The 113123-nt window shown below is 55.5% G+C and carries 113 protein-coding genes (1 of these 113 only partly in view); 59 read left to right on the top strand and 54 right to left on the bottom strand.

Going from position 1 to position 113123, the window contains the following annotated elements; translation table 11 throughout:
- Nucleotides 1-121, bottom strand: the start of a protein-coding gene (locus tag ABJV08_RS00870; RefSeq protein WP_348116081.1) for a MarR family transcriptional regulator. 326 nt of this gene lie to the left of the window's left edge; only the first 121 of its 447 coding nucleotides appear in the window; the start codon lies at nucleotides 119-121; the stop codon falls past the left edge of the window.
- Between the two features lie 9 nt (nucleotides 122-130).
- A complete protein-coding gene (locus ABJV08_RS00875) occupies nucleotides 131-1258 on the bottom strand; it encodes a hypothetical protein (protein ID WP_348039264.1) in 1128 nt (375 codons plus the stop codon).
- A 253-nt stretch (nucleotides 1259-1511) separates the two neighbouring features.
- On the opposite strand from ABJV08_RS00875, the gene ABJV08_RS00880 reads away from it, so the two are divergent.
- Nucleotides 1512-2210, top strand: a complete 699-nt coding sequence (locus ABJV08_RS00880; RefSeq protein ID WP_348039263.1) for a hypothetical protein — start codon at nucleotides 1512-1514, stop codon at nucleotides 2208-2210.
- Nucleotides 2211-2282: 72 nt separating this feature from the next.
- Here ABJV08_RS00880 and ABJV08_RS00885 read toward each other — a convergent pair whose 3' ends face one another.
- Nucleotides 2283-2753 carry an Lrp/AsnC family transcriptional regulator gene (locus ABJV08_RS00885; protein WP_348039262.1) on the bottom strand — a complete coding sequence of 157 codons (471 nt, stop codon included), beginning with the start codon at nucleotides 2751-2753 and terminating at the stop codon, nucleotides 2283-2285.
- Between the two features lie 103 nt (nucleotides 2754-2856).
- Between ABJV08_RS00885 and ABJV08_RS00890 the strand changes: the two genes are divergently transcribed.
- Nucleotides 2857-3894: a cysteine synthase family protein gene (locus ABJV08_RS00890; RefSeq protein WP_348039261.1), complete on the top strand. Its 1038-nt coding sequence runs from the start codon at nucleotides 2857-2859 to the stop codon at nucleotides 3892-3894.
- Here the strand turns inward: ABJV08_RS00890 and ABJV08_RS00895 are convergent.
- Nucleotides 3884-5407: a hypothetical protein gene (locus ABJV08_RS00895; protein ID WP_348039260.1), complete on the bottom strand. Its 1524-nt coding sequence runs from the start codon at nucleotides 5405-5407 to the stop codon at nucleotides 3884-3886. The two genes, ABJV08_RS00890 and ABJV08_RS00895, sit on opposite strands and share 11 nt — an antisense overlap.
- A gap of 92 nt (nucleotides 5408-5499) precedes the next feature.
- Here ABJV08_RS00895 and ABJV08_RS00900 point away from each other — a divergent pair, with 92 nt between their 5' ends.
- The 5 genes from ABJV08_RS00900 (at nucleotide 5500) to yghU (ending at nucleotide 10383) form a co-directional block, all read left to right on the top strand.
- Nucleotides 5500-6711, top strand: a complete 1212-nt coding sequence (locus ABJV08_RS00900) for a CoA transferase (protein ID WP_348039259.1) — start codon at nucleotides 5500-5502, stop codon at nucleotides 6709-6711.
- A 33-nt stretch (nucleotides 6712-6744) separates the two neighbouring features.
- Nucleotides 6745-7857 (top strand): acyl-CoA dehydrogenase family protein, encoded by a 1113-nt coding sequence (locus ABJV08_RS00905; protein WP_348039258.1) that lies wholly within the window; start codon nucleotides 6745-6747, stop codon nucleotides 7855-7857.
- Nucleotides 7858-7870: 13 nt separating this feature from the next.
- Nucleotides 7871-9067: an acyl-CoA dehydrogenase family protein gene (locus ABJV08_RS00910; RefSeq protein ID WP_348039257.1), complete on the top strand. Its 1197-nt coding sequence runs from the start codon at nucleotides 7871-7873 to the stop codon at nucleotides 9065-9067.
- 10 nt (nucleotides 9068-9077) lie between these two features.
- Nucleotides 9078-9392: a DUF1330 domain-containing protein gene (locus ABJV08_RS00915; protein WP_348039256.1), complete on the top strand. Its 315-nt coding sequence runs from the start codon at nucleotides 9078-9080 to the stop codon at nucleotides 9390-9392.
- Nucleotides 9393-9492: 100 nt separating this feature from the next.
- Nucleotides 9493-10383 (top strand): glutathione-dependent disulfide-bond oxidoreductase, encoded by an 891-nt coding sequence (gene yghU / locus ABJV08_RS00920; RefSeq protein ID WP_348039255.1) that lies wholly within the window; start codon nucleotides 9493-9495, stop codon nucleotides 10381-10383.
- A gap of 2 nt (nucleotides 10384-10385) precedes the next feature.
- Here yghU and ABJV08_RS00925 read toward each other — a convergent pair whose 3' ends face one another.
- From ABJV08_RS00925 to gspH, 11 genes are all read right to left on the bottom strand, one after another.
- Entirely contained in the window at nucleotides 10386-11366 is a 981-nt protein-coding gene (locus tag ABJV08_RS00925) for an MBL fold metallo-hydrolase (RefSeq protein WP_348039254.1), read from the bottom strand.
- 23 nt (nucleotides 11367-11389) lie between these two features.
- Complete coding sequence (locus ABJV08_RS00930; RefSeq protein ID WP_348039253.1) at nucleotides 11390-12022, bottom strand: TetR family transcriptional regulator; 633 nt, start codon at nucleotides 12020-12022, stop codon at nucleotides 11390-11392.
- Between the two features lie 36 nt (nucleotides 12023-12058).
- On the bottom strand, nucleotides 12059-12931 hold the full coding sequence (locus ABJV08_RS00935) for a crotonase/enoyl-CoA hydratase family protein (protein WP_348039252.1): 873 nt from the start codon (nucleotides 12929-12931) through the stop codon (nucleotides 12059-12061).
- A 62-nt stretch (nucleotides 12932-12993) separates the two neighbouring features.
- The gene (locus ABJV08_RS00940; protein WP_348039315.1) at nucleotides 12994-13776 is read right to left on the bottom strand and encodes an SDR family NAD(P)-dependent oxidoreductase; all 783 of its coding nucleotides are present in this window, start codon (nucleotides 13774-13776) and stop codon (nucleotides 12994-12996) included.
- Between the two features lie 64 nt (nucleotides 13777-13840).
- Nucleotides 13841-15013: an acetyl-CoA C-acetyltransferase gene (locus ABJV08_RS00945; protein WP_348039251.1), complete on the bottom strand. Its 1173-nt coding sequence runs from the start codon at nucleotides 15011-15013 to the stop codon at nucleotides 13841-13843.
- Between the two features lie 134 nt (nucleotides 15014-15147).
- A complete protein-coding gene (locus tag ABJV08_RS00950) occupies nucleotides 15148-16578 on the bottom strand; it encodes an aldehyde dehydrogenase family protein (RefSeq protein ID WP_348039250.1) in 1431 nt (476 codons plus the stop codon).
- A 75-nt stretch (nucleotides 16579-16653) separates the two neighbouring features.
- The gene (locus tag ABJV08_RS00955) at nucleotides 16654-17952 is read right to left on the bottom strand and encodes a cytochrome P450 (RefSeq protein WP_348039249.1); all 1299 of its coding nucleotides are present in this window, start codon (nucleotides 17950-17952) and stop codon (nucleotides 16654-16656) included.
- 4 nt (nucleotides 17953-17956) lie between these two features.
- Nucleotides 17957-19486, bottom strand: a complete 1530-nt coding sequence (locus ABJV08_RS00960) for an acyl-CoA synthetase (protein ID WP_348039248.1) — start codon at nucleotides 19484-19486, stop codon at nucleotides 17957-17959.
- Nucleotides 19487-19613: 127 nt separating this feature from the next.
- Nucleotides 19614-20363 (bottom strand): 6-phosphogluconolactonase, encoded by a 750-nt coding sequence (locus tag ABJV08_RS00965; protein WP_348039247.1) that lies wholly within the window; start codon nucleotides 20361-20363, stop codon nucleotides 19614-19616.
- Nucleotides 20364-20451: 88 nt separating this feature from the next.
- Nucleotides 20452-20880, bottom strand: a complete 429-nt coding sequence (gene gspI, locus ABJV08_RS00970) for a type II secretion system minor pseudopilin GspI (RefSeq protein WP_348039246.1) — start codon at nucleotides 20878-20880, stop codon at nucleotides 20452-20454.
- A complete protein-coding gene (gspH, locus tag ABJV08_RS00975) occupies nucleotides 20877-21356 on the bottom strand; it encodes a type II secretion system minor pseudopilin GspH (RefSeq protein WP_348039245.1) in 480 nt (159 codons plus the stop codon). Before gspH ends, gspI begins: the two co-directional genes overlap by 4 nt.
- 102 nt (nucleotides 21357-21458) lie before the next feature.
- Between gspH and ABJV08_RS00980 the strand changes: the two genes are divergently transcribed.
- From ABJV08_RS00980 to ABJV08_RS01010, 7 genes are all read left to right on the top strand, one after another.
- Nucleotides 21459-22256 carry an enoyl-CoA hydratase-related protein gene (locus ABJV08_RS00980; RefSeq protein WP_348039244.1) on the top strand — a complete coding sequence of 266 codons (798 nt, stop codon included), beginning with the start codon at nucleotides 21459-21461 and terminating at the stop codon, nucleotides 22254-22256.
- 1 nt (nucleotide 22257) lies between these two features.
- Complete coding sequence (locus tag ABJV08_RS00985) at nucleotides 22258-24216, top strand: alkyl sulfatase dimerization domain-containing protein (RefSeq protein ID WP_348039243.1); 1959 nt, start codon at nucleotides 22258-22260, stop codon at nucleotides 24214-24216.
- A 107-nt stretch (nucleotides 24217-24323) separates the two neighbouring features.
- On the top strand, nucleotides 24324-25478 hold the full coding sequence (locus ABJV08_RS00990) for an acyl-CoA dehydrogenase family protein (protein WP_348039242.1): 1155 nt from the start codon (nucleotides 24324-24326) through the stop codon (nucleotides 25476-25478).
- Nucleotides 25478-26506: an acyl-CoA dehydrogenase gene (locus tag ABJV08_RS00995; protein ID WP_348039241.1), complete on the top strand. Its 1029-nt coding sequence runs from the start codon at nucleotides 25478-25480 to the stop codon at nucleotides 26504-26506. Before ABJV08_RS00990 ends, ABJV08_RS00995 begins: the two co-directional genes overlap by 1 nt.
- A 71-nt stretch (nucleotides 26507-26577) precedes the next feature.
- A complete protein-coding gene (locus ABJV08_RS01000; protein WP_348039240.1) occupies nucleotides 26578-27555 on the top strand; it encodes a nitronate monooxygenase family protein in 978 nt (325 codons plus the stop codon).
- 2 nt (nucleotides 27556-27557) lie between these two features.
- Nucleotides 27558-28343 carry an SDR family oxidoreductase gene (locus ABJV08_RS01005; RefSeq protein WP_348039239.1) on the top strand — a complete coding sequence of 262 codons (786 nt, stop codon included), beginning with the start codon at nucleotides 27558-27560 and terminating at the stop codon, nucleotides 28341-28343.
- A gap of 100 nt (nucleotides 28344-28443) precedes the next feature.
- Nucleotides 28444-29115: a hypothetical protein gene (locus ABJV08_RS01010; protein WP_348039238.1), complete on the top strand. Its 672-nt coding sequence runs from the start codon at nucleotides 28444-28446 to the stop codon at nucleotides 29113-29115.
- A gap of 74 nt (nucleotides 29116-29189) precedes the next feature.
- On the opposite strand, the gene ABJV08_RS01015 is transcribed toward ABJV08_RS01010, so the two are convergent.
- From ABJV08_RS01015 to ABJV08_RS01035, 5 genes are all read right to left on the bottom strand, one after another.
- Entirely contained in the window at nucleotides 29190-29615 is a 426-nt protein-coding gene (locus ABJV08_RS01015; protein WP_348039237.1) for an RcnB family protein, read from the bottom strand.
- Nucleotides 29616-29750: 135 nt separating this feature from the next.
- Nucleotides 29751-30707 (bottom strand): alpha/beta hydrolase, encoded by a 957-nt coding sequence (locus ABJV08_RS01020; RefSeq protein WP_348039236.1) that lies wholly within the window; start codon nucleotides 30705-30707, stop codon nucleotides 29751-29753.
- A 9-nt stretch (nucleotides 30708-30716) separates the two neighbouring features.
- Nucleotides 30717-31475 carry a crotonase/enoyl-CoA hydratase family protein gene (locus ABJV08_RS01025; protein ID WP_348039235.1) on the bottom strand — a complete coding sequence of 253 codons (759 nt, stop codon included), beginning with the start codon at nucleotides 31473-31475 and terminating at the stop codon, nucleotides 30717-30719.
- Between the two features lie 20 nt (nucleotides 31476-31495).
- A complete protein-coding gene (locus ABJV08_RS01030) occupies nucleotides 31496-32620 on the bottom strand; it encodes an acyl-CoA dehydrogenase family protein (RefSeq protein WP_348039234.1) in 1125 nt (374 codons plus the stop codon).
- 15 nt (nucleotides 32621-32635) lie between these two features.
- Nucleotides 32636-33850: an acyl-CoA dehydrogenase family protein gene (locus tag ABJV08_RS01035; protein ID WP_348039233.1), complete on the bottom strand. Its 1215-nt coding sequence runs from the start codon at nucleotides 33848-33850 to the stop codon at nucleotides 32636-32638.
- A gap of 146 nt (nucleotides 33851-33996) precedes the next feature.
- Here ABJV08_RS01035 and ABJV08_RS01040 point away from each other — a divergent pair, with 146 nt between their 5' ends.
- From ABJV08_RS01040 to ABJV08_RS01050, 3 genes are all read left to right on the top strand, one after another.
- Entirely contained in the window at nucleotides 33997-36225 is a 2229-nt protein-coding gene (locus ABJV08_RS01040) for a molybdopterin-dependent oxidoreductase (RefSeq protein WP_348039232.1), read from the top strand.
- 83 nt (nucleotides 36226-36308) lie between these two features.
- The gene (locus ABJV08_RS01045; protein WP_348039231.1) at nucleotides 36309-37073 is read left to right on the top strand and encodes an SDR family oxidoreductase; all 765 of its coding nucleotides are present in this window, start codon (nucleotides 36309-36311) and stop codon (nucleotides 37071-37073) included.
- 89 nt (nucleotides 37074-37162) lie between these two features.
- Nucleotides 37163-37855 carry a pentapeptide repeat-containing protein gene (locus ABJV08_RS01050; RefSeq protein ID WP_348039230.1) on the top strand — a complete coding sequence of 231 codons (693 nt, stop codon included), beginning with the start codon at nucleotides 37163-37165 and terminating at the stop codon, nucleotides 37853-37855.
- Nucleotides 37856-38097: 242 nt separating this feature from the next.
- On the opposite strand, the gene ABJV08_RS01055 is transcribed toward ABJV08_RS01050, so the two are convergent.
- The 9 genes from ABJV08_RS01055 to thiS form a co-directional block, all read right to left on the bottom strand.
- Nucleotides 38098-38439, bottom strand: a complete 342-nt coding sequence (locus tag ABJV08_RS01055; protein ID WP_348039229.1) for a DUF3703 domain-containing protein — start codon at nucleotides 38437-38439, stop codon at nucleotides 38098-38100.
- 116 nt (nucleotides 38440-38555) lie between these two features.
- Nucleotides 38556-38963, bottom strand: coding sequence for a BLUF domain-containing protein (locus ABJV08_RS01060; protein WP_348039228.1), 408 nt, complete (start codon nucleotides 38961-38963; stop codon nucleotides 38556-38558).
- 170 nt (nucleotides 38964-39133) lie between these two features.
- Nucleotides 39134-39592, bottom strand: a complete 459-nt coding sequence (locus ABJV08_RS01065) for a MaoC family dehydratase (RefSeq protein WP_348039227.1) — start codon at nucleotides 39590-39592, stop codon at nucleotides 39134-39136.
- Between the two features lie 24 nt (nucleotides 39593-39616).
- The gene (locus ABJV08_RS01070; RefSeq protein ID WP_348039226.1) at nucleotides 39617-40531 is read right to left on the bottom strand and encodes an SDR family NAD(P)-dependent oxidoreductase; all 915 of its coding nucleotides are present in this window, start codon (nucleotides 40529-40531) and stop codon (nucleotides 39617-39619) included.
- Between the two features lie 78 nt (nucleotides 40532-40609).
- Nucleotides 40610-42151 carry a wax ester/triacylglycerol synthase family O-acyltransferase gene (locus ABJV08_RS01075; protein ID WP_348039225.1) on the bottom strand — a complete coding sequence of 514 codons (1542 nt, stop codon included), beginning with the start codon at nucleotides 42149-42151 and terminating at the stop codon, nucleotides 40610-40612.
- A gap of 212 nt (nucleotides 42152-42363) precedes the next feature.
- The gene (locus ABJV08_RS01080) at nucleotides 42364-43512 is read right to left on the bottom strand and encodes an EAL domain-containing protein (protein ID WP_348039224.1); all 1149 of its coding nucleotides are present in this window, start codon (nucleotides 43510-43512) and stop codon (nucleotides 42364-42366) included.
- 65 nt (nucleotides 43513-43577) lie between these two features.
- Entirely contained in the window at nucleotides 43578-43895 is a 318-nt protein-coding gene (locus ABJV08_RS01085; protein ID WP_348039223.1) for a DUF1153 domain-containing protein, read from the bottom strand.
- Between the two features lie 372 nt (nucleotides 43896-44267).
- Nucleotides 44268-44621: a UrcA family protein gene (locus ABJV08_RS01090; protein WP_348039222.1), complete on the bottom strand. Its 354-nt coding sequence runs from the start codon at nucleotides 44619-44621 to the stop codon at nucleotides 44268-44270.
- Nucleotides 44622-44949: 328 nt separating this feature from the next.
- A complete protein-coding gene (gene thiS, locus ABJV08_RS01095; protein ID WP_348039221.1) occupies nucleotides 44950-45930 on the bottom strand; it encodes a sulfur carrier protein ThiS in 981 nt (326 codons plus the stop codon).
- A 99-nt stretch (nucleotides 45931-46029) separates the two neighbouring features.
- Between thiS and aroQ the strand changes: the two genes are divergently transcribed.
- The 11 genes from aroQ (at nucleotide 46030) to ABJV08_RS01150 (ending at nucleotide 58202) form a co-directional block, all read left to right on the top strand.
- A complete protein-coding gene (aroQ, locus tag ABJV08_RS01100) occupies nucleotides 46030-46467 on the top strand; it encodes a type II 3-dehydroquinate dehydratase (RefSeq protein ID WP_348039220.1) in 438 nt (145 codons plus the stop codon).
- Between the two features lie 20 nt (nucleotides 46468-46487).
- A complete protein-coding gene (accB, locus tag ABJV08_RS01105; protein WP_348039219.1) occupies nucleotides 46488-46964 on the top strand; it encodes an acetyl-CoA carboxylase biotin carboxyl carrier protein in 477 nt (158 codons plus the stop codon).
- A gap of 10 nt (nucleotides 46965-46974) precedes the next feature.
- Entirely contained in the window at nucleotides 46975-48330 is a 1356-nt protein-coding gene (gene accC / locus ABJV08_RS01110) for an acetyl-CoA carboxylase biotin carboxylase subunit (RefSeq protein WP_348039218.1), read from the top strand.
- Nucleotides 48331-48362: 32 nt separating this feature from the next.
- Nucleotides 48363-48920, top strand: coding sequence for a hypothetical protein (locus ABJV08_RS01115; protein WP_348039217.1), 558 nt, complete (start codon nucleotides 48363-48365; stop codon nucleotides 48918-48920).
- A 130-nt stretch (nucleotides 48921-49050) separates the two neighbouring features.
- Nucleotides 49051-50055, top strand: coding sequence for an RcnB family protein (locus tag ABJV08_RS01120; RefSeq protein ID WP_348039216.1), 1005 nt, complete (start codon nucleotides 49051-49053; stop codon nucleotides 50053-50055).
- Between the two features lie 148 nt (nucleotides 50056-50203).
- Complete coding sequence (locus ABJV08_RS01125; RefSeq protein ID WP_348039215.1) at nucleotides 50204-51460, top strand: amidohydrolase family protein; 1257 nt, start codon at nucleotides 50204-50206, stop codon at nucleotides 51458-51460.
- A 10-nt stretch (nucleotides 51461-51470) separates the two neighbouring features.
- Complete coding sequence (locus tag ABJV08_RS01130; protein ID WP_348039214.1) at nucleotides 51471-52172, top strand: 2OG-Fe(II) oxygenase; 702 nt, start codon at nucleotides 51471-51473, stop codon at nucleotides 52170-52172.
- 125 nt (nucleotides 52173-52297) lie between these two features.
- Nucleotides 52298-54130: a DUF885 domain-containing protein gene (locus ABJV08_RS01135; protein WP_348039213.1), complete on the top strand. Its 1833-nt coding sequence runs from the start codon at nucleotides 52298-52300 to the stop codon at nucleotides 54128-54130.
- A 73-nt stretch (nucleotides 54131-54203) separates the two neighbouring features.
- Nucleotides 54204-55718, top strand: a complete 1515-nt coding sequence (locus ABJV08_RS01140) for a DUF1570 domain-containing protein (protein WP_348039212.1) — start codon at nucleotides 54204-54206, stop codon at nucleotides 55716-55718.
- Nucleotides 55719-55877: 159 nt separating this feature from the next.
- The gene (gene argE / locus ABJV08_RS01145; protein ID WP_348039211.1) at nucleotides 55878-57035 is read left to right on the top strand and encodes an acetylornithine deacetylase; all 1158 of its coding nucleotides are present in this window, start codon (nucleotides 55878-55880) and stop codon (nucleotides 57033-57035) included.
- Nucleotides 57036-57143: 108 nt separating this feature from the next.
- Nucleotides 57144-58202, top strand: a complete 1059-nt coding sequence (locus tag ABJV08_RS01150; RefSeq protein ID WP_348039210.1) for a fatty acid desaturase family protein — start codon at nucleotides 57144-57146, stop codon at nucleotides 58200-58202.
- Here the strand turns inward: ABJV08_RS01150 and ABJV08_RS01155 are convergent.
- The gene (locus ABJV08_RS01155) at nucleotides 58184-58876 is read right to left on the bottom strand and encodes a cupin domain-containing protein (protein WP_348039209.1); all 693 of its coding nucleotides are present in this window, start codon (nucleotides 58874-58876) and stop codon (nucleotides 58184-58186) included. The two genes, ABJV08_RS01150 and ABJV08_RS01155, sit on opposite strands and share 19 nt — an antisense overlap.
- Before the next feature lie 87 nt (nucleotides 58877-58963).
- Here ABJV08_RS01155 and ABJV08_RS01160 point away from each other — a divergent pair, with 87 nt between their 5' ends.
- The gene (locus ABJV08_RS01160) at nucleotides 58964-59890 is read left to right on the top strand and encodes a YeeE/YedE thiosulfate transporter family protein (protein ID WP_348039208.1); all 927 of its coding nucleotides are present in this window, start codon (nucleotides 58964-58966) and stop codon (nucleotides 59888-59890) included.
- A 2-nt stretch (nucleotides 59891-59892) separates the two neighbouring features.
- On the opposite strand, the gene ABJV08_RS01165 is transcribed toward ABJV08_RS01160, so the two are convergent.
- Together ABJV08_RS01165 and ABJV08_RS01170 are read right to left on the bottom strand one after the other, a co-directional pair.
- Nucleotides 59893-60372, bottom strand: a complete 480-nt coding sequence (locus ABJV08_RS01165; RefSeq protein WP_348039207.1) for an asparaginase domain-containing protein — start codon at nucleotides 60370-60372, stop codon at nucleotides 59893-59895.
- A 2-nt stretch (nucleotides 60373-60374) separates the two neighbouring features.
- Nucleotides 60375-61955 carry a lysine--tRNA ligase gene (locus ABJV08_RS01170; RefSeq protein WP_348039206.1) on the bottom strand — a complete coding sequence of 527 codons (1581 nt, stop codon included), beginning with the start codon at nucleotides 61953-61955 and terminating at the stop codon, nucleotides 60375-60377.
- A gap of 91 nt (nucleotides 61956-62046) precedes the next feature.
- Here ABJV08_RS01170 and ABJV08_RS01175 point away from each other — a divergent pair, with 91 nt between their 5' ends.
- From ABJV08_RS01175 to ABJV08_RS01185, 3 genes are read left to right on the top strand one after another with little or no spacing between them, the layout of a single operon-like run.
- Complete coding sequence (locus ABJV08_RS01175) at nucleotides 62047-62628, top strand: NnrU family protein (RefSeq protein ID WP_348039205.1); 582 nt, start codon at nucleotides 62047-62049, stop codon at nucleotides 62626-62628.
- 13 nt (nucleotides 62629-62641) lie between these two features.
- Nucleotides 62642-65380: an ATP-dependent DNA helicase gene (locus ABJV08_RS01180; RefSeq protein ID WP_348039204.1), complete on the top strand. Its 2739-nt coding sequence runs from the start codon at nucleotides 62642-62644 to the stop codon at nucleotides 65378-65380.
- The gene (locus ABJV08_RS01185) at nucleotides 65377-65919 is read left to right on the top strand and encodes a histidine phosphatase family protein (protein WP_348039203.1); all 543 of its coding nucleotides are present in this window, start codon (nucleotides 65377-65379) and stop codon (nucleotides 65917-65919) included. Before ABJV08_RS01180 ends, ABJV08_RS01185 begins: the two co-directional genes overlap by 4 nt.
- A 26-nt stretch (nucleotides 65920-65945) precedes the next feature.
- Here ABJV08_RS01185 and ABJV08_RS01190 read toward each other — a convergent pair whose 3' ends face one another.
- Both ABJV08_RS01190 and ABJV08_RS01195 read right to left on the bottom strand, forming a co-directional pair.
- Nucleotides 65946-66332 (bottom strand): MerR family transcriptional regulator, encoded by a 387-nt coding sequence (locus ABJV08_RS01190; RefSeq protein ID WP_348039202.1) that lies wholly within the window; start codon nucleotides 66330-66332, stop codon nucleotides 65946-65948.
- A 28-nt stretch (nucleotides 66333-66360) separates the two neighbouring features.
- Nucleotides 66361-66660, bottom strand: coding sequence for an integration host factor subunit alpha (locus ABJV08_RS01195; RefSeq protein ID WP_348039201.1), 300 nt, complete (start codon nucleotides 66658-66660; stop codon nucleotides 66361-66363).
- Between the two features lie 123 nt (nucleotides 66661-66783).
- Between ABJV08_RS01195 and ABJV08_RS01200 the strand changes: the two genes are divergently transcribed.
- From ABJV08_RS01200 to ABJV08_RS01210, 3 genes are read left to right on the top strand one after another with little or no spacing between them, the layout of a single operon-like run.
- Nucleotides 66784-67581, top strand: coding sequence for a thioesterase family protein (locus tag ABJV08_RS01200; RefSeq protein ID WP_348039200.1), 798 nt, complete (start codon nucleotides 66784-66786; stop codon nucleotides 67579-67581).
- Nucleotides 67581-68882, top strand: coding sequence for an NAD(P)-binding protein (locus tag ABJV08_RS01205; protein WP_348039199.1), 1302 nt, complete (start codon nucleotides 67581-67583; stop codon nucleotides 68880-68882). Before ABJV08_RS01200 ends, ABJV08_RS01205 begins: the two co-directional genes overlap by 1 nt.
- 3 nt (nucleotides 68883-68885) lie before the next feature.
- Nucleotides 68886-69716, top strand: coding sequence for a hypothetical protein (locus ABJV08_RS01210; protein WP_348039198.1), 831 nt, complete (start codon nucleotides 68886-68888; stop codon nucleotides 69714-69716).
- A gap of 14 nt (nucleotides 69717-69730) precedes the next feature.
- Here ABJV08_RS01210 and ABJV08_RS01215 read toward each other — a convergent pair whose 3' ends face one another.
- Genes ABJV08_RS01215 through ABJV08_RS01240 form a run of 6 tightly spaced genes read right to left on the bottom strand, consistent with a single transcriptional unit; the run spans nucleotide 69731 to nucleotide 75727 of the window.
- Nucleotides 69731-70906: a CaiB/BaiF CoA-transferase family protein gene (locus ABJV08_RS01215; RefSeq protein WP_348039197.1), complete on the bottom strand. Its 1176-nt coding sequence runs from the start codon at nucleotides 70904-70906 to the stop codon at nucleotides 69731-69733.
- Nucleotides 70903-71835 (bottom strand): hydroxymethylglutaryl-CoA lyase, encoded by a 933-nt coding sequence (locus ABJV08_RS01220; protein ID WP_348039196.1) that lies wholly within the window; start codon nucleotides 71833-71835, stop codon nucleotides 70903-70905. Before ABJV08_RS01220 ends, ABJV08_RS01215 begins: the two co-directional genes overlap by 4 nt.
- Nucleotides 71832-72449, bottom strand: a complete 618-nt coding sequence (gene leuD, locus ABJV08_RS01225) for a 3-isopropylmalate dehydratase small subunit (protein WP_348039195.1) — start codon at nucleotides 72447-72449, stop codon at nucleotides 71832-71834. The genes ABJV08_RS01220 and leuD overlap by 4 nt, the downstream gene beginning before the upstream one ends.
- Entirely contained in the window at nucleotides 72449-73840 is a 1392-nt protein-coding gene (locus ABJV08_RS01230) for a 3-isopropylmalate dehydratase large subunit (RefSeq protein WP_348039314.1), read from the bottom strand. Before ABJV08_RS01230 ends, leuD begins: the two co-directional genes overlap by 1 nt.
- Nucleotides 73837-74337, bottom strand: coding sequence for a DUF3598 domain-containing protein (locus ABJV08_RS01235; RefSeq protein WP_348039194.1), 501 nt, complete (start codon nucleotides 74335-74337; stop codon nucleotides 73837-73839). The genes ABJV08_RS01230 and ABJV08_RS01235 overlap by 4 nt, the downstream gene beginning before the upstream one ends.
- Before the next feature lie 22 nt (nucleotides 74338-74359).
- Nucleotides 74360-75727: an alpha/beta fold hydrolase gene (locus ABJV08_RS01240; protein ID WP_348039193.1), complete on the bottom strand. Its 1368-nt coding sequence runs from the start codon at nucleotides 75725-75727 to the stop codon at nucleotides 74360-74362.
- An 85-nt stretch (nucleotides 75728-75812) separates the two neighbouring features.
- On the opposite strand from ABJV08_RS01240, the gene ABJV08_RS01245 reads away from it, so the two are divergent.
- From ABJV08_RS01245 to ABJV08_RS01280, 8 genes are read left to right on the top strand one after another with little or no spacing between them, the layout of a single operon-like run.
- Complete coding sequence (locus ABJV08_RS01245; protein ID WP_348039192.1) at nucleotides 75813-76493, top strand: isochorismatase family protein; 681 nt, start codon at nucleotides 75813-75815, stop codon at nucleotides 76491-76493.
- Nucleotides 76490-77377, top strand: a complete 888-nt coding sequence (locus ABJV08_RS01250; protein ID WP_348039191.1) for a polysaccharide deacetylase family protein — start codon at nucleotides 76490-76492, stop codon at nucleotides 77375-77377. Before ABJV08_RS01245 ends, ABJV08_RS01250 begins: the two co-directional genes overlap by 4 nt.
- Nucleotides 77374-78297 carry a polysaccharide deacetylase family protein gene (locus ABJV08_RS01255; protein ID WP_348039190.1) on the top strand — a complete coding sequence of 308 codons (924 nt, stop codon included), beginning with the start codon at nucleotides 77374-77376 and terminating at the stop codon, nucleotides 78295-78297. Before ABJV08_RS01250 ends, ABJV08_RS01255 begins: the two co-directional genes overlap by 4 nt.
- Nucleotides 78294-79733, top strand: a complete 1440-nt coding sequence (locus tag ABJV08_RS01260) for an aldehyde dehydrogenase family protein (RefSeq protein WP_348039189.1) — start codon at nucleotides 78294-78296, stop codon at nucleotides 79731-79733. Before ABJV08_RS01255 ends, ABJV08_RS01260 begins: the two co-directional genes overlap by 4 nt.
- On the top strand, nucleotides 79730-80185 hold the full coding sequence (locus ABJV08_RS01265; protein WP_348039188.1) for a hypothetical protein: 456 nt from the start codon (nucleotides 79730-79732) through the stop codon (nucleotides 80183-80185). The genes ABJV08_RS01260 and ABJV08_RS01265 overlap by 4 nt, the downstream gene beginning before the upstream one ends.
- An 11-nt stretch (nucleotides 80186-80196) precedes the next feature.
- Nucleotides 80197-81384 carry a class I SAM-dependent methyltransferase gene (locus ABJV08_RS01270; protein WP_348039187.1) on the top strand — a complete coding sequence of 396 codons (1188 nt, stop codon included), beginning with the start codon at nucleotides 80197-80199 and terminating at the stop codon, nucleotides 81382-81384.
- Nucleotides 81384-81635, top strand: coding sequence for a hypothetical protein (locus tag ABJV08_RS01275; protein WP_348039186.1), 252 nt, complete (start codon nucleotides 81384-81386; stop codon nucleotides 81633-81635). The genes ABJV08_RS01270 and ABJV08_RS01275 overlap by 1 nt, the downstream gene beginning before the upstream one ends.
- Before the next feature lie 3 nt (nucleotides 81636-81638).
- A complete protein-coding gene (locus tag ABJV08_RS01280; protein WP_348039185.1) occupies nucleotides 81639-82661 on the top strand; it encodes an NAD(P)-dependent alcohol dehydrogenase in 1023 nt (340 codons plus the stop codon).
- A gap of 11 nt (nucleotides 82662-82672) precedes the next feature.
- On the opposite strand, the gene ABJV08_RS01285 is transcribed toward ABJV08_RS01280, so the two are convergent.
- A complete protein-coding gene (locus ABJV08_RS01285) occupies nucleotides 82673-83827 on the bottom strand; it encodes an FAD-dependent monooxygenase (protein WP_348039184.1) in 1155 nt (384 codons plus the stop codon).
- A 16-nt stretch (nucleotides 83828-83843) separates the two neighbouring features.
- Entirely contained in the window at nucleotides 83844-84572 is a 729-nt protein-coding gene (locus ABJV08_RS01290) for a hypothetical protein (RefSeq protein ID WP_348039183.1), read from the bottom strand.
- 23 nt (nucleotides 84573-84595) lie between these two features.
- Here ABJV08_RS01290 and ABJV08_RS01295 point away from each other — a divergent pair, with 23 nt between their 5' ends.
- Nucleotides 84596-85372, top strand: coding sequence for a hypothetical protein (locus ABJV08_RS01295; RefSeq protein ID WP_348039182.1), 777 nt, complete (start codon nucleotides 84596-84598; stop codon nucleotides 85370-85372).
- Nucleotides 85373-85382: 10 nt separating this feature from the next.
- Here ABJV08_RS01295 and ABJV08_RS01300 read toward each other — a convergent pair whose 3' ends face one another.
- From ABJV08_RS01300 to ABJV08_RS01325, 6 genes are all read right to left on the bottom strand, one after another.
- Nucleotides 85383-85745 (bottom strand): hypothetical protein, encoded by a 363-nt coding sequence (locus ABJV08_RS01300; protein WP_348039181.1) that lies wholly within the window; start codon nucleotides 85743-85745, stop codon nucleotides 85383-85385.
- Complete coding sequence (locus tag ABJV08_RS01305) at nucleotides 85742-86974, bottom strand: class I SAM-dependent methyltransferase (protein WP_348039180.1); 1233 nt, start codon at nucleotides 86972-86974, stop codon at nucleotides 85742-85744. Before ABJV08_RS01305 ends, ABJV08_RS01300 begins: the two co-directional genes overlap by 4 nt.
- Entirely contained in the window at nucleotides 86971-88026 is a 1056-nt protein-coding gene (locus ABJV08_RS01310) for a nitrilase-related carbon-nitrogen hydrolase (RefSeq protein WP_348039179.1), read from the bottom strand. The genes ABJV08_RS01305 and ABJV08_RS01310 overlap by 4 nt, the downstream gene beginning before the upstream one ends.
- Before the next feature lie 105 nt (nucleotides 88027-88131).
- The gene (locus ABJV08_RS01315) at nucleotides 88132-89682 is read right to left on the bottom strand and encodes an FAD-binding oxidoreductase (RefSeq protein WP_348039178.1); all 1551 of its coding nucleotides are present in this window, start codon (nucleotides 89680-89682) and stop codon (nucleotides 88132-88134) included.
- A complete protein-coding gene (locus ABJV08_RS01320) occupies nucleotides 89682-90974 on the bottom strand; it encodes an MFS transporter (protein WP_348039177.1) in 1293 nt (430 codons plus the stop codon). The genes ABJV08_RS01315 and ABJV08_RS01320 overlap by 1 nt, the downstream gene beginning before the upstream one ends.
- Nucleotides 90975-91097: 123 nt before the next feature.
- Nucleotides 91098-93533 carry a TonB-dependent receptor gene (locus ABJV08_RS01325; protein WP_348422301.1) on the bottom strand — a complete coding sequence of 812 codons (2436 nt, stop codon included), beginning with the start codon at nucleotides 93531-93533 and terminating at the stop codon, nucleotides 91098-91100.
- Between the two features lie 195 nt (nucleotides 93534-93728).
- Between ABJV08_RS01325 and ABJV08_RS01330 the strand changes: the two genes are divergently transcribed.
- From ABJV08_RS01330 to ABJV08_RS01355, 6 genes are all read left to right on the top strand, one after another.
- Nucleotides 93729-94412 carry a hypothetical protein gene (locus tag ABJV08_RS01330; protein ID WP_348039175.1) on the top strand — a complete coding sequence of 228 codons (684 nt, stop codon included), beginning with the start codon at nucleotides 93729-93731 and terminating at the stop codon, nucleotides 94410-94412.
- Between the two features lie 175 nt (nucleotides 94413-94587).
- Nucleotides 94588-95406 carry a CoA ester lyase gene (locus ABJV08_RS01335; RefSeq protein WP_348039174.1) on the top strand — a complete coding sequence of 273 codons (819 nt, stop codon included), beginning with the start codon at nucleotides 94588-94590 and terminating at the stop codon, nucleotides 95404-95406.
- 28 nt (nucleotides 95407-95434) lie between these two features.
- Complete coding sequence (locus ABJV08_RS01340) at nucleotides 95435-95944, top strand: MaoC family dehydratase (protein ID WP_348018731.1); 510 nt, start codon at nucleotides 95435-95437, stop codon at nucleotides 95942-95944.
- Between the two features lie 24 nt (nucleotides 95945-95968).
- Nucleotides 95969-97150: an acyl-CoA dehydrogenase family protein gene (locus tag ABJV08_RS01345; RefSeq protein ID WP_348039173.1), complete on the top strand. Its 1182-nt coding sequence runs from the start codon at nucleotides 95969-95971 to the stop codon at nucleotides 97148-97150.
- Between the two features lie 43 nt (nucleotides 97151-97193).
- Nucleotides 97194-98387 (top strand): CoA transferase, encoded by a 1194-nt coding sequence (locus ABJV08_RS01350; protein WP_348039172.1) that lies wholly within the window; start codon nucleotides 97194-97196, stop codon nucleotides 98385-98387.
- Between the two features lie 4 nt (nucleotides 98388-98391).
- Nucleotides 98392-99474: a CoA transferase gene (locus tag ABJV08_RS01355; protein ID WP_348039171.1), complete on the top strand. Its 1083-nt coding sequence runs from the start codon at nucleotides 98392-98394 to the stop codon at nucleotides 99472-99474.
- A gap of 5 nt (nucleotides 99475-99479) precedes the next feature.
- On the opposite strand, the gene ABJV08_RS01360 is transcribed toward ABJV08_RS01355, so the two are convergent.
- Complete coding sequence (locus ABJV08_RS01360; RefSeq protein WP_348039170.1) at nucleotides 99480-100232, bottom strand: GntR family transcriptional regulator; 753 nt, start codon at nucleotides 100230-100232, stop codon at nucleotides 99480-99482.
- A gap of 26 nt (nucleotides 100233-100258) precedes the next feature.
- Here ABJV08_RS01360 and ABJV08_RS01365 point away from each other — a divergent pair, with 26 nt between their 5' ends.
- From ABJV08_RS01365 to ABJV08_RS01405, 9 genes are read left to right on the top strand one after another with little or no spacing between them, the layout of a single operon-like run.
- The gene (locus ABJV08_RS01365) at nucleotides 100259-101530 is read left to right on the top strand and encodes an MmgE/PrpD family protein (protein WP_348039169.1); all 1272 of its coding nucleotides are present in this window, start codon (nucleotides 100259-100261) and stop codon (nucleotides 101528-101530) included.
- Complete coding sequence (locus ABJV08_RS01370) at nucleotides 101527-102834, top strand: MmgE/PrpD family protein (protein WP_348039168.1); 1308 nt, start codon at nucleotides 101527-101529, stop codon at nucleotides 102832-102834. Before ABJV08_RS01365 ends, ABJV08_RS01370 begins: the two co-directional genes overlap by 4 nt.
- On the top strand, nucleotides 102831-104192 hold the full coding sequence (locus tag ABJV08_RS01375; protein WP_348039167.1) for a phenylacetate--CoA ligase family protein: 1362 nt from the start codon (nucleotides 102831-102833) through the stop codon (nucleotides 104190-104192). Before ABJV08_RS01370 ends, ABJV08_RS01375 begins: the two co-directional genes overlap by 4 nt.
- 8 nt (nucleotides 104193-104200) lie before the next feature.
- On the top strand, nucleotides 104201-105397 hold the full coding sequence (locus ABJV08_RS01380; protein WP_348039166.1) for an amidase: 1197 nt from the start codon (nucleotides 104201-104203) through the stop codon (nucleotides 105395-105397).
- A 12-nt stretch (nucleotides 105398-105409) separates the two neighbouring features.
- Nucleotides 105410-105715 carry an REDY-like protein HapK gene (locus ABJV08_RS01385; protein WP_348039165.1) on the top strand — a complete coding sequence of 102 codons (306 nt, stop codon included), beginning with the start codon at nucleotides 105410-105412 and terminating at the stop codon, nucleotides 105713-105715.
- Nucleotides 105715-106515, top strand: a complete 801-nt coding sequence (locus tag ABJV08_RS01390) for an SDR family NAD(P)-dependent oxidoreductase (RefSeq protein ID WP_348039164.1) — start codon at nucleotides 105715-105717, stop codon at nucleotides 106513-106515. Before ABJV08_RS01385 ends, ABJV08_RS01390 begins: the two co-directional genes overlap by 1 nt.
- The gene (locus tag ABJV08_RS01395; protein WP_348039163.1) at nucleotides 106515-107381 is read left to right on the top strand and encodes a polysaccharide deacetylase family protein; all 867 of its coding nucleotides are present in this window, start codon (nucleotides 106515-106517) and stop codon (nucleotides 107379-107381) included. The genes ABJV08_RS01390 and ABJV08_RS01395 overlap by 1 nt, the downstream gene beginning before the upstream one ends.
- Complete coding sequence (locus tag ABJV08_RS01400; protein ID WP_348039162.1) at nucleotides 107378-108142, top strand: enoyl-CoA hydratase-related protein; 765 nt, start codon at nucleotides 107378-107380, stop codon at nucleotides 108140-108142. Before ABJV08_RS01395 ends, ABJV08_RS01400 begins: the two co-directional genes overlap by 4 nt.
- Nucleotide 108143: 1 nt before the next feature.
- Nucleotides 108144-109046, top strand: coding sequence for a VOC family protein (locus ABJV08_RS01405; protein WP_348039161.1), 903 nt, complete (start codon nucleotides 108144-108146; stop codon nucleotides 109044-109046).
- Here ABJV08_RS01405 and ABJV08_RS01410 read toward each other — a convergent pair.
- From ABJV08_RS01410 to ABJV08_RS01430, 5 genes are all read right to left on the bottom strand, one after another.
- On the bottom strand, nucleotides 109043-109552 hold the full coding sequence (locus ABJV08_RS01410) for a DUF4440 domain-containing protein (protein ID WP_348039160.1): 510 nt from the start codon (nucleotides 109550-109552) through the stop codon (nucleotides 109043-109045). The genes ABJV08_RS01405 and ABJV08_RS01410 overlap by 4 nt on opposite strands.
- Nucleotides 109549-110148 carry a carboxymuconolactone decarboxylase family protein gene (locus ABJV08_RS01415; RefSeq protein WP_348039159.1) on the bottom strand — a complete coding sequence of 200 codons (600 nt, stop codon included), beginning with the start codon at nucleotides 110146-110148 and terminating at the stop codon, nucleotides 109549-109551. Before ABJV08_RS01415 ends, ABJV08_RS01410 begins: the two co-directional genes overlap by 4 nt.
- 90 nt (nucleotides 110149-110238) lie before the next feature.
- Nucleotides 110239-111261, bottom strand: a complete 1023-nt coding sequence (locus ABJV08_RS01420) for a VOC family protein (RefSeq protein WP_348039158.1) — start codon at nucleotides 111259-111261, stop codon at nucleotides 110239-110241.
- On the bottom strand, nucleotides 111255-111557 hold the full coding sequence (locus ABJV08_RS01425; RefSeq protein WP_348039157.1) for a YciI family protein: 303 nt from the start codon (nucleotides 111555-111557) through the stop codon (nucleotides 111255-111257). The genes ABJV08_RS01420 and ABJV08_RS01425 overlap by 7 nt, the downstream gene beginning before the upstream one ends.
- A gap of 110 nt (nucleotides 111558-111667) precedes the next feature.
- The gene (locus ABJV08_RS01430; protein ID WP_348052714.1) at nucleotides 111668-113098 is read right to left on the bottom strand and encodes an NAD(P)/FAD-dependent oxidoreductase; all 1431 of its coding nucleotides are present in this window, start codon (nucleotides 113096-113098) and stop codon (nucleotides 111668-111670) included.
- Between the last annotated feature and the right edge of the window lie 25 nt (nucleotides 113099-113123).

Raw genomic sequence — 113123 nt, forward strand, 5'->3', positions numbered from 1 at the left:
CAGTGAACTGTGCAATCGTCATGCCCTTGGGCAGAACCGCAGCAAAAGCGGCGTTGGTCAGCTGGTTGATGATTCCGATTTCGTTGAAGACCTGAAAAGCCAGCGGATCTTTGATACTCACCATAACGACCTAAACAATGTGACTGTCCAGAGGCCAGCGCGGGCTGGGCCCGATGGCCGGTCCATAGCCGACACGGGCGAGCATTTGCACCCGCTCATCACCCGTCGCTCCGAGCAGGTCATGGACATCACGATACGGACCCGCGACTTCATCATATTCCTGCAGGCTCTGGCTCATCGGATGCATAGCCAAGCCCAGCTTGGTCGCGTTTAGATTGGCCCGGACATATTGGCGACCGGCTTCAATCTGGTCGGCGCGCGTGTTGCCCGGCGTGATGATCCAGATCAGCGACGGAACCGACCCGTAAGTTTCCCGCATTTGCTCGAGGCCAATCTTATAGGCTTCGCTGTTCATATCAGCGAGCTGCGCACGGTCGACTTGCCCCGTGACAATGCCAGCCTCGATCATCGGCCCGCTCAGATCGACACCGTCGGGATTTTCATCCACCTGCGCATGGCCGATACGCATCAGATCAACGCTTTCCATATAAGGTGCCGCTGTCGTCATCTCGATCTCAATCGCCTTGAGTATCTGCGTCCGCAGCTGCGCGACAAATTCCGGGTCAGCGGAAAAAGCGCCGCCTTCCAAGGTCATCGTCTCCAGCATGATATCTCTCACCTTGCGCGCAGGATCATAGACTTCCTTGTTGGACCGGCGCAGGGTTATTGCGGGAAACAAAAGATCCTGCTCCTCACCTTCCACCTTGGCGAACTTCAAGCGTGCAACGGGACTCTCGTTAAGCCGCGGTTGTGCTTCACCATCGGGGAATAGTTCGGCCACCATCCCATAGCCACGCTCCAGAGCAGCGATACGGGCAACTTCGAGAAATGTGCCGAAACCAATGGTGATTTGACGATCAAAGGGATCGGTCACGGGCAAGCGCCTGTCGAGATCACAGCTGATCTCGGCTTCATCCTCCCCGATCAGGCGAATGACCCAGGGCTGCCGATTGTGCGGATTGGGAGCAAGGATCGCATGGCGGAACGCATCCAGCCGGATATCATCCGGGGCTGCCGCATCTAAGTCCCAAGGGGCAAAGGCGGTTTGCGGCACCCGCGTCACCCGCCAGGCACCGCCAGCTCCGACCAGCGCCAATCCGCCAAGACCAGCCCCCAAAATCATTCTGCGACTGACCATGTGCGATTCTCCATCCAATTAGATGTCTATCTATATAGTTAGATATCTAATTGGATGCAAGAAAATTGGCTATGTGAATTGGAGCAACTGTTATTCGACCTGCTATTTTCCATACCGACAGAGCCATTCTATTCATTGGCTTCGCAACGGAGAAACCGATATAGTCGTCAACGCTGGTGGGCTAGTTGAAGATGTGGATCAGCAATTTGGATCGTTGGGTGACAATCACGACAACCTATGGGAAGCAAAGTTCATGAAGGCCATTTTCATCCTGATCGCCACCATCATATTTGCGATTGTCCCATTTCTGTCGCCAGATTTCGGTGGCTTTGATCCTGAACGCTTTCCAATCCCCCAAAGAAATGCGGCCATTCAGCCAGCCGGCTGGGCATTTAGCATTTGGGCCCTGATCTATTTGTGGCTCATTGCCCACGCGGTCTTTGGTGTTTTCAAATATCGGGAAGACGCAGAATGGGACAGAGGCCGGGTCGCGCTTTTCATATCCCTTTCGGTCGGCGCAACCTGGCTGCCAGTAGCCCTCCTCTCCCCCATCTGGGCCACAGTCTTAATCTGGATCATGCTCAGCGCCGCCCTTATGGCAGCCTATCAATCGGATCGCGCTGCCCCCGCTTGGATTGCCCGCTGGCCGATCGCGCTTTATGCTGGCTGGCTGTCAGCCGCATCATTCGTATCCATCGGGTTGCTGCTCGCCGGATATGGTTTTTTCGAAGAAAATACGGCAGCCGTCATAGCGCTTGTTTTGGCCACAGGCTTTGCAGGCTATAACGCCTATCGGCTTCGGTCCCTGCTATATGGAGCCGCTGCAGCTTGGGGTTTGTTCGCCATTGGCATATCCAACTTGAGTTCTTCGATGCTGCTAAGCATTGCCCCCATAGTCGCGGCGATATTGGTTTTTGGTTTGTCGGCGCTGAACAGAATAAAACAACGCTAACCTATTCTCGCGATCGCGCGTGCACATTGATGCTCCGCTCTTGGAAGGACCACGTCCTGCGCGGTTGATCATTCACACCGGTACCGCCGTCTCATATTTGATCCGCTCCATCGCGAAGCTGGCTGACACGTCGGACAAGGGCACCGCCTTTATCAGCTTTTTATACACCCGGTCATAGTCAGCGACATCGCGCACCAGCAGTTTCAGCAGATAGTCCACTTCGCCCGCCATGCGGTAAAACTCGACCACTTCTTCGATTGCCGAGGCCGCCTTGGCGAATTTCTCTAGCCACTTGTCGCTATGATCATTGGTCCGCACGGCGACGAAGACCGTCATGCCGATACCAACCGTCTCCGGATCGACGATCGCTACCCGACGGGCGATGATTCCGTCTGCCTCCATCCGCTTTATCCGCCGCCAGCAGGCATTGGTCGAAAGACTGAACTGCGCCGCAAGATTTTCCAGCGACAGGCTGGAATCCCGCTGTAAAGCTTTCAGGATATTACGGTCATTATCATCAATATTTTTGTCTTTATCGCTCATTTATAGATTTTTATCACATATAACTGTCTATTTGAAGGATTTTTGAGAATGATATTTGATAGCCACATCCCCATAATCAACGGCATATTCAGGGGAAGACAATATGCTCGATCAGGTTGGACGCACATTAGAGGACAAATTTCACTGCCTTTCAGGGTTGATCGGCAACACTCCGATGCTGCGGATCGCGGCGCGCTGCGCGGACCGCGATATTGTCGTCTATGCCAAGGCTGAAATGTATAACTTCTCCGGCAGCATCAAGGACCGGATGGCGCTGAACATTCTCCGCAACGCCAAACGCACGGGCACCTTGCAACCTGGCCAGCGGATCGCCGAAGCCACCAGCGGCAATGCCGGCATCGCCATGGCGGCGCTCGGCACAGCGCTCGGCCATCCGGTCACCATATTCATGCCAGACTGGATGAGCGTCGAACGCCGCGCGATCATTGCCAGCCATGGCGCCGACATCCGGCTGGTGTCCAAGGAAGAGGGTGGGTTTCTCGGCTCCATCGCCATGGCTGAAGCATTGGGCAAAACCGAAGGCGCATTTCTGCCCCGCCAGTTTTCCAACCAGGACAATTGCAACGCCCATTGTCAGGGCACAGCGCCGGAAATCTGGAATCAGGTAGCCGGAGACGGCGGACAGATTGGTGGCTTTGTTGCTGGTGTTGGCACCGGCGGCACGGTCATGGGCATCGGCCGTTTCCTGAAGGAACGCGATCCCAGCATCGCCGTTCATCCGGTCGAACCGATCGAATCCCCGACCCTATCGACCGGCCACAAGGTCGGGCACCATCGCATACAGGGGGTATCAGACGAGTTTATCCCGGAGATCGTCAAGCTGGATCAGGTCGATTCCGTCATCGGCGTCAACGACGGCGACGCGATATTGATGGCCCAGAAACTGAGCAAGCAATTTGGTCTCGGCGTCGGAATTTCAAGCGGCGGCAACCTGATTGCCGCGACCCGCTGCGCGCTGGCGCAACAACCAGATACCGACGGCACCTGCCGCGCCGTGGCAACCGTTTTCGCTGACAGCAATAGCAAATATCTGTCGACCGATCTGGCGAAAGAAGAGCCGTGCCGTGACGGCTATCTGACGCCCGAAATCGAGCTACTGGATATGCAGACTATCCGCTGAGCTTCGCGATATTGCGATCATCGGCTGTAGCCACATCCACCGCCAGGCCGATCAAGTCCGTGTCTTCTGGCGCATCGGGCAAAACGCCAACGGCAGGCAAGCCTTGCTCGTCTTCGAGCCACAGGGATGCCGCACCGCGGCTGGCTTTGCCATAAGGCATGGCATAGCTTTTGATCACAGCCTTGCCGCTAAAATAATGCTCTTCCTTGACATGATCCGGTTTCGATAGGCGCACGGGTGCGGCAATCCGGTCGGGCGACCAGCCGCCAGCAACCGGCTGAGCAGCATAAATGCCTACAGATTCCTTGTTGATCACGCCGCCATTGGCCGAAATCATACCAGGCTTGCTACCGTCCCGGCGCAAAGCCTGAACCAGCGCGACCATGCCATGCGCACTATAGCTGTTGCCCGGTCCGCCAAAGAAACTGAGGCCGCCGGTGAGCGTATAGGAGGACAAGGTCCGATCCGGCGAACCCAGCGCATCCATCGCTAGCGAGACGGCGACGGGGAAGCAGCTGTAGATGTCGATCGGGCCAAGATCATCGGCTTCCATCTCCGCTAACTCCAGTGCTTTGGGGAAAGCCAATTCCATGGCCGGAGAAATCGACAAATCATCCTGATGGCTCATCAATGGTACGCTCGCATCCGCACCGCTGTGCAAATAAATGATCTTGTCTTCGTCAATCCCCAACGCAGCAGCATGACCAGCGGTTGTTAAAATTACAGCGGCGCCCAGCTCGACCGCATCCTGCGCCACCATCCAGCGGCGATAAGGATCGTTGAGACGATAATTGCCATCGTCATCGCCAAGCAATTCTTCCGGCGTCCAGTTGCGTGCAAATTGTGCGTGATCGCGGGTCATCGACACTGCGGCAAAGGCCGACCATAGATTTGCCATGTCTTTGGCATAGCTTTCCCGATCCATGCCCAGTCTAGCGCGCCGGGCATTTTCGACAATCCCGTAGGCCATCGGCATATTGATAATGCCTTGCCGCCATTCATAGGCAGTGAGCATCTTGTCTTCATTGGTCAGCAAGTCGGTCATTTCCCGTGTTGCCGGCTGGTTCCAGTCCAGTTTATGGCCGCTGCGCCGCGCCCGTTTGACGGTGCCCATATTCTCTGCGCTGGAGAGAACCACCGCCTTATATTCTCCCGCATGCACCTGGCAGGCGAGCTTGTTGAGATGCTTTTGCGGGCTCTGGCCGCCAACATCGCCATAGAGCAGCGTCGCCGGATCAAGACCGGAGGCCGTGGCCACCGCTTCAGGGTGATTCTCTGGCGAACCGAAATCATGCGGTAAACCGCTATCATGGAAAAGACGGATCGAAAGCAGGCAATCAATCGAAGCAGCAAGTTTTTCTGCCGCTCCGCTATCTGTCAAAGCCTGCTGGACGGCGGCCGACGCCAAATCAACCGTCGAGGGCCATTCAAGTCCCTGCGATTGCTTTAGTTTCTGGCCGCTTGCTTCGCCTACTCCGACCAATACCGGTGCCATAGGATCTGCCAAAGCCATTGTTAATTCCCTCAAAATAAACAGTTCATCAATCGATTAAAACTGATAACAGACAGCTAAATCAATGCACCTAATAAATTGAGGACTTTTGAATGAGCGGATGGCCAGAGCTGAAATGGGACACAGAACCAACGGGGCCACTGAAGGGCCTGAAGATCGTCGACATGTCGACCGTGGTACTCGGCCCCTTTGCGACCTTGAATTTCGCAGACATGGGCGCGGACGTTATCAAGATTGAAAATGGCGAAGGCAAATTTGGCGGCGATATGATGCGTCACGCGGGGGACAATCCGACCGGCGACCTGGGTCCGATATTCACCTCCCTCAACCGCAACAAAAAATCGGTCACGCTCAACGGTAAGAATGAAGACGACAAAGCCGTCATTCTCGAACTGCTGAAACATGCCGATGTATTTTTCCATAATGTACGGCTGGCCGGCATGGAACGGCTCGGTCTGGACTATGAAAGCGTCAAGGCGGTCAACCCCGGCATCGTCTATGTGCATTGCGCCGGTTTCGGTCAGGGCGGTGAATATGAAAAGCGGCAGGCTTATGATGACCTGATCCAATGCGCGTCCGGTTTTGCTAGCCTGTTCGAAATGCGCGGTGACAGCGGACGGCCGCTCTATATGCCTTCGCTGGTGGCCGACAAGACAATCGGCCTGTTCGCCGTTAACGCCACGCTCGCGGCGATGTATCACAAAGAGAAAACCGGCGAAGGGCAATTTGTCCAGGTGCCGATGTTCGAAGCCTTTACCTGGTTCAACATGGTTGAAAATCTGTGGGGCGAGACGTTCATTCCCGGCAATGGCAAGCTTGCCTACACCCGCTCGATCAACGAGAATCGCAAACCCTATCCGACCAAGGACGGCTATATCGGCCTGGTTCCCTATAACGACGCACAGTGGCGGAAGTTTTTTGAACTGGGCGGCAAGCCGGGCGTCTTTGATGAACCCCGCTTTTCGGACTATTCCCAGCGCACCAAGAATATCACGGCGCTCTATGCCCTGATCGAGGAAATCGCCGCAACCAAGACCACCGACGAATGGCTACCGCTGCTGGACGAACATAATATTCCGGCCATGCGCTACAACCAAATGAAAGATGTTCTGACCGATCCGCATTTGGAGCAGGTCGGTTTCTGGCAAGAACGTGAAGGCGAGAAAATCGGCAAATATCGGACGATCAAACATCCGGTGCACTATTCCGTCAGCCCGGCGAACATCTATGCCGATCCGCCCACTTTGGGCGCCGATAATGACGAAATACGCGGCGCAATGGGCATGCCGGCCAATGATGAATAAGAATAATAATAGTAATTAGGACAGGAACGCTCGATGAATTTTGATTTCTCTGATGACCAGAAATTTCTCCGCGATGAAGCGCGTAAATTTCTGGAAGCCCAATGCACCAGCGCACATGTCCGCGAAGTGCTGGATGATGACGACAAGAGCCACAATGAAGATGTGTGGAAACAGATTGTCGAAATGGGCTGGCTCGGCGCCGCCATTCCCGAAGAATATGGCGGGCTGGGCCTCGGCATGTTGGAGCTTTGCGTGATTGCAGAGGAGCTGGGCCGCGTTCTGGCACCGGTACCCTTCGGTTCTTCCGCCTATTTCTTTGCCGAAGCATTGAAACTGGCTGGCAGCGAAGAACAGAAATCCACGCTGCTTCCGAAAATTGCCGATGGCAGTCTGGTTGGCTGCATCGCGATCAGCGAAGGGCCGGGAGAGATCAAGTCCGGCGCGATTGCAACAAAGCTGAGCAGCGGAAAAATTTCGGGTAAAAAAATCCCGGTAACCGATGGCGATATCGCCACCCACGCAGTGGTGCTGGTCAAAGACGGGAGCGGCGAGAGTCTGGCCATCGTCGACCTGAACCAGAACGGCGTAACCCGGAAACCGATCAAGACGCTCGAACCCACGCGGAGCCATGCGACGATCAGCTTCGACGGCGCGGCAGCAGAATTGCTCGGCGAAGCAGGCAATGGCACGTCCTTGCACGACCAGATCAATGATCGGGCAGCCATATTGATCGCCTTTGAACAATTGGGCGGCGCTTCCCGTTGTCTCGAAATGGCCAATGCCTATGCCAAGGAACGGGTTGCCTTTGGCCGCGCCATTGGCGGCAATCAGGCGATCAAGCACAAGCTCGCCGACATGTATGTGAAAAATGAAGTCGCTCGGTCCAACGCCTATTATGGCGCATGGGCGCTGTCCAGCGACGCTGCCGAACTCCCCGAGGCAGCGGCGGCTGCCCGGGTGGCAGCGTCAGAGGCCTTCTGGTTTGCCTCCAAGGAAAATATCCAGACCCATGGCGGCATGGGCTTCACCTGGGAGGTGGATTGCCACCTCTTCTACCGTCGCGCAAAATTGCTCTCCGTTCAGGCCGGCAGTCCCGCCGTGTGGAAAGAGAAATTGGTCAGCGCTCTCGAAGCGAAAAATGATTGAGAAGGAATAGAACATGGATTTCAATGATACATCTGAAGAAGCAGAATTCCGCGCCGAAGCGCACGCTTTCCTTTCAAAACATCTCAAGCCCAAAACCCCCGGTGCGCTGCGGGCCGGTGGACGCGAAGATTTTCTAACCCGCGCAAAATCGTGGCAGAAGACCAAAGCGGAAGGCGGTTTTGCACAAATCACCTGGCCCAAGGAAATGGGCGGTCGCGGCGGCACCGTGATGCAACAGGTCATCTGGGGACAGGAAGAAGCGAAATTTGATGCCCCGACCGGCCCGTTCGCCATTGGCCTGGGCATGTGCGTCCCGACCGTGATTGCTTTCGGATCGGACGAGCACAAGAAACGCTATGTCGAAAAAGCGCTGATGGGCGAAGAAGTCTGGTGCCAGCTCTTCTCAGAGCCCGCAGCGGGTTCCGATGTTGCCGGTCTCAAGACCAAAGCGGTCAAAGATGGAGACGATTGGGTCATAAACGGTCAGAAAGTGTGGACATCCGGCGCCCATTATTCCGACTATGGCATCCTTTTGGTCCGCACAGATCCCAATGTCCCCAAACATAAGGGCCTGACGATGTTCATCGTCGACATGAAACAGCAGGGCGTCGATGTACGGCCGATCCACCAGGCGTCGGGCGGCAAGGAATTCAACGAAGTCTATTTCACCGACGTCCGCATCCCGGATGCGGATCGCCTTGGTGAGCCCGGCATGGGCTGGAAAGTGGCCTTGGTCACTCTGATGAACGAACGGCTCGCCGTGGGTGGTTCTCCCGGTCCCGACTGGAAAGAAATCATGGACTATGCGCGCTCTTCTGGCACGATTGCCGATCAGGCCTTCCGCGCGAAGCTCGCCGACTGGTATGTCGCAGCCCAGGGCTATAAGCTGACCAAGTTCCGCACCCAAACGGCTTTGTCGCGCGGCGAAACGCCCGGTCCGGAAAATGCGATTGGCAAGATCATCAACGCCAATCATTTGCAGGACATCTGCAACAGCGCGATCGAGATGCAGGACCATTATGGGCTGATCATGGACAAGGATGAAGCGCCTGCGGACGCCGTGTTCCAGGAGAGTTTCATGTGGGCCCCGGGTCTGCGGATCGCCGGTGGTACCGACGAAATTCTCAAAAATATCATCGCGGAACGGGTGCTTGGCCTGCCGCAGGATGTCCGCGTGGACAAGGATAAAACCTTCGCGGAAATGAACTAGGAGCCCGAATATGTCTGAACAACCCGTCCATGTCGTCGCCAATTTCACCGTCCAGGATGCGGCCAAATATCGCGTCTATGAAAAGGGATTTTTCCCGATATTGAAACGGCATGGCGGGGAGTTCATCACCTTTGATGACAATAGCACCACCTTCGAAGGCGCGACGCCGCTTGAAGGCCGCGTGGTTATGTTCAAATTCCCCAATGCAGCAGCGGCCACCGCTTGGTATAATGATCCGGATTATCAATCTTTGTCCGAGCATCGCCGGGCCGGCACGACATTGCAGTTTCTGACCATGGTGAACGGCATCCCGGCCAGAGATTAGACCCTCATAACCCCGCTTTGGGCGGACGCAGAAAAACTTGCGTGATTGAGATCGTCACAACTGATAGCTATGGCGCAACGCAACGATAAGGAAACAACCCATGACCGCAGACCTGCCCGATTATACGCCACCCACAGTCTGGAAATGGGACAAGGCCAATGGAGGCCGCTTTGCCAATATCAATCGCCCGATCGCCGGTCCGATCAAGGATGTGGAGCTGCCAGTGGGCAAACATCCTTTCCAGCTCTACTCGATGGCGACACCGAATGGCGTGAAAGTCACGATCATGTTGGAAGAGCTTCTGGCCCTTGGTCACACAGGCGCTGAATATGATGCCTATCTGATCAACATCGGTGACGGTGACCAATTTGGTAGCGGCTTTGTCGACATAAATCCGAACAGCAAGATCCCGGCTTTGATGGATCACAGCACGGAAACACCCACACGGCTATTCGAGTCCGGTTCGATGCTTTTATATCTCGCGGAGAAATTCGGAGCCTTCCTCCCCAGCGATCATGGCAAGCGCACCGAGGCGCTGAACTGGCTGTTCTGGCAAATGGGCAGCGCCCCCTATCTCGGCGGCGGCTTTGGCCATTTCTATGCCTATGCGCCGGTGAAAATCGAATATTGTATCGACCGCTTCGCGATGGAGGTGAAGCGCCAACTTGATGTGCTCGACCGCCATCTTGCCGACAATGAATATATGGCGGGCGACGAATATAGTATCGCCGACATGGCGATCTGGCCGTGGTATGGCGCGCTGGTTAAAAATGTCGTTTATCAGGCCGCCGAATTCCTCGACACCGCGTCCTACAAACATATGAACCGCTGGACCGACATGATCGCTAAGCGCCCGGCCGTGGAACGCGGCAAGATGGTCAATCGGGCTTGGGGTGACCTGGAAGGCCAGCTGCGCAACCGCCACGATAGCAGCGATTTCGAACTGCGCACGCAGGACAAGCTAGAGCCCGAAGGCGAAGCCAGCGCGTAAGCTCACTTCCGGGTCAGGCTCGCATAGACGCGGCTGAGGAAGCTGGGCAGCATCATCGCATTGGCCTGAAACTCGGCATCGAAATCCGCTGTCGGTTTTGCCGCCATGATATCCTGTAGCGACTTGCCGTCGTCGATCAGCGCCTGCACGCGGCCCTGAATGATGGTCAGCACTTCGATATAGCGCGCCAGTTTTGCGCGGTCAGTGACCGGGCCATGGCCGGGGATGACTTTCGTATCGTCATCAATCGCGTCATGGACCGCCTGACAGAAAGCAATCATCCCCGCGAGGTCGCCACCATTGTCGGCGTCGATGAAGGGATAACCCGCATTGTTGAATACATCACCCAGATGCACTGCATTCACGCCGCGAAAAATGACCGCCGTATCGCCGGTGGTATGCGCTGGACCGACATGCAAGAGGTCGATCTTCTCGTCATTGATATGGAACTGCATCGTCTCATCAAAGGTGATGTCAGACAGAGCATGTTTCGGATAAGCTTTCTGCTCCGTCGCAAAAGGCCCGAAATTGACGATATGATCATCCAGCATCTTGGCACGGCTGTTGGACTGCGAAACAATCCAGCTGCCTTCCTTGCCGAGCGCTAGATTCCCATCCGCATGATCAAAATGCCAATGGGTGTTGATGACAAAATCAACCTTCTCGCTGCCGATCTCTTTCAAGGCGGCCTTGATCTTTGGCATGAGCTGCGGGAATTGATCGTCAACGATCAACGTTCCATCCTCGCCCACCGACACAGCGATATTACCGCCGAGCCCGAACAGGACATAGAATCCATCGGTGATTTTCTGGGTTGTAATTTCGGCTGCATCAAAATCCCAACCGAAGGCTTGATAGATTTGATCCATGGTCATCACCGGACCATGTGCCGGTGGTTTTGCCGATTGATGTCCATGGGCAAGCGCCGGTGAGCCCAAGGTCAAAGCTGTTGCAAGTCCCAAAATTCTCACTGCATTTTTCATAGACACGCCTCGCTTTGGAAGGGTTAGGACTTCAATATGCCAGCCATGATCAGATCGACCGTTTGCTCGCGATAGGAATCGCGCATCCGTTCGTCAAAATCGTCACGGCCGTAGCAATATTTCCATACCAGCTTGCCGGTGAAAAAACGGTCAGCCGCGCCAGTAACGGCAGAATAGAAGAGATCGGGGTTCATTTCGCGAAAGACGCCCGACTTGATGCCTGCGCCGACGAAGATATTATAGGCCTCGGACAATGGTTTGAGATATTTGTCGGCGATGTTGCGCGCGCCTTCTGGCGGCAGATCACGGATCAGACGCATCGTCAGGCGGTTGAGATACGGGAATTCGTGATAGGTATCGATGACCGCTCCAATATGATGGCGCAGCTTGTCTTCCGGCGGCATGTCCTTTTTGATCAACAAGCCGACCTGGACCAGAATATTGTCCATATCTCGCTCCAGAATCGCCTCCAGAAGACCATCCTTATTCCCGAAATAATATTTCACGAGCGCGCTGTTAAGGCCGGACAGGACCGATAGTTCACTGAACGAAATGTCGATCGTATCGCCATCACGCATGATCTTGCTGGCGGTTTCAATCAGCTTGTCCCGGGCACCGGCTTCACTATCTTTGGCTACCAGTTTCTCAACGGTCATTCATCTTCCCCCCACATGCACAACGTCACATTTTCGTCACTTATAAACAGGTTCCTCCCACCATGGGAAGGTATCTGGTAAATCGGTGGAAACTTTGTCCGGATAGCTCGGGCCGCGCTTCTCCAGGAAGCTGGCGATACCCTCTTTCGCATCAGCAGATTTCGCCCGATTGAAGATAATCCGGCTATCAACCTTATGCGCTTCCATCGGGTGATTTTCCGAAGGCAGTTGCCAGAGCATCTGCCGCGTCACGGCGATCGAAACCGGCGCCGTATTGTCGACAATCTCGCGGGCCAGAGCATAAGCAGCAGGCAGCAGCTCGTCCGGCTTGTGCAACGAGCGGACAAGACCGCCGCTCAGCGCTTCCTCGGCATCAAAAACCCGGCCGGTCAAACACCATTCCAGAGCCTGCGCCCGCCCGACCAGATTGGGCAGGAACCAGCTTGCCGCGCCATCCGGTGCAATCCCGCGACGGGCGAAGACATAGCCGAAACGGGCCGTCTCGCTGGCAAGACGCATGTCCATCGGCAACAACATGGTTGCTCCAACGCCCACAGCCACGCCATTGATCGCTCCGATCACCGGTTTTAAACATTGATAGATACGCAAGATCAGCAGGCCACCGCCATCGCGGACGCGGGGATCAGAATAATCATCCACCGGTTCGTTGCTGGCAAATGGCTTTTTGCCATCTTCCGGAGTCAAATCGGCGCCGGCACAAAAGGCGCGCTCGCCGGCCCCTGTCACCACGACCGCTCGCACATCATCATCAGCATCGATACGATCAAATGCGTCGGTCATTTCCTTGATCATCGTCCCGGTAAAGGCGTTCATCTTTTCCGGGCGGTTGATCGTGATCGTCGCGATATTGTCAGCGACGTCATATAGGATTTGGGTATAGTCGGACATGGCTCTCTCCATCAGATACAAAAAGGGCCGCGAGTTTCTCGCAGCCCCTTGCTTTGCTTAGTCTAGCGCGGTGCCATCCGGATACCGCCATCAAGGCGAACATCTTCGCCATTGAAATAACCGGTTTCGATCATACACAGCGCAAGCTTTGCATATTCATCCGGCATACCGAGACGTGGCGGATGCGGAACCATAGCGCCCAGAGCATCGCGCACCTGGGGTGGCGCGCCAGCGAGCAACGGCGTGTCAAAGATACCGGGCAAGATCGTGTTCACCCTGATGCCTTCGCGGGACAGGTCACGCGCAATCGGCAATGTCATACCAACAACACCGCCCTTGGAAGCGGAATAGGCGGCCTGACCAATTTGACCATCTTCGGCAGCAACCGAAGCGGTATTCACCATCGCACCGCGATCACCGTCTGCCAGCGGATCGAGGGTCAACATGCCGGCCGCCGATTTGGCGATGCAGCGGAATGTGCCGATCAGATTGACTTCGATGACGAATTTGAAGGCGTCCATCGGGAAATGCTTGATCGAGCCATCTTCCTTGGAGCGGCTAGCGGTCTTGATCGCATTGCCGATACCGGCGCAATTGACCAAGATGCGTTCTTGGCCATTGGCCGCGCGGGCTTTTTCAAAACCGGCATCCACGCTGTCATCGTCGGTCACATTGACCTTGCAGAAAACACCGCCCAATTCATTGGCCAATTCTTCGCCTTTTTCTTCGTTGAGGTCGAACAGAGCGACCTTGACGCCTTGTTCCGCCAAACGGCGGGCCGTCGCCGCACCGAGACCGGAAGCACCGCCGGTAATCACGGCAGAGATGTTGCTATTGAGTTCCATATTTTTGTCTTTCTTCGATTTTTTCGCCATGCTGAAATCCGTCCAGCATGGCGCGATGTGTCAATTAGCCGAGCCGTTCAATGATCGTGACATTGGCCTGGCCGCCGCCTTCGCACATGGTCTGCAGGCCATATTTAGACCCTTTGCCTTCCATTGCATTGATCAGGGTTGCCATCAGCTTGGTGCCGGAAGCGCCGAGCGGGTGACCCAAGGCAATGGCGCCGCCATTGACGTTGATCTTGCTGCGATCGGCACCCGTATGCTTCAGCCAAGCCAAAGGCACAGGAGCAAAGGCTTCGTTCACTTCATAAAGATCGATATCGTCAATCTTCATATCGGCCCGCTGCAATGCACGGTCGGTCGCGAACAGGGGCTCTTCGAGCATGATCACCGGATCGCCAGCGGTCACTGTCAGGTTCACAATGCGGGCCCGTGGGGTCAATCCATGGTCTTTCAAAGCCTGTTCGGAGCAAACCAGAACCGCACTGGAACCATCACAAATCTGGCTGGCGTTGGCAGCGGTGATCGCGCCGCCTTCTTGCAGCAATTTCACGGCACCAATGCTTTCCTTGGTAGCGTCAAAGCGGATGCCTTCATCAACCTTGTGATGTTCTTTGCCTTCAGCGGTTTCGACTTCGACTGCTACGATTTCATTGTCAAACGCACCAGCTTCGGTTGCCTTGATGGCTTTCTGATGGCTTTCCAGCGCGAAATCGTCGAGATCTTCACGGCTGAAGCCATGCTTTTTGACCAGCATTTCTGCGCCCATGAACTGGCTGAATTGGATGCCCGGATAGGCTTTTTCAAGACCTTCTGATTTGGGTATGCCCAGGCCGGCATCTTTGAACAATTTGAACGTCGATCCCATGGGAACGCGCGTCATGCTCTCGATACCGTGTGCCAGAACCATATCCTGCGTGCCGGACATAACGCCCTGCGCCGCGAATTGGATAGACTGTTGCGAGGAGCCGCATTGGCGATCGATCGAAACAGACGGAATGCTGTCGGGAAGTCTGGACGCAAGCACCGCATTGCGACCTACATCGCCCGATTGCTCGCCGCCTTGCATAACACAACCGGTGATCACATCTTCAATCGCCGAGGGATCAAAATCATTGCGGTCAGCAATGGCATCGAGTGTTGCCGCGCCCAGATCAATGGGATGGGTTCCGGCCAAACGACCGCCACGGCGTCCGCCTGCCGTCCGAACTGCGTCTACGATATAGGCTACTGCCATATTCCTGCTCCTTCAATATGTTGAGATTCGAAAATTTAACTGAACGGTTAAACACCACCCGCCCTAGCGTCAAATGAAAAAGCCGGTCATCACAATAGTGATAACCGGCCTTTATCATTCACATCATGCAAGCCTTAAGCAGGCACATTGTCTTTTTTGACCGTAATCACTTGGGGATAGGTGAATTCGAGCAGGCCTTCCTTACCATATTCAGCGCCCATGCCCGATTGCTTGTGGCCGCCAAATGGCGTGAATGGGGACAGGTGCAAGAATTCATTGACCCACACGGTTCCGGTTTCCATTTGTTCGGCTACGCGAACGCCCTCATCGGGATCCGCCGTCCAAACGGCGCCGGCAAGACCATATTCGCTGTCATTGGCCCGCGCGATCGCTTCGTCGGTTGTGCTGAATTTCATCAGCGGCATGACCGGACCAAATTGCTCTTCAGCCACAATCCGCGCATCCTCCGGCGGGTTGTCGAGGATGGTAATCGGCACATAATAGCCCGGAATGCTCTCATCCTGTGCTTCGCCGCCGACAAGGAACTTATAGCCATTGTCTTTGGCATCCTGCACCAGCTCCAAAACCCGCTCATATTGCTTCTTGTTCTGGATCGGACCAACCGCAGTGCCTTGCTGCGAACCGTCGCCGACCTTCACATTTTTCGCGAAATTAGCGATGGCGGCGCTCAGCTCGTCATAAATATCCTCATGGATATAGATGCGTTTCGCAGCCACACAGATTTGCCCGGCATTGGTAAAGCTTGACCAGAACAGCTGTTCGGCCACTTTCTCGACATTGGCATCTGGCAAGACGATGGAAGCGTCATTGCCGCCCAGTTCCAATGTAATCCGTTTGAGATCCTTGGAAGCGCCTTCCATGATCTTCTTGCCGGTTGCGGTAGAGCCGGTGAAAGTGATCTTGTCGATATCCGGATGCGAGGTGATCATCGGGCCAAGACTGTCTTCGCCGGTGATGATGTTCAGAACGCCTGGAGGGGCAACGTCCTTGAGCAGTTCCGCGAGACGCAAGGTCGTCAATGGCGTGAACGGGGATGGCTTCAGAACGATGGTGCAACCGGACAGCAAGGCGGGTGCAATTTTTTGCACCGCCATCATGATCGGGAAGTTCCAAGGCACGATTCCGCCCACAACGCCAACTGGAACACGACGGGTGCGACTAAGCCGCTCATCCGTATCTTCGTTAATCTCGTCTTCCAGGTCCAGCGTTGCCTGTGAACCAGCCATATAGGCAGCGCCCATGATTTCGCCCTGGGCCTGCGCATGCGGCTTGCCCTGCTCTGCGGTGAGCAAACGGAACAATTCGTCATTATTCTCGTTGATGATGCCAGCAATGGCCTGAACAATTTTACGCCGGTCATCAATTGGTTTCTTCGACCAGGTTTTGAAAGCTGCGCGCGCAGCGGTTACCGCCTGATTCAACTCGGCTTCGCCGCATGCCGGCACCTGACCGATAACTTCTTCATTGGCCGGGTTCACAACGTCCAGCATCTGCGATGTGCTAACCATCTCGCCATTGATCAAATTTTTATATTGGGTAACCATTTTGTTCTCCTTTGGGGTCTGCTGTTCGATTCTATTTGAGTCGTTTATACTGTATTACAAGGCTGCGTGCGCCATTCATTTTGATAGACTATAGCGGATCGGCAAGGTTTTAAGCCCGCCGACAAAAGTCGATTTGGCACGTACCGGGTCGCCCGCCAGCTCCAGCGTCTCGATCCGGTCGAGCAGCTCATTGAACAATATTTTCATTTCCATCCGCGCCATGTGCAGCCCGAGACATTGATGCGCGCCCGCGCCAAAAGCCAGATGCCGGTTGGGCGACCGTGTCGCGTCAAATTTACGCGGGTTGGGAAAGACAGTCTCGTCATGATTGGCCGCGATATAGCTGATCATCAACCAGTCATCCTTGGCGATTTTCTGACCGCCAAGCTCGGTATCTTCTGCCGCGGTGCGCATGAAGTGCTGGACCGGTGTGGTCCAGCGGATCGCTTCCTCGACAATGCCGGGCAGCAGATCGCGGTCGGCCTTGAGTCGCGCAAATTGTTCCGGATCCTGCGCCAGTGCCAACATTGCTCCCGCTGTGGAGGCCGAGGTCGTATCATGTCCGGCCGCGGCCAATATGATATAATATCCGGCCATATCCCGGTCGCTGAGATGCGCGCCGTCGACCTTCGCATTGGCGATGACGCTCGCCACATCCTCGGTCGGGTTGGCGCGTTTTTCTTTGGTTAGTCGAGCAAAATAGGCTTCGAAGTCGGCAACGGCACCGGCCACCAGCTGCATGATCTGTTCCGGCGTCATATTGGCCATGCCGGATTTGTTGAGATCTTCATCCTGTCCGCCGAACATCTGCTGGGTGAGGAACAGCATGCGCTGTTCGTCCGCTTCCGGAACGCCCAATATCTGCATCACCACGTGGAGCGGATAAGGCGCAGATACCAACGGCACAAAATCTGCTTCATTGCCCGCATCAACCAGCCGGTCGACCGTGGCTTTGGCCAACGCTTTAATCTCGGCTTCCATCTTGCCAATATTTTTCGGCATGAACCAGTCCTGCGTAAGCCGGCGATATTTGGGATGTGTTGGTGCATCAAGGGCAACCAACGAACGCACCAAATTCGGGTCACCGCCAGTGATCGACTTGACGAACGCACCCCCTGCTTTGTCGCTGAAGGTGACGCTACGCGGACTGTTGAGGAACAGCTTATTGTCTTTGCTAACCCGCATTACATCATCATAGCCGGTGACCAGCCAGAAGGGATCGTGGACCTCGTCATTGACCACCCGCACGACAGGCGTTTCCCGGCGAATAGCATCAAACCGATCCAGCAGAGCATCCCAATCAATATAGTTATTGGGGTCAATGACCGCCAGTCCTTTGTCGCCTGTCAACATCACTTCTGCCTGCGTAGCCATATGACTATCCTGCTTCCTTTTTGGCCCAATATTCATCCCGCAACAGCCGTTTGTACAGCTTGCCGGTTGGATGGCGGGGCAGCTCGGCGCGAAAGTCGATCTGGCGCGGGATTTTGACACCGGAGAGCGACTGTCGGAGGTAGGCTTCCAGTTCTTGTGCAAGCGCATCACCGGCATTGGCCACGTCTATTGGCTGGATCACCGCGATCACTTTCTCGCCCATATCCTCGTCCGGTCCGCCGATGACGGCAGCATCGGCAACCTTGTCATGGCTGACCAGCAGATTTTCGATTTCCTGCGGATAGATATTCACGCCACCGGAAATGATCATGAAGCTCTTGCGGTCTGTGAGATAGAGAAAGCCGTCTTCATCCACCTTCCCAACATCGCCCAGCGACGTCCAGCCCTTCGCATGGGTTGCCGCTTTGGTTTTCTCCGGATCATTGTGATATTCAAATTTCGAACCGCTCTCGAAGTAGATCTGGCCTTCTTCGCCAATCGCGACTTCTTCGCCCTCTTCGTCACAGATATGGACCTGACAATTGATCGGTTGTCCGACCGTTCCCTTATGGGTCAGCCAGTTTTCGCTGTTGCAGAATACAAATCCATTGCCTTCGGTGCCGGCATAATATTCGTTGAGCACGGGTCCCCACCATTTGATCATCGCTTCCTTGATCGGAACCGGCACAGGGGCGGCGGCGTGCACCGCGCTCTTGATCGACGACACATCATATTTGGCGCGAACGTCTTCCGGCAATTTGAGCATCCGGACAAAATGGGTCGGCACCCATTGACCGACATCGCACTTATATTGCTCAATCAGCTGCAGCGCACGCTCGGGGTCGAATTTCTCCATCACGACGCTGGTCCCGCCAAGCGCCTGAACGCTCATGTTCCAACGCAAAGGCGCCGCATGGTAGAGCGGCGCAGGGGAAAGGTAGACGCAATCCTTGTGGAAATTGAAAACCATTTGCGCGAGCACGGCAAGGCCATTGGGGGCCGCGATATTTTCATCTTCAGGCACAGGAATTCTAATGCCTTTGGGGCGACCGGTGGTCCCTGATGAATAGAGCATATCTACGCCAGCCCGTTCGTCGGCAATCGGCGTGGTCGGCATTGGCTCTAACGCCGCTTCCATATTCCGTTCGTCATCCGCACCCAAGACCAGTTGCGCAACATCGGGATTCAAAAGCCGTAGCTGATCGATGATCGGCAGCATCTGCTTTGATCCGATCAGCAGTTTCGCACCGGAATCTTTCAAAATATAGCTGACTTCATCCGCGGTCAGGCGGCTGGATATCGCGACCTGAATCAAACCAGAACGCTGCGAACCCCAAGTGATGGGGAAGAAATGCGGGTGGTTTTCGAGGCAGATCGCCACAGTATCGCCGATCTGTAGACCCTGAGAACGATAAAGCTGGGCGACTTGATTGGAACGTTGATCGAGCTCACCATAAGTGATGACCTCTCCGGAACCCGCCATGATGACGGCCGGCTTGTCAGGATTCTCCTGAGCATGAACAGAAGGATGCATAGGTTGGCGCTCTCCAATTGATCAATCGCCTTGTCTGACGATTCGCAATTGCAGCACCATGGTTTAATCGCATGGTTAAATCAATGGATAGTCACATTGGTTGGCGATAGGGAGCAGTAATAACCCCCTAGTTCTCCACGTAGATATCCACAGGCACGGTCAAATCGGCGAATACCCGGCCGATTGGGGCCATGCTGGTGGCGCCCTGTTCAATCTCCATTTCGAGCACCGACTGATTGGCAGCCCCCTTGAGCAGAACCGCAACCGTGCGGGCCTCGCAGATGGCCGCCTTGGTGATCGTTACCAGCGGTGTGTCACCATCGTCCGGCAGCAATCCAACCGCAATTTTTTCCGGAGGGCCATCGAGCGCCTCTTCCATATCAGCGCTTTCCATGATCCCGGCGGTGCTGCCGCCTGGCCCCATGCCCAGCAAAACGAGATCCGGTGGCCATTTGGTGTCCCGCAGCCGCGCATCAGCGGCGGAACCAGCCATATGATAATCTTCGTGATCCGGTGCCAAAGGCAGAACCCGTGCGCCACGTGTCAGGAAGAGGCTCGCCAGTTTCTTCGCATGGCTGCGCGGATCATCAAGCGGCACCAGCAGATCATCCGTCGGGATGATGGTGACATATTTCCATTTGATTGGTTTTTCGGCCAAAGCCTCCAACACCGGCATAGCCTCGTCGCTGCCAGGCAAAGCCAACAGAGCATCGCCGCGCGCGTCCAGAGCGCTCTCGATGATGAACTGGATGTCTCCGGCCACGGCTTCAACCATTTCGGCGGAGTCATCAAAGTCCCACCATTCCAGCATCGACTCTTCCTCTTCGGGAAGGTCGTCCATATCAAAATCTTCTATCGCATCTTCAAATTCGGTCATATCTCTGTCCGTCAGCCTATTTTCTTCGCGCTTCTAGCCCGTGTTCCAGTCGAAACAAAGGTGAAACATGAGATTTTACCGACAATTTCTACGGCGCGGCAACCCCATCCGTTCGTGCATCCAGCAACAGGCCCGAAGGCCGCAAGATCGTGAGCGAAGCCGGTGCTCCACTCGCCTTCTCCCGCGCCACAATATCAACCTGGATGAAGCGCTCGTCCTCGGTCAGCTTTGCGTCCTGCGCCCATTGCCATTGCCAGCCACCATTTTCGACCGTGCCATTTTGCGCACCAAGCGCCGGTGGGCGGGGGTCGGTCAGAATCTGCACAGCCCGATTGCGGACAACCGATTGTGCAACGACCCGCAGTTCCAGTTCGGCTGCATTATTCGTCGTGAAAGCCTGCAACCGAATCAAGGCCAGAGCCGCCAGACTGAACACCGACAAGGCCACCAGCATTTCGATCAGGGTAAAGCCGCGCGTTCCTGATCCACGCCGATATTTTGGGGCAAGCCGCATCATGGCGCGGCCCCGGCCAATTTCACATCGCCCATCGGAGCAATCAGAACCCGGCGGCTATGGTCGAGCCCTCGCAACACAAGTTCCGCCTGATCGCTAGGCAGGCCGGTGCTTTCAAAGCTGATCATCATCGGACCGCCCTCGCCGATGTCCGCGCTGACACCGTCAGACCAATCTGTGGAGATGAATGGCTTGTCCTCGATAACCGACCAGCTGCCCTTGCGCCGCTCCAGAAAGCTGTAACCGGACGCCGTGACCTGCACAGCCATCGGCCGTGATTGCAGGATCGCATTGTCGCGCAAAGCTGCTGTGCGCGCAGCAAAGCGCTGAGCATCTTCTTCCAGCACATTACTGCCACCGGGAATGGAGAAGACGACGATCGAAGCCATCAGGCCGATGATCAAGAGCACGACCATCAATTCCACTAGGGTGAAGCCCGCAGCATCATGGCTAGAGAAAGATCTGTTCCGCCGGATCATATCAGGCCATTTAGCGATTTGATCGGGGTGAGTCTTGCGGAATCAAACATCCCCTGCAATGACATGGCTATAAAAAAGAAACATAGGGCAAAGGAATTACCGATGGGCGACGTCGTTCTTTACGAGAAAAATGACCGCATCGTGACAATCACGTTGAACAAGCCGGAAACGCGCAACGCACTATCTACAGATCTATGCGAAGCCTTGGTCAATGCGATCAACAAGGCCGACGCCGACGCCGGTGTCAGTTGTGTGGTGCTCACTGCCAATGGCAAAAGCTTCTCTTCGGGCGGCAATCTCCACGAGATCAAGGCGATGACCACCGAACAGAAAATGACTCCGCTGGAGATCGAGAACTGGTACAAGACCGGCATCCAGCGCATCCCGCTGGCCTTTTCCGAAATTTCCGTGCCGGTCATTGTTGCCGTCAACGGCCATGCGATTGGCGCGGGCAATGATCTCACCACCATGTGCGATATTCGTATTGCCGGCGAAGATGCGATTTTTGCCGAGAGCTTCCTGCGCGTTGGCATCATTCCCGGAGACGGCGGCGCATGGTTGCTGCCCCGTATCATCGGACAGGCGAAAGCCAATCAGATGCTGTTTACCGGTGAATTTATCAACGCCGCCAAGGCGCTGGACTATGGTCTGGTTTCGGAAGTCCTGCCGAATGAGAAGCTGCTGGAACGGGCCTATGAACTGGCTGAAATGGTTGTCGGCCTGCCGCCGCTCGCAATCCGCAAAACCAAGGAACTGGTCCGCACCGCGCAGAGCGTGACACTGAAAGAAAATCTCGATCAAGCCGCTTTGTTCCAGGGTGTTTTGCAGCAGCTGGACGACCATCGCGAAGCCATTGACGCGATACTCGAAAAGCGCAAACCCGTGTTCAAGGGTGCGTGATATGATCAAGGCCGTCATTTCCCTTCTGGCGCTGGCCGCTGCATCTGCCGCGCACGCCGAACCGCCTGCGGGTGTTGCAACAGAAGCCACCAAGACCGCCAATGCCGGCGTTGCAGACCAGCTGCCAATCGATGACCAGACCGATTTCGAAAATGCCAATCGCGGTTTTCTGGCCAAAATCGAGGAACCGATCCTCAACGAAGATGGCTCGGTTGCATGGGACCCGAGCGCGTTCGACTTCGTACAGGGCCAGGCCCCCGACACGGTCAATCCATCGCTCTGGCGGCAAGGCAAGCTGAACAGCATTCACGGACTGTTCGAGGTCGTACCCGGCATCTATCAGTTCCGAGGCTATGATCTGGCGCAGATGACATTGATCGCCGGCAAGACCGGCTGGATCGTGATCGATCCGCTTACCACCCCAGCGCCTGCCAAAGCCGGCCTCGCACTTGCCAATAAGATGCTAGGCGAACGGCCGGTAGTGGCCGTGATTTTCAGCCATAGCCATGGCGATCATTTTGGCGGCGTCGCTGGCGTCGCTTCGTCTGACGACATCCAGTCGGGCAAGATACAGGTCATCGCACCGCATGGCTGGCTGGCCGAATCCATCGGCGAAAGCGTGATCGCAGGCACCGCCATGAACCGACGCGTGCAATTTCAATTTGGCACCGCTTTGCCGGTGGGCAAGACCGGCCATGTTGGCGGTGGTCTGGGTCAGAAATTGTCGAGCGGCGACGTTGCGCTTGTCCCGCCAACCAAATCGATCAACAAGGACGGCGAGACTCTGGTCGTTGATGGCATTGCTTTCGACTTCATGGATGCGGGCGAAACCGAAGCACCGGCCGAGCTGGTTTTCTATCTACCCCAGTTCAAAGCCCTCCATACAGCAGAAGTCGTCACCCGTACCTTCCACAATGTGCTCACTCCGCGCGGCGCTCTGGTGCGCGATACGTTGAAATGGAGCAAGGTCATCGACATGATGCTCGCCAGATATGGGGCGAAGTCAGACGTCCTTTTGGCATCGCATCATTGGCCGACCTGGGGCCGCGACAATCTCCAGACAACGCTCAAAAACCAGCGCGGTATATACCGCTATGTCCACGATCAAACCATGCGCCAAGCCAATCAGGGCGCGACCATGCACGAGATTGCAGAGAATATCGGCGAGCCTGACTTCGCGCTGACCGACTTTGGCGTGCGGGACTATTACGGCACGCTCAACCACAACAGCAAGGCGGTCTATCAACGCTATTTCGGCTGGTGGGATGCGAACCCGGCCCTCTACAACGCCTTGCCCCCGGTTGAAGCGTCCCGAAAATATGTCGCGGCAATGGGCGGCGCTGACAAGACGTTGGCGATTGGCGAAAAAGCATTTGATGAAGGCGATTATCGCTGGGCCGCGACGATTTTCAATCATTTGGTATTTGCCGATACATCCAATGAAACAGCGAAAAAATGGCTGGCTTCGACCTATGAACAGCTCGGCTTTCAAGCCGAGGCAGGAACATGGCGGAATATCTATCTGGTCGGCGCGAAGGAATTGCGCGAGGGCAACAACACCAAAGACAGCATCTCCACCGCCAATGGCAAGGTGCTCAGCGGCATCCCGGCGGTTGACCTGTTCGATGCTCTGGCCACCCGCTTCAATCCGGGAAAAATGCAGGGCGAAGGCGGCATATTGCACTTCTCATTCCCGGACCGGAACGAAGCAGTGCGGATCGATCTGGGCAAGAGCGTAATGTTTCCCCGCGCGCAGCCTTATACAGCCGGATCGGATGGATCAGACACTCAGATAACGATCAGCAGGGCGATGTTCACGAAAATGCTGTTGCGCGAGATTAGTCCGGTGGAACTGCTCCAGAAGAAAGAACTGACGATCACCGGGAATACGGCCTTGATGGCAGCTATGTTCGCTGCCCTTGACGAGGTAGATCCGCAATTCGATATCGTGACGCCATGAACATCGAAGAGCAAACGCATCCGTTCACCCCGCGCTTGTCGAAGCATCACGGAGAGAAACCGTCGACAGGTTCTAAACGACCGGTGAACGCAACAAAGGCCTAAGACATGCAAAGATTTAATTTTCCCGTCGTTCAACCCGCACCGGCCCTCGAAGAGTTACGCGCCGATTTGCAGCTGTTCCTGAAGGAAGAGCGCGAAGCAGGGAATTTTAGACCCGAGCCGGAATGCTGGATGGCCTCCGCCGATCCGGAATTTTCGAAGAAAATGGGCAAGCGAGGCTGGATCGGCCTGACCTGGTCCAGCCAATATGGTGGCCATGATAAGACCGCCCTCGAGCGCTATATTGTGACCGAAGAAACCTTGCGCGCCGGCGCGCCGGTTGGAGCGCACTGGATTGCAGATCGTCAGCATGCCCCGATGCTGATCGCCCACGGGACCGAAGAGCAAAAGCTCGATATCCTGCCCCGCATCGCCGCCGGGGAATGCTATTTCGCCATTGGTCTGAGCGAACCGGGTGCGGGCTCCGATCTCGCCAATGTAAAAACCAAAGCCGAAAAAGTTGCGGACGGCTGGAAGATCAATGGTCAGAAAATATGGTCCTCGGGCGCCCATATTTCCCACTATATGGTCGCTATTTTGCGGACATCGCCCGCCGACGGCCGCAACCGCCATGTCGGCCTGTCACAGATCATGATCGACCTCAGTCTGCCCGGTGTCACGGTCAAACCGATCGTTGATCTGTCGGGTGATGCCCATTTCAACGAAGTCTATTTCGAGGATGTCATCGTCCCGGATGACTGTTTGCTGGGCGACGAAGGCGGCGGCTGGAAACAGGTGACCGGTGAACTGGCGATGGAACGTTCCGGTCCGGAACGGTTTCTGTCGAGCTATATCACCCTGGAAACCGCGCTGTGGCAATTGACCGGAAAAATGGGTTCGGACAACCATGGTCGCCTCGGCAAGTTGATCGCCAACCTTCGCACGCTGAAAGGAATGTCCTGGGGCATAGCCAATCTGCTGAGCCAAGGCGTGTCGCCGGAGACCGAAGCCGCGCTGGTCAAGGATCTTGGCAACCGGCTGGAAAATGATCTGACCATGGAGGTGCGGGCCCTGCTCAACGACCTACCGTCCGAAGAATGGAGTCCTGATATGCGTCGGATCATGAATATCGGGGTGCTGCGTTCCCCGCCCAACACATTGCGCGGCGGCACAACCGAGGTGATGCGCGGCATCACGGCTCGGCAACTGGGGCTACGCTGATGATCAATACAGATGGCATGGTCGCAGGAACCGCGACAAAAATTTATACCGACCTTTGTGGCCGCGACGTACCCCATCAGGCGGAGGCGGGTGACTATCCTCAGGCGCTCTGGGATGCGCTAGCCGAAAATGGCTTGCCACTCGCATGGGTCAGCGAAGCCAATGACGGCTTTGGAGCTGACTATGATGAGGTCTTTGGCGCAATCTGGGCTTCGGCCCAAGCAGCATCACCGGTGCCCTTTGCCGAGACATTGATCGCCAACTGGATGCTGGATCAAGCAGGCTTGGCTCCGACCGAAGGCAGCGCCAGCTTTGCGCTCAGCGGTCACACGCCCAGTGCCGACATTCCCTTCGGCATGCACGCCGACAAGATTGTCCTGTTCGACGAAGCGCATCAGGAGATATCCCTGTTCGACAACCGCGCCGCCGTCCGGTCTGCCGAAGATGCTCTCTCGCCCGATGGCATGACACAGTTCATCTTTTCCGGTCATCTCGCCGAGCAGTCGGCAAAGACCAATCTGTCCCGCCGCGCAATCGAAGCGATGATCCTGACCGTCCGCGCCGTGCAAATGGCAGCGGCCATGGAAATGGCATTGAATATCTCGATCGAATATGTCTCGCAGCGCGAACAATTTGGCCGGCCCTTGTCCAAATTCCAAGCGATCCAACACCAGTTGGCGGTTGCCGCGTCCGAATGCGCCGCCGCAACCATGGCTGCTACGCAAGCCGCCAGCAGCATCGCCCGCAACGCCGACGATCCGGAAAAAGCCTGGCACGAGGCGGTAATCGCGAAAGTCCAGATCAGCCACAGCGTCGAGACGGTCACTGTGCCCTTTCATCAGGTCCACGGAGCCATGGGCTATACCCAGGAATATGACCTGCACCATTATACGAGGCGACTCTGGGCATGGCGCGACGCGCTGGGCAACGAACATCTCTGGTCAAAATTGCTGGGCACTGAGCTTGCCCTAACGTCACCCGACCAAATCTGGAAAGGCGTGACAACCGGTGAGTGGATTGCTAGTTAATTGAGCGATTAAGTTGATTCCCGGATGGAGCAAACATGCTTCCAATCCTTCCAATAGCAGGAGCACATTCCATGAAAACACGCATCACTGAACTTTTCGGCATCGAGCATCCGATCATTCAAGGCGGCATGCACTATGTGGGATTTGCCGAATTGGCAGCGGCGGTCTCCAACGCCGGCGGCCTTGGCATTATCACCGCCCTTACCCAGCCTTCTGCTGCCGCATTAGCCGATGAAATCGCCAAATGTCGGGACCTGACTGACAAGCCTTTTGGCGTGAACCTGACCTTTTTGCCGGTCGTCAATTCGCCCGACTATGAAGGCATGGTCAAAGCGATTATCGATGGCGGCGTGAAAGCCGTGGAAACCGCTGGCAACAATCCGGTACAGGTTCTCCCCGCGCTGCACGATGCCGGAATCAAAGTGATCCACAAATGCACCGCTGTCCGTCACGCACTGAAAGCGCAGAGCATCGGCTGTGACGCGGTATCCGTCGACGGCTTCGAATGTGGTGGCCACCCTGGCGAAGACGATATTCCAAACATGATCCTATTGCCGCGTGCCGCCGACGAGCTGGATATTCCGTTTGTCTCCTCCGGTGGTCAGGCTGATGGCCGCAGCCTTGTTGCCTCTCTCGCCATGGGCGCAGAAGGCATGAACATGGGCACCCGCTTCATCGCCACCAAAGAAGCACCGGTGCACCAAAATGTGAAAGACGCGATTGTCGCAGCCAGCGAACGCGACACCCGCCTCGTCATGCGCCCCTTGCGCAACACCGAGCGAGTGCTCAACAACCCTGCGGTTGAACGGCTGCTCGAAATCGAAAAAGAAAAAGGCGCCGACCTGCAATTTACCGATGTGATCGAACAAGTCGCGGGCGTCTATCCAAAGATCATGCTCGAAGGCGATATGGACGTTGGTGCATGGAGCTGTGGCATGGTCGCTGGCCTGATCAACGACATCCCGACCTGTCAGGAACTGATCGACCGGATCATGGCGGAAGCGGATCAGATCATCAATCAACGCCTGAAGGGTTTTCAGGCCGCGTAACGATGGAAGCCTACCAACAGCTGAGCCGCTCCATCGCCGGTAAAACGGCCATCATCACCGGAGCGGCCAGCGGCATGGGCCGGGCGACGGCACATCTCTTCGCTTCCGAAGGCGCGCATGTTGCCGTCACCGATCTTGATCAGGGCAAATGCGATGCCGTGGTGCAAGAAATTGCAGCCGCCAATTATAGCGGCACCGCCAAAGCATGGGCGCTGGATGTCAGCAAGACTGAAGCGATCAAATCGGTTGTCGCGGACATTGCCGCAACATTGGGCGGTATCGACATATTGGTGAACAACGCGGGCTTTGCTATCCCGGCGGATATTGCCCAGGATAGCTACGAAGACAGCTGGAATCCGACACTGGACGTGATGCTATCGGCGCATCAGAGAATGATCCGCGCTGCCTTGCCACATCTAAAGGAAGCAGATCATCCGCGCATCGTGAACGTCGCGTCGACCGAGGGGCTGGGCGGCTCGCCGGGCAACAGCCCCTATGTGGCTGCGAAACACGGCGTGATTGGTTTGACCCGCGGGCTCGCAGTGGATCTGGGCCGCGATGGCATCACCGTGAATTGCATCTGCCCGGGACCGATCCGCACCGGAATAACCGATGCCATTCCCGAAGAGCATAAGACCATATATGCGAAACGCCGCGTACCCTTGCGCCGCTATGCTATTCCCGAAGAAGTTGCGCATATGACGCTTTCTTGCGTGCTGCCTTCGGCCAGCTTTCTGACCGGTGCCGTAATTCCTGTCGATGGCGGGCTGACCATTAAGAACGCCTGAAGAATATTCTTGCGGTAGAAACATCTATGCTTGGTGGTTGTTGACTATTGGGGGATATCATTTACTCCATACTTCCTAGCTAGATTGAGGGACCCAAAACATGGCAGAACCATTTTACATGCGAGCAAAGCGGGTCGTCTCGGCAGGGATTGAGACCGCCCTCGACAAAGCGGAGCGTGCCAGCGGTACCAGCCTGATGCGGGAAGCCATTCGCGAGGTTGATCGGGAAATGGAAAAGGTTCGAGGCGAACATGACGGCGCCCTCGATCGGCAGAACCAGGCGGTTGGCCAGCAAAAACTATCGGCAGAACGTGCGGAAGAATGGGGCCAGAAAGCTCTATTCACTCTAGAGAAGGGCCGCGATGATTTGGCCGAAGCCGCGACGATGCAGCAAATGGATTTCGAAGCGAAGATCAAGCACTTCAAAAATTTGGAAGCCGCAGCCAAAATAGATGCCGGTCGGTTGGGCGGCTTGCTTGAAGACCTGGATATTCGCAGGACTGCCATGCAGGAAGAACTTGCGATATTTGAAAAAATGATGAGCGAAAATCGCAACGCGAGCGAAGAGAGCAGAAAGCAGGATCGTAAAGTCGACCAAACCATATCTCGAGCCGAAGAAACATTTGACCGATCGCTGGATCTGGCCGGCGGTGTCCACGGGACCACGAAACAGGCCGCAGATATTGGCGAATTACAGCGGCGTTCTGAAGTAGAAGAACGCCTCGCGGCCATGAAAAAAAGCCTGAAGTCCAAAGGCCGCAAAAGCAAATAGAGAAAAACAGAGAAACTGGACGGCTCCCGGATTGGATATGCCGGAAGCCGTTCTAATTGCCGTGCTCATCGGATTTAGCGATAGAGCCTATTGCCGATCACCGCTCCGATAATACCGCTGGTAACCGCTATCAAAATGGCATCATTGCCGGAACGGACCCACTGATAGCCGCGCGGTGCATCGGACAGGCGATAGGCCCGCGGGTTGTTGATCACCCGATAGTTTATCGCATAACGCCGATCAAAGCGCTGACCTTTGGTCCAGTTTCTTTGGTTCCGGTTCACCGCATAGCCAGTGCTGCTATAACGAACGGGGGCCGCCCTTTTTTTGCTGACGGTCCTGGTTACCACAGATTTACCTCGCTTGTTCGCAGTGGTTTTCTTCACCGTCTTCTGCTTGGTTTTTGTGACAGTTTTATGCGGAGCAGCCTGAGCCTGCGCAGTAACCATCGGAGACACTGCCATGGTCGTAACGGCCAGAGCCATCAGAAATTTTTTCATATCCATTTCCTTTTCTATCGGGCGCCAACTGCGGCGTCACAAACAGAAATAGGGAAAGGCTGTCGCAGACATTTGTCAGAATCGCGCTTTATTGTGGCAGATTGTCGCAAAGCCCGTGGTTGGTTCATCTGCCAATCAGCTAGTGGATGTATCCCAGAGCGCGAGCACCGATCGCAGGGCCGATACTAGCGCTAGCGGTTGATCCAGCATCAGATGATGTTCCGCATCGGGTACGGCGATCATCGGGAGGTGGCTCCCACCCAGTTCGCGAAGATAGCTGGCACTGTCGCCGTCAAATAATTTGCTATTCGCACCATAGACGATCGCCAATCGGTGGGGCAGATCGACAATACGCTGCGGCGCTTCCAGCCATTTGGCCTGATCATTCACGCTCCGACGGAAAACCCGGGGATCAAATTTCCAGGACCAGCCGCCGTCAACCTGCTGCAGCGAGTGATAGGCCATATATTCCATCAAAAAGGGCTGCTGCACCTCCTGCGGCGGCGACAAGACAAAGCGGCGGCGAGCGGTCTCGTAATCCGGATAGATGTTATTCGGTTTGTCCGCCTTGCCGGATCCGGGAGGGCCTTTGGACCCCTTGAAATGGGCAAAGAGCCTTTCCGGTCGAAGGATCATTAAATCGCAGATGATCAGTCCGCCAAAACGCTCCCCCGCAAGTTCCATAGCAGTTAGGCCCACTCCGGAGCCGAAGCTATGCGCGATGATCTTTGGCTTGACCGGACCGGAGAACAGATCGAGCGCTTCGGCCACGGCAACCATGCCTTGGGCACGCTCGTCACCATCGCAACCGGCCACCATCTCGCTCTCGCCCATGCCTGCCAGGTCATAAGCAACAATGTCATATTCTTCGGCAAGAAACGGCGCGATAAAAGCAAAGCAGCGGGCGTGGGCCAGAAAGCCGTGGGTCAGCAACAGCGGTGGATTGCCGCGCTTGCCCCAGCGCAGATAGTGCACTTTGACACCATCAATCTCGACAAAACTATCCTCACGCGGAACATCCAGCGCCGCTACAAACCAAGCGGGCAGGTCTTGCGACGCTGCCCACTGGTCAACAATATCTGTGCTTGCCATCGGCTGGGCTTATTCACCCTTCCAGTCGGGCTTGCGCTTTTGCGCGAAAGCCAATGAGCCTTCTTGCGCATCTTTCGAAGCGAAGACCGGCATCGTGATTTCATTCTGTTTCTTCCAGGCTTCTTCGCTCGACCAATCGTAGCTTTCGTTGATGATTTTCTTCGTCGCTTTCAACGCCAGCGGGCCATTGGCCGCCACCGTTGTCGCCAGTTCAATCGCAGCATCAATTGCGGCGCCTTCGGTCAAGCGGTTGACGAAACCGACATCAAAGGCGCGCTGGGCGGAGAAGAAATCACCGGTTAGCGCCATTTCCATCGCAATGCGCTTGCCGACCAATTGCTGCAATTTGATCACGCCACCAGCCGCTGCGACCAGACTGCGCTTCACCTCCGGAATACCGAATTTGGCGTTCACATTGGCGACGCAAAGATCGCAAGCCAGTGCGAGCTCCAAACCGCCGGCCAAGGCATAGCCTTCAACCGCTGCAATAATCGGCTTCTCAGGGCCTTTTTCAGTAATACCGCCGAAGCCGTAACCCTTCACTGATGGTGTTTCGCCGCGCAGAAAACCCTTCAAATCCATGCCCGAGCAGAATGTTCCACCCGCGCCGGTGATGATACCCGCGTTGAGGCTATTGTCATTGTCGAGCTGCTCCATCGCCGCACGAATGCCTTCGGCTGCAGCCTTGGTCATCGCGTTTTTCGCTTCGGGGCGGTTGATGGTGACGATGATAAAACCGTCTTGGATATCGGTGAGTACTTCAGACATTATTACTTCTCCTGATTTCTTTAGTCGAACAACAAATTGGCGAGTTTCGAGCGCTGATAAGCAGCGTCTCCGATCAGCGCACCTGACAATATCGCTTTGCGCCGGTGCAATTGGGCGTCGCAATCATGGGTGAAGCCAAAGCCGCCATGAAACTGAATCGCCCGATCGGCAGATGTCGAATAGCTTGAATGGGATTGTGCCGCGGCCATCCGAACGGCAACTTCGCCGCGCCCTTGCTCACCCCAGCTATTGGCCGCGCTATACAGATGCGTGCGCGCTTTTTCATATTCGACATAATTGTTCACAGTCGGGTGTTTCAGCGCCTGATAGCTGCCGATGATCTTGCCGAACTGCTTGCGGGTCTTGAGATATTCCAGCGTATAATCGATCACCGATTGCGCGCCGCCGGTCATTTCCGCGGCGTGCAGAAGGCCAGCAGCAAGCTCGACCTTCTCCAGCGTCTCGCGGGTGCGGCCTGCGTCGAAAAGAGCATCGGCTGACAAAGTCACACCATCCAGCGTCACTTCATAGCTGCGTGCGGTTTCGTCGATAACCGTTTCGCGGCGCAGAGCCCCTTCGGCTAGGGAAGATCGTTCGATCAAGGCGAAGCGCACCGCACCGTCAATTTTCACCGAAGCAATGATCAGTTCAGCGCTATCGGCCCAGAGCACCAGCTGCTTCTTGCCAGACAAGATTACCGTACCGCCACTTTCGACGCCAGACGCGTCGATGTTGGACAAGTCCCAATCGCCATTGTCTTCGCGCAGGGCCAGTGTTGCCGCTGCGCCAGCCGCAATTTTCGGCAGCCATGCGGCCTGCTGTGTTTCGCTGCCGCCTGCCAGCAAAGCCTGCGCCGCCAGTGTGGTCGATCCGAAGGGATTGCTCATCAAATTGCGCCCCATCTGCTCGGCTATCGGAACGACTTCCGCCATCGACAGGCCAACTCCGTCATGCGCTTCGGGAATCGCAATCGCCAGCCAGCCCAACTCTCCGATTTCGCGCCAGATAGCGGGATCATAGCCAAGGTCGTCGTCGATCAGCGCCCGCACTTTGTCCACCGGACTTTTGTCACGACAGAAATTGGTCGCCACATCCATCAGTTCAATCTGCTCTTCGGTTGTCCCGATTGTTCCTAAATTATCCATGATCTTGCTTTCTGATCAGCGTGTTTTGGGGAGGCCGAGCGCGTGCTCTGCGACAATGTTGCGCTGGATTTCGGAAGTCCCGCCACCAATGGTAGCCGAGAAACTGTTCAAATAGCTGCGGTGCCAATAGCCGTCATCGACCGCATTTTCATCGCCAACATAATAGCCCGCCTTGGTCCCCTGGAAAGCGAGCGAAAATTCGGTCAGCTCGCGGATCAACTCTGTACGTGCCAGCTTGTTCATCAACGGCAGACCCATCGGCTTGTCCTGCATCAGCTGGGGCATCCGGCGACGGGTGTTGTTGAGATTGAGCGCCTGAATATCGATCATATATTGCGTCATCTTGTCGCGCATCACCGGATCATCCAGCAAAGGTTTGCCGTTGCGGACCGAGTTTTTCGCCAGTTCGACAATTTCCATCACGTCCAGTTCCTTGACGAAGAAACCGCCCACCGGCTTAACCTTGGCGCCGCGTTCATATTCAAGCGTCTTCATCGCCATTGACCAGCCATTGCCCTCACCGCCGAACAGGCAGTCAGCGGAAATACGCGCATCGCTGAAAAAGGTCTGCACAAAGCCATATTCGCCGGTCAGCTTCTTGATCCGACTGGTGCTGATCCCATCCACTTGCATCGGATTGAGGAAGAAGCTGAGGCCCTTATATTTATTCTCGGCTTCAAAATCGGTCCGTGCCAGCAAGATCATATATTTGGCGCGATCACCCAGCGAGGTCCAGATTTTCGAGCCATTGAGAACATAGTCATCGCCATCCTTCACGGCTTTCAATTGCGCGTTGCCGAGGTCGGAGCCGTTGTCCGGTTCGGAGAAGCCCTGACACCAGATGTCTTCGGCATTGAGCATGCCTTTGATATATGTCTGCTTCTGTTCTTCGGTGCCAAGATCCAGGATCAGCGGCCCAGCCCAGCCATTGCCGATCGCGTTGAGCATGATCGGCGCGTCATATTTCTTCATCGCCCGTGTGGCCGTGCGTTGATATTCGCTGTGCAAGCCGCCGCCGCCATATTCTTTTGGCCAGCTCGCACCAAGATAGCCCGCTTCATAGACTTTGCGTTGCCAGTCGCGGAGGAAATCAAACTGCTCGTCGGTCGACACCTCCATGAAGGTCAGCGGCAGCATGAAGCCGGGATCGCGGACGGTATGTTCCTTGAACCACGCATCGGCGGCTTCCCCATATTCCTTGAGTTCGGCTGCGCTTGGTTTGTCGACCATGATCTTGCTCCCAAATTCTTATCAATAGGGCCAGTGGCACAGCCCCATTGCCTGCGATATTGCTTAAAACACTAGTGGGTTAATTGAACGATTAAATTGCAAAAAGCAATGGTCGACCCAGCTAAATCGAGCCTGTGGAGAGAAATATGGTCAGCGAGACTTTCAGCGGACAAAAACATATCATGTGCCGGGCGTGCCACGCCCATTGCGGATTGATTGTCGATTTTGAAAATGGCGTTCCGGTCAAGACCCATGGCGATAAAGATAATCCCGAGTTCGAAGGCTATAGCTGCATCAAAGGCCGCCAACTGGCCAATTATCACAGTTTCGATAGCCGGCTGCTGACTAGCTACACCGGCATGAAACACGGACAGAAAGAAGCCGTCCACTGGCGTGATGCCGCTGGCGACATTGCGAGGCGGCTTGAACATATCGTCGAGGAACATGGACCCGATAGCGTGGCCTCTTATGTCGGAACCTTCGGCTATAATAATGTCAACGCCCATGCTTTCATGCTGGCCCTGATGGAGTCGATTGGATCGACATCCGTCTATGACAGCGTCACCATCGACCAACCGGGCAAAGGCATCGCCCGCGCCCTTGTCGGGCCGTGGCTAGCCGGTGCACCCCGCGTTGGTGACTGGGACGGGTTGATGCTCGTCGGCACCAATCCGGTGGTCTCGATGAACGGCGGCCTCGGAATGAATCCGGCCAAGAAACTGCATGATGCCAAAAAGCGCGGGATGCAGCTGATCGTTATAGACCCACGGGTGACCGACAGCGCCAAGCAAGCCGATATCCATCTGCAATGCCGCCCGGGGCAAGACCCGATCCTGCTGGGCGCAATCGCGAAAATTGTGATCAACGAAGAACTGTATGACAAGGATTTTGTTGCCGGTGATGTTGCAGGCCTGGCGGCGCTCAAAAAAGCTGTACAGCCCTTTGACGCCGGACCGGCGGCTGACCGGGCAGGCGTTGCGGCGGACGATATCATCCGCGCGGCGCGTATGTATGGTAGCTGGAAGAAAGCCAGCATCAGCGGCGGCACCGGCCCCAATATGTCGGGCGGCGGTAATATTACGGAATATCTCAATCTGGCGCTGACCTCGATCATGGGCCACTGGTTGCGCGAAGGCGATCTCAATCGTCGGACCGGCGTGTTCACCAAGCCTGCTCCCGCTATTGCCGCCACACCCGGGCCGATACAGGCATGGGGTTTCGGTCGCAAATTGCACAGCCGTGATCTGGAGCAAAGCATCTCCGGCATGCCAACCGCTGCTTTACCGGATGAGATATTGACGCCCGGCGACAAGCAGGTGAAGGCCCTGATCTGTCTCGGCGGCAACCCGATGCTGGCCTGGCCCGATCAGCTGAAGACCTTCGAAGCGATGAAAGCACTCGACCTGCTCGTCTGCATCGACCCGCGCATGTCAAAGACCGCCGAACTGGCCGATTATGTGATAGCGCCCAAGCTTCATTATGAAGTGCATGGCAACACCGCGGCGCCGGAAATCTACGGCGGATTTGGCGCTGGCTGGGGCTTTGAAAATAATTATGCGCAGGCTAGTCTGCCGATCATGAAATCCCCGGAAGGTTCCGACCTGTGCGAGGAATATCAATTCATCCACGCCGTCGCGTCCGAGATGGACAAAACCATCAAGGTCAAGTCCTGGGCGCTGCTTGCGCATCCGGACGAGCGCGAGGCAACGGCAACGGCCTTCGAACCCGGTGAGACGCCAGACCCGATCACCGCCTGGAGCGCGTCGCTGAATGGCTGTCCCGCTGACATTGCTGAACTATATGAAGATGCAGAGGCCCAAAAGGGCAAGGTCGTCGACGCCCAAGCGTTGCTTGTGCAACCCAAGCCAGCCGACTGGGAAGGCAAGCTGTCGGTCGGCAATGAAGCCATGCTCGATGAGCTGAGCGAATATGCCGATCTGCTGGGCCAACCGGTCGAAGCGGATGAATTCCCGTTCCGGATGATTGGTCGGCGGATGACCGAAATCCACAACAGCAACTGGCACGAAGATCCGGTCCAGCGCAAACGCGTGCCGCATCATCCGGCTTTCATGAACCCCGCCGATATGGAAACGCTCGGCCTATCCGAAGACCAGCCGGTCGAAGTGGAGTCGGCGCGCGCCTTCATCAGCTGTGTCGCCAAAGCCGACAAGACCGTGCGTACCGGCTGTGTGTCCATGCCGCATAGCTGGGGCACCAATCCCGACGAGAAGGAAGATCCGCTGGGCGCCGGCGGTAACACTGGCCGCCTGTCCTACAATGACCGTGACTTTGACAAGCGCACCGGCATTCCCTTGATGAGCAGCATCCCGATACGGGTGCGAGCAAAGCAAGCGGAACTCGAAGCAGCCGAATAAGCGAGATTAGCAGAAAATTCGTTCGTGCCGAGCTTGTCGAAACACCCGACTTGCGGCCAACGGCAACCATTGGAGACTCTAACATGACCAATCCCCTTTTTGACCTCACCGGCGAAGTAGCCGTCATCACCGGCGCGGGCCGGGGCATCGGGGAAGGTATGGCCAAGACGCTGGCCGATGCTGGTTGCAATGTTGTCTGCGCCTCTCGCTCAATGGACCAGATCAGCAGGGTGGCGGACGAAATCAACGCCAGCAACAGCAGCGGGCGCGCGATTGCCCATGCGACAGATGTTACCAGCGCAAAGGATATGGATGCCCTCGCCCAGCGCGCGGTCGATGAATATGGCAAGCTGGATATCTGGGTCAACAATGCCGGCGGATCGCTGGTCTCTGCGCCGCTGACCGAGCTGGACGAAGCCGAGTGGGACAAGACTTTGGCGACCAATCTCACCTCGGTCTTTTACGGCGTCCGCGCCGCTTGCAAACATCTGGGCGAAGGCAGCCGCATCGTCAACACCAGCTCCCTGGCCGCGCAGGACCCCTTTCCTGGCAGCAGCCACTATAGCGCGGCCAAGGCAGGCGTGTTGATGCTCACCAAAACCCTCGCCCACGAACTGGGACCAAAGACCCGCGTCAATGCGATCTTGCCTGGCTTCGTGCCGACCGAGACGGTCAAAGGTGCGCTTAACATGAAAGACGAAGACTTCGTTGGCTTTGCAGATACTCTGGGCTTGCCGGTCGGGCGACTGGGCACACCGCAGGATATCGGCGCCCTCACCCTCTATCTCTGTGCACCGGCTTCGGAATGGCTGACCGGACAATGTATCCGGATTGCCGGCACGCCATGAGGCAATGGTAGCCGTTTCGAATTCATTGGTGCACCATCGGTTTTCTGCGCATAGTCAATGTTTGGATTTCGTAATTTTCGAGTATCAGCATGACCGATCTTTTTTCCGATGACAGGATCCGCGAACAGGTGCTTTCGCGAGATGATATCTTGCGCTTGGCATCAAAGTCTCAGCCGGCCTGCTTGGTTGACTGCGACCTGGAAGATGCTGACCTCGCCGATGTCGATCTGATCGGCTGGGAATTTGAGCGATGTAACCTACGCCGGGTCGATTTTTCGGGCGCTACTCTTGAAAATACGGAATGGCGGCATTGTCGCGGGGCGTTCGCGAAATTCGTCGGGGCTGATCTCACGGATGCATTGTTCGAGTCGAGTGACTTTAACAATGCGGCTTTTCAGCGCGCCACATTGGTGTCCGCCGCCTTCCGAAGCTGCAAGTTGACCGGCGTTGATTTGACCGAAACCCGATCAATGGGGATAAGCTTTGACGAAACGCTGCTGATCAGTGCCAAGGCACCGTCCTATAGTTTCCACAAACAGACGTTGCATAAAATCGATTTCAGCCAGGCCGACTTGCACAAGTCCGATTTCCGTTCAGCTGTGTTGGTGGATTGCAGCTTGCGCGATGCTCATATGGAAGGGTCTCGATTTGAAGGGGCTGATCTTCGGGGTGCAGACCTCGGCGGTCTTCGTCTGGTCGACGCGGCTCTTTTTCGCGGTGCTACGATTTCTAGAGAACAGGCAGGGCAATTGCTCAGCGAATTGGGGCTGAACGTCCTTTGAGCACCTGGCTGGAACGATTGCAGATTCAGCTGGAATTCTCGATATCTCCCGAACACCAATATCGCGCTGGTTCTGTCCGGGCCGCCAAAACAGACTGCCCGGCGAATGATGGGTCGCAAAATCATTCGCCGGACATAGGTTACTCACCGAAAGGGGGGCTCGGTTTCATCAATGTTCGATGGGCCGACACTGGCGCGAACCAGCTAATGCCCTATCCGTCCCGCTGCGTTACACCCAACCACTCAGTTTTCAAAATAGACCGCGAGATCGTCTGGAATTTTCATTGACTTGAGAGCGGAGACATTCGCCCCACCAGTGTTGCCGATGGGCACCCAGCCGACAAGGCTTGCCGGGAACACTGCTATGATCCGCATGATCTGACCGACGATCTCACGCACATCGCGTCTGACGATGCCAATTTTCAGCATCCCTCCATGCGTTTTCAAATGGGCCGAGAAATCGCGCTGGCCCAAAATATGGGCGCGTTCGAGATGATGAAATGCCATGTCCATATCCTGGTTCGCATAAGCGGCCGCGGATAGAGATATTTCTGTCTGAAAAGCATTTGCGAGTATCGGTGTCATAAGTCTGCGTTAGAAGACCTGCGCTATCGATATCAATCATTTTCGCATAGCCAAAGTCGATCTCGCTAGAGTGCAGCCACTGTGCACGGGCTTATCTAGCCAAAGCCGCTCATCGGCTATTTTCCTTTGCCTTTGGTTTTACCCAAGAATTTTGCAAAAAGAGCCCGCGTCTCGTCGCTGGCATTTTCCGTAAGGCCTGCCAATTGCTTTTCAAGATCGGCGCCCGGGCCAATTTGCGTGCGTTCAAAAGCCATCGACCATGCTCCGAATTCTGCTTCTTCCACTTCGGTTTCTATCAAACATTTGATGTCTGTGTGACGCGGATCTTTCTTCACTTTGGCATATACATCGCGCACCGAAGCTTCCGCGCCTTCCAGAGCCTGAACGAAGAAGGATCCGGTATAGAGCAAAGCGCCGGTTACATTTTTCAGGGGATTGTTGCGGCGGGACTGGATGAGAATGTCTGAACTGTCATCTGCCGTATATAGTTTGGTTGGCGTGCTTTTGTAGATCAACTGAAACATGGATTATTCCTGATAGCATAATTCCTCCTATCCTTTGACGGCGAATTGTCTGCCAGATTAATATCCGAGTGATATTTTTCAGCTGCCGGTTTCTGACAAACGTTAGTGTCCAGAAAAAAGGGCCCCGGAACCAGCCCGGAGCCCTTTGCCCAAAATATCATTCTGTCGCTTTAGCCGACGACAATCATCACCAAGGATGTCGCGATCAAGGCCGGCGTTTCGATGCCGTCAATTTCGACAACGACATTATAGGTCAGCAACCAGCGGCCTGGCTGTTTTTCGACTGCATCCACCAAGGTATGGCGTCCACGAACCTTGGATCCAGCGCGCACCGGGTTAAGGAACCGCACTTTGTCAAAGCCATAGTTGATGCCCATCACCGTGCCTTCGAGACCCAATGTCGTGCCGGCCGATAGTTTCGGCAGCAGCGATAGCGTCAGCAAGCCATGTGCAATCGTCCCGCCGAACGGCGTTTTGGCGGCGGCTTCTTCATCAATATGGATGAACTGATGGTCTTCGGTGCAATCTGCAAATGTGTTGATCCGGTCCTGACCGACTTCAACCCAATCGGACACACCGACTTCCTTGCCCTTCCAGCTTTCGAGTTCGCTTGGTTTAATTACTGGCATTATATTTCTCCTAAGTTCGGACCTTTAGCCCTTCATGACTTCCTGCATCCGGCGGAAGAATTTTCCGCCCTGACCGCCGCCATTGGCATATTCTTGCATGCCCGTTTCGTCGAGAATCTGGTCGATATTTTCGGCAATGGACTCAGCGCTGCGTTTTTCAACCGGCAACCAGATGCCTTCTGTTTCAAAGATTTTCGCAGCAGCATAACCACCAGCGCCGGCGGTCAATATCGTCTTCGATGGCGCGCCATCGCTGCACAGGTAGACCACGGCGGGGGTTACGGCTTCTGGAACCAGCGCCTTCAAGGCTTCTTCCGGCATGATGTCTTCGGTCATGCGGGTCGCGGCAACTGGGGAAATACAGTTGGTATGAATGCCCTTGCCGGCGCCTTCCTGATGCAGACTGTTCATCATCCCGACCAAAGCGAGCTTCGCGGCGCCGTAGTTCGCTTGACCAAAATTGCCATAGAGGCCTGTCGAGGACGTGGTCATTACGATCCGGCCATATTGGCGTTCGCGCATATGATCCCAAACCGCCTTGGTGCAATTGGCACTGCCGGTAAGATGGACATCCATCACAAATTGGAAATCTTCCATTGTCATTTTGTGGAAGCTTTTGTCGCGCAACACGCCGGCATTGTTGACCAAGATATCTACATGGCCCCATTTGGCGATCGCATCAGCGACCATTTTTTCTACCGCTGGCATGTCGGTGACACTGCAACCAGCGGCCATGGCTTCGCCGCCTTCGGCTTCGATTTCGGCAACCACTTGATCAGCGACCGTGGCCGATCCACCGGTACCATCGCGGGCACCGCCAAAATCGTTGACGACAACTTTGACACCGCGTCGGGCCAGTTCTTTGGCATGTTCGCGGCCTAGGCCGGCACCAGCGCCGGTAACGATGGCAACGCGGTCGTTAAATTCTACTGTGCTCATGGAGAGTCCCTTTTGTTAACCGAATGATTAACGAAAGCGATGCCGCAATCAGGCCCAAGGAGTCAAGCGGGAAGGCCGCTATTTTCCCGAGGTTTTTGCCCGTGTCCTGCCTGCCGTAGCGGCAGAGGCGGAAATCCGCTTCTTGGGCTTTTTGGACTGCTTGGCCTTCTTCGACTTGGCTTTTTTCGTCGCCGCTGCTTTTGCTGTGCGAGCCGCTCTCATGAGATCGGAGAAGCTGCGCGACATACATTTCGCGTAAAATTCCGGATCGGGCATGATGTTGCGGTCGGCCAAAAAGGTGAGGATGACATTGCCATTGTAACTGGTCACCACGTGGAACAGCCCCTGTCCCTCTGCCAATATGCCCATGCCAAAGGATTTCACCAATTCGGCGCCAGCAAAATACATCGGCACCATCGGTCCGGGGACATTGGTGACAACCGTGTTGACGGCGGGATTCAGTCGCTCGACTAGACCGGCACGCACCATCATCTTGGTCCCTGCGGCGGTCAGTCCGGCTGGCATGGCACCGGACAATTCCATCAAGGTCTTCGCACCCATGGCCTGGGTCATCGCCTTGGACCGTTTGGTTTCGTCCATGATGAACTTCAGTCGGTCACCTGCATCCGCGAGATGGGTCCCGACACCGACCTGCATCATTGTCACCTGGTTGCCGGCGGAATTCTTATCATCATCCGTCCGCACCGACACCGGCGCACCGATTTTCATCGTCTTTGTCGGAAGGTCATTCTTGGCCTCGAGATATCCGCGCATCGATCCGCTCACCGCTGCGATCATCACGTCGTTCACGGTCGCACCGGGAAAGGCCTCACGGATTTTTTTGATGTCGGACAAAGCAAATTCCCGCCCGTCAAACACCCGGTGCGGGCTCAACTTCTTGTTGAAGCGTGTCTTGGGGATGCTGCCCTTCGCATCATCGCGCTGGCGGTATTCGCGTTGCACATCGAACAACCGCTTTGGCATCGGGATCAGTTTTTGCAAATTCTGCAATCCGCGCACCGGATTGGCGATATTGTTAAACTGCGCCTTGGCCAATAGGGCAACAGGATTGGGGTCTTTTTCCGGCTCAAACTGCATATCAAAATTGCGTGGATTCATGTTCGCATCAAGGTCGTGCAGCGCCAACGTCATCTGCAGGCCTGATTGTCCATCGATCGCGGCATGGTGCATCTTGTGCAGAACCGCAAAGCTCCCCTTTGGCACGCCCTCGACATTGTCGAGCCCTTCAATGACCGTATATTCCCAGAGCGGCTTGTTCATATCCATCGGCCGGGCGTAAATCCGCGCCGCCTGGATACACAATTGCCGCCAGTCGCCAGGCTTGGGCAAGGCGATATGCCGAACATGGAATTCCAGATCGAAATTCGCATCGTCCACCCAATAGGGATGGTCCAGATCGAGGGGGACCCGCACCAGTTTCTGGCGAAAAATCGGCGCGCCATCGAGACGCCCTTCGATATAGCGTAAAATGTCTTTGAAACCGACCATGCCGCCAGGTGCCGTGGACGGATCATAGATCAACAGCTGCCCGATGTGCATCGGCGTGTTCGCCGTCTCGGTGTAGGCAAACATCGCATCCAGTGCGCTCAGCTGTTTCATCGCAATTCCCTTAAGAGGCTCCAGTGAGGCAGAGCATAATGGAAATTGGTTAAAGAAGCGAATCCGTTCGGCATCGGCAGCGGGGCTCCACGATCCGCCATTGGCGTCCGATCAACGCGGGGCCAATCCGAATCCGGTTGACCGGAAAAAGACAGAAACCGGCTCGATCATATTGGAAGTTGTGACTGACGAACCGAAAGTTTTGGCTTTGACTAGCCGCTCCAATTCTTGACCAGATATTGCGGTGGAACGGCGTGCCCCCAATAGAAGCCTTGGCCATGGTCGGCTCCCAGAAGCCTAGCCTTTTCCAGATGAAAGGGCGTTTCAATCCCTTCGATCACGGACTTGGCCCCCCGATGATGACAATAGTCGATAACCGAACCCAGCACCGTGATGGGCACCCGGTCATTGCAAAAGGCCCAGAATATTTTCTTGTCGAGTTTCAATTCCGCGAAAGGAATCTCGGCGATCCGATCGAGATTGCTGTGGCCCGTGCCATAGTCATCTATCGAGACGGCGATTCCATATTGCGACAGGATGTGACAGACTTCGGCAACGACGGCTATGTTGGCGATTCTATTTTCTTCGGTTATCTCCATGATCACCAACCCTCGAAAGTTTGGCGACGTTTTCAAACGGGCAAAAAATGCATCTATAAATTCCCGCTGCGTCAAGAGAATCGCACTGCAGTTGAAAGATACCGGAACGCTTTTCCGCCAATCGTGCAGCGAGGCTGCAAGCTTTGTTACCTGATCAATCACATTCAAAGTCGCTTCTATTTCAAGCGCAATTTCCGTAGCGGCTGAAAAGATGGTCGCCGGACTGATCGCACGCCTGGTTTTCAACCGCGACAATGCTTCATATCCGACAACAGACCCGTCACTGAGCGAATGCTTGGACTGAAATTCTACGACGAGATTGTCAATCAATCGTTCGCTGGCAATCAAGGCGCTGATATATTCGGAATCCAAAATGATCTTCTGACTGGCTTCAGCATGTTGCTCGATCAAGGCCGCAAGCGCATTGGGGTCAAAAGGCTTGGGAATGGTTGCAACGATCTGGGAGTCGGCCGTCGTGACGGATCCGGTTCCGGCAGAATATATATTCGCGTCCATCCCGGTCATCAGAACCAGCGGCAAGGGATGTTCGACCGCATCAAATGTGCCCAACAGACCCGCATTGCTTTCAGTCCAAATGTCTTTGTCTGCGACAATGACATCCGGATCAAAAGCGGTGGCCGCGTTCTCGTCGCCGGGAGAATAGATGCAGGCTACAGATATTTCACGCTGTTCAAGATCGTCCTGCAAAAGGCGCGTGAAGGCGCTCTCTTCGTCAATGACGAGGACACGTTTCTTTGGCATGGCTTCGGCTTTCAGTTATCGCAAATCCGTCGATGTGTTCGATCCAGATGAGGATCTTCAGATGGTCACGACTCTGCCGGATCAAGTTTATCCTGCCGTGCTCGATGTTCGGTACGATATTGGGAGAGATAGCTTATCCGCAAACCAGGCAGCCCCGATTTGTAGATCGTCTCTTGCCAAGAAAGGAACTCTTCAAGCGAAAGATCATAACGGCTGCACGCCTCTTCGAGGCTCAACAAGCCTCCGTTAACGGCAGCAACCACTTCCGCTTTCCGTCTGATCACCCATCGCGTCATATTATTCTTTGGCAAGTCTCTCAGGCTCAGGGATTCACCGAAAGGACCGATAACGATTTCCGGTCTTTTCTGCCGACCAACTTCCATATAACCTCCTGAAAAATACGGTTCCCCGCTGTTCCATCATAGGGAAACACACCATATCGATGCACTCCGTTACAATATGTTACATATGGTCGTTTATATATTAACAATGCTTTTTGAGGATTGGTTAACGTGCTATAAATAGTTATACTAACAATGTTGTTAGTTATATATAGTCGTATATTTACCTGTATTTGAATATTCTATAATATTGAACGACATAAATCATGTATATATAATTAGTATTTCTTCGAAAACAGGAAACCGATAGCGTATAAAAAGAAACCCCGGTGTAAGGGACACCGGGGTTATCAAAGTTGGTTTTGGCCAAAGTGCGGCCGCTTGTTGGGGGACTGCGGCTCTTGGAATTTTGTTCTAGTTGCTGATAACCATCGCCGTTTCGATAGGCTTGCCAGACTTAGCAGCCGCCATGATCGTCACACTGGCACGCTGGGCGGATGCACTTGCTTGCTTCATGCAAACATCATGATCCCTTGTATCGACCAGGTTTTTCGCATCATAGCTTCCGCAGACTTTGCGAACGGCACCGCTTAGGCGGCCCTGCAAAGTGGCTTGACCATCTGCGCTGTTCAAATCGAGGTCAGCATAGCTAACAACGGCTGTGCGTTCGGTCCGGTTCTGAGCGCTCGCGCTGGCAGAAAATCCGGTCGTGCTGACAGCAATTGCTGCAGCGGCACACAGAGCTTTGGTAAAGATAGAATTCGACATTATTATTCTCCTCAAACTTTATTTCGGGGCGGTGCCGGTTAAATTGGGGGCCGGCGCTGCCCACTAGGGGGTGAGGTCGGGAGCGGATTGTCCATCATGCCGGGGAAGGGCTGTCTGGAGAGACGTGGGGATTTGCTCCCGCCTCGCAATCCTAGGTAGGGGAACGATCCAGGGCGAGCATCCCAAGTTCGATAAAACGCGATTGTGATCGGCAAACGGCATCGCGGTTCGACCAACGACAATCGCTGATCGACCAATCTAACATCACGTAACTTTTGTTACGAATCAGTTAGTTACAGATGACACCGAATCATGCTGTATTAGGACACTAAATCAGCCCGGACAGGGGGCTCGACGGGTCAGCATACATGCGGCGGCCCATGCGCCCGGACAGATATGCCTCGCGACCTGCCTCGACAGCGAGCTTCATTGCGCGCGCCATGCGCACCGGTTCTTTGGCTTCGGCAATGGCGGTATTCATCAGCACGCCATCGCAGCCCAGCTCCATGGCAACCGCCGCATCGCTCGCGGTCCCAACACCGGCATCAACCAGCACAGGCACATTGGCGCCTTCCACAATCAGCCGGATCGTGACCCGGTTCTGGATACCGAGCCCGGAACCAATTGGCGCACCGAGCGGCATGATCGCTACCGCGCCTGCATCTTCAAGCTGTTTCGCACCAATCGGATCGTCGACACAATAGACCATCGGCTTGAACCCTTCCTTGGCCAACACTTCTGTCGCCTCGAGCGTTTCGCGCATATTGGGATAGAGCGTCTTCGCTTCGCCGAGCACCTCTAGCTTGACCAGGTCCCAGCCACCCGCTTCACGCGCCAGCCGCAAAGTGCGAATCGCATCCTCAGCATTGAAACAGCCGGCGGTGTTGGGAAGATAGGTGATCTTCTTTGGATCAATATAGTCCATCAGCACCGGCTGGTTGCGGTCCGTCACGTTGACCCGGCGGACAGCGACGGTGACAATTTCTGCGCCCGCGGCTGCCACCGCAGCGGCATTTTCTTCAAAGTCCTTATATTTGCCAGTGCCGACAATCAGTCGGGACTTGAACGTTGTTCCCGCAACCGTCCAACTATCGTCCCCGGATCCGCCACCAACAAAATGCACGATTTCCAGTTCGTCCCCTTGCTCGACTATGACATCACCCAGAATCGACCGTGTCACAATCTCCCGATTGCGTTCGACTGCCACCTTCGCAGGATCAAGGTCGAGGGACCGCACCAGATCGGCAATCGACAGACCCGCAGCAAACCGGTGAGCCTCGCCATTTAATTGGATCTGAATTTCGGCCATTTCGATAACTTTCATGTCTTTGATCTCGCTTTTCAAATACGAGCCATATAAAGAGGTCGCTCCAGTCGCAACCAAAAGCCTTTGGGAAGGAACAATATCTTGGCGGCCAAGACCATCTTTGTATTGAACGGACCCAATCTCAACCTGCTCGGCATGCGCGAACCTGAAATCTATGGTTCAGAAACGCTCGACGAAATTGCAGGCCAGATTGAAGACCACGCACAGACACTCGGATTCGATGTCGAAATTCGTCAAAGCAACCACGAAGGCCATCTGATTGACTGGCTGCATGAAGCGGCGGCCGAGGGCGCCCATGCGGTGATTCTCAACGCTGCCGCGTTAACCCACACATCGCTCGCTCTGTTCGATGCGATCAAGGCAATCAGCACACCGGTTATCGAAGTGCATATTTCCAATCCGGCGGCGCGCGAAGCTTATCGCCACAAGAGTTTCATTGCCCCGGTTGCAAAAGGAACCATTTCCGGCTTTGGTGCTTTTGGATATCAATTGGCGCTGGACGCTGCGAGCAAATTTTAAATACAATATAGGGACACATTATGTCTGCAAAAAAAGAAACGGGCGACGGCATGAACGTGGACATCAAACTGGTCCGCGACCTTGCCGCTATTTTGGAAAAAGCGGGTCTAAGCGAAATTGAAGTCGAGGATGGTGACCGCAAGATCAAGGTCGCACGCGGCGGTGGTACATTTGTTTCCGCACCTGTCTCCGTGGCCCCGACGGCCGCACCCGCTCCTGCAGCCCCGGCGGCCGAAGCAGTTGCTGCTCCCGTGGATGATCACGCCGGCGCTCAAAAATCTCCAATGGTCGGCACCGCCTATCTTGCGGCCGAACCGGGCGCAGCCAATTTCATCAGCGTCGGCGACAAAGTTGCCGTCGGCGATACATTGATCATTGTGGAAGCGATGAAGGTGATGAACCCGATCACCGCCGAAACCGCAGGTACGGTCAAATCCATCCTGGTCGAAAATGGCCAACCGATAGAATTCGACCAACCTCTGGTCGTGATCGGTTGAGGCGCGCACCGTGACCATTGAAAAAATCCTGATTGCGAACCGCGGCGAAATCGCGCTGCGTATTCTTCGTGCGGCCAAAGAGCTTGGCATCGAAACCGTGGCTGTGCACAGCACCGCCGACGCGGACGCCATGCATGTGCGGCTTGCCGACCAAGCCATTTGTATCGGGCCCCCACCCGCTGCGGATAGCTATTTGTCGATCCCGGCGATCATCTCTGCGGCTGAAATCAGCGGTGCGGATGCGATTCATCCCGGCTATGGCTTTCTCTCCGAGAACGCCAATTTTGCCGAAGTCGTGGAAGCCCACGGCATCAAATGGATCGGCCCAAAGCCGGAGCATATCAAGATCATGGGCGACAAGGTTGCCGCCAAGAAAACCGCGGGCGATCTCGGCATTCCCTTGGTTCCCGGTTCCGATGGTGCGGTCAGCGAGATAGAAGAAGCCAAACAGGTGGCGGCAGACGTCGGCTACCCGGTGATCATCAAGGCCGCTTCCGGAGGCGGTGGACGCGGCATGAAGGTCGTGAACAGCGAGACCGAACTCGAAACCCAGATGAAACAGGCCGGCACCGAAGCCAAAGCGGCCTTCGGCGACGCCACCGTCTATATCGAAAAATATCTCGGCGATCCGCGCCATATCGAATTTCAGGTTTTCGGCGATGGCCGTGGCAATGCCATCCATCTGGGCGAGCGCGATTGTTCGCTGCAGCGCCGCCATCAGAAAGTCCTCGAAGAAGCGCCTTCACCGGTGATCAGCTCGGAACAGCGCGAAGCCATGGGCAAAGTCTGCGTCGATGCGATGAAAGGCATGGGCTATCGCGGCGCCGGTACCATCGAATTTCTTTACGAAAATGATGAATTTTACTTCATCGAAATGAACACCCGTTTGCAGGTTGAACATCCGGTGACCGAAATGATCACCGGCGTCGATCTCGTCCGCGAACAGATCCGCATCGCCGATGGACGCGATCTGTCGGTCAAACAGGAAGACCTGGTGTTCAGCGGTCATGCCATTGAATGCCGGATCAATGCGGAAAATCCGAAAACATGGGCGCCATCCCCCGGCAAGGTCACCAGCTATCACGCACCCGGCGGCATGCACGTGCGGGTCGATAGCGGCCTTTACGCCGGCTATTCCATCCCGCCTTATTATGACAGCATGATTGCCAAGCTGATCGTTTATGGCCGGACCCGTGACGGCTGCATGATGCGCCTCGCACGAGCGCTCGACGAAATTGTCATTGAAGGCGTCCAGACCACCATACCACTCCACCAGAAGCTGGTGCACGACAAAGAGTTCCAGTCCGGTGCATATACGATCAAATGGCTGGAAGAGTGGCTGGAGAAGGATAATCTGAAGGATTAGACAAGCGATGCACAGGCGCGGGGGAGTTTTCGATGGACTATGAACGAGCGACCCTTCCCGAAATGCGGCAAGAATTGCTGGCTGGCGAATATAAGGGAATGCCTATCGCCGGTTTGCTATATTGGGCCGTCTGGGCCGTCATATTGTTGCTTTTTCCGGAACCCCAAAATATTGTCTATCTCGCCTGGACTTGCGGCCTGATATTCCCGCTCGGCGTGCTGGTGACAAAATTGCGCGGCGGCGACATGTTCAAAGACGCAAAAGACAGTCCGCTGACCAGCGCGTTCATGATGGCCTTGATCACATGCCTTTTGTTTTTTCCGCTCGTCATGGTCGCAGCAACCTTTGACCCCTTGCTGTTCATCGTTGGTCTTTCTCTGATTTCTGGCAATATCTGGATAATGTGGGGCTGGACTGCAGGCACGAATCTCGGCCTATATCATTCACTGGGTCGCGCGGTTGGCAGCTATGCCGCCTATTTCTTTGTCCCGCAGCCCTATACCGCCAGCGCCATTTGCGCAGTGGTCGTCGCGGCCTATCTATACTCGTTTTGGCGGATGCGTTCCCTGCCGCAGCCATCGGCGTCTTAACGCCTGACCGTTCATATAAGTACAACCTTTCCTGAATATAACAATTCAGTTCAGGAGTCCGACAGGGTTAACACTCTATCAACAGTTGCATAGATGCGGCAAACGGAGTCGCCAGCAACAGGAGCAAGCCATGCGTATATTTTTCTTAACCGGCCTGATGGCGGCCACGGTGTTGACGCCCGCAGCCGCATTAGCGGTTGAAATCGCGCCCGACCTCGACAGTGTCGCCAGTCCGGCGTCCGCCGATCTGACGGGCCCGATCGATATCGCCAGCCTTATCGATCTGGAAGCCACGGCAGAGCAGCAGCGTGATCGCCGCAGCGAGCGCCGTGCCAATCGCGGAAATCGCCAAGCCAATCGTAGCAGCAACCGGGGGCAGGCCCGGGCGCGGAACAACAATAACCGCGGACAGGCCCGCATTGACCGGCAAACCCGCACCAACGGGGACCGCGCCGAAACTCGCCAAAACCGCCGAGTTGAACGTCGAGCCGACCGCAATGTCAACCGTGACAGGGCACCGCGCGCCGCGCGACAGACCGCGCGCGCCAACCAGAATGTGCGACAAAATCGGCAAGCGACTCGGCAGCAACGCAATGCCAACCGTAACGTGACCCAGAACCGTCAAACCGCCCAAAGACGGGCTGACCGGCGGGTTGATCGCAATAGAAACGCTCGCGTCGACCGGCGGATAGACCGGCGGGTAGACCGCAACCGCAATGCGCGGGTCGACAGACGCTATAATCGCAACAACAATGCCCGGGCTGACCGGCGCTATCGGGATAACCGGCGCTATAGCAACAACCGGAATTACAACCGCAACAATCGCAGCTGGAACCGCAGCTGGCGCAATGATCGACGCTACAATTGGCGGAACTACCGCAACGCGAACCGCAGCTATTACCGCCTAGGCCGCTATTATTCGCCTTACCGGTCGCACAACTACCGTCGCTGGAACATCGGGGTTTTCCTGGGCTCGTCCTTCTACGGATCACGCTACTGGATCAACGACCCTTGGCGCTATCGTCTGCCAGCCGCCTATCGCGGCACCCGCTGGGTCCGCTATTATGACGATGTCCTGCTGGTCGACACCTATACTGGCGAAGTCATCGACGTGATCTACGACTTCTTCTGGTAAGACAGAAACCGAGTTTTCGTGAGGGGCCCGCCGTCAGCAATGACGGCGGGTCTTTTCTGTTGCAACATCGGTCCGCACCTAGCACAAGTATGGCCATCAATTCTGGAGAATGAAGATGGTCCGGTTCGTCGCAATAATATGTTCCCTGATGATAGCCAACGCAGCCCTAGCGCAAGATCGTCAGCTGATTTTGGTCGGCAATCTGATACCGGATGCGGCAACCGGACCCGTCGGCCCGGCCACATTGGTGGTGATCGACGGCAAGATCGTCGAAGTCACGACCCAGAGAGAAATAGACAAAGCGGGCGTTGCGGATGCGATGGAGGCGGATGCCGTCATCAACCTGCGCGATAAGACAGTCATGCCTGGCCTGATTGATCTGCACGTTCATCTGACCGGCGATCCGGGCGGAGACTTTTGGAAAGAAGCCACAGAACCTGCCGAATGGGGCGTCGTTGTCGGCGCGAAAAATGCGCTGCTCACCGCCAAGGCCGGCTTTACCACAGTGCGCGAGGCCGGCTCTTCGCAATATAGCGCATTCTCTCTGCGCCGCGGCACCGCAGATGGCATCATCCCCGGCCCGCGGATCATCGCGGCTGGTCCTGCCCTGGCCATTGTTGGCGGGCATGGCGATGTGTCCGGCTTTACCGAGGATATCAACAAAGTCCTGACCAGCGGCTATAGCTGCACCGGTGCAGTGCAATGCGCCGAAAAAGTGCGCAAGGCCAGCCGCGCCGGCTCGGACGTTATCAAAATTACCGCAACCGGAGGCGTCCTGTCCCAACAAGGGCGCGGGCTGGAAGCGCAATTCACCAATGAAGAGATGCGGTCGATCGCCGACACCGCTCATTCGCTTGGCCTCAAGGTCATGGCCCATGCCCATGGTGCGCGCGGCATCGAAGCGGCATCCCGCGCCGGCATCGACACGATCGAACATGGCACATTCGCGGACGAAGCGGCGCTAAAGGTGATGAAAACCAATGGCACCGCAATGGTGCCAACATTGATGGCCTTTCAGGGTGTGAGCGAAGGGCTCGGCAAGGGCATTTACACCCCGGTTGTCGAAGAGAAAATCCGGATGACGCTGGGCAATGTCGGCAAGGCTGTCACATCGGCGAAACGCTTGGGCGTACCGATTGTCTTTGGCACCGATGCCGGCGTCTTTGACCATGGCCGCAACGCTGAGGAATTCCAGTTGATGGTCAACGCCGGACTGACCCCGCGAGAGGCCATCACCAGCGCCACCACAGCAGCCGCCAAAGCGCTCGATATGGACATGGAAATCGGCCGCATCGCGGTGGGATATTCCGCTGATCTGATCGCCTTTGATGGCAACCCGCTCGATGATGTAACCGTCCTCGAAAAAGTCGATTGGGTAATGGTCCGCGGCCGCGTTATCGATTAGGCTCCCGGGCATGGCAAAGGTCTTTTCAAAAAAGCAGATCGAACGTTATGCTAGTCCCCGGCGGATCGCCGATCTAGGCCGGCAGGTGACCGAGACCCTGAATGCCCACCCCCGGGTTCAGTGGCTGGAAAGCCCGCATGTGCAGCTCTTCGTCCACCAGAATTTCCTGAGCGCTGCTGATTGCGACCTGTTGATCGACATGATCGATACCGACAGCCAGCCCTCGACTCTCTATAAGGGCACCGAACGCGAAGGCTATCGCACCAGTCATAGCTGTAATGTCGATCCCGCCAATCCCGATATCCGCCGGATCGACCAATCGCTCTGCGACCTATTGGGCCTGCCGCAAACACACAGCGAAATCCTGCAAGGCCAACGCTATCAGGTCGGACAGCAGTTCAAGGACCATCACGACTATTTTCACGAGAGCGAAAAATATTGGCAGATGGAAGGCCCCAATGGCGGCCAGCGCACTTGGACCGCCATGGCCTATCTCAACGAACCGGAAAAGGGTGGTGCGACCGCTTTCCCACAGCTGCAATATGAGGTCGAACCGCGCCGCGGCATGCTGTTGATCTGGAACAATATGAGCCTCGACGGGACGCCCAATATCGACACGCTGCACGCGGGAACGCCAGTAGACGAGGGCACCAAATATATCATCACCAAATGGTTCCGGCTCAACCAGTGGCAAAAAGCCTGGGTCCCGTAAAAGCCTATTCTCCGATCAACTGTCGGCCAGCTTCGACAAACGACATTTTAGACCCGGCGAAGTCGTTGCGGGTGATACTTTACCGTGTTAGCTGAACATAACAGTTTTTCAGACAGGGACAGAATATGATCAAGACACCGCTCGCTCTCCTCATCGGCACCAGCCTGCTCGCCATCGGCAGCGTCGCCTCCGCCCAGCCGCTTGCCGCAACCAGCGCCGCGGCCATGGAACATCACGCAGAAGCCGAGATGACGGAAGGCGAAAAGCTGAAAGCGCTTTTTGCCAAGAGCGACGAAGACAATCTGAAGCGCAATCCCATCGGCGCCCTGTTCCGCGGCGACGAGCGCTATGCCGATCAGCTTGGCGACTATATTTCGGATGAATATTTTGCCGCGGAAAAGGCTGCAGAAGAGGCCGAACTGGCGGCTCTGTTGAAATTGGACCGCAGCAAATTAAACGCGACCGACAAGATCGCCTATGACGTTTTCCAGCGCAACAAACAGCAAGCACTAATTGGCTATTCCAAAGAAATCATGGACCTGAGTGTTGTCCGTCCGGTCAATCATTTCAGCGGCTTCCACACATTCTATCCCAATTTCGCATCGGGCAAAGGTGGCGCGCCGTTCAAGACGGTGAAAAATTATGAAGATAATCTCAAACGCCACAAACAGTTCATTGTCATCGGCGACCGCTCTATCGGACGTTTCCGTCAAGGCATGGACAGCGGTGTGGTCGAAACCAAATTGACGATCACCAATGTTATCGAACAGCTCGCGACGCAAATTGGCCTGGGTCTCGAGAACAGCCCGTTCATGGCGCCAACGAAAAACTTTCCGGAAGATTTCAGCGACGAAGACAAAGCGCGTCTGACCAAGCAATATACCGCTGCGACGACGGATATTTTTGCTGGCTATCAGCGCATGCATGATTTTCTGAAGGACGAATATCTCGAAGTGGCCCGCGAAGGGGTTGGCCTGTCCTATATGAAGGGCGGCGACGTGATGTATCAAAATCTGATCAACAACACGACGACCTTGCCGCTAAAAGCCGACTATATTCACGAGCTCGGCGTTAGCGAAGTCACCCGGATCAAAACCGAGATGGAAGAGATCAAGACCGAGGTCGGCTTCGACGGCACCCTGTCAGAATTTTTTGAATTTTTGCGGACCGATGCACAATTCCACCCAAAGTCTCGCGAAAGCCTGACGCAGCGCTATTATGACATGGGCAAGCTAGTCGACGCGAAAATCGGCGAACAGTTCAAGGTGCTGCCAAAATCACCGCTGGAAATTCGCCCCTATGATGAATCGATCGAAAAATTCCAGGCGGGTGGTTCTTATCAAGGCGGAACACCAGACGGTTCGCGTCCGGGTGTCTTCTATTTCAACGCCTATGACCTGCCGTCACGCAACACCTCTGGCATCACCACCTTGTACCTGCACGAAGGCGCACCGGGACACCATTTCCAGATTTCGCTGGCCCAGGAAAACGAAGCGCTACCGGCATTCATGCGCTTTGGCGGCAACACTGCCTATGTTGAAGGCTGGGCGCTCTATTCGGAAAAACTCGGTTTCCCGATGGGCCTCTACAACGACCCATATCAGCGTTTCGGCCATCTTGATGACGAGATGCTCCGGGCGATGCGTTTGGTGGTCGACACAGGCCTGCACAGCAAAGGCTGGACCCGCGAAAAAGCGATCCAATATATGCTCGACAACAGCAGCATGGGCAAAACCGATGCAACCGCCGAAGTCGAACGCTATATCGCTATCCCGTCACAGGCCCTGGCCTATAAGATCGGCGCATTGACCATCCAGCGACTGAAGTCAGAAGCGGTAGAAGCGCTGGGGGACAAGTTCGATCCGCGCGAATTTCACGACCAGGTCCTAAACACCGGCGCCTTGCCGATGACCGTATTGGAAACAAAAATCCGCGACTGGATTGCTTCGCAAGGATAGGCAAATTTACTGAACTAATCATTGCCACTATAGATGGATTGAATATAATATTATTCATCTATAGGGGCTCTTGATGCGGTTTTTTTTGATTTTTTTCTTTGCATTTCTGAATTTTTCATCACCCGCACATGCGGCCTGGCATAAAGCCAGCGGCGAACATTTCGTTATTTACGCAAATCAGAGCGACAAAACGATCCAGCTATTTGCGGAACGGCTGGAAGTCTATCACGCAGCCATGGCGCTCCTGATCGGGCGGGCACCTGAATCCCCAAGCCCGTCAAACCGGGTAAATGTCTTCGTTGTCCGAAGCCAAGCAGGGGTGCGCAAGCTTGCTGATCTAAAGACCAAATATACAGCCGGTATTTATCTTCCCAATGCCGGAAATATTGTCACGATAGTCCCCCGCTTAAGGACTGGCGGTAGCAAATTTTCTCTCACGCCCGAAACGGTTCTGCGGCATGAATATGCGCACCATTTTCTATTCAATATCAGCAACCGCGCTTATCCGCTCTGGTTTCAGGAGGGGTTCGCAGAATTTTTTGCATCCGGTCGTTTTGAACGAGATGGCACAATCGTACTGGGAGGGGCAGCAAACCATCGCGCTTATGAACTGGCCGCCTCTCGCAAAGTTCCCATTGAATTGTTGCTGGATACTGCCGCTTATCGGAAAAACAAATCCGGTGGCTATGATCAATTCTATGGTCGGAGCTGGCTGCTCTATCACTATCTCACTTTCGATGAAGCGAGACGAGGGCAGATGACGGAATATCTCAAATTGCTAGGAAAAGGAACAACCGAGCCGGATGCCGCGCGAGAAGCATTTGGTGATCTTGATCAGCTTGACAAGGATATGGATCAATATGCCAAAAAAAAGCGCATTTCCGTTTTCTCTATCCCACCAAGCAAATTGAAAACCACCCCGGTGTCCACCCGCCGACTGTCCGCCGCAGAGGCAGCGATCGTACCGGTGATGATGGAATCCCGCACCGGCGTTGATGAAGAAGAAGCCAAAAAGGTGGTCGCAGATGCTCGGGGAGTCGCAATAAAATATCCAGACAATCCCGCCGTTTTGGAAGCACTGGCGGAAGCCGAGTTTGATGCGGGCTTTGATGAGCAAGCGATTGCTGCGGCAGACAAGGCACTGGCACTCGATCCGACACGGGTGCGGGCGCAAATTCAGAAAATCTATGCTCATGCGCGCAAGGCCGAAACTGCAGACGATGAAACCGCCGCTTGGAAACAAGTCCGAAGACAAGTTGTTGCAGCCAATAGGATCGAGAATGATCACCCCATCCCCTTGATCCAATATTATCTCAGCTATCGGTCCAGCCAAAACCGTCCACCCCAAATTGCCGTCGATGGATTGCAACGCGCGTTAGAGCTGGCGCCCTTTGATCAGAGCCTCAGAATGATTCTTTCCGCTCAATATATGGAAGACAAGCAATATGTTGCGGCAGCCGAAACTTTACGACCAGCAGCCTATAATCCCCATGGCGGATCGCTGGCCGCTGCGGCAGGAAAAATGCTAGACTTGGCAATGCAGGCGATAGAGAAACAACCCGTCACCGACGCAATCCCGGCAGATTGATAGCCAAGAAAATGCTGTCCTACAGGAGCGTTCCCGATTAGGTTCGCTGGCTATGATCTTTGCTATGATTCACATTCAAAAAGCGCCAATTTCCAATCTTTTGGGATCAGTCCGCTTTCTTTCTTTTAACACTGTAAACTTTGTAACGTTCGCTTCCCTATGACCTCTGACATTCTTGCCTCCGCTCGCGACATCCTGTCGACGCTCATCGCCTTCGACACCACCTCGCGGAACAGCAATCTCGATCTGATCGCGTGGGTCGAGGATTATCTGGGCAAACATGGCGTAGCCTCCACACGCGTCGTCAATGCAGATGCCTCCAAGGCCAATCTCTATGCCACGGTTGGCCCCAATATCGAAGGCGGGATCATTCTCTCTGGTCATAGCGACGTGGTTCCGATTGACGGACAGAAATGGGATAGCGATCCCTGGACCGTCACCGAACGCAGCGGCCTGCTGCATGGCCGCGGGACATGCGATATGAAGGGATTTATCGCGCTGGCTCTGGCCGCCGTGCCCCAGTTCAAGAAGGGCACGAAACCGGTGCATCTCGCGTTTAGCTATGACGAAGAAATCGGTTGTCTCGGCGCGCCGGCGATGATCGAGGAGATGGCCGCCAAGCTCCCCAGACCAGCGCTCGCGATTATCGGCGAACCGACTATGATGAAACCGGTGACCGGGCATAAGGGCATTGCTGTTCATGAGGTCGAAGTGCTCGGCCACGAAGCGCATAGCAGCCTGACACATCTCGGCATTTCCGCCAATATGGTCGCGGTCGAGCTAATGCACGATCTGGCTGAACTGGCGCGCGATCTTTGGGAAAATGCAGACCCAGCCTCGCCTTTCATTCCGCCCCATGCGACACTGACCATCGGCAAGATGGAAGGCGGCACCGCGCCCAACATCCTCGCCCGCCGCGCTCTATTCGTCTTTGACCTGCGCTGTCCGCCCGGCACTGATCCGGATAATATTCTCGCGCCGTTCAAGACGAAATGCGCCGCCCTGGACGCCGAAATGAAGCGCGCCTTTCCGGAAACCGGTGTGCGGGTGACACAACAGAGCAATGCGCCGCCGATGACCCATGCCGGATCAGAAGAAGCCGAGGCCTTCATTCGCAAGCTGACCGGCGACAATAGCCCTGCCGGAGTGGTGTCTTATGCCGCCGAGGCCGGACAATTCCAGCAAGCCGGCTTTGCAACCGTGATCTGCGGCCCAGGGTCGATAGAACAAGCGCATCAGCCGAATGAATATGTCTCCGTCGAGCAATTTGCGCGCGGTGCCGACTTCATGGCCCGCCTGGTCGAGGAATTGGCCTGATAAGTGAGAAAATGCATCTTCGCGGGGAAACGCTATGCCGTTACGGCATTGCGATGATTTGGAAAAACGGCAAAATTCCGCTATATTCAGCATGAGAGAAGGATTTTCATGCCCGCTGTAAAAGCTGCCAAGCCCTGTGACTTGTTCGCCAATGACGAATGGGCTGCGCTGACCCACGTGTCCCGCTGGCGAGGCTTGTGGCTGTCGCTGCACGCATGGCTGATGGTTGCGCTACTGACGGGCGGAACGACACTCTTGTGGCAATGGCACTGGATTGCGGGCGTCATTGTGGCACCGCTGGCCCTTTTGCTGGTCGGTGGACGGCAGCTTGGCCTCTCCATCCTGATGCACGAAGCCGCCCATGGCCTGCTCCACCCCAAGCGCAAGATCAACAATTTCGCTGGCCAATGGCTGACCGGCGCTGCGACCGGCAGCGATCTGCACAGCTATCGTGCCTATCATCTGACCCATCATCGCTTTACCCAGCAACCCGAGGATCCCGACCTTGGTCTGTCCGCGCCCTTTCCAACAACCAAAGCAAGCATCAAGCGCAAGTTCATCCGCGACCTCACCGGCCAGACATTTTTCAAACAGCGGAGCAGTCAATTTGCCAAAGCATGGTTAGGACTCAAGGCGCTCATAAGCGGCGAACGCGATGCACCCGGGACGAAACGGGATACCAGCGCCGGTCGGCCGCTCAACAATTCCTCGCGCGCTGGCATCGGAGCGGAGAGCTCTTCGATCGATGGGTCAATCATCACAGCCAAGACGGTTGGGCGCTTTCTGTTGATCCAGCTTATGGTGTTGGCGATTAGCCTGGCCACGCTTGGCATCATGCCCTTCCTGATCTGGATAGTCGCGCTGGCCACCACCTTTCAACTGACCCTGCGCATCCGCAATATCGCCGAACATGCCTGCACGACAACCGGCGGCGATGATCCGTTCAGCCATGCGCGGACAACCTATGCGCGCTGGTGGGAGAGCGCGGCGCTAGCGCCTTATTGGGTGAATTATCACAGCGAACATCATCTGTTCATGGGTGTGCCCTGCTATCAATTGGCTGAAGCGAACCGCCTGCTGGTAGCGAAAGGCCATGGCGCCCGGATGACGTTGGCCAAAAGCTATAGCGAAGTAATGCGGACGGTCACTCAGTCGGCGGCGGTCTGAGCATATTTGCCGAGTGTCTTGGCCGTCAAATGCCCGGTTTTAACCCATGCGAGACAGCCGTCTTTGCTATGCGGTTTATGGCTCCAGCCGTCCGGTGTCCGCTCCCAACTCCCCTTGGGATAATGGCCATATTCGTCGGTCAGGCTGCCTTCGAGAATAAAGGTCTCGCTGCCGCCAGCGTGTACATGTTCCGGATAGCTGCTGCCCGGCGCCCAGCGGACAATCTTCACATATTCGCCATTGAAGCGGTGCAGCCAGGCAAATTCAACACCCGGCGCGCCGCCGTCTTCAAATATCAGATCATCGATATGAACCGAGAAATGGGAGGTGTCGGCCGGATCAAACTGTTGCAGCTTCACAAGGATGACACATCCATCCTTGCTATGCGGCTTATGCTTGGTGCCAATCGGATTGCGCACATAGGTGCCCGCCGGATAGTCGCCATGCTCGTCGGAAAATATACCTTCGACAACCAGAAATTCTTCTCCGCCGCTATGAACATGCGGATCGAAAAAACTACCGGGCGCATAGCGGACCAGCGACGTCGCCCGCGCCACTTCCTCACCGATCCGGTCGAGCATCTTGCGTTCGACACCTGGCAGAGGGGAAGGCGCCCATTGCATAGCTTCTGGCAGCAAGATCACGGGTTGATCAAAGTCGGCGTTGATTCTCATGGTCGAAACCTATGGTGCAGACCCACTGAATACAATAGCGGTTCATAGCCAACATTGTGATATCTGATCAATCGGCTAAGCAAGACTATGCCTTCTTTCTACGTCATCCCGCTAGCCTTCATCCTTGGCTTTGCCCTGTCCCGGGTCGCAACCTGTACGGTGGCAGCGACCGGCCGCTGGGTCGATGAAGGCAAGATGGACTGGCTCTTCGGTCTGTTGGTGGTTGCCAGCTGGGCCGCCATCATATTGTTCCTGCTGGTCGAATGGACGGGCCGCGCCCATCTGCCGCTCGATATCGCCTTGAACGGCCAGCTGTTTTTCGGGGCGGTGCTGATGGGGCTTGGCGCAATGGTAAACCGGGGCTGTTTCATTGGCACGGTCGGTTATATCGGCACCGGCAAATTCAGCTATATCCTGAGCTTTGTCGGATTGGGCTTTGCCTTGTGGCTGGCCCGGGGGGATGTACTGAATCTCTTCGGCCCCGTCGAGTTCCTGCCGCGTACAACCATCGCACAGAGCCCGGTCAAACAGGCAACGCTGGGTCTATTTGCGCTCGTCGCACTGATCAGTCTTTGGCTGGCCTTGGTCCGTCGCAACCACACCTATCTCGCGCTGATCGCCATTGGGGTCTGCGCCTCGATCATATACGGCACGCGCCCCGAATGGGCCTATACCGCCCTGCTCAACAGCTTTCTGCAAGGCCAGGGCCTGTCGGTCAGCAAGACTATAGAATTTGCGGTGATAGCCCTGTTCATCGGCGCAATTGTTTCCAGCTGGCTCAAGGACCGGTTCAAGCCCGAATGGGGCGGCTGGAAATTCGCGCTCGCCAACCTGGCTGGCGGGTTCCTGATGGGTATCGGCGCCAGCGCCGTTCCGGGGGGCAATGACGTCCTGCTGATGTGGACGATCCCGGGTCTGACCTTTTACGGTGTTGTGGCTTATCTGACGATGATCATCGCGATTGCCTTGTCGATGAAGACGGGGCCTTGGCTAATGACCATGATCGGAAAATAACCCTATTTGCTGACGAAGCGATGCGCCGCGCGGTCTTTCTTGGTGGTGGCCGGATCAAAGACCTCGCCATTCATCGCGATATAAATGCCATGGGGCAAAGTCTGGGTTGCGGCGAGGGCAAAGCCAACATTGAACTGAGCATCACTAACCCGCAAAGATGCCGGCTGCATCGACCCGGTCAGCACGATCGTCTTGCCGGTGACGTCTGACAGCACGCACGCCGTATCCACCATGGTATCGGTGCCATGGGTTACGAGAATCTTGTCCGCGTCGCTTGCCACGACCGCATCATGGATGGCCGCCCGATCTGCATCGGTCAGTTCCAGGCTGTCCTTGCGCATCAACTGGGTCACCCGGTGAGTAACAAAGACGTTATTCTCCTGCAGCATGTCGGGCAGCGCCGTCGCCCCAATCTGATATTCCGACAATGCGTCGAAATAAACCTTGTCGATCGTCCCACCGGTGGTGAAAATATCGATCATAGCTAGCCCAAAGCCTCCGCAATCAACGTGCGGGTATTGGACACACCGTAGAGGGCAATGAAACTACCCATACGCGGCCCCTGAGAAGAGCCGAGCAAGGTCTCGTATAGAGCCTTGAACCAGTCGCGCAGATTTTCAAAACCGCCCTCTTTGCCGATTGTATAGACGATCGTCTGGATATCTTCGGCTGCAGGCTCTTCGGGCAGCGCTGCCAGTTCGCTGTCGAGCCTCTGCAAGGCCGCGACTTCAATGCCTTCAGGCTTGCGGCGCTCAAGGGTCGGGGCGATGAAATCCTTATGATAGGCCATGGCATTGCCGATCAACTCATCCAGATCTGGGTAACGATCCGGCGTCGCGTCCGGCGCATATTGGCGCAAATAGCTCCAAATCTGTTCCTTGTCGGCCTCGCCCATCACACCGACCAGATTCAACAGCAAACCGAAGGTAACCGGAATCGTGTCCGTCGGCACATCACCATTGTGGACATGGTGCACTGCATTGCCGAGCCGCTTGTCCGGGGCCTGGTCATGCCAGTTGGTGCGGAACTGAAAATATTCGTCCACTGCCTTGGGGATCACGCCCATATGCAATTGCTTGGCTGATTTCGGTTCCCGGAAAATATAGAAAGCGAGGCTGGTTTCCGAACCATAGCGCAGCCAGTCGTCGAGACTGAGGCCATTGCCTTTGGATTTGGAAATCTTCTCGCCTTTTTCATCAAGGAACATTTCGTAAATCAAGCCTTCGGGCTTGCGCGCACCCAGCACTTTGGCGATCTTGCCCGACTGCACGCCGCTGTCGGTCAGGTCCTTGCCATACATTTCATAGTCGACGCCCAGCGCGGTCCAGCGCATCGCCCAGTCGACTTTCCATTGCAACTTCACGCCGCCGCTAAAAGCATTATGCTCGATCATTTCACCATCATCCATGAAACGGATGGTGCCAGCTTCTGCATCGACGATCTCTACAGGCACTTGCAGCACATGACCGGTTTTCGGGCTGATCGGCAGCACAGGCGAGTAAGTCGCTTGCCGTTCCTTGCCCAAAGTCGGCAGCATGATATCCAATATCTGCTGATTGCGCGCGAGCACCAGCTTTAGCGTCTCGTCAAACGCGCCGCTCTGATATTGCTCGGTCGAGGACATGAATTCATAGTCAAAGCCATATTGATCGAGAAAATCGCGCAGCATCGCATTGTTATGCGCGGCGAAACTCTCGAATTTCTCAAACGGGTCTGGCACTTGCGTCAGCGGCTTGTGCAGATGTTCGGCCAGCATATCCTGATTGGGGACATTGGTCGGAACCTTGCGAAATCCGTCCATATCATCGCTGAACGCGATCAACCTGGTCGGATTGCCGGTCAGCGTTTCATAAGCATGGCGCACCATGGTGGTCCGCAAGACTTCGTTGAATGTCCCGATATGCGGTAGGCCCGAAGGACCATAGCCGGTTTCGAACAGCATGGGTTCGCCACCCGGCTTCGGCGCAGGGACACCCCGTTCACCGCGAAAGCGTTTGAGCAGCTTGCGGGCTTCTTCAAACGGCCAAGCTTTGGAATTCTCTGCTGCTTCACGATAGTCGGTCACAAACTTTGTCCTGTTTTTCTGTCTATACTGCGCAAATAGTGGCCTTAGCCTGTATAGCAAGTTAGAACAGGCGAAATTCAGGAGAATGGTGATGACATTATTGATCGCGGGCGTGCTGCTATGGAGCATTGTTCACCTCATGAAATCTGTGACGCCGGGGCTGCGCGGATCAATTCAAAGCGCGATAGGTGAGGGCCCGCACAGGGGATTAGTCGCCATGTTGATCCTGACCTCTGTCGGATTGATGATCTTTGGCTGGCGCTCGGTTCCTGCGGAATTTGTCTATGATCCGCCCAACGCGGGTCGCCACATGAACATGCTGCTGATGTTTGTCGCCCTCTACCTCATTGCGATTGCACAGGGTAAATCCAAGATGAAACAGTGGGTCAGACATCCGATGCTGACCGGCGTGCTGGTCTGGTGCGCGGGCCATTTGCTTGCCAACGGGGATAATAAATCGCTCATCTTGTTCGGCGGACTTGGCCTTTGGGCGTTGATCTCGATCATCACCATATCCCGCAACGAAGGCGCCTGGGTAAAACCAACCGAAGTGGCAAAACCCAGCCGGGAGGTGATCAGCATATTAATCGTGGCGGTTCTCTATACTGTCCTGTTCGGAGCGCATCGATTCATTGCCGGAGTAGCCCTCGTCGGACCGAACGCGCCCGGATAGAGCCACAACAGAATTGACAAAAGCCCTGCTCCCCTATCCCGCGCTGCACGCCAGCCACAGCGGTATTTGGATTTGCTCGACCGATGGCGAAACCCGCGCGATTGGCAAGGGCGAGGCCATTGGCCGTGTCGCAGAAACACCGCATATCCTGCTCAATGCACCGCTTTTGGGGCAGAGGCTGGGCTATCCCGATCTGTCTGGCCTTGATTTGCTGGAGCTGTTCGCCTTCATCCACCCGGCACAGTTCATCGTCCCCACCCCTGCCGGTCTCGCCAAGACACTCGGCCTAACACCGCCCGATCAAGAGGCTGATATTGCGGGCCTCTATCGACAAGCGGCCAGCCAATTGCTGGAAGGATTGGAAGCACCTTTCTGGAAAGAACGGGAGGGCGCATGGAGCAGCGCGCAAGCGCTCTATCGGCTGCGCTGGCCCTGGGCCCAGGAAGTCGGACGAAAATTGGAAAAACCAACCCAGGCCGAACGCTGGCTGTTTTCCAAACTGGAAGAATGGGAAGAGGAGCCACCCCGTCCCGCCCCTATATCTATCAAATTGAACCGGGAAGAAACGCTTTCGACCCTCGATACGCTAACCGGCAAGGGGTCCGAGGAGCGGCAAGGGCAGAAAAACTATGCCACCGCGGTGTCCCAGATATTCAATCCGCGCAAGATCAAGGGCGCACCCAATATGTTGCTGGCAGAAGCCGGCACCGGGATTGGCAAGACCCTCGGCTATCTGGCGCCCGCATCCTTATGGTCACACCAAGCCGGCGGGGCTGTCTGGATTTCCACTTTTACCAAAGCCCTGCAACGCCAACTGGATCGGGAAACGCGACGAATCTATCCGGACGAAGAGACGTTTCGCAAGAAAGTCGTCGTGCGAAAGGGCCGAGAAAATTATCTCTGCCTGCTCAATCTGGAAGACGCGCTGCAAGGCGGTTTTGCCGGACGAGCGGCGATTCTAGCGCATCTGGTGGCACGCTGGGCGGCCTATAGCAAAGACGGCGATATGGTCGGCGGTGACCTGCCCGGATGGCTCACCACCCTATTCCGCCGCAATGGCGCGACCGCGCTGACCGACCGGCGCGGGGAATGCGTCTATGCCGGCTGCCCGCATTACCGCAAATGCTTCATCGAGAAAGCATCGCGGGCCAGCCAGCAAGCCGATATCGTCATCGCCAATCACGCGCTGGTGATGGTCAACGCCGCCCGCGGACGCGAACAGCAGAACCCGCCGACCAGATTGATTTTTGACGAAGGCCATCATCTGTTTGATGCCGCCGATTCCATGTTTGCCGCGCGACTATCAGGGCAAGAAACAATAGAGATACGGCGCTGGGTGATCGGACCGGAAACAAAGAACCGGGGCCGCCGTCGAGGATTGGCCGCGCGCCTCGCCGATGTCGCTTCCTATGATGAGGAAGGCGGCCGCGCGATTGAAAGCGCGCGTCATGCGGCAGAGGCACTGCCTAGGGATGGCTGGCTGCAACGCATGGGAGAAGGCGAACCGTCCGGCCCGATTGAGGCGCTGCTCCACGAGGTCCGCGCGATGGTCTTCGCCCGCGATGAAAGCCAGAGCGCCGATGCCGGCTATGGGCTGGAAACCGAACTGACCGATGTCGAAGGCCCTATGATTGATGCCGTCGCAACCGCTGCGCAAGCGATGGATGCGCTGCTCAAACCCCTGGTCCGGCTGGGTCAAAGGATCGAACATCTGATTGAAGAAGGCCCGGACTGGATGGATGCGCAGGCCCGCGCACGAATGGAAGGCGCGCTGTCTAGTCTTGGATGGCGTTGCGATACCATAACAGGGTGGCTCTCGCTGCTATCGCGGATCGGTGGTCCCGCAGATCCAGACTTCGTCGACTGGTTGATGATCGACCGATTTGAAGGCCGGGAATATGATATCGGGATTTGCCGCCATTGGCTGGACCCCACCATTCCCGTCACCGAAGTTGTCACCAAACCGGCCCATGGCGTGATGATCACGTCGGCCACGCTCAAAGGCGGTGGCGGATGGGATACCGCCCGGGCCCGGAGCGGTGCCGTGCATCTTGAACATGCGGCTCAGGAGTTCGAAGTCGCAAGCCCGTTTGATTATCCCAATCAAGCGAAGGTCATCATCGTCACCGATGTAAAGCGTGGCGATATGGCGGGGCTTGCCGGAGCTTACGGGCAATTGATTGAAGCCTCGGGCGGTGGCACTCTAGGCCTGTTTACCGCTATCCGCCGGTTGCGCACGGTCTATGCTCGCATTGCCGACCGCATGGCGCAAAGTGGCTTGCCAATTTACGCCCAGCATGTTGATCCGATCGACACTGGCACGTTGGTCGATATTTTCCGGGATGATCCCAAGGCCAGTCTGCTGGGCACAGATGCCCTGCGAGACGGTGTCGACGTCCCCGGTCAGAGCCTGCGGCTGGTGGTCATGGAATCCGTCCCCTGGCCGCGCCCCGACATATTGCACCGCGCTAGAAAGCTAGCGGGTGGCGGGACCACTTATGATGATCGGATCATCCGAGCCCGACTGGCGCAGGCTTTTGGCCGGATCATTCGCCGCGCCGATGATCATGGCCATTTTGTCATTCTTTCATCCGCCTTCCCTTCCCGTCTGTTGTCCGCCTTTCCCGAAGGCACGCCAGTAGAGCGTATGCCGCTGGAACAGGCCTTGGCAGAAATCCGGACGTCCAAAACCGATTTGACGCAATCTGGACTTCCAACTGAAACAAGTTTCATGCATGATAATCAGCAATGAAAAAACTCACTCTCTTGCGCCATGCCAAATCCAGCTGGGACGATCCCGTCGATCGCGATTTTGACCGGCCGTTGAATGAAAAAGGAAAGCGGGCGGCTGCGGTCATGGGCCGCTTCATCCAGAGTCATGGATTGACCTTTGATCAAATCCTAGCCTCTCCTGCCGTCCGGGTTATCGAGACGCTCGAGAATGTCGAGGAAGCCAGCGGCCTCTCGATGGAACCGACCTGGGATCGCAAGATTTATCTCGCCTCTTCAGCCACGCTTCTCGATGTGTTGCGCGGGACCAATCCGGACGCTGACCATATTTTAATGGTTGGCCACAACCCCGGGCTGGAAGATCTGATCTTTGATCTCGTGCCCGATGATGGCACCTCTCCGGCCCGTGACAAGGTGGAAACCAAATATCCCACAGCGGCGCTAGCGGAAATAACGCTCACCACTGATAGTTGGGCTGAAATCACCGAAAAATGTGGCAACTTGGATCGCTTCACCCGGCCAAGAGACCTGGATCCCGAACTCGGTCCCAATTACGACTAGATTTGATTTTCGAAAGTGTAAAAAGCCTAAGCGTCGCTAAGCGCTTCTGAAAGCTGGTTACGGATCGATTTCAGTTCCGCTAGAATCAGACTATTATCCTCACGGCCATCTGAGGCCAAAGGCATGGCGGGAGCAGCAGTTTGCGGCGCATTTTCGACCATCTCTGGTGCTTTGCGTCGCGATGCCAGAAATTTTCGAGCACCTTTGATTGTATAACCTTCCTCGTTGATCAAGCGGTTGATCGTTTTGACCATTTCGACGTCTTCGGGGCGATAATGCCGCCGCGCACCCGCGCGTTTCAGCGGGGTCAACATCGCAAATTGATCTTCCCAATAGCGCAAAATATGAGGCTTGATGCTAAGCTCTTTCGACAGCTCTCCGATCGTTCGAAAAGCCCCTTGTTCCTTGGTCATACTCTACTCCACCAGTTCGCTGCGCCGCTTAGCCTGCAGCGATAATCCTGTCACGCATCGTCTGACTGGCGCGGAAGGTCAGAACACGGCGTGGTGCAATCGGTACTTCAACGCCGGTCTTGGGATTGCGGCCCGTACGTTCGCCCTTGTCACGCAATACGAAGGTTCCAAATCCTGAAATTTTAACATTTTCGCCATCGACCAAGGCTCCGATCATGTGATCCAGGATCGATTCCACCATCACGGCGCTATCGGCGCGCGAAAGGCCTACCTGTCGATTCATAGTATCGGCCAGATCGGCGCGGGTTAGGGTGTTGGTATAGCTCATCACAACATCTTCCACTAAGAGATTGAAAATTCACAAAAGCTATAAATCAAATACAGGCTTTTGTAAATGTTATCGGCAAACTTACCAGTGGATTTCAGCCAATTAGACCGATAAGCGGGGCCTATGACAGAAAAACAATTGCAACCCATCGCCCTTGCTACATTGCTTGACCAGTGCGGTCCCGGTGGCCCTGACCATCCAGTCCTTCTGCCTCAAAGTTGGACGCAAGGCCGCACGGCCTTTGGCGGCCTGTCCGGAGCGCTTGCCTATCAGGCAGCTAGCCATATTGAAGAGAATCTTCCGCCGCTCCGGTCCGCACAAGTCGCTTTCACCGGCCCCTTGTTCGGTACATTGACAGCGGAAACTGCGATGCTGCGCCGCGGCAAAAGCACGGCTTTTGTTCAGTCGGAGATTTTTGGGGACAAAGGCCTCGGACTCCATTGTAATTTCATCTTTGCCGCAGCTCGCACCACCGAAGTCAAAACATCCGATATCATTGCACCAGACTTCCCTGACTTACCCAACGGCATGGACCTGCACAGCGGTCCACCGCAGTTCTTCACATCCAACATGGAATATGTCGGCAAACGGATCGACACCAGCGTGAAGACCAACCGACTGACCCGCTGGATGCGACTGAAACAGCGCGATGGCCTGGACCCGATGGCAGAGATTCTCTGCATGTGTGACAGCTTGCCTCCTTCCGTCATGGGCTTACTCGACAAAAATGCGATGGTCAGCTCGATGAACTGGCAGATCAATATCATCGCCGAAGAACTGACAACCGAAGAGGGCTGGTGGCTCATCGATTCCCACACCCATCATGCCGACCATGGCGCCAGCAGCCAATATATGAGCATCTGGAACAGCCGCCGCGAATTGATCGCGACCGCGATGCAGAGCGTGGCTTATTACGCCTGATGGAACCAGGCCCCATCCAGCAGAACAAACCGACGCTAGCCGTCATCGGCACTGGAATCGCTGGTCTGTCTGCGGCCTATTTGTTGAAAGACAAATATCGGGTTACGGTTTTTGAAAGCCAGGCCCGTGCCGGAATGGGCGCCTATAGCGTCGACTATGTGAGCAATGGCATCACCAGCCGAATAGATATCCCGCTGCGGATATTCTGCCACGGCTATTATGACGACCTCCTCGCGCTCTACAAACATCTTGGAGTCGAGATTTTGAGCAGCGATCATGCCGGAATATTCTTTGATGAAACAGAACGGATCCTCCTGCACTATGGCAATAGTCAATGGGGCACGCCCCATCCGAAGGGCCGCAGCTGGCTGAGTCCGAAAACCTGGACCATCGGCCTTCAGAGCGTGAAATTCTTTGCTCGCGCCAAACGGGATGTTTTGCGGAAGGATCTGGCGGATATCTGCTTTGGAGAATATCTGGAGCAATCCGGCGCCGGTCAGGCCTTTGTCGATACAGTCCTCTTGCCCCTAATGTCGGTGACTTGCACTTGTGACTATCAAGCGGTTCGCAATTATCCGGCCGACATCATGCTGGGATATCTCACCTGCGGCGTCAACGATATGGGAATCATGAGCGCCGCTAAAGGGGTTGATGATATTGTACCGCGCATGCTGGTAGACGTGGAACTGAAAACAAACAGCCCAGTGGCCGTCATTGAGCCCGCCGGCCAGCAGCTAAGGGTGGCGACAAAGACTGGCGAGGATCAAGCTTTTGATCAGGTTGTGATCGCCGCTCAGGCGCAGCAGGCCGCTGCGATGCTATCCGGATTTGTTGATCGGAAAGCCTTGCTCAACCGCATCCCGTTTGAGTCATCCAGCATGAGTGTCCACACCGATCAGGATATCTTGCCAACATCGGGGAATGACGTTTCCCCGGTCAGCTATCATGTCCCGCATGGCAGCAGCCGGGCGGAAGTTTCGGTCGACCTGACCAAGGCGATTCCGCGGCTCTCGGACCAGGAAACGGTGTTCCAGACCTGGAATCCGATGCGCAGGATCGCACCCAATCGCGAACTGGCGCGGGTTGATTTCACCCGGCCAACGGTGACGCGCGACAGCCGCAAGGCGGTGGCCGCGTTGCGCGATCAGCAAAATCAGGCGGATAATAAGCTATGGCTCTGTGGTTCCTATATGGCGGAGAAAATCCCCCTGCTGGAGGCTGCAGTAGACTCTTCGGTTGCCGTCGCAGAACATTTGGGCGCATCCATTCCTTGGAAAGCCAGCAAACCCTCTGAGGTCTGACTGATGTCGGAATTTCACGATCTGGCAGAACTGATGCTCAACCGCGAAGGCCAGTCCTGGGGCAATTTGGGTTATTGGCAATCTGCCACAGACTATTCCGAAGCGGGCCGCGCACTGGCCATACTGCTCGGTGAAGCGGCCGAACTGGACTCGCAATCCGTGGTTTTTGATGCAGGTTTTGGCTGCGGCGACCAACTGCTTCTATGGCTCACCCATTTCCACGTGGCAGAAGTTCTTGGCGCAAACCTATCCCGGAGCCAGACTGCTTACGCACAAAATAGTTTGACAGAATCTGGGCATCCCAAAGCGGCCTCTGCCATCGTTCAAGGGGATATCAACGACCCGGATGTCTGGAGCGCCGCTCTAGGTGAAAATCAGCCCAGCCATATATTGGCGCTGGACTGTGCCTATCATTTCCCGAGCCGTTTGGCGTTTTTCACACTGGCGGATCAACATCTTGAATCCGCAGGCAGGCTCGCAATGACTGACTTCATCCTGTCGGATCATCATGACCGCAACAGCTTCACCCATCGCATATTGCGCTGGATGCTGAAAAAATCACATATTGCCGAGACCAATATCGTGCGGAAGGACATATATCTGCATCAGCTCGGAGATGCAGGTTTCAAACAAGCCCGCCTCGTGGATATCAGCGAACATGTCATGCCCGGCTTTGCCCGATATTTGCGGGAAACGCATGGCGCTTCCAACAATGGCAAGAGGCTGGACTGGTCCGGCCGGGTCAAATACGTAGTGACCGGCCGTTTTCTCTCCTGGGCCTATCGTCGGTCCATTTTGCGCTATTGCGTTATCACCGCCACAAAAGCCGGTTGATCATCGCTCCTCGTTTATTGTGCAGCCCCGTCATTGCGGAGCACGGCAATCGCATCGCTGCTATATCCGAGTTGTTCGAGAATAGCCTCTGTATCGGCACCCTCTGTTTTGAGAGAGGCTGCCGCTGAAGGACGCATTCCGTTCATTTCAATCGGCAAGGCCGGCAATTTGGTAACCTCGCCATCAGCAAGTGTGACCTCTTCCAGCCCGCCGCTGGCGCTCAGATGCGGATCATCGAACATATCCTCTGGCCGGGCAATCGGTGCAAACGGCAGGCCGGTGCCATCCAGTTTCGCAATCAGATCATCGCGCTTGTAGGTCGCCACCAGGGCGCGGATTTGTGGCATGATCCGGTCACGGGCGGCCACGCGGTTGTTATTCTCCCGAATGCCCTCATCGGCCCAGAGATCGTCCAGCGCGAACAATTTACAGAATTTCTCCCACAGTGCATCGGTCACCACGCCGATGAAAATCGGATCATCCTGCGTCTGGAAAACATCGTAAATCGCCCAGGCGGAAATACGCGCGGGCATCGGGTCGGCGGCCTTGCCGGTGACAGCCTTTTGCGCCATATGCTGCCCGATCAGATAGACGGTCGTCTCGAACAGAGAGCTTTGCACTTTCTGACCCTTGCCGGTGCGATGCCGTTCCTCCACCGCGGCGAGAATGGCGATAACGCCGAACATCCCGCCAGTCACATCGATGACGCTGGAGCCTGCCCGTAACGGCTGGCCCGGAGGGCCGGTCATATAGGCCAGGCCGCCCATCATCTGCGCGACTTCATCCAGCGCTGTGCGATTGTCATAAGGCCCGGGGAGGAAACCTTTTTCAGAACAATAGATCAGACCGTCATTGTCTTCGGACAGGCGTTGATAGCCCAGACCCAGCCGATCCATCGCTCCGGGGCGATAATTTTCCACCAAAATATCAGCGCCCGCCACCAACTTGCGAGCAACGTCCAGTCCTGCAGGATCCTTCAGATTGAGCGCAATGCTCTGCTTGTGGCGGTTGTACATCGGGAAATAGCCAGAACCAGAGCCGACCAGATTGCGGGTCCGGTCGCCACCAATGGGTTCAACACGAATGACCTCTGCGCCCAGCGACGCGAGAATGGCGCCGACCGCCGGCCCCATGACCATATGGGTAAATTCAATGACCTTCAGGCCTGCCAATGGTGTCGGTTGGCTCATGCTACTGCTTTCTCAAATCCAAGGGGAAGGCCGGCATCGGGTGTGAAGCCGTATAAGGGTTCGCCGGGAAGCGCTTCTGCGACAATATCCCGTACTTTTAGAAGTTTCTTCAGGTCGATTCCTGTGTCGATGCCCATCGCTTCGAGCATGAAGACCAGATCTTCAGTCACAATATTGCCGGATGCGCCGGGCGCAAAGGGACATCCGCCAAGTCCCCCCAGCGAGCTGTCAAAAGTGGTGATACCCTCGGCCAAACCAGCCATAACATTCGCCAGTCCCAGACCACGTGTGTTGTGGAGGTGCAGCGTGTTGAGTTTGTCCGTCCCAATCGCCGCCTTCACCTTGCGCACCAGCCGCGTCACTTGCGCGGGATTGGCATAGCCGGTGGTATCGGACAGACCGCATTCAGCGACACCAGCCTCCATCGCAGCTTCGGCCAAACGGACGATCTGGTCATCAGATACCGGGCCTTCCAGCGTACAACCAAAAGCGGTCGATAGGCCGACTTCAAAATGCGGGCGCTGGCCTTCCGGCTGTTGTGCTACCAAGTCCGCAATGGCCTTGATCTCGGCGATCATTGCCGGATGATCCTTGCGGACATTGTTGATCGAATGGGTTTCCGACATCGAAAAAGGAATCGACATTTTGTCCACGCCGCAAGCAATCGCCCGTTCAGCGCCCTTCAGATTGGGGATTAGAGCAACCACATCGAGATTATCTATCGCTTTCGCAAAGCCCACAATTTCGGCCGTATCTGCCATTTGCGGGAGCAGCGACGGCGGCACAAAGCTGCCCACCTCAATCTCCGTCACGCCGGCTGCTGCCTCGGCTGCGATCCACGCTTTTTTGGCTTCGGTTGCCATCACGCGATCGACACTTTGCAGACCGTCGCGCGGGCCGACTTCGCTGATTGTGACCGATTGGGTCATGTACTTGCTCCTAAATATATCCATGGGCGAGCGGCGCGATCGGCATCTTGCCAGCTCCTAATTTCATCCATCATTTTCAAACTGAGGTCGATCGCATCCAGACCTTCAAGCAACATGGATTTCGCTTCCTCTTCGATCGGGAAAGACCAGTTTTCGCCGCTGGCCATGCTGATCGTTTGCGCCGGAAGGTCGACTGTGATCGGCCCGGTTGAGCCCTCAATTTCAGCAATGGCGGTGGTTTTCAGAACCGCCGGCAAGATACCATTGCGCACACAATTTCCTGCAAAAATCGGTGCAAAACTTGGGGCTATTACCGCACGATAGCCAAATTCGGCCAGTGCCCAGACGGCATGCTCCCGACTCGACCCGCAACCGAAATTGGCTCCACCCAGGATGATCTTGCTTTCGGCATAAGCGCCGTCGTTCATCACAAAGTCTGGGTTGATATCGCGACCGCCAATCGCTGTATAGCGCCAGCCCGCGAACAATCCGTCAGCCAAACCGGTTTTGCCAGTGCTCTTCATTTCGCGGGAAGGGATGATCTGGTCGGTATCGATATTGTCGCGGATCAGCGGCATTGGCAGCGAAGTCAGGATGGTGAAAGGTGCGGCCATCAGGTCAATGCGCCTTTCATGATATCGCGGGGATCGGCTATCGCTCCGGCAATGGCGCTTGCGACAACCATTTCCGGGCTGGCGATATGGGTTTTGACATTCGGTCCCTGGCGGCTTTCGAAATTCCGGTTGGTGGTGGAGATGACCCGGGACCCGGCTTCGAAGCTTTCTCCCCCTGCGAAGAAACACATAGAACAGCCACTTTCGCGCCACTCAAAGCCCGCATTTTTGAAGATCAAGTCAATGCCCTCTGCTTCCGCTTCGCGTTTGACCCGCGAAGACCCGGGCACGCAAATAGCCTTGATCCCGGCCGCAATTTTATGACCTTTCAGCAAGGCCGAAGCCCGCCGCAAATCGGACAGGCGGCTGTTGGTGCAGCTGCCGATAAAGGCGGCATCAATCGCCACGCCCTTGATAGCCTGCCCTTTTGTCAAAGCGATATAGTCTAACGGCGACGGAGGCGCATCGTCGGGAACCAGAGCATCAATGCCAATCGTCTGGCCCGGACTGGTCCCCCAGCTGATCATCGGTGTGATCGCACTCGCGTCGATCTCGATTTCCTGATCAAATAACGCGTCAGCGTCGCTATGCAGATTCTGCCAACTTGCGACAGCCTGATCCCATTGCGCACCATCCGGTGCAAAGCGCCGACCTTCGAGATAGTCACAGGTCTTGTCATCCGGCGCGATAAAGCCTGACATGGCCGAAAATTCCGTGGCCATATTGCAAAGCGTCATCCGCCCTTCCATGTCGAGCGCCGAAACAGCCTCACCGGCAAATTCCACGGCATGGCCTTTCCCGCCACCTGCGCCATATTGGGCAAGCAAAGTCAGGATCATATCTTTGGGTGTAACACCTTCCGACAATATTCCATGAAACGTGACTCGCATGGATTTCGGTTTGGACAGGCGCAGTGTCCCCGTGGCCATAGCATGTTCTGCTTCCGACGAACCAATGCCCCAGGCCAAGGCACCAAAAGCGCCTTGCGTACAAGTGTGGCTATCCGGCGCGATCAGGGTACAGCCGGGCAAGACTATACCCAGCTCGGGCGAGATAACATGGACAATGCCCTGATCGGGATCATTCACATCGAACAAGGTAATCCCGGCGGCTTTCGCAGCCGCCCGCGTTTCGGTGATGAAAGCTTGGCCGCCCGGCATCAGCGTTTGATCCGTCCGTCCTGGCCGGGTGTCGACGATATGATCGGTAACGGCAAACACCCGCGATGGATCGGCTACTTTGCGTCCCGCTTCGGCGAGAGAGTTCAGCGCAGCAGCCCCTGTCCGTTCGTGCAGAAACACCCGGTCGATAGCAATCAGCGCGCCGCCGGATAGATCGGCAACCACGTGGCTGTGCCACAATTTGTCAAAGAGGGATTGCGGCTGGCTCAGATTACATGCCCCATTTCCTTGTCAATCGCGCGCCAGTCTTTGGTGACAAACGCCTCTTGAATAGCGGTTCGCGTTTCCAGCTTGCCGTCGCGGATCCAGTGCCAAGTGCGGCACCGGTTTTGTCCGTCATCACTGATCTGGATCTGTTCGTACAAATAGAGTGAAGGATCGCCAGTCCGTTGCCAATAGAGCATCACCGTGCGGTTATATTCATCCAGCGGCACTTCAGCGGCCCAACCGATGATCAGATCATTGTTCCACCACACACGATTGTCGCGATATTCTGCCGGGAACTCGCGAATTTCTGTTTTCCCATCGGGCCATTCATAATGGTTGGTCTGATGATAGGGCGCTTTGCTCTCGTCATCCGGGAAACGGCAAAGCAAGCGCGATGCGTGCTCGTCGATCTTTTCATTCTGCGCGTTAAAATAGCTATATGTGCCATCCCAGACGCCCTCATGGCGGGCCAGAAGCGGCATGTCTTCGCGAATTCCCATAATGTATCCTTAGTTTGATTGTCTATTTTGCCAGCGAAGCGAAGTGATATTCTTTCGCCGTCCTAGCGTTGAGCAGATCCAAATGTCGTGCGGCCAAAGCCTCCGGCCGCAGGCTATCTGGATCAAAGGAAATCGCATGGGCGGCTGTTGCCTTATACCATGGCTCAAACATCTCAGTCGCACGGACGATTTGCCAAGCGGACGTCAAATAATTGCCGAATCGATCGGGTGAAAGATCGGGGTAGAGCAATTCTGGGTCACCGGCGGGCAGAGGTTCGTACCGGATTTCTTCGACCTCCAATTGAGCGACACAGGCTGTGACTAAATTCGACCAGCTGTCCCAATTTGTGGGCGCCTCTCCCAACCAGTCATCCGACAAGCCATGCCCGGCAAGATCGATATATATTGCGTCATGTCTCGTGTCTTTTGGCGAAGCCCTACCCGGAGCATGCAGCACCAATGTGGATGCGGCTTTGTTGCCGCGCCAATGGATCAATCCATTGAAATTCTCGATTTCAACTGCAATGAAACCTTCGTCCGGTACCGCTTTTAGTTCCGCGACCAGTTCGGTCTTGGCCTGTAACAGATGCTCTAAGCTAACGACCTGATGTTCATCCGGCGTCGCAACCTTGCGCGCGGACCATGATGGCGGCATCACGCCAAGCCGGTCAATATGCTCTTGCAGCGGATCACCTGTATAGGCGCTGATCAGGCAAGGCGGCACATCAGCGTCACCGGCGGGAATGTCGCGCGGCGCGCGAAGGACCGCTCCATAGCCAGCCTGATAGGCATTGCCCGCATCCAGCATTTCCCGAACCACCGCATCAACCCGCAGCGGATCATCATTAGCAACCGAGAGCCGGTGCTCATCATCTGCCGCGAACCATGGAAAAAACCAACTCTGTTCCAAAATCCGGTTCCATAGCCATGCCAGATGCTCGCCATATTGTGACGGATGAAATGCCGGAAGATATTTGTCGCTGAACAGCTCCATCTCGGCTGGCGTCCAGATGGCATAGCCACCAATTGCCAAAGTCGTGAATCGATTCGCATGACGTTTCACCGCTGTAACGAGAATGATTCCACCGCTGTGAAAGCCATAGGCGGCGCATTTCTCAATGCCAAGCGCGTCCAGCGTTTCGATCAATGCATCCGCATATTCATTGATTTCCGGATTACCCGGCAAGGCATCAGATTGCCCAAAACCCGGTGTATCAGGCGCGATACAGGTAAAATGCTCCGCCCATTTCAGCATCAACGGTTCATATTCTTTCGAACTGCGCGGACTTTGATGTACCATGAGCAAAGGCGGTCCACTGCCCGCCAAGCGATAATGAACGCGGCGTTTATTGCCGTTGGTTTCGACGTCTATAAAATGGCGTGTAATCATAAACCCTAATTTGTCCGGACAAATTTGTCTCGACAAGCTTTTTCTTGTGATTAATGTACTTTATCGATTCCGGAGTAAAAAGACTATGACGCTTATTGGTACCAAGATGGTTGAAGATGGCCGCACAGCGAGAGAAATTTTCGAGCAGGTCATCGGCAACCCAGCGCGCAAGAAATTTGGATTCGGCGAGAAGCTGGCGATTGTGAATGTTGATGTCCAGCAGGCCTATACGCGTACCGATATGTTCAAAACCGCTTATGAAACCGATCCCAAGCAGATTGATTATATCAACCAGATATCCGCGGGCGCGCGGGCAAAGGATATGCCGGTGATCTGGAGCCGGGTTGCATATAAGGATGATGCCGGGGATGCAGGCGTCTGGGGCACCCGGACCGATACAGAGGATTCGCTGCAGAATATCAAATATGGCAGCGAACGGCACAAGCTTGACCCGCGTTGCAACGTCGACGCCCATGATTTGCAATATACCAAACGCATGCCGAGCGCTTTTTTCGAAACGCAGTTGGCCAGCTATCTCACATGGCACAAGGTCGACACGGTCGTCGTCACCGGCGGTTCGACATCGGGTTGCGTGCGGGCAACAGCGGTCGACGCGCTGAGCTATGGTTACCGCACGATCGTCCCGATCGAAACCTGTGCGGACAAACATGAGAGCTATCATTTTGCCAACCTGACCGATTTGCAGATCAAATATGCCGATGTGGAACCCGTGCAGACGGTGATTGACTGGCTGGCTGCACGATGATGGACGACGTACAGAAAGCCGATCCCGGCCTCTATGACTATTCGCCTTACCGGAACCGGCCAAAAATTGATTGGCCGGACGGCAAGACCTGCGCCGTGTGGATAGCCCCCAATCTGGAATTTTACGAACTCGATCCGGCCGTAAATCCGTATCGCAAAAGCTGGGCCAAGCCGCATCCCGATGTGGTCGGCTATGCACACCGCGATCATGCCAACCGGGTATCGCACTGGCGCATGGCGGAGATGATGTCCAAACACGGTTTCCCCGGATCGGTCAGCCTTTCGGTCGCGCTGTGCGACCATATCCCCGAAGTTGTAAAAGATGCCAGCGAGCGCGGCTGGGAGTTTTTCAGTCACGGCATTTACAACACACGCTATAGCTACGGGATGGACGAGGCGCAGGAGCGCGCGATCATCGAAGACAGTATCGAAACGGTAGAACGCACGACCGGCCAGCGGATCAGAGGTTGGCTGGCGCCGGCCCTTACCCACACCCCGCGCACGCTGGACCTGATCGCCGAATATGGCCTCGACTATACCTGCGACCTTTATCACGATGACCAACCGACCGATGTGAAGGTGAAGTCGGGGCAGCTGACCGCGATTCCTTATAGTCTCGAGGTCAATGATCATTATGGCTTCTTCATCTACAACATGTCGCCGCGCGAATATGCCGATACGCTGATCCGGCAATTTGACCGGTTGGCAGATGAAGGGGCACAGTCCGGAACCGTCATGTGCATTCCCCTGCACAGCTATCTGATTGGCCAGCCGCATCGCATCGGGGCCTTTGAATCGGTGCTCGAGCATATTGCTGGCGACGGCAGAGCTTGGATTACGAAAGCCGGCAACATCGTAGACCGTTACCGGGAGCAAACCGCATGAGCCTTGATCCCAGCTATCTGGAATATCCCAAACGTGGCCGCGGGATGGACCATGACTATTATCCCTATTCGCAATTCTTCGAACGCAGCCCGCTGCAATGGCCGGATGCCAAGAAGCTATTGATCTGGCCCGTCATCAGCCTCGAATATTTTCCGATGATTCCGGAGGATGATCCATTTCGGGCACCGGGCCATATGGCGACCGCCTATCCCGACTATCGTCATTACACATCGCGCGAATATGGCACCCGCATCGGCATTTACCGCTTGCTCGGTGCCTTTGAAAAAGCCGGCGTTCAGATATCGGTTGCGACAAACAGCATCATTGCCGAACGTTATCCCGAACTCATCGCGGATATCCTCGCGGGTGGTCACGAGATTGTCGCCCATAGCACAGATATGAATGGCACGATCGCCAGCGGCATGGACGAAGCTGATGAGCAAGTCTTGATAAAAAGGTCGCTCGATGCGCTAGAAAAAGCGACCGGCGCCCGCCCGCGCGGCTGGCTTTCAATTGCCCGATCGCAAAGCTTCAACACCGCAAAATTGCTGACCGAAGCGGGCGTTGATTATATGTGCGACTGGGTGAATGATGAGCTGCCTTATGCATTCCAAACCGAGGCAGGGTCTATCACCAATATGTCGCTCAACCATGAATTGTCGGATCGCCAGATCATCAACGTGCAGCAGCATTCGGTCGACAGCTACGCGCAGCAAATGACCGACGCAGCCGACTGGTTGCTCGCCGAAGCAGACAATTTTGGTGGCCGGATGATGCCGATGCACCTGACGCCTTATATCATGGGCCTGCCCTATCGCATTGCCGCCTTCGAGAAGCTTATCGCCAGTCTTGTGGCTAGATCCGACATTGGTTTCGCCCGTGGCGATTCCATCGTCGACAGCTGGAAAGCACAACAATGAAGGTCCGCAATCCCCGCACCGGCGAAACAGATTATGCCATAGAGCCATTGGGTGTTGCGGCGGTAACCGCTGCCACCAAGCGCTTGCGGACCAACCAACCGGCATGGGCTGCCATGCCGATCGCCGAACGCTGCACGATCATGCTGCGCTGGGCCGATGCGATGGAAAAACATGCCGGCGCCATCATCGAGCAACTCACCATCGATACTGGTCGAGCCGGGATTGCGGCGATAGAAGTCGGCGGCGTGCCGGGCACCATTAGGCGCTGGGCAGCGCTGGCGCCCGACATCATTGCACAACAGTCTCCTTGCGAAATTCAATCGGCCAATCCGACCGTGGTGAACAGCACCCGGCTGGTGCCCTTCCCCTTGTTCGGAGCGATCGCGCCTTGGAATTTCCCGATGACACTCAGCACCATCGACGCGATACCGGCCTTGTTCGCTGGGTGTGCTGCGCTGGTCAAACCATCCGAGATAACGCCGCGCTTTGTAGAGCCGCTTAAGGCCAGCATCGCCGAGGTTCCCGAACTTGCAAAGGTTCTAGAAATCATAGTCGGTGACGCCGAGACCGGTCAGGCGCTCGTCGCCAATGTCGACTATGTCTGCTTCACCGGTTCGGTAGCAACCGGTCGCAAAGTTGCCGTTGCCGCAGCGGAAGCTTTCATTCCCGCCAATCTCGAGCTGGGCGGCAAGGATCCGATGATCATATTGGCCAGCGCCGATCCGGTCGAAGCAGCAAAGACGGCTCTCCGGGCCAGCATATTGGCAACCGGCCAAGCGTGCCAGTCGATCGAACGGCTCTATGTCGCGCGCGCAATCTATGACCAGTTTCTGGAAACCCTGGTCACCGAAGCGGAGAAGGTCCGTCTTAACTATCCAGACATAAATGAGGGAGAAATCGGGCCGTTTATCTTCGCGCCTCAGGGACACAAAATTGACGAGCAGATCACGGAGGCCAAAGCAAAAGGCGCCCGTATCCTGACCGGAGGCACCGTTGAAATATTGGGCGGCGGCACCTATTTGCGACCAACGGTCATTGCAGACGCAACGCCGGACATGGCCATCATTCGCGACGAAAGCTTTGGCCCGGTTCTGCCGGTCATAGCTTTTGACAGCATCGATGATGCTATCGCCCAGGCCAATGATTCAATCTACGGCTTGTCCGCCGCTGTGATTGCCGGAACAACGCAAGAGGCAGAAGCGGTTGGCGTAAAACTTGAGGCAGGAGCGATTTCGATTAACGACGGTTCGATGACGGCCATGGTCTGGGACGCAGAAAATTCCAGCTTTAAAATGTCGGGCATGGGACCATCGCGCATGGGCGAAAGCGGTCTGACGCGGTTCTTCCGCAAACAGGCGCTCATTCGCCAGACCGGCACGCCAGCGCGGATACAGGATTTTGCCGAGGAGAATTTCGCAGGAGACAAAGGCCAATGACCGGATGGCGCGCCTTGATGACAGAGCATATGCCGAACATGCTGGCACATGAGGGCCATTGGGATGGCACCTATCGTCATCAGGATGATGCCGGCAATATTCTCGACGAACATCGCACCCTCACCCATTGCGAATTTCCCGATGACGGCGAATTTGCCTATGTTCAGCATAATGAATTGATCTGGGCAGACGGTCGCAAGCAGCATTTCGAATTTGGCGGCGTCTATCGCGATGGTAAGCTCTATTGGGAGACCGACCGGTTTTCCGGCTATGGCTGGGAGAGCGACGGCCTGATATTATTGCGACTTGACCGAAAAGACGCGCCGGGTGAACGCTACACAGAGATGATCGAGATCGCCGAAGACGGGCAATCTAGGGCACGCACTTGGCAATGGTTCAAGGATGGCGCGCCACATAAGCGGACTTTATGTGACGAAAAACGAATAGCATAGGAGCATGAATTATGGGCGTTGAACTGCAGCATCCGATGAAGCCGGAACTGAACCCCGACGAAGCGGCGAGGGGACGATTTGTATCAGGCATCCGTTCGTTCATTCTCAATGATCTCGCAGGAGATCTCAGAACAGCTTATGACAAGCGCGCGGCGCCGGCCTTTGCGCGAGAGACAGGTCGAGCACCGGAAACCAGCAACGAGGCCCATCAGGCGTTGCGCGGAGATGCTGCCTTCAACATCTATTCTGCGATGCGGGTGCAGGCCCAGAAAATGGTTTGGAATGCCGCCGGTTCGGTGGTCGAACGCGATATCGACCGCATGGAGGCAGAGGCCGTCAAGGTTGACAATGCTTCCGGTTCTGTAACGCTCAATCCCGACCTTGATATTCCGCGCAACGTGGATGCCATCGAAGTGCACCTTATGCCGGGCAGCTACACACGGGGTGGCGAGTCCCTAGAAGCCGGAGCGGTTTATGATCAGGGACTGGCAGTCTTCTCCATGGGACTGATGGGAGGCAATCTTGACGATATTGGCCTGTCCATGGCCGCCTATGTCTCCGGAAAATTCCCGGACTTCAAACCGGAACGTATATTGGATACCGGTTGCACCATTGGTCACAATACCCTGCCATGGAAACAAACCTATCCGGACGCTCATGTCGAAGCCATTGACGCGGCGGCAGGCGGGCTGCGCTATGCCTCCGCGCGGGCCAAGATGCAGAATCAGGAAGTCCATTTCAAACAGATGTCGGCCGAAGCATTGGATTATGAGGATGACAGTTTCGACCTCGTCTTCTCCTCCATGTTCCTGCACGAGCTTTCCAAGAAAGCCCGCGCGGCGGCGTTCAAGGAAGCCTATCGTGTTCTCAAACCCGGCGGCATGTTGCTGCACATGGAATTGCCGCCCAACGGCCAGATGAACGCCTTTGACGGTTTCTATCTCGACTGGGACAGCTGGTATAATAGCGAGCCTTTCTACAAGGGCTTTCGCGACGAAGACCCGCAAAACCTATGCGAAAGCGGAGGCTTTGGGCCGGACGACTATTTCCAGTTCGTGGTTCCCAGCATCGGTATTTACGGCGCCGATGCTGTAACCGATGCCATCGCCAATGCGGACGCCAATGCGGTGGATAGTGAAACCACCGGAAGGTTGGCAGAGGGCATCATGTGGTTCGGCTTTGGAGCGTGGAAACGATAATGACAGAGCCCGTTTTCAAACCCGATGACACGCCCAAGGAAATCTATGGCGCTGACGGCAAACCGAAATTCTTTGACGACCCCAGCATGGATCGATTCGTGGCCGTTATCATGAATATGGCGCAGGAAATGTGGGTGCAGGAAGAACGGCTTATGGCCTTGGAAGGCCGCGAGCCCTCGCCGGAGGAGCGAGAAGCCAAGCTTAAAATATTTGTAGACCGTATATTTGCGCCGCTGCGCGAAGGAGAATAATTGATGAACATATGGGAAATTGGCGCTCGCACGGGAATAGACGGCCTGCGCGCATCGGATCGTGCAGAGCCGGTCGCCGGAGCAGGCGAGTTGCTGGTCAAAGTAATCGCCGCCGGCCTCAATTACCGCGACCTGATGGTTTTGGGCGGTCATTATGGCAGCGATCTCCCGGAAAGCCGCATTCCCTTGTCCGACGGCGTCGGTGTGGTGGAAGCGGTTGGCGAAGGCGTTTCCGGATTCCATGTCGGCGACCGGGTCATGGCGCCCCATTTTCTGAACTGGCTCGATGGCCCGTATAATTTTGGTATATTTGGCAACGATCTCGGTGTGACTGCCGACGGTTGGTTGGCAGAGAAAATTACGCTTCCGGCCAGCTCGGCCATTGCCCTGCCCGCCGAAGTCAATGATCAAACAGCGGCGTCCCTAGCGGTTGTCGCCGGTACTGTTTGGCACGCCATGGTTGCTTTCGGCAACGTCAAACCCGGCGAGCTCGTGCTGGCCCAAGGGACCGGCGGTGTGTCGATCTTTGCCCTGCATTTGGCAAAAGCGCTAGGCGCGGATTTTGCGATCACCTCGTCCAGCGACGAGAAGCTCGCCCGCGCCAGAGAAATGGGTGCCGACTTTGCAATCAACTATCGCGACCGGCCTGATTGGGCGGCGGCGTTGATGGAGCAAACGGGCGGACGGGGCGCGGATGTCGTGGTCGACACGCTCGGTTTTCCAGCGCTGGCAGAGACGGTTGCAGCATCGGCCGTCAACGGACGCATTGGCACGCTGGGCGCGCTATCAGGCACGCCGCAAGCAACCGCCAGCGCGAGTCAGGGTGCGATCATTGGCAAGAATATTACGATCAAGGGACTCGCCTCAGGCAGCAGGCAGATGATGACCGAGGCTGTCGCCGTGATCGCCGAACATGGTATCAACATTCCTGTCGATCAGGAATTTGCCTTTACTGACGCGCCGACTGCATTTCGTCATCTGGAAAGCGGAGCCCATTTCGGGAAAATACTGATCCGAATGAATTGAACAGTGGCGACCTAGATCGTCGCGGTGACCGGGTTGTAGGCCATCATTTCCATATTGTTCATCGGTGCAGAGGCCGGTTTGAACGTGTCCGGGTCGATCGCCTGCGTCACTTTCCCTTGAATGATGGAGGCTGCATGCACTTTTTCAGTGCGCGGCTTTCTGGCGCTTTCATAGCGGATCAACGCTCCGTCAATATCAACTTCCAGTTGTAGAGCCTTGGCCAATATATAGCCGTCTTCAATCGCCATTGCTGCGCCCATGCCCAAAAAGGGCAGCATCGCATGCGCGGCATCGCCCAATAGGGTTGTCCGTCCGCGCGACCATGTCGCCAATGGACTGCGATCATAAAGGCCCCATTTGATGATATTGGAAGCATGTCCGATCAATCCGGTGACATCTTCATGCCAGCTTGAAAATGCCTGCGCCAACTCGCCTCGCGAGGCCCCGATCGACCAACCCTCGGGCACGGGATCTTTCGTCTCCGCCAGACCCGCGCAATTGACAACCTCGCCATTGCACATGGTGTACCGATTGAATGTCCGCTGCGGGCCGATAAATATGGCGCTCCGCCCCAGTTTCATGAACGGCGCGGCTTGGCGCATAGGCACCAGAAAGCGATAGGCGACATGATCGGCGAAGCGTGGTTCGTCACCAGGCCAGAGCATCGCGCGCACCGCCGATCGAACACCATCTGCCCCAACAAGCAGATCCCCCTCTGCGATCTCGCCATTGGCAAATTTTGCCTGGACTTGATCTCCGCTCTCATGGAAATCGATCAGCTTGTGATCGGTAGAAATCTGACCGCCTAGAGCCTTCAGTGCATCGATCAACACCTGCTGTAGATCAGCGCGGTAAATATGGCGCACAATGTCGGCCTCGCCGTCGTCTGCGCGCCCGTCACCATGATCAAAGTCGCCCATCAACAAGCGGGCATTCTGATAATGCAGAAAAGGCAGCACGCCGGCGGGACAGGCTTTTTCTGCGACCGAAGTCTGCACGCGGAGCGCGCGAAAAACATGCTGCGCTCCTAGGCCTAGGGTCAGGCCTGCACCTGTCTCTTCTAGCTTGCTAGCCGCCTCGTGGACTTCGACATCAATCCCCTGCTGCCGCAAAGCAATCGCAGCGGTCAGGCCGCCAAGACCGGCGCCGATGATCAATATTTTCACGGTGGGAAATCCGGTCCTAGCGCTTCAATTCAGCCAGTTCGTACCAGGTCATCATATAGCCACCGACTCCGCCTTGGACGAAAATACCATCTTCATCATCGGTGATCCAGACGTCATAAGGCGGATGCTCGCCCGCCATGCCACCGGTACCCGGTATGATGCTAGAATCGTCGACAAATTGCAGATGCTTGCACTGGAATGTGCCTGCAGGAACCGTCACCTCTTCCTTGCCGAGATAGAGAGCTCCGATCTTGACCTGCGCGATCTGCGGTGGCGTTGCGCCGCGGTGATCGGGGGAAGGCAAGTAACAATTTAACAGCCTTTTGTCCTGCGCTTCCCAATCCAGGGTGGAAAGCATGTAGCCATCGGACACGATCGGATGGGTACCAAAGCCGGTGATCGGTAGTTCCGCCTCGACCCGCTGAGAAAGGCGCCCGATAGAGGGACCATAGCTTTCCATCTCGATATGACTTCCATCAAAACGCATCCAGCCGGACCCCATGAAAGCATCACCAACCGTCAACCGGACGTGCACATCCATCGGCTGGTTATTCTCGTCAATCGCATAGATGATGTCGCGCATCACAGTGGGTTCGGGCTCGTAAATTTCACAATGGGCGCGCATTGTCACTTTGCCGTCGCCATGGCGGGTGAACATGAACGTCTCAAAACCTCGGTTCTGACCTGCCATTTCCGGTTTCCGTGACGTATATTCTAGTCGCCCTTCGATCACTCTATGCTTCATGCCAATTTCTCCTTGTTTTTGTCATGCCAGCCGATTATCCGATTGCCAAGGACAATTTGTCCGGACAAATTAGAAAGACTCTTTGGGCGGTAGACGAAAGGCAGGCTATGGAATTTCTGATCGTAAATGAACTCAGCATTTTGCGCTGGATCCATATTTTGGCGATGGTCTACTGGCTCGGCGGCGAATGGGGAGTGTTCCAGACCAGCTATAATGTCACAAACCGCGAGCTTTCGCTGGAGGAACGCAGGCGCCATATGGAAACCGCCTATCGTATCGACATTCTGGCGCGCACCGGCATTGTCCTGTTGCTTCCGCTAGGGCTCCATATGGGCAAGCTTTACGGCTTCGTTCCGATGCTGGACGGTGCTGGAATCTGGTGGATGTGGTTATTTTTTGCGATCTGGCTCGCAATGACCTGGACCGCGTTTCTCAAACGGGAAACCGATATCGGTGTTAAGGTCACGATGTTGGAAGAAAAACTGCGCTACCCGCTGATCCTGACATTGTTCATCGTTTCCTTCTTCGCCTTTCAAGGCAGCGGCCCGATCGAGGCCGGTGAAGGCAGCCATTGGTATCCTGCCAAAATCGCACTCTACGCTTTTGCATTGTGCATCGGCCTGTTCCTGCGGCTGGTCATGCGCCGCTGGACAGAACGGTTCCGGATTTTGGCACAGGGCCCGGATGCCGCGCAGGAAGCCGCGCTGGAACGGGAAATCGCCCAGGCACGTTTTGCTGCCTATATCTACTGGATCACGATTTCAGGCGTTTGTTTCCTCGGGGCGGTAAAACCCTTCTAGAAACAGGCGCTCAGATTTCCTTGAGCTCCCGGCTGACATCTTCCACTGGCGGTTCGGCCTGCTTGAGCTCCTCGACCATCTGTTGCGGACCACGCATCACCCGATAGATATATTCGCGGATCATCACACCGCGCTCATAGGCAGCCTGTTTGTCCGGGACATAGCCCTCGATATCGTCTCGGGAAATCGTGCCCTTTGTATCTAGCAGGCGTTCAACCGTGTCCATCCGCTCCCGCAGAACCGACACTTCACCGACCACCGCCATCAAGATAGAGAGCATCCGCTCGTCTTGAGGATCATCAAAATATTCCGGTCGCTTGCCCTTGGCCTTTTTATTCGCCGCTGCCATCCAATCAAATGCTGCGTCGTTCATTCTGCTGCCTCCTGCATCTGGCTGGAATTCTTCCACGCGCCATAAGCGTGCCAATAGGCCGCCCGGCCGTGATCCTCATCTTCGCCGGTTGGCGCTTCCGGAAAAATTTCCCGATCGACCACAGCACGCACGCCGGTTTCGAACAATTCTTCCCGGGCAAAGCCAGCGGCAACCATTTGACCTTTCATGTCGAGACTATGCATGGACGACCAGAAGGGTTCATTGTTGTTAAACGCATCCCAATCCCTCAAAAATTGCTCGAACAAAGGCATGCCATCATGATATTCGGGCTGTTCGAGATGCAGCATCAAGCCATCATCGGCCAGCACTCGATAGCCTTCGGAGAGAATTTTGGGCAGCGCCTTGCCGCTGGTTTCGTGCAGGAACATCGTTGTCTGTACCCAGTCAAACGTGCCATCGTCCCAACGTGATAGATCTTCGGCATTGGCCTGAATGAATTTGATATTGGTCGCCCCTAGCGATTGGGCGCGGGCATGCGCATAGCGTAATATCGGTGCAGCTGTATCGATCGCGACAATCTCGCAATTTGGGAAAGCCAGTGCCAGCGGAACAATATTGTGTCCAATGGTACACCCAATATCTAGCACCCGGCGCGGCTCCCATCCCGGACGTTGCTTGCCGATCCATTCGGCCAAAGCCTGTCCACCGCCATCGGAAAGCGCGCCTAGGCCGCCGGCCGTTGTCGCAAAAATACCGCAATCATAATTTGCACCCGCGGAAACGTCGCCTGACTGTTCTTCTCCATGATAGTTGCCCGGCATGCAGTGGATATCGACGGCATTTTGATAACGGGGAATCTCGATCTCGGAGTTGAGTTCCAGCGAGTCCCGGCCTTCGTTAAACTGCCGCGCCTTGGCATTGAGTTCATCGATCTGTCGGAGCACCAGAGCCCGGCCATTTTGCTGACGCATCTCCATGGAATTGCGTTTGAGTGCCGACCAGAATTGATGAAACGGATCATCGTTCATCGCATGGCGGATTTCGAACCTGTCCCGCGGCTCTCGGCCATGCTCCTTTTCAAACTTCGGCAATACCCGATTATCATAAGCCAGCTTGTTGCCGGGGCCCAGAGCGCCAGAAATAAATTTGTTAAAATTGGCCAGAAAATCAAAGCGGGCGATTTCATCATGCGATGCCGACGGCGATACGCCGTGCCGGGCGACCGCGGTATATGGGGGTGCTACATCAAGCTTTTGGTCGTTGCTCATATCAGGTCATCCTTGATCATGCGTTCAATCACCTCTTCCTGAGTCCGTAGGAAATAATCACGGTCAGGAATTTGTGCCTCTCCATCCTTCATCAGGCCGTTGGCGCCGTGTATCCGTATATCTCCGTACGTGGCCGCAAAAAGATCGAGTCTCTGACGTGCGAGAAAATTGGTCATCGCTGGTTTGCGGCGCGCTGCACGCAAAGCGCCCAGATCAATGTCTGCGAACGCGGTAAACGTCTCGCCACTATTGGATTCGGCCAGCACTCTGCCTTTATAGTCGACCACCAGACTGTTGCCATCGGCAGAAGCGAGAGGGAGAGTGGTATTTTCTATGCCGGCGGTATTTGCCGATACGACATAGGCCATATTTTCCTGCGCGCGCGCGCGCTTGCCGATATCCTTTGGCGTATCGAGCGGCGAACCGATTTCCGAGCTGCTATGAACGAATATTTCCGCGCCCCGCAGCGCATGGGCTCGCGCGATTTCGGGATAGAGTATCTCTTCCGATGCAATGGCGGCCAGATTACCAATCTCCGTCTTTGCAACAGGGAACACGCCGTCGATCCCGTAAACATCAAGATATTTGGACCAGACGTCATGGGGTGTCGGCGCGAACATCGAATTCAACCGGCGATAGCGCAGCACAACATCACCGGAAGGGGCGACAATGAAGCTGGCCTGAAAATAGAGACCCGGAAAATGCTTGTCCACTTCATAAGCATTGCCCGCGACGTACATTTTGAGGCGCTGTGCCATCGCGCCCAACGCTTCATATTCCGGGCCATCCACCTCCAGCGCAGCCTTTTCGGCGAAATCGGGAATTGATATCCGACCGGGATAGCTGGTCAGCAGATATTCCGGTAACACTGCGAGTTTCACCGGATTGCCGGCATATTGCTTGATGAAAATAGTCGCCGATCGAATCTTGGTTTCGACTTCACCGACCATCGCCAGCATTTGCGCGCGCGCTGCGGCTTTGTCTGGTGCCTTCTCAACCGACCTTGCGGCCAATTGCATGGCAACCGCCGCATATGTTTTGCTATCTGTCATGCTATCATCATCACCATTCTTCTGTGTGGCCGCAAGAACCGTTGTGGGCGTCGAAGCGCATATTGCCGCGGCCAACATCTGTCTGCGGTCAAAATCCATAGCCCGTCAGAGCCCCAATGATCCCGGATTCATAAGGCCTCTGGGGTCTAGAGATTTCTTGAGATGAACGAGCAAAGCGTCTGCCGCGGGATCCAGGCTGTCGCGATAACGATAGGTCCGCCCGATTTGCAAATGCGCAGCACCCTGCTCATAAAAGAGATCCACAAGCGCTTGCTTCATTTTCTGTGCAAAGGCCCAGGCTTCAGGATTGGCATCCAATTGCGGCAGCTTGGCAAGATGCGCATCTTCCACGGTATCCCGGTGGAGCGGATTGGATGCATCGGGCCAATATAAGCAAGGCTCGATGATCGCACCCGAACCGCTGACGCCCGACACCAGAGTGCCAGTAAAAATTCCAAGCGCATCCATTTCATCCTGATGATGGGCAAACAAGGTCTTGATTGCATCATAGCAGGCAACGGCTCTGGAATGCGGAAGCAATCCGTGTACGGGTGCCCATCTTTGTCCCTCGGGGCCGAGCATGGAATTGAGTGGTCCGAAAGGATTGGCGCGAACGATCTTGGGGATCGTATTTTCAGTCTCGGTTGCACCATTGGCCAAGGCCAATTTGCGAGCGTGTTCCAAATCATCATCGGCCGCCGCCTGTGTCCGGGCTTCGGTGAGAACATGGAGCGAAAATTTGGCTTCATCCATAAAATCGCGCCCAGCCGCGACGACCTTCGCGCCTTCCTTGATCGCGCCCCAGACCGAGCCCTGTTTCTTCATCATCTTACCGAGTGCTTTTGCATCGCTGGTGAGGCTGTCGCGCTTCATCCGAATGGCATTCAAGCTGGGATCGAAACCAAAACACTCAGTGGACACGCCAGAGCGTTCGATTTCACCCAGCGCGGCGAGCGTATCGTCGTGGGTTTCAAAGCTGAAACTGGCATAGCCATGGGCTTCCGCTTCCGGGACAAGGCGCAGTGTGATATTTGCCTTCATTCCCAGAGACCCAGTGTCAGCCAGAAAGATACCGGTCAGATCGGGACCATAGGGTCGGGTAAATTTTGCGCCAGTGTTTAGGATTGTGCCATCAGCCAACACCACTTCCATCGCAATGCAGCTTTGTGCCGCCGTGCCATAGCGACCGGATCCCCAGAACACGCAATTTTGACTCATCCCGCCGCCAATAGTGGCTTGTAGGCCAGACAATGTTCCCCAAAACGGCGTGCGCAGACCTTTGGCCCGCAGCGCTTCGTAAAGAGCAGCCCATGTGCAGCCCGCTTCCACCGTGACCGTCATATCGGTTTCGTTGATCTCCAATATACGGTCCATCGATGCCAGGTCGAAGAGCACGGCCTCTGGCTTGCTTGACGTATAGCCGCCGGTGTAGCTCATCCCGCCACCGCGCGGGATCACGGTGATATTTTGGGAGGTTGTCGCTGCAATAGCCGCTGACAATTCGTCCCGATTCTCGGGCCGGACCACAGCCAGCAAGTCCGCGCCACGCTGATAAACATCATGCGCGTAGAAATCGAGCGTGTCGGGATCGGTCAACACGGTCACACCGGTTTGAGCAATATGGTCAGCAGCCGTCGAGTTGGGTTGGGTTGCCATCAGTTAGTCTCCATTGTCAGCGTGTCAGTGGCCGGTGCCTCTACTTCCGGCAAGCTATCCGGGTAGCGACCAAGCAACAGCAGCAGCCCACCCCCAATGACGAAGGCAAACATTGCGATCGACAGGACGGGATCATAGCTTCCGGTTGTGTCCCTGACATTGGCATATATGATCGGTGAAAGGGCCGAGAAAAAGCCGAAGGGCATGTATAGCATGCCGTAAATCTTGCCGTAATTGGCCATACCGAAATAGCGCCCGGTGAGATAAGCGATCAGATCGCTCTCGGCGCCTGCAGCAAAGCCCAGCAGAAAACCGGCAACGGCCGCCATCGGGAATGCAATATTGTCACCAAGCAATATATAGCAGGATATGGCCGGCAAGCAGAGGAGTGGAAAAGCGACAAAACCGGCCCAGAAACGATCGAGCAGCATCCCGGTAATGATCCGTCCGGCAAAAATCCCGATCCCCAAAACGCCCATCACCGAGGCAGCGGTTTGGGCCTCTAGCCCGCGATCCGACAACATGGTTGGGAGGTTGATAAAGGCACCACCGAAGGACCCCGCAACAATTGCGATGGAAACCCAAATCAGCCAGAATCGATAATCTTTCAATGCCACGCTCAGAGTGACCCCGGTCAAATTGCCGCTTGCCCCGGCGATGGCCTTCGGCCGCTCGTCGGTTCGCGGCTCGCGAAACAGGAAGTAACCAATGGGAAGAGCAATGACCAAAGGCAAGATAGCCACGATCGCGAACATCGACCGCCAGCCGTAACTTTCGATCCCCCAGACCGCGAGCTTGGGCACAGTAATCGCCGCGAGACTGGTGCCCATCAAGAGAATGCCCAGCGCAAGACCCCGATGCTTGTAAAACCACAGGTTAATCGCACGGCTCCAGCTAACCGGTGTCGAACCGATCCCGACCAGGCCGACCAGAACCCACAAGGCATAGTATATATAGAGCGTGGACGTGACTTGCGCGGTTGGCGTCAACGCGATCATTCCAAAAGAGACACCAAAGGCCAGCAGCGAATATAGTGCGACTTTTCGCACGCCATATTTGTCAGCCAACGACCCGAAAAATGGTGCCAGCAGCGACGCGATGATTCCAAAAATGGTGATTGGTAGCAATATCTGGGTTCGGGTCCAGCCAAATTCTGCAATCAGCGGTTCAACCGTAAAGCCTATGACATTGAACGGGAGCGGGGAAGCACCGCAAGCGACGCCGAGCACACTGGCGAACAGAACTTTCCAGCCGAGAGCAAATTCACCGCGTTCTTCTGTGGTCGCTACCATATCGCCTCACTGTTGAAAATTTGTCCGGACAACTATAAGCCTGCCATCCTATTATACCAGAATAAAAAAGGCGAACCGAAACGGCTCGCCTTTCATTTAAAGAATGATCTGTCCGCTAGGGGATCAGAACGCGAACCGTCCTTTGATCATGAATGTCCGTGGCGGGTTCAGATAGCTATAGTTGGCCAGTGCCGATTCAACCGATTCCTGATCGAAGCAGTTTTTGCACTCTGCTGTGAGCGACCAACCGGTATCACTCTTAAGTGCGATCGAACCGTTGACGATCCAACGCGCAGCCGAGAAAGAACCGGAACTTGGAACAATCGGACTGCCAAGGCCTTGCGTATTGCTGGGATATACGGTGCCAGTATTCGGCCCGGTGACGGCTTGGTCAAACAAGGTAAGCTCACTTGTACCCACTTCACTCTTACTCCGCCAATTGGCGTTGAGAGACGGCACCAAAGACAGGCCCCCGCCCATTTCAGCGTCGTAGCTACCACCAATTGAGATGGTCCAGTCAGGAGTACGGACGGGCTCAGCGAGCGAACCATCCGGTGCGACAATACCCGCGCCGCAGGAAGACGCATTGTCCGCTCCGGCAGTATTGGGAAGCAGTCCGGCAGCCAGTTGCCCTAGGCAAGCCGCCTGCTGAGCAGGCACAGATTGGACGCCAAACGCATCGAAGGCTGGCGCATTGGCATCAATACGATATTCGTCATCCTGATATCCAAGAGAAGCGAACAGATTTAACCCGTCGACAGGAGCGGTGTTCAATTCAACCTCGATGCCTTTGTTACGATAATCTGCAAAATTTCGGGTGATGAAGGCGATTGATCCGTTACCGCGAATGAAGGCCGAGGGGGTCTGCAAATTCGACACATCCAGCCAGAACGCCGTCACATTAAGCCGAACACGGTTATCAAGAAACTCGGTCTTGGCACCAAGTTCATAGCTCCAGGCGGTTTCCGGGCCGAAAGGCAGAAGTTCGGTTGCCGATGTGCCCCGAGCGTTCCAACCGCCCGACTTGAATCCACGTGTTGCAGAAGCAAAAATCAAGAAATCTTCACTCGCTTTATAATTGAGCGCAATTCTGGGAGTCCACAATCCAACCGATTGGTTGGGAGGAATAGCCGCGCCATTGGCAGCCGTCAGATTGATTGTATTGATACAAGAGGCTTCGATAGAACCATCATTGCAGCTGGCCCGATTGTCCCGGATATCAAACGACTTTTTCTCGTCGGTGTATCGGATACCAGCGGTAAGCTTCAATTGCTCGGACAAATTGACATCGGCCTGCACATAGCCGGCCCAGGCTTCAGCAGTATTATTGATCGTTCGATCAGCCAGAATGATCGGGAAACCTGTTGGCGCGGGCGCGAACGGCAAAGTGAACAAATCACCAAAGTCTGTCGTATTGTCTTCATGGAAATAGTAGACCCCGCCGACAAAATCCAACAAGCCGTCTCCGAGTGATCCGGTTACCTTGATTTCCTGAGTGAACTGCGTGTGTTCGCCCTGGTTCGATATGGTAAACCCACCAAAGGTGTAGCCGGCAACCGGTGGAATGGGATTGCCGGTGTTCGGCAGTCCGCGGCCATCCGCAAAATCCAACGCGAAATTCTGTTTGATATCAACAAAACCGGTAATCAGGTTAACCGTCAGATCTCCAAACCCGAGTTCGAGATTGGAAGAGACAAAGTTCATATCGACTTCATTGCCGAGACCGAAATCATTCTTCGGACCGGTTAGACGTCCCCCAAAATTCCCGTTCTTGGAGAAACCGGTCGTCACGAAACGGCCGTCGCAATTGGTGGGATTGGCGGGATCACAATCAAAATTCACAATATTCCCGGCGTCTGCATGGGTCCGAATATAGGATCCGGTCCAACGCGCATTGTCAGAGAGTTCACCCCGGAAGCCAACGCGAACACCCCAACCGTCATTTTGGTTGGCACGCTCACCATTGGTGGTGTTTATCGCATAGCCCTGATCATCTTGAAAATAGCCCGAGACTTTAACCGCGAACGTATCAGCGAGGGGAACATCGACCGAGGCGCGAACCATATAGCGTTCATAACTGCCATATCCGGCTTCGACATAGCCGGCGAACTCGTCGCCCGGCTCCTTCAGGAATACGTTGACCGCACCGCCAGTAGTATTCCGCCCAAAGAGAGTGCCCTGTGGGCCGCGAAGCACTTCCACACGATCCACGTCAAAGAAGGAGAGGTTATTGGCATTTTGGCGCGACATGTAGATGTCATCGACATAGGTGCCGATGGGCGGATCGAAAGTCGCGATTGATTCCGTGTTACCGATCCCGCGCAGATAGTAGCTATTGGCGGTTCCAAGCCCGGTGTTGTTAAGGCCGACCAGATTGGGAACGAACTGGGTTACTTCCAAAGCATTGGAAACGCCGCGGGTCTCAAGCTCTGCCGCATTGAACGCGCTAATCGCAATCGGGACGTCTTGCACGCTTTCTTGGCGACGCTGGGCGGTCACAACAATGACGTTAAGGCCACCATCCTGCTCTGCTTCGTCGGTTGAGGCGGACTGCGCCATGGCAGGTGAAGCCGAAGCAATGCATGCAAGGGCAGACGAAACAAGTAGGATTTTTTTCATATTTTGAAACTCCCGGAGCTTTTTAGTTGTCCGGACAAATCTACATACTGTATACAGTTTGGCAACAGTTTGATTTGCTAGCGGTTCATTTCGGTGAAAATATGTGGCAAAAAGGGCGCATAAAGGAAGAATATTATGGATTTTATGGCGATCAGTTTTTACCAACTCCTTGTTTTTGTACACATCATTCTGTTCGTACTGTGGCTGGGTGCCGACGTCGGCGTGTTCATGCTCGGGCAGCATTTCCGCAAGCGGGAGCAATATGACCTGCCGCAGCGGCTGGTATTGCTACAGCTTCTGGTCAACCTGGATATGGTCCCGCGCACCGCCTGGGCGTTGATGGTGCCATTGACACTCACCATGGTTGATGCCGGCGGTTGGTGGGTCTTGCCGGGCTGGGCCCTTGCGGCAGCATGGGCGGTTGGCGGCTTCTGGCTGTGGCTGGTCTGGGATGCACACCGACATGATCAAACCCCGAGAGCGGCGCGGGATAAAAAGATTGAATCGCTCCTGACCATTGGCCTGACCGCCTTCTACATCGGCTTGGGAATTATCTCGCTGGCACAGGGCGCACCCCTCGCACCGGCCTGGCTAGCAACAAAGGCGCTAATGTTTGGACTGATATTTGCAGCCGCCATCATGATTGATGTCGCCTTTAAACCGGTGGGCCCTCAGCTTGGCAAACTGATTGCCGAAGGATCTTCGGATGAGACCGAGATTCCGTTGCTCAACACCATGAACCGCACGCGGATCTGGGTTTGGATTGTATATCTGCTGCTGGTTGCAACGGCATTTCTTGGCAACATCAAGCCGTTTTAACCGCAATCGCGGTTCTGTAGACCACATCGGCAAACCGCATAGTGCCGACAGCAAAGCCGCATTCCAGAATTTCTATCGCCCTGCGAATAGGATGGAATAATTTCACTTTCAGGTTGACTTTATATTTGTCCGGACAAATTTAGGGGCGACACTAATTTCTAGAATATTGGACATCATGACCAGCTTCACAAACTTTCTTTTTGTTCCGGCAAACCGTCCTGAGCGCTATGAAAAAGCGGCCTCTAGCGGCACTGACATTATCTGTATCGATCTGGAAGACTCGGTCCCGGCAGATCAAAAAGAAACCGCCCGTGAGTCCGTTTTAACGGCTCTCTCTGGTCTCGATCGGCAGAAGACGGCGGTTCGAATCAACGGATTGAAAACAGCGGCTGGCCTAGCGGACCTCCTGGCGCTCGCAACTTCCGAACATAGTCCATCTCTGGTTTTTCTGCCGATGGTGGAGTGTGAAAGCGAAGTGGAAATTGCTCACAATATTTTGGGCGACAAGGTCGACGGCCTGATTCCGCTGATCGAGACCGTAAGAGGCCTGCGCGCTGGCGATGCCATTGCCGCCAGCGAAGGCGTTACCGCGATGATGTTTGGTGGTGGCGATTTTTCCGCAGAGCTGGGAACCAAGCTGGAATGGGAACCGTTGCTGGCTGCGAGAGGCGGTTTCATCATGTGCTGTGCATCAGCGCAGGTCATGGCGATTGATGTGCCCTATATCGACATGTCAAACGAGGCCGGACTGGCGGAAGAATGTGCCAAAGCAAAGGCTATGGGATTCCATGCCAAGGCCGCGATCCACCCCAAGCAAATCACTGCCATTCAGACCGCGATGCGGCCGAGCGAAGCAGAGTTGGTAGAGGCAAAGGAAGCGTTGACGGCCTACGATCAGGCGGGCGGCAAAGCGATTAGTCACAATGGCCGTATGTTAGAAGCGCCGGTCATGGAGCGATACAGACGGATGATAGAGTCCGTCCAAACAAAGTAATATACTATGCAAAAAAGGAACAATAATCATGCGTGATGGAGTCATTGAAGTCAGTCCCGGACGTTTTCGCGAGACATTTGGCCGCTATTTTGAAGATTTTGAAGTCGGCCATATTTACGAACATCGCCCCGGCCGGACGATTACAGACACCGACAATGTGCATTTCACACTGCTGACGATGAACACCCATCCCGCGCATTTCGACTATGAATTTGCCAAAAAAACCGAATTTAAAAAGCCATTGGTCTGCTCGCCACTCACGGTCGCGCTGATGGTGGGAATGAGCGTCTCAGACACTAGTCAGAAAGCGGTTGCCAACCTCGGCTGGGACAAGATCCGTCTCACCCATCCCCTATTCCCGGGTGACACGCTTTATGCCGAGAGTGAAGTGCTCGACAAACGCGAGTCTTCTTCTCGTCCCGAACAGGGTATTGTTATGGTCAAGACCATCGGCAAGAACCAGGATGACAAAGTGGTGTGTACATTTGAACGCACCATGTTGATCTGGAAGCGTGGTTTTGGCGGCGCGGACGATTAAGGTTCGCTAAGAAGGAATATGAAAATGGCTAGTGCCGTAAACGTAAATCAAATCAGAACGATCGACCCCGACGACGAACGCGCTTTCATGGATGCGATAGAGAAATGGGTCGAAGGCGAAGTGAAGCCGGTGGTGATGGAACATGATCACGGCGACATCTGGCCCGAAAAGCTTGTGGCGCAAATGGCCGAAATGGGCCTTTTCGGGGCGACTATCGGTGAAGAATATGGTGGGCTGGGCTTGCCTTCGACCACCTATGCGAAGATCATCGCTTATGTTTCTTCCTACTGGATGGCGATCACTGGTATCGTCAATTCGCACCTGATCATGGCAGCGGCGGTAGAACGCTTCGGCACCGAAGAGCAGAAGATGAAATGGCTACCCAAGTTCGCCAGCGGTGAAATCCGCGGTGGCCTGGCGCTGACCGAACCCAATGCCGGGACAGATTTGCAAGCCATTAGGACGACGGCAGTTCGCGATGGCGATGACTATGTCATAAACGGCACAAAAACCTGGATTTCCAATGGCATCAAAGGCGAATGTTTCGCTTTGCTTGTAAAGACCGATCCGAAAGCTGATCCGCGCTACAACGGCATGAGCTTGATGATTGCACCAAAAGGCGAAGGCTTTGGTGTTGGCAAGAAATTCGACAAACTCGGCTACAAGTCTATCGATAGCGCAGAGTTGATGTTTGACAATTACCGCATCCCCGCTGAAAACTTGATCGGGGGCGTTGAAGGACAAGGGTTTTTCCAGGCAACCGGCGGCTTGGAACTCGGTCGTATCAATGTGGCAGCGCGGGGCGTCGGGCTCGCAGAAGGCGCTTTGCGGCTAGCCACGGAATATGCTCAGCTGCGCGAAACCATGGGCAAACCGATTTGCGAACATCAAGCCATACAGTTGAAGCTGGGTGAAATGGTCACTCGCGCGCGGGCCGCACGATTGCTCACGCTAGATGCTGCAAAAATATATGACCGTGGCGAACGTTGCGATATGGAGGCCGGTATGGCCAAATATTTTGCCTCCGAAGCCGCTGTCAGAAATTCTGAAGAAGGGCTGCGCATTCACGGTGGCTATGGCTATTCAAAAGAATATGACATTGAACGCTATTATCGCGATTCCATCCTGATGTGTATCGGCGAAGGAACCAATGAGATGCAACGTATGATCATTTCGAAACAATGGGTGAAAAGGAATCCCGCTTGATGGCATCCAACATCAATTCAAAATCGTCGCCGAACTGCCTGTCATGAGTGTCAAACAACCCCTCAAGGGCTTTCGGGTCCTATCGGCCGAACAATATGGCGCAGGCCCTTATGGCACGATGTTTCTCGCTCAACTGGGCGCAGATGTAATCAAGATCGAACCGCCCAAAGGCGGTGACACCGCCCGGCATGTCGGACCACATTGGTTGCGCGAGCAGGAAAGCCTCTATTTCCAGAGCTTCAATCTGAACAAGCGGTCCTTGACGCTAGACCTGCGAACCGATCAGGGGGTCGAAATTCTCCACAAGTTGGCCAAGGATGCGCATGTGATGGCGAACAATCTGCGCGGAGATGTTCCGACCAAAATCGGGCTCGACTATGAATCCCTGAAAGCCGTCAATCCGGCAATCGTCTGCGCCCATGTATCGGCCTATGGCCGCGATAATGAGCGCGCAAAATGGCCGGGCTATGATTATCTGATGCAAGCGGAGGCAGGTTTCTGTGCGCTAACCGGAGAGCCTGATGGTCCGCCAGTCCGTTTTGGCCTGTCGATGGTCGACTTCATGTCCGGAACCCAAATGGCCGTGGGTTTGCTCGCCGCGTTGCTTGATGCGCAACGGTCGGGCGAAGGCTGTGACGTCGATGTCGACCTGCTGTCGGCGGCGGTCCACCAGACCAGCTATCCGGCGCTCTGGTATATGAACGAAGGCGACATCACAGAACGTGTGCCCCGCGGCGCGCATCCGTCGGCGACGCCAAGCCAGATGTTCAAGGCCGCAGACGGTTGGATGTTTGTGATGGCGCAGATACCGAAATTCTGGCCAATTCTGTGCGAACGCATCGGTCACAATGATTTGATTGCCGATCCACGCTTTGACACGCCCGCCAATCGCCTCACCAACCGCGCAGAACTCTCCCCCTTGCTGGATGCGGTTTTCAGCACCCAGCCGATCGCGCACTGGATGGAATTGTTGCAAGGCCTCGTGCCGGTATCGCCGGTCTATGAACTCGACCAGGCGCTGGACAATCCCTGGCTCGAAACCATCGGAATGCGCGACACGATTAGCCACCCAGACAAATCTGAAATGGACGTGCTTTCCAGTCCGATCAAACTGAATGGCGAGCGCCTGCCAAACAAGGCCGGGCCTTTGCTGGGGGCAGACAGCGACGCCATCCTGAGCGAAATCGGATATGATGGCGACGCCATCGCGCAGCTCCGTGCAGGCGGAGTTATTTGATCTGATGGGAAAATTGTCCGGCATAAAGGTTGTTGACTTGTCGCTGTTCTTGCCGGGACCGATGCTGACGATGATGATGGCCGACCATGGCGCCGAGGTGATCAAGGTTGAACCACCCGCCGGTGATCCGGCTAGGGACATGGAACCCGTTGAGGCTGGTCAATCGGTCTGGTTCCGCAATCTTAATCGCGGCAAGCAAGGCATCGCTCTGGATCTGAAATCCGACAAGGGTCGGGATCGACTTTGGGCGTTGCTGGCAGATGCCGATGTCATGATCGAAGGCTTTCGGCCTGGCGTGATGAAGCGCCTTGGCTTTGACTATGATGCGGTTGCGGCGAAAAACCCGCGGATCGTCTATTGTTCGATTTCCGCCTTTGGTCAGGAAGGCGAAATGGCGCATCACCCGGCCCATGATCTGGCGGTGCAGGCGCTTTCCGGATTTCTATCGGTCAATGACGGCCCTGACGGCATGCCGGTTGTACCGGGCGTGCCTTCCGCTGATATGGCCGCGGGCTTGAACGGACTGTCGGCCGTTCTGATGGCCCTTCTCGGTCGGGAGAAGACCGGCCGGGGCGATTATGTCGATATCGCCATGTATGATTCGATGCTGCCCTGGTGCGCCCATATCGCCGGCGAAGCGATCCGAGGTGGGCAGTCTCCGACATCCCAGGCGCAACGGTCACTCGGCGGGGCGGCATTTTACAATGTTTATGAAACCCTGGACGGCAAGCATGTGGTTTTGGGCGCGCGCGAAGTGAAATTTGCCAAAGTTCTGCTCACCGCGCTCGACCGGCTGGACTTGCTGCCACTCGCCGAAATGGAAGCCGGAGCGCCGCAAAAACCCCTGATAGAATTTCTGCGCAGCACATTTGCGACCAAGAGTCGCGATCAATGGGTGCAATGGTTTTCCGACAAGGACGTGGCCTTTTCGCCCGTGCTCGATTTTCGCGAAGCGTTGGATCAGGACTTTGTCAGAGAAAGAGGCTTGCGGGTCGAAGCGAACGATTCGCATCAGATCGCGCCCGCATTCCGGTTTCAATCAGAAGAAGACTGGCAACCGTCAGATGCACCGGACCTGCTTAAATGATGGGTTCAGTCGACCTCGATATGCATCGAATAGGCAAAGCGTTCGCCCGGATGGTAACTGGCCGAAATTTCAAACAGCCGATCATTCTGATCAAAATAGCAGCGCAAAATACGCAAGATCGGATCGCCTTCATCAAGGCCCAGATCGGCCGCGAAATTCTCGGTCGCGGCAATCGCCTGAATGTCCTGGGTCACGCGACCGGTGGTCAAATCCCCCAATTCTTCGATCTGTCCAAAGAGCGTAGCGGCATCGATATCAATCTTGTCGACCACATCGGCAAGATCCGGATTGATCCAGGCGACAGTCATCGCGATCGGACGTTTTCGTCCGGGCTTCAATCTTGTTCCGTGAAAGACAAACCATTTCCGTTGCGGCGTTATCCCGGTTTGCTCGGCAATTTTAACCGGAATTTCCTGCGGTGGCAGCTTTTCAAAACTGATCGTCGTGTCATGCGCATATTGCAAAATCTCGCCGACATTGCTCAGCGGTTGATGCAGGGCTCCAGCGCGGGCGGTGGCCGGTTGTACGATGGTTCCGGATCCCCGCTTGCGAGCGATCAAACCTTCGGAGGTCAGCTTGCGCAGGGCCTCTCGAACCGTGAACCGGCTAACGTCGAATTTCTTGCAAAGCACCGACTCGGTCGGGAAATCTCCGGGATCGGAATAGTCCCCGCGCAATACTTCTACGCGCAGTTCATCCGCCAATTCCAAGTAACGAGGCTTCTTCTTCTTGGAAGCTTTAGATTTTTGTCCGGACATAAATTAGCCTTAAGGCGGGCAGCGGCATGACGCAAGAGAGCCTGACCGAGAAACTCGCAACCCATTTGATGCGCCCCGTCGATGAGGCCACGCGGCAGCGGGCGCGATTACATCTGCTGGATTGGCTCGGGTGTATCGCAGGCGCGCGGCAGAGTGAGCTTGCCGATAAAATTATTCACAAAGTTGATATTGAGTACGACCCGCTGGATATGGCTCGCTGGTTTGGAAACTTACTCGAAATGGATGATGTGCATCGTACATCTATACTTCATCCGGGGCCGATTGTTTGGCCAGCCGCATTGTCATCTACTCCGGAGACTATGGATGATGCGCTAGTCCGCGCTGTTAAGGGTTACGAAGCCACCATCGCGGTAGGATCGACCCTCGATACCGCGCATTATAGGAATTATCACAACACAGCCACCGCTGGCGTGTTTGGAGCAGTTGCTGCTTTTTGGGCTTATGATGACTCCATGCCTGAGGGTTTTCCCGAAGAAATCAAAACAATGACCTCCGCATTTGGTTTGGCTGGTTCCGTCACAAGCGGACTTTGGCAGATGCGAAACGAAATTGGTGATACCAAACAATGGCACATAGTTGCTGCGCACGACACTGGGAATCATGCGTGTTGTTATGCTTGGGATGGCCTAGTCGGTCCCCGTTTCATTCTCGAAGGCCCGCAAGGCCTCTACGCAGCCACTTGCGAAAACCCCAAACCCATGACCTTCCCTGATCAATGGCGCATTCACGAAGTCAGTTTCAAGCCATGGGGAGCCTGCCGCCATGCCCATCCGGCGATTGATGTGGCACTGGAACTGAAAGCGAAGCTCGGTTCGCTGGACGGCGATATTCTCGTAGAAACTTACGCCGATGCGATCAGCTTTTGTGACCGGCCTGACCCGCAATCGGTGAACGACGCGAAATTTTCGATCCAGCATGCGGTTGCTATTGTCGCCACGAAAGGCGTGCCGGAACTCGCCGACTTTCAACCGGATGCCATCGCCGCACTGGCCGAATTCCGAAGCCGCATCTCGGTCGCTGATGCATCTGACATCACCGATCGCTATCCCGAACATTATGGTGCGCGGATCACCTGCGCGAACGAAACGGTCGCGCTTGTCGATGCGCTGGGCGACCCCGAGCGCCCGCTGTCCAAGGACGGCATAATCGACAAAGCCCGGTCACTCATCGCTTGGGGTGGATTGTCAGAAAAAGAAGCGGACCGCGCGGTTGATCTGGCGCTCAACGGCGATGATGCTGAGGCAATAGACAAAATGCTATCGGACTGGCTGTCATGAGCGCGACCCAGAAGATTCTGGCCTTTGCCAGCGCCGATCATGCGTTGCCTGACTCTGCGAGAGAGGCAGCACAATATTTGTTAAGCGACACCTTAGCAGGCGGAGCCGCTGGTGCGGCATCGGATGAAGCACAAGAGATGCTCGTTGCCGTCCGGAGTTGGGGCTCAGGGGATGCCGCACGCTTGCTGGGTTCGAAGAGCCGCCTGCCCGCGCCGTCCGCAGCCTGGTTCAACGGTTTTGCGATCCACTGCCTCGAATGGGATGCGGTGCATGAACCGGCTGTGGTCCACGCCCTATCGGTGGTCACCGCAGCCCTGCTTGCGTCGGCGGATAGATCGGGCGGCTGCGATCAGGATGATTTTCTAACCGCCCTTGCCGTAGGCGTGGATATCGCCAGCGGTATCGGTGTGGCAGCGACCGGGGCGATGCAGTTTTTCCGCCCCGCGACGGCCGGCATTATCGGCGCATCGCTAGCGGTGGCACGGCTAGAGGGTCTTTCGGATGACCATTTCCCTGATGTTCTAGGACTTGCTTATTCGCAAGCGGCGGGCACGATGCAGGCGCATGTCGAGGCCTCGATCGCACTGCCTCTGCAAATTGCAAATGCATCACGCGCCGCCATCACCGCCGTCGATCTTGCCAAGGCTGGCATGGACGGACCGCATGATGCGCTGGAAGGGCCATTTGGATATTTCACTTTGTTCGAACCCGGCGACCTGACGCGCTATACCGACAATATCGGCCAAGACTGGCTCATCGAAAATGTCAGCGTGAAGCCCTTTCCTTCGGGCCGGGCCAGTCATGGGATATTGGGAGCATTGGACGATATGCTGCGCGACGGTGCACTCGATCCGGCTCAAGTCGTTGCCGTCGATGTCGCTGCCCCGCCGCTAATTCATCGGCTGGTCGGGCGACCTTATAACACCGACATGACCCCCAGCTATGCGCGACTCTGCCTGCCGTTTCTGGTGCCCTTGATGCTGCGCGACCGGATCATCGACCCGCGTTGTTTCACATCGGAAGAATTTGCCAATCCGGCGTTGGTGCAGCTCGGCGAAAAAGTGACCGTCCGGATTGATGACAATCCCGATCACAACGCGCTGGCACCGCAAAGCCTGACCATCACTCTGTCTGATGGCGACAAGATAGAACGGACAATCACCGACAATCTTGGCAGCCCGGATTCGCCAATGTCGGAAGCACAAACCCAATCCAAGCACGATCTGGCCCACAGCCTGGCCAATCCCGATTGTGATCCCCGAATTTTTGATAACCCTCTAGCTTATGCGACGGAGCCCCGATGACTTTTCCGACCTATTTTGAAGCCTTTGATGCCAAACAGATGCTCGACCAATATCCGGTCGGAGATGAATTTGTCCGGCGCTATACCGCCATGTCCCGCGACGAGCTTTATGCCATTCAAGACAAGCAATTCCAAAAACTCATGCACCGCGGTTGGGAGATTCCCTTTTACCAGCGTCTATGGGGCGAGAAAGGCATTGAAGCCGGCGACATCAAAGGGCTGGCCGACATCACGAAACTGCCGGTCTATGACAAGTCCGACCTGATGGCATCGGTCAACGCCCATCCCCCATATGGCGATTTTGACGGGCGCGGCGACAACCCGGTTATTTTCCACACGACCAGCGGAACCACAGGCCGCCCGCAACCGCTGATGTTTGGCCCGAAAGGCCGGGAGGTCACCAATCTTCTGGTCGGGCGCATGTATCGCTGGATGGGGCTGGGCCGGGATGATGTGGTCCAGTCGGTCTATGGCCATGGCATGATCAACGGCGGCCATTATATTCGCGAAGCGGTGACTCATTTCACCAATTCTCTGTTCCTCAGCGCCGGCACAGGCATTGAAACGCGGTCGATCAATCAGGTCAATCTGATGGCCGATTTTGGCGTCACCTGCATGGTCGGTTTTGTCGACTATGTCCGGAAACTGGCCGATGTCGCAGAGGCAGAGAAGCTGTTCGACCGGATCGACCTCAAAATGATCATCGGGCATCTGGGTACCGAGGATCGGGCATCGACCGAAGCCGCTTGGCATGGGGCGAAAGCTTTTGACTGGTATGGCGTCGGCGACACCGGCAGCATCGCTGGCGAAGGGCCAGAGCGGGATGGCCTTTATGTCTGGGAAGACGCCCAATATCTCGAACTGCTCGACATTGACAGCGGCGCACCGGTTGCCGCTGGCGAAACCGGCGACATGGTTGTTACCTGCCTGTTCAAGGACGACATCGCGCCCTGTATCCGGTTCAACACCCATGATATTACCGAGGAACGCACAGACTCCAACGCCACCGGCATGGTGTTCAAACGCATTACCGGCTTCAAGGGCCGCAGCGACAATATGGTGAAGCTGCGCGGGATCAATATCTTCCCCCATGCCGTCGGATCGATCATTGAAAACCGGGAGGATCTAACGGGTGAATATATCTGCTATGTAACCCGCGATGAAAAAGGCCGCGACGAAATGAAGGTGGTACTCGAAAGTCGCGGTGGGTCTGATATGTCTCAGCTATCCGACCTGCTGCGCAAGGGCCTTGGCATCGATATTGAGATTGATCTGGTCGATGTTGGCGGCACCGCAGCAGCAAGCCAGATTGACGTGCGGCAAAAACCGATCCGGCTCATCGACGAACGGGGGCTATGATCTGATCGATGATCCAGTGGGAAGAACTTGAAACGGCCAACGCCGCGCTAAATGCCTTTGTGGACTTTGACCAAGGCGCGCAATTTGGCGAAGGCCCGTTTGATGCCATAACCATAGGGGTCAAAGCCAATATTGCCGCCAAAGGCCTGCCTTGGACCGGTGGGATTGGCGCCTATCGGGATCGTATTGCGACCGAGGATGCCGATGCGGTGGCGCGGCTTAAAAGCGCGGGTGCAGCTATCATCGGCATGTTGAACATGGAAGAAGCGGCGCTGGGCGCGAAGACCGATAATCCCTTCTTCGGCGCAACCCAGAACCCGCACCAGATCGGCTATACCCCCGGCGGTTCGTCCGGCGGCAGCGCCGCCGCGGTTGCGGCGGGACTGTGCGATATGGCGCTGGGCACCGACACCATGGGATCGGTTCGCATACCGGCATCCTATTGCGGTATCTATGGATTGAAACCAACACACGGCGCGATCAGCCAGGACGGGCTGGAAATCGCAGAAGCCTCGCTCGACAGCATTGGTCCAATGGCGCGATCACTGGAAGCATTGGAGGCATGTTCGCGCATCCTTATGGACTTTAAAAATCCACAAGCCATTGATAACATTGCATTATTGGAAAATTTGGGCGATGTCACCTGCGAAGCCGGCGTGTTGGAAAGCTATCAGACTGCCTGCTATAATATGAACGCTGAAGGCAGTTTTTCTTTGCCCTATCCGCAGACGCGCATCCGCTATGCTGGCTTCATCCTGACCTCCCTTGCCTTATCTGAATCGCTTGGCGAGCTGCTTGAATCCAATCCCGAGGGCCTGTCTGAAGGCCTCAGATTTCTGCTCAAATTCGGCCCCGAGCGTAGCGCTTCTGACCTTGCCGAAGACCGGGACATATTGGCCAAGACCAGCGCAGCCATGAACGCCGTAGTCGCGCAACATGGTGCGATATTGCTGCCCACCGCGCCGCAAGCAGCCTTTAGTCACGAAGACAAAGCGCCAGCCAATCAAGCCGATTTCACCTGCCTTGCCAGCATCGCCGGTCTGCCTGCGATCACCGTTCCTGCCGGTCAGGATGATCAGGGCATGCCGCTGGGAGTCCAGTTGATCGGCGCTGCAGGCAATGAGGCCGGCCTGTTCCACCTGGCCAAAACATTAGACAACAGAATGGCAGCCTATCGGCGCCCCACTATATTTTACGGAAAATGAAGGAGAGAGATCATGCGTATCATCGTTTTGTTTAACCTGAAAAAAGGCGTCAATATCGGCGAATATGAAGAATGGGCGAAAACACGCGATATTCCGACCGCCAGCGCGCTGAGTTCGGTTACGTCCTTCACCGTCCACAAAGCGACCGGCATGTTCGGATCAGATGATCCGTCTCCCTATGAATATTTCGAGATTATCGACATCACCGGCATGGACGCCTTTGTCACCGATGTGTCAGACCCTGCATTTCAGGCGATGGCGGCTCCGTTTCAGGACTATGCTGACGGCCCGCAATTCATTCTGACTGAAGACCTCTAATGTCCGGAAAATTCGCAGGCAAAACTGTCGTCGTCACCGGGTCCGGCAAACAGAAGGGACTCGGGCAAGGGATATTGCAGCGCTTTGCCGATGAAGGCGCCAATTGCGTGGTCTCCGATCTCGCGATCGGTGAGGAGGAAGAGGCGGTTGCCGAAGAACTGCGCGGACGCGGGGCCAAGGTGGCAACCATTGCCTGCGACGTGAGCGATGCCGCGCAATGTCAGGCGCTCGTCGACCAAGCCGTTTCGACATTTGGAGCCGTAGATATTTTCGTCAACAACGCAGGTATCGGTTTCATGATGAAGCCTTTGCTGGATGTTGATCCAGCGGACTGGGCAACCGTGATTGGCGTCAATCTGTCTGGAGCCTTTTACTGCACACAGGCGGCAGCCAAGGCGATGGTCAAAGCGGGCCAAGGCGGACGGATCATCAACATCGCTTCTCAAGCTGCAAAGACCGGTTTCCCGCATCTCCCCGCCTATGTAAGCTCGAAACACGGCATGGTCGGACTGACCAGAGCAAGCGCGGTCGAACTCGGCACGCATGCTATTACCGTGAACGCGGTTTGCCCCAATCATGTGACCACCGGCCTCGGCGCACAGCAGAATGAATATTTCTCCAAGCTGCTGGGTTTTGAGACGGTCGAAGACTATCTTGCCAATATGAGCACGAAGAACCCGATGGGCCGCCCCGGCCTGCCGAGCGACACGGCCGCCGCTTGCGCATGGCTGGCCAGTGATGATGCTTTTTATGTGACCGGGGAAGCGATTAACGTTTCCGGCGGGGAGGAAATGCACTGATGCAAGAAGAACGTATGGATTGGCCGGACGGCGCGAAAATGGCGCTAAGCATTGTCGTCAATGTCGAGGAAGGCAGCGAGATGACGGTTGCGCGCGGGGATCGCGGGATGGAGCCGGTTGATGAACTGGGCATTCATATCAAGTCGCCGATCCGCAACTATGGCAATGAAAGCAATTATCTATACGGCATCAAGGCGGGTGCACCGCGTGTCGTGAAGCTGCTCAAAGATTTCGATATCATGGCCAGCTGGACGGTGGCCGCGATGAGCCTGGAAAACCACCCGGAGATCGCGCAAGCCATTGCCGATCTGGGCCACGAACCGGTCAGCCACGGATATCGCTGGGTCCATCAATTCAAGATGGATGAAGAGAAAGAACGGGCGTTCATTCGCAAGGCCGTCAGCTCAATCGAGAAGACTGTGGGAGTACGTCCCTATGGCTGGTTGTCGCGCTATTTCCATACCGACAACACCAGACGGCTGTTGATCGAAGAGGGTTTCGACTATCATATGGATGATTATTCGGGCGATATTCCTTTCTGGGACAAACAGACCGTTCCCGGGAAGCCGATTGCGATCACGCCCTATCAGCTGGATAGCAATGATATGAAAATGTGGACCGATCCGGCGATGACGCCGCAGCAATGGCTGGACTATGCCAAACATAATTTCGACCAGATTTACTGCGAAGGCGAAGAGGGCAATCCCAAGATGATGTCGCTGGGCCTGCATCTGCGGATCATTGGCCGACCCGGTCGGATCTGGGCTTTTGAGGAATTTCTCAAACATGTCCGTTCGAAGCAGGACGTCTGGATCACGACACGGCACAAGATTGCCCAACATCTCGCGAAGGTTGACCCTGCATGACCCTGCGCCTCGAGAAAAATGGCAAGATCGCCAATCTGCTGATCGACCGCCCGCACAAGCGCAACGCGTTCACCCAGGAAATGTGGGAACTGTTCCCGGAACTGCTGGCCGATGCCATGGCGGACGACACCATCCGCGTGTTGCTGGTCCATGCCAGCACCAAAGACAGTGCCTTTTGTGCCGGCGCTGATATTGGCGAATTTGGAGCAGGATCAACCGACCCCGTCTGGCGCGCTAGAAATCAGGCGGCCATTGGCAAGGTACAGCATGATCTGGCGCAGGCCGCCAAACCCACGATTGCGGTGATCGACGGGGATTGTGTCGGCGGCGGCTGCGGTATCGCACTGGCTTGTGACATGCGCATTGCCGGTCCGACCGCCCGCTTTGGCATCACACCGGCAAAGCTCGGCCTTGTCTACCCATTGCACGACACGAAATTGCTGGTCGATGCCGTCGGCCCATCGCAGGCAAAACGGATTTTGTTCACCGGCCAGATCCTGTCAGCCGAAGAATCTTTGCGCATCGGATTGATCACAATTCTTGCCGATGACCCTTATGGCGAAGCGGCTGCACTGGCCGAGACCATGGCATCGGTGTCCTCCCACAGCCAGCGCATGAGCAAACAGATTGTTCAGCGCATTTTGGACGGACAAGCGGATGATGATGAAGCCTCCTCTACTTTGTTTGATGCGGCCTTCGAGAGCGATGATTTCAAGGAAGGCGTGAGCGCGTTTCTGGCGAAGAGAAAACCGGAGTTTTGATATGACCCACAAGCTGCAACATGGCTCGATACTCGGCGGCGTTTCTGCCGTGCCCAATCTTGAAGCCGCCTTGCGCGACTATCGCGATATATTGGGCATGACCGTAGTCGAGCAGGGCCCTCTGGCAGCCGATATTGCAGCAAGCTGGGGCTGCCCACAAAATGCGGGATCACCTGCGGCCACCCTGCAACCCGTCAGCGGCGCGGATTGTCATGTCCGTCTAGTGGAACAGCCGGACCATCCCGATTTCAAGCCGACAACCACTTATGGCTGGGCTGCCTTCGAATTTACCGTACAAAATGTCTTCGATCTGCCGGATCATTTGCAGGGCAGCGGCTTTGATATTGTAGGCCCACCCAAGGAATTGGAAGCGCTGCCCTTCTTCGTGCCGATGCAGGTGCTCGGAACCGGGCGCGAGATGGTCTATCTCAACGAGGTTCGCGAGAACACACCGTCCTCCGACCTGCCCAAGGCACAATCGCCGACCGATCATATCTTCATCGTCATTCTGGCTACGCCTGATCGCGCCGCCACAGTGCAATGGTATTGTGATCATATCCACCTGACCGAAGCAGACACTTATGTGCTGGAATATAGCATGATCAACGACGCGTTTGAAAAGCCCGCTGGCACAACATCCGCGCTGACGATGGTGCAAAACAGCCGCTTGCCGATCGTCGAAGTTGATGACTATCCGGAAGAAGCCACCGACCGCCAGCGTCATCAAGGCATGTTGCCGCCTGGAAACGGACTGGTGAGCCTGGCGGTGAACAATCTCGACAAGATTGCCTGCGCCTGGATCACCCCTCCAGCAAGGCGCGATGAAGCGCCCTATTGCGGACGCCGCGCTGCTACGACTCTTGGCCCCGCCGGGGAACTACTGGAATTGATCGAGATCGGCTAACCCGCCGCAACCGGTCGTCCCTCAGCCAAAACATCCGGCGCCTGATTGTCCATGTCACGCCACAGGCGCCACGTGCCATCTTCGCCTTTCTTATAGACCAGAAAGGATCGCCCCATCACGTTGATAACCGCACCCGATGCGACGGTGATCGTCATCCAATATTTCGCGGTCAGATAGGCACGATCCCTATCGATGACAATTTCTTCATTCTCGAAGTCTATCGTTACGGCATTGCCCGCTGTCTCGTTGCGTTTCAGAAACGCCATAATCGCGTCGACGCCCACTTGCGGCGGAGATCCGTTGGACATCAGGACGGCATCCGGCTCGTACATATTGCGCAAGGGCTCGACGTCGCCGGCCTCCAGTTGCGCCTTCCATTTCGCACCCCATGCTTCGATTTGCTGCTTGTCCATCGTCACAGCTGAAACATGATGGGCCCTCGCGAGCGCCGGTGTTGAAGGGACCAGGGCAACCATAGCGGCCGCAATGATAAGCTGCTTTTTCATAACTCTCTCCGATGCTGTCCCGCCTGCCATTGGTCGGGAGAATAAAGCGTGGTTGCAGATTCGAACGGCTTGTCCTCAAGCCCGGTCGCCAGCGTGTCGTTCCAGCGGTTCAGAAAACCGAACATGCTGATCACGGCGATGATCTCGGTCTTTTGCCGTTCGTCATAATAGGGATCCAGAGCCACGAAATGATCGTCACTTGCAGCATTCGGGACCTGCCCTGCGGCAAAGGCCAGATCGAGCGCTGCGCGCTCCGCGTCGCTAAACAGGTCGCTGGTCTGATAATCCCAGACCGCCTTCACCTTCTTTTCGTCGACACCAACATCCCGCGCTCCGAGCGTTGTGTGGGCCATGCAATATTGGCAACCGGCCGCCGCGCTCACCACCGCGCCAATGAGCCGCTTGAGACCATTGTCGATCGCGCTTTCGCCATAGATGGTCGCCACCAGACCGCGAAAAGCCGCAAGCAATTCCGGCCAATGGGCCATGGTCATCACCGAATTGGGGACATAGCCCATCAGGTTTTCGGAGAATTTCATCGCCGCCTGTGTTTGCTCGGGCAGCTCTTCCATCGTCAGCGGTTTGATGCGGGTCATGGCGATTTCCTCATTGTGGCGGATAAAGAAGCGACAGGTTTCCCGGGATTCAAAATCCCGATCCATTTGTGCCCCTTTGACCCCCTTTTTCTACATTTCTGACGGTTTTTCGTAAAATTCGGTCAGATTGCCATCAGGATCGCGCACCGCAAACAGGTTTAGCATTCCGATTTTGTCGACCGCAACCATATCGGCTTCATAAGCAATCGGGACACGCCGCTTGATAAGCTGCTCGCGATAGTCTGCGAGGCCCGTCACCGGATAGCGCACGGAAATAATACCCAGGCTGGGCAGGCTTGCCCGTTTCGCAAAATCACGCCCCTCGAAGCCGACAAATTGCATCAACTCCATACGCCCGGTTTCTCCCGGTCCATGGTGCACAACAGCAGCGCGGCGGGGGATGCTGGTGCTCAGATTGATCGGCACCGAGAAATTCGACATGGTCGGCTCGGGATCAAGATAGTCGGCGTCGAACAGCAGACCCAGACCGAGCTTCTCGCGATAAAATTTTAGCGACGCCTTTTGGTCCCGCACCATGCGCATCGCATTGAACGTCTGGCTCATCTTGCCGATCGGGAATGCCGTGAACGCCGGCTTGATGCGCTCGTACACGGCGATGTTGATCCCGTGCGGGCCGCGCATGACCACATTGTTGAGATCAGAGGCGCCAAAGCTGAACCGATAGGGCTCACTCTCTGCCCACCAGCCCATTGCCAGCGCTTTGTCGAACAAGGCATCGACATCATCGGACCGGATCATCAAGGAGAATATCCCGCCCGTATCCCAAGGACGCGCAGCGGGCCGGATCGGCTTTTGCACGCCAGCATTTTTCAAAGCGATGAAACGGATACAGCCAGTCTCGGCTTCTGGCGCACAGATCAGGCGATAGCGACCGGTCGCCTCTTCCGGTAATTTCCAATAGCTTAGTTCACTATCATCCATCGCCGCTTCGCTTATGATCTTCCACTCACCATAGTCGATGAACAAACGGGATGCATCCTCCAGATCGCGGACGCTGACCACCGCCTCGCTCCATGCATCAATTTTCTGCGCCGAGGCCGGGCCTGCGGCAATCCCGAAGATGGATAGCCAGAGGAATATCCATCTTACCATATTTTGCCGCCGATCCAGTCTCCCGCAGCGGCAACAAATTGGGTGATCCGGACGTCGGCCCAGATATCGGAGTCAAAATATGGGTCTGCTTCCAGAAATGCGCGCGCTTCGGTTGCGGTCTCGGCCTTCACAACCAGCAGCGATCCGATCGTTACGCCCTGATCATCAAGAAGCGGACCTGCAATGCAGAAATTGGCAAGCGTGGCCTCGATATGAGCGAAATGGGCATCGCGCGCATCGAGTCTTTTCTGAGCGGTGTCGGGCTTGTCGACGCAGTAGATCGCGAATGTTTTCATGAGACGGCCTTATCTAGAAACGGGTGCATCCTGATGCCGTCTCCCGGGCCGCTTCGTCAAGCTGCTCAAATTGCTATGGTCACTTCATCCCGCACTTGCCGTTGGCATTGTCATGCAGACAATGTCTCCAGCACAACACGCTCAGCAGAAGCCAAAGCCCCCTCAACACCCCGGGATGTTGTTTCAGTATGCTCGCCGCAGAAGCCGATGGCACCGGCTGGCTCTGCGAGAACATTGTGCAAGCTCGTCGCTTGACCCGGACCATAATAAGCCCAGGCACCACCTGAAAATTCATCGCCAGACCAGCTGTGATAATGGCGCGCCTCAAGCTTGCCTTTGGCGGCTGGCCGCAGCGCTTCAATTTCCGATACGATTTTGGCGAGAGCAGCCTCTGAACCCAGCTTATCCCATTCAAACGCGCGATCGCCGCGCGCCTGAATCAGAAAGCCGGTAACCTCTTCCTCGGTCGCCCCATAGCGCTGAGGAATGAACGTCCCGGACTCGCTGTCACTCCACATGCCCGGAGCCAAGCCATCTTCTTCCCAAAATGGCGACTTCGCCGTCAGGAACGCCACAGAAATGGGCTGATATTTGATTTCCTGAACCGCCTTTGCCTGCAGTTCGGATAGGCCGGGCGTTATCTCTACATTCCGCAACGCCGCCAGGGGCAGTGAACATATGACTTTGGCCGCTTGAAAACGCGAACCGTCACGACAGGTCACCGTCGCTCCGCTGGCATCTTGTTCGATGGCAGCAACCGGCTTGTCCAAAATCACATCGCCCTTCAACCCGGCAGCCATGGCTTCGGGCAATTTGCTATTGCCGCCTTTGGCCGCGAATGATTCGCCGCCAGCCGCCATCTGGCTTTGCACAAAGCCACCGCTAAAGTTGTACATTAGAGATGAGACATCGCGCGAATTTCGTCCGTGATACGGGGTCAAATCACAACTCAACCGGATCGCCTCTTCGCTCAGACCCTGTTGCCCGAGAAATTCAGCTAGCGATATGTCGAGAGCGGCATTTGTCGGGTCGCTCCATTTTGTCCAATCCTTAAGCGGTGGATTTTTACCAACCAACACAAAGGGCAGTTCCGCCGGCATGAACGTTTTCAGCGCATCCGGGAAAGGATTTTCCGGATGGGTCGGCCAAGCTTCCCGGGAAATATGCTCTCCCTTGATATAGAGTCCTGATGGCGGTCCATAGCGATAGCGGCTGCCGACTTCGACAAGCTCGACACCAGCTTGTTTTGCCGTATCCAGCCCGCGACCATAGCCGGAACCCATCGAATTGAAGCCCATTTCAGGATTTCCGGGAAGGTCCGTGAGCGACAGAATTCGCCCGCCAACCCGATCGCGTGCTTCTAAGACGACAACCGACAATCCCGAATCTTCCAGAAGCTGCGCGGCTCGCAAACCGGATATTCCGGCCCCCAAAACGATCGCATCATATTTCTTGGGTGTTTGCGACCCGCATCCCACTGCAAGCAGAGACAGGCCAAGGCCTGCCGATCCCATCATAAATTTTCTGCGATTCACGGACATCAGATTCTCCATTTTCCGGCAAAGG

Origin of the sequence: Parasphingorhabdus sp. (genome assembly GCF_039982395.1) — a bacterium.
Lineage (GTDB): Bacteria > Pseudomonadota > Alphaproteobacteria > Sphingomonadales > Sphingomonadaceae > Parasphingorhabdus.

What these genes read in the sequence shown, in the direction of transcription:
- ABJV08_RS01215 (WP_348039197.1), bottom strand. Translation starts at nt 70,906, where the DNA reads ATGAGCCAACCGACACCATTGGCAGGCCTGAAGGTCATTGAATTTACC.
- ABJV08_RS00930 (WP_348039253.1), bottom strand. Translation starts at nt 12,022, where the DNA reads ATGACCGTTGAGAAACTGGTAGCCAAAGATAGTGAAGCCGGTGCCCGG.
- ABJV08_RS00995 (WP_348039241.1), top strand. Translation starts at nt 25,478, where the DNA reads ATGATCAATACAGATGGCATGGTCGCAGGAACCGCGACAAAAATTTAT.
- ABJV08_RS01085 (WP_348039223.1), bottom strand. Translation starts at nt 43,895, where the DNA reads ATGGAAGTTGGTCGGCAGAAAAGACCGGAAATCGTTATCGGTCCTTTC.
- ABJV08_RS01425 (WP_348039157.1), bottom strand. Translation starts at nt 111,557, where the DNA reads ATGAAAACATTCGCGATCTACTGCGTCGACAAGCCCGACACCGCTCAG.
- ABJV08_RS00895 (WP_348039260.1), bottom strand. Translation starts at nt 5,407, where the DNA reads ATGGCTTTGGCAGATCCTATGGCACCGGTATTGGTCGGAGTAGGCGAA.
- ABJV08_RS01150 (WP_348039210.1), top strand. Translation starts at nt 57,144, where the DNA reads ATGCCCGCTGTAAAAGCTGCCAAGCCCTGTGACTTGTTCGCCAATGAC.
- ABJV08_RS00945 (WP_348039251.1), bottom strand. Translation starts at nt 15,013, where the DNA reads ATGGCAGTAGCCTATATCGTAGACGCAGTTCGGACGGCAGGCGGACGC.
- ABJV08_RS00960 (WP_348039248.1), bottom strand. Translation starts at nt 19,486, where the DNA reads ATGCATCCTTCTGTTCATGCTCAGGAGAATCCTGACAAGCCGGCCGTC.
- ABJV08_RS01060 (WP_348039228.1), bottom strand. Translation starts at nt 38,963, where the DNA reads ATGTTTCAGTTGATCTACAAAAGCACGCCAACCAAACTATATACGGCA.
- ABJV08_RS01365 (WP_348039169.1), top strand. Translation starts at nt 100,259, where the DNA reads ATGACGCAAGAGAGCCTGACCGAGAAACTCGCAACCCATTTGATGCGC.
- ABJV08_RS00900 (WP_348039259.1), top strand. Translation starts at nt 5,500, where the DNA reads ATGAGCGGATGGCCAGAGCTGAAATGGGACACAGAACCAACGGGGCCA.
- accB (WP_348039219.1), top strand. Translation starts at nt 46,488, where the DNA reads ATGTCTGCAAAAAAAGAAACGGGCGACGGCATGAACGTGGACATCAAA.
- ABJV08_RS01255 (WP_348039190.1), top strand. Translation starts at nt 77,374, where the DNA reads ATGAGCCTTGATCCCAGCTATCTGGAATATCCCAAACGTGGCCGCGGG.
- ABJV08_RS01315 (WP_348039178.1), bottom strand. Translation starts at nt 89,682, where the DNA reads ATGGCAACCCAACCCAACTCGACGGCTGCTGACCATATTGCTCAAACC.
- ABJV08_RS00965 (WP_348039247.1), bottom strand. Translation starts at nt 20,363, where the DNA reads ATGACCGAATTTGAAGATGCGATAGAAGATTTTGATATGGACGACCTT.
- ABJV08_RS01050 (WP_348039230.1), top strand. Translation starts at nt 37,163, where the DNA reads ATGACCGATCTTTTTTCCGATGACAGGATCCGCGAACAGGTGCTTTCG.
- ABJV08_RS01390 (WP_348039164.1), top strand. Translation starts at nt 105,715, where the DNA reads ATGTCCGGAAAATTCGCAGGCAAAACTGTCGTCGTCACCGGGTCCGGC.
- gspH (WP_348039245.1), bottom strand. Translation starts at nt 21,356, where the DNA reads ATGATCCGGCGGAACAGATCTTTCTCTAGCCATGATGCTGCGGGCTTC.
- ABJV08_RS01400 (WP_348039162.1), top strand. Translation starts at nt 107,378, where the DNA reads ATGACCCTGCGCCTCGAGAAAAATGGCAAGATCGCCAATCTGCTGATC.
- ABJV08_RS01005 (WP_348039239.1), top strand. Translation starts at nt 27,558, where the DNA reads ATGGAAGCCTACCAACAGCTGAGCCGCTCCATCGCCGGTAAAACGGCC.
- ABJV08_RS01035 (WP_348039233.1), bottom strand. Translation starts at nt 33,850, where the DNA reads ATGGTCGACAAACCAAGCGCAGCCGAACTCAAGGAATATGGGGAAGCC.
- ABJV08_RS01030 (WP_348039234.1), bottom strand. Translation starts at nt 32,620, where the DNA reads ATGGATAATTTAGGAACAATCGGGACAACCGAAGAGCAGATTGAACTG.
- ABJV08_RS01175 (WP_348039205.1), top strand. Translation starts at nt 62,047, where the DNA reads ATGACATTATTGATCGCGGGCGTGCTGCTATGGAGCATTGTTCACCTC.
- ABJV08_RS01250 (WP_348039191.1), top strand. Translation starts at nt 76,490, where the DNA reads ATGATGGACGACGTACAGAAAGCCGATCCCGGCCTCTATGACTATTCG.
- ABJV08_RS01165 (WP_348039207.1), bottom strand. Translation starts at nt 60,372, where the DNA reads ATGATCGATATTTTCACCACCGGTGGGACGATCGACAAGGTTTATTTC.
- ABJV08_RS01320 (WP_348039177.1), bottom strand. Translation starts at nt 90,974, where the DNA reads ATGGTAGCGACCACAGAAGAACGCGGTGAATTTGCTCTCGGCTGGAAA.
- ABJV08_RS01280 (WP_348039185.1), top strand. Translation starts at nt 81,639, where the DNA reads ATGAACATATGGGAAATTGGCGCTCGCACGGGAATAGACGGCCTGCGC.
- ABJV08_RS00885 (WP_348039262.1), bottom strand. Translation starts at nt 2,753, where the DNA reads ATGAGCGATAAAGACAAAAATATTGATGATAATGACCGTAATATCCTG.
- ABJV08_RS01010 (WP_348039238.1), top strand. Translation starts at nt 28,444, where the DNA reads ATGGCAGAACCATTTTACATGCGAGCAAAGCGGGTCGTCTCGGCAGGG.
- ABJV08_RS01355 (WP_348039171.1), top strand. Translation starts at nt 98,392, where the DNA reads ATGGGAAAATTGTCCGGCATAAAGGTTGTTGACTTGTCGCTGTTCTTG.
- ABJV08_RS00985 (WP_348039243.1), top strand. Translation starts at nt 22,258, where the DNA reads ATGATCAAGGCCGTCATTTCCCTTCTGGCGCTGGCCGCTGCATCTGCC.
- ABJV08_RS00880 (WP_348039263.1), top strand. Translation starts at nt 1,512, where the DNA reads ATGAAGGCCATTTTCATCCTGATCGCCACCATCATATTTGCGATTGTC.
- ABJV08_RS00925 (WP_348039254.1), bottom strand. Translation starts at nt 11,366, where the DNA reads ATGAAAAATGCAGTGAGAATTTTGGGACTTGCAACAGCTTTGACCTTG.
- ABJV08_RS01345 (WP_348039173.1), top strand. Translation starts at nt 95,969, where the DNA reads ATGGCTAGTGCCGTAAACGTAAATCAAATCAGAACGATCGACCCCGAC.
- ABJV08_RS01000 (WP_348039240.1), top strand. Translation starts at nt 26,578, where the DNA reads ATGAAAACACGCATCACTGAACTTTTCGGCATCGAGCATCCGATCATT.
- ABJV08_RS01310 (WP_348039179.1), bottom strand. Translation starts at nt 88,026, where the DNA reads ATGACAGATAGCAAAACATATGCGGCGGTTGCCATGCAATTGGCCGCA.
- thiS (WP_348039221.1), bottom strand. Translation starts at nt 45,930, where the DNA reads ATGGCCGAAATTCAGATCCAATTAAATGGCGAGGCTCACCGGTTTGCT.
- ABJV08_RS01070 (WP_348039226.1), bottom strand. Translation starts at nt 40,531, where the DNA reads ATGAGCACAGTAGAATTTAACGACCGCGTTGCCATCGTTACCGGCGCT.
- ABJV08_RS01395 (WP_348039163.1), top strand. Translation starts at nt 106,515, where the DNA reads ATGCAAGAAGAACGTATGGATTGGCCGGACGGCGCGAAAATGGCGCTA.
- ABJV08_RS00990 (WP_348039242.1), top strand. Translation starts at nt 24,324, where the DNA reads ATGCAAAGATTTAATTTTCCCGTCGTTCAACCCGCACCGGCCCTCGAA.
- ABJV08_RS01135 (WP_348039213.1), top strand. Translation starts at nt 52,298, where the DNA reads ATGATCAAGACACCGCTCGCTCTCCTCATCGGCACCAGCCTGCTCGCC.
- ABJV08_RS01405 (WP_348039161.1), top strand. Translation starts at nt 108,144, where the DNA reads ATGACCCACAAGCTGCAACATGGCTCGATACTCGGCGGCGTTTCTGCC.
- ABJV08_RS01430 (WP_348052714.1), bottom strand. Translation starts at nt 113,098, where the DNA reads ATGTCCGTGAATCGCAGAAAATTTATGATGGGATCGGCAGGCCTTGGC.
- ABJV08_RS01340 (WP_348018731.1), top strand. Translation starts at nt 95,435, where the DNA reads ATGCGTGATGGAGTCATTGAAGTCAGTCCCGGACGTTTTCGCGAGACA.
- ABJV08_RS00910 (WP_348039257.1), top strand. Translation starts at nt 7,871, where the DNA reads ATGGATTTCAATGATACATCTGAAGAAGCAGAATTCCGCGCCGAAGCG.
- ABJV08_RS01325 (WP_348422301.1), bottom strand. Translation starts at nt 93,533, where the DNA reads ATGGCGCAGTCCGCCTCAACCGACGAAGCAGAGCAGGATGGTGGCCTT.
- ABJV08_RS00940 (WP_348039315.1), bottom strand. Translation starts at nt 13,776, where the DNA reads ATGGAACTCAATAGCAACATCTCTGCCGTGATTACCGGCGGTGCTTCC.
- gspI (WP_348039246.1), bottom strand. Translation starts at nt 20,880, where the DNA reads ATGATGCGGCTTGCCCCAAAATATCGGCGTGGATCAGGAACGCGCGGC.
- ABJV08_RS01410 (WP_348039160.1), bottom strand. Translation starts at nt 109,552, where the DNA reads ATGAAAAAGCAGCTTATCATTGCGGCCGCTATGGTTGCCCTGGTCCCT.
- ABJV08_RS01080 (WP_348039224.1), bottom strand. Translation starts at nt 43,512, where the DNA reads ATGCCAAAGAAACGTGTCCTCGTCATTGACGAAGAGAGCGCCTTCACG.
- ABJV08_RS01210 (WP_348039198.1), top strand. Translation starts at nt 68,886, where the DNA reads ATGTCGGAATTTCACGATCTGGCAGAACTGATGCTCAACCGCGAAGGC.
- ABJV08_RS01290 (WP_348039183.1), bottom strand. Translation starts at nt 84,572, where the DNA reads ATGAAGCATAGAGTGATCGAAGGGCGACTAGAATATACGTCACGGAAA.
- ABJV08_RS01260 (WP_348039189.1), top strand. Translation starts at nt 78,294, where the DNA reads ATGAAGGTCCGCAATCCCCGCACCGGCGAAACAGATTATGCCATAGAG.
- ABJV08_RS01240 (WP_348039193.1), bottom strand. Translation starts at nt 75,727, where the DNA reads ATGATTACACGCCATTTTATAGACGTCGAAACCAACGGCAATAAACGC.
- ABJV08_RS01265 (WP_348039188.1), top strand. Translation starts at nt 79,730, where the DNA reads ATGACCGGATGGCGCGCCTTGATGACAGAGCATATGCCGAACATGCTG.
- ABJV08_RS01130 (WP_348039214.1), top strand. Translation starts at nt 51,471, where the DNA reads ATGGCAAAGGTCTTTTCAAAAAAGCAGATCGAACGTTATGCTAGTCCC.
- ABJV08_RS01415 (WP_348039159.1), bottom strand. Translation starts at nt 110,148, where the DNA reads ATGACCCGCATCAAACCGCTGACGATGGAAGAGCTGCCCGAGCAAACA.
- ABJV08_RS01025 (WP_348039235.1), bottom strand. Translation starts at nt 31,475, where the DNA reads ATGTCTGAAGTACTCACCGATATCCAAGACGGTTTTATCATCGTCACC.
- ABJV08_RS00980 (WP_348039244.1), top strand. Translation starts at nt 21,459, where the DNA reads ATGGGCGACGTCGTTCTTTACGAGAAAAATGACCGCATCGTGACAATC.
- ABJV08_RS01220 (WP_348039196.1), bottom strand. Translation starts at nt 71,835, where the DNA reads ATGACCCAATCGGTCACAATCAGCGAAGTCGGCCCGCGCGACGGTCTG.
- ABJV08_RS01300 (WP_348039181.1), bottom strand. Translation starts at nt 85,745, where the DNA reads ATGAACGACGCAGCATTTGATTGGATGGCAGCGGCGAATAAAAAGGCC.
- ABJV08_RS01055 (WP_348039229.1), bottom strand. Translation starts at nt 38,439, where the DNA reads ATGACACCGATACTCGCAAATGCTTTTCAGACAGAAATATCTCTATCC.
- ABJV08_RS01295 (WP_348039182.1), top strand. Translation starts at nt 84,596, where the DNA reads ATGCCAGCCGATTATCCGATTGCCAAGGACAATTTGTCCGGACAAATT.
- ABJV08_RS01270 (WP_348039187.1), top strand. Translation starts at nt 80,197, where the DNA reads ATGGGCGTTGAACTGCAGCATCCGATGAAGCCGGAACTGAACCCCGAC.
- yghU (WP_348039255.1), top strand. Translation starts at nt 9,493, where the DNA reads ATGACCGCAGACCTGCCCGATTATACGCCACCCACAGTCTGGAAATGG.
- ABJV08_RS01120 (WP_348039216.1), top strand. Translation starts at nt 49,051, where the DNA reads ATGCGTATATTTTTCTTAACCGGCCTGATGGCGGCCACGGTGTTGACG.
- ABJV08_RS00950 (WP_348039250.1), bottom strand. Translation starts at nt 16,578, where the DNA reads ATGGTTACCCAATATAAAAATTTGATCAATGGCGAGATGGTTAGCACA.
- ABJV08_RS01205 (WP_348039199.1), top strand. Translation starts at nt 67,581, where the DNA reads ATGGAACCAGGCCCCATCCAGCAGAACAAACCGACGCTAGCCGTCATC.
- ABJV08_RS01385 (WP_348039165.1), top strand. Translation starts at nt 105,410, where the DNA reads ATGCGTATCATCGTTTTGTTTAACCTGAAAAAAGGCGTCAATATCGGC.
- ABJV08_RS01160 (WP_348039208.1), top strand. Translation starts at nt 58,964, where the DNA reads ATGCCTTCTTTCTACGTCATCCCGCTAGCCTTCATCCTTGGCTTTGCC.
- ABJV08_RS01245 (WP_348039192.1), top strand. Translation starts at nt 75,813, where the DNA reads ATGACGCTTATTGGTACCAAGATGGTTGAAGATGGCCGCACAGCGAGA.
- ABJV08_RS01275 (WP_348039186.1), top strand. Translation starts at nt 81,384, where the DNA reads ATGACAGAGCCCGTTTTCAAACCCGATGACACGCCCAAGGAAATCTAT.
- ABJV08_RS01420 (WP_348039158.1), bottom strand. Translation starts at nt 111,261, where the DNA reads ATGGTAAGATGGATATTCCTCTGGCTATCCATCTTCGGGATTGCCGCA.
- ABJV08_RS00905 (WP_348039258.1), top strand. Translation starts at nt 6,745, where the DNA reads ATGAATTTTGATTTCTCTGATGACCAGAAATTTCTCCGCGATGAAGCG.
- ABJV08_RS01125 (WP_348039215.1), top strand. Translation starts at nt 50,204, where the DNA reads ATGATAGCCAACGCAGCCCTAGCGCAAGATCGTCAGCTGATTTTGGTC.
- ABJV08_RS01155 (WP_348039209.1), bottom strand. Translation starts at nt 58,876, where the DNA reads ATGAGAATCAACGCCGACTTTGATCAACCCGTGATCTTGCTGCCAGAA.
- ABJV08_RS01350 (WP_348039172.1), top strand. Translation starts at nt 97,194, where the DNA reads ATGAGTGTCAAACAACCCCTCAAGGGCTTTCGGGTCCTATCGGCCGAA.
- ABJV08_RS01090 (WP_348039222.1), bottom strand. Translation starts at nt 44,621, where the DNA reads ATGTCGAATTCTATCTTTACCAAAGCTCTGTGTGCCGCTGCAGCAATT.
- ABJV08_RS01330 (WP_348039175.1), top strand. Translation starts at nt 93,729, where the DNA reads ATGGATTTTATGGCGATCAGTTTTTACCAACTCCTTGTTTTTGTACAC.
- ABJV08_RS01375 (WP_348039167.1), top strand. Translation starts at nt 102,831, where the DNA reads ATGACTTTTCCGACCTATTTTGAAGCCTTTGATGCCAAACAGATGCTC.
- ABJV08_RS01185 (WP_348039203.1), top strand. Translation starts at nt 65,377, where the DNA reads ATGAAAAAACTCACTCTCTTGCGCCATGCCAAATCCAGCTGGGACGAT.
- ABJV08_RS00875 (WP_348039264.1), bottom strand. Translation starts at nt 1,258, where the DNA reads ATGGTCAGTCGCAGAATGATTTTGGGGGCTGGTCTTGGCGGATTGGCG.
- ABJV08_RS00935 (WP_348039252.1), bottom strand. Translation starts at nt 12,931, where the DNA reads ATGTCCGACTATACCCAAATCCTATATGACGTCGCTGACAATATCGCG.
- ABJV08_RS01045 (WP_348039231.1), top strand. Translation starts at nt 36,309, where the DNA reads ATGACCAATCCCCTTTTTGACCTCACCGGCGAAGTAGCCGTCATCACC.
- ABJV08_RS01190 (WP_348039202.1), bottom strand. Translation starts at nt 66,332, where the DNA reads ATGACCAAGGAACAAGGGGCTTTTCGAACGATCGGAGAGCTGTCGAAA.
- ABJV08_RS01140 (WP_348039212.1), top strand. Translation starts at nt 54,204, where the DNA reads ATGCGGTTTTTTTTGATTTTTTTCTTTGCATTTCTGAATTTTTCATCA.
- ABJV08_RS01370 (WP_348039168.1), top strand. Translation starts at nt 101,527, where the DNA reads ATGAGCGCGACCCAGAAGATTCTGGCCTTTGCCAGCGCCGATCATGCG.
- ABJV08_RS01200 (WP_348039200.1), top strand. Translation starts at nt 66,784, where the DNA reads ATGACAGAAAAACAATTGCAACCCATCGCCCTTGCTACATTGCTTGAC.
- ABJV08_RS00890 (WP_348039261.1), top strand. Translation starts at nt 2,857, where the DNA reads ATGCTCGATCAGGTTGGACGCACATTAGAGGACAAATTTCACTGCCTT.
- ABJV08_RS01235 (WP_348039194.1), bottom strand. Translation starts at nt 74,337, where the DNA reads ATGGGAATTCGCGAAGACATGCCGCTTCTGGCCCGCCATGAGGGCGTC.
- ABJV08_RS01040 (WP_348039232.1), top strand. Translation starts at nt 33,997, where the DNA reads ATGGTCAGCGAGACTTTCAGCGGACAAAAACATATCATGTGCCGGGCG.
- ABJV08_RS00915 (WP_348039256.1), top strand. Translation starts at nt 9,078, where the DNA reads ATGTCTGAACAACCCGTCCATGTCGTCGCCAATTTCACCGTCCAGGAT.
- ABJV08_RS01380 (WP_348039166.1), top strand. Translation starts at nt 104,201, where the DNA reads ATGATCCAGTGGGAAGAACTTGAAACGGCCAACGCCGCGCTAAATGCC.
- ABJV08_RS01015 (WP_348039237.1), bottom strand. Translation starts at nt 29,615, where the DNA reads ATGAAAAAATTTCTGATGGCTCTGGCCGTTACGACCATGGCAGTGTCT.
- ABJV08_RS01195 (WP_348039201.1), bottom strand. Translation starts at nt 66,660, where the DNA reads ATGAGCTATACCAACACCCTAACCCGCGCCGATCTGGCCGATACTATG.
- argE (WP_348039211.1), top strand. Translation starts at nt 55,878, where the DNA reads ATGACCTCTGACATTCTTGCCTCCGCTCGCGACATCCTGTCGACGCTC.
- ABJV08_RS01115 (WP_348039217.1), top strand. Translation starts at nt 48,363, where the DNA reads ATGGACTATGAACGAGCGACCCTTCCCGAAATGCGGCAAGAATTGCTG.
- ABJV08_RS01305 (WP_348039180.1), bottom strand. Translation starts at nt 86,974, where the DNA reads ATGAGCAACGACCAAAAGCTTGATGTAGCACCCCCATATACCGCGGTC.
- ABJV08_RS01065 (WP_348039227.1), bottom strand. Translation starts at nt 39,592, where the DNA reads ATGCCAGTAATTAAACCAAGCGAACTCGAAAGCTGGAAGGGCAAGGAA.
- leuD (WP_348039195.1), bottom strand. Translation starts at nt 72,449, where the DNA reads ATGGCCGCACCTTTCACCATCCTGACTTCGCTGCCAATGCCGCTGATC.
- ABJV08_RS01335 (WP_348039174.1), top strand. Translation starts at nt 94,588, where the DNA reads ATGACCAGCTTCACAAACTTTCTTTTTGTTCCGGCAAACCGTCCTGAG.
- ABJV08_RS01075 (WP_348039225.1), bottom strand. Translation starts at nt 42,151, where the DNA reads ATGAAACAGCTGAGCGCACTGGATGCGATGTTTGCCTACACCGAGACG.
- ABJV08_RS01020 (WP_348039236.1), bottom strand. Translation starts at nt 30,707, where the DNA reads ATGGCAAGCACAGATATTGTTGACCAGTGGGCAGCGTCGCAAGACCTG.
- ABJV08_RS00955 (WP_348039249.1), bottom strand. Translation starts at nt 17,952, where the DNA reads ATGGCTACGCAGGCAGAAGTGATGTTGACAGGCGACAAAGGACTGGCG.
- ABJV08_RS01360 (WP_348039170.1), bottom strand. Translation starts at nt 100,232, where the DNA reads ATGTCCGGACAAAAATCTAAAGCTTCCAAGAAGAAGAAGCCTCGTTAC.